This window comes from Halostagnicola sp. A56, from assembly GCF_000691505.1.
GTDB lineage: Archaea > Halobacteriota > Halobacteria > Halobacteriales > Natrialbaceae > Halostagnicola.
Genome location: NZ_JMIP02000026.1, coordinates 1 through 81,981 on the forward strand (window position 1 = coordinate 1; position 81,981 = coordinate 81,981).

Annotated in this window: 59 protein-coding genes and 43 pseudogenes; 51 read left to right on the top strand and 51 right to left on the bottom strand. The window is 47.1% G+C overall.

The genetic code is table 11. The features are described from left to right. Positions 1–462: 462 nt before the first annotated feature. Together EL22_RS19475 and EL22_RS16695 are read right to left on the bottom strand one after the other, a co-directional pair. A pseudogene (locus EL22_RS19475) lies at positions 463–1,041 on the bottom strand (restriction endonuclease); the annotation flags it as partial. 348 nt (positions 1,042–1,389) lie between these two features. Then, the gene (locus tag EL22_RS16695) at positions 1,390–1,719 is read right to left on the bottom strand and encodes an IclR family transcriptional regulator (RefSeq protein ID WP_231588011.1); all 330 of its coding nucleotides are present in this window, start codon (positions 1,717–1,719) and stop codon (positions 1,390–1,392) included. A gap of 148 nt (positions 1,720–1,867) precedes the next feature. On the opposite strand from EL22_RS16695, the gene EL22_RS15350 reads away from it, so the two are divergent. Continuing rightward, positions 1,868–2,296, top strand: coding sequence for a hypothetical protein (locus EL22_RS15350; RefSeq protein WP_050052291.1), 429 nt, complete (start codon positions 1,868–1,870; stop codon positions 2,294–2,296). Positions 2,297–2,533: 237 nt separating this feature from the next. Here EL22_RS15350 and EL22_RS19480 read toward each other — a convergent pair whose 3' ends face one another. Further along, positions 2,534–2,833, bottom strand: a complete 300-nt coding sequence (locus EL22_RS19480; RefSeq protein ID WP_082146862.1) for a putative sulfate exporter family transporter — start codon at positions 2,831–2,833, stop codon at positions 2,534–2,536. Between EL22_RS19480 and EL22_RS18805 the strand changes: the two are divergent. Then, positions 2,825–3,082 (top strand): annotated as a pseudogene (locus tag EL22_RS18805) (hypothetical protein); the annotation flags it as partial. The gene EL22_RS19480 and the pseudogene EL22_RS18805 sit on opposite strands and share 9 nt — an antisense overlap. Then, positions 3,083–3,646 (top strand): annotated as a pseudogene (locus tag EL22_RS15360) (hypothetical protein); the annotation flags it as partial. An 8-nt stretch (positions 3,647–3,654) separates the two neighbouring features. Here EL22_RS15360 and EL22_RS18810 read toward each other — a convergent pair. Beyond that, positions 3,655–4,372, bottom strand: a pseudogene (locus EL22_RS18810) (Hint domain-containing protein); the annotation flags it as partial. A gap of 126 nt (positions 4,373–4,498) precedes the next feature. Between EL22_RS18810 and EL22_RS15365 the strand changes: the two are divergent. From EL22_RS15365 to EL22_RS15375, 3 genes are all read left to right on the top strand, one after another. Next, complete coding sequence (locus EL22_RS15365) at positions 4,499–4,972, top strand: hypothetical protein (protein ID WP_231588013.1); 474 nt, start codon at positions 4,499–4,501, stop codon at positions 4,970–4,972. 647 nt (positions 4,973–5,619) lie between these two features. After that, entirely contained in the window at positions 5,620–6,090 is a 471-nt protein-coding gene (locus tag EL22_RS19485; protein ID WP_394298912.1) for an O-antigen ligase family protein, read from the top strand. 172 nt (positions 6,091–6,262) lie between these two features. Beyond that, positions 6,263–6,874 carry a hypothetical protein gene (locus tag EL22_RS15375; protein WP_050052294.1) on the top strand — a complete coding sequence of 204 codons (612 nt, stop codon included), beginning with the start codon at positions 6,263–6,265 and terminating at the stop codon, positions 6,872–6,874. A gap of 535 nt (positions 6,875–7,409) precedes the next feature. On the opposite strand, the pseudogene EL22_RS19490 reads toward EL22_RS15375, so the two are convergent. Together EL22_RS19490 and EL22_RS17660 are read right to left on the bottom strand one after the other, a co-directional pair. Continuing rightward, a pseudogene (locus EL22_RS19490) lies at positions 7,410–7,526 on the bottom strand (PadR family transcriptional regulator); the annotation flags it as partial. A 634-nt stretch (positions 7,527–8,160) separates the two neighbouring features. Then, the gene (locus tag EL22_RS17660; RefSeq protein ID WP_156184232.1) at positions 8,161–8,661 is read right to left on the bottom strand and encodes a hypothetical protein; all 501 of its coding nucleotides are present in this window, start codon (positions 8,659–8,661) and stop codon (positions 8,161–8,163) included. Between the two features lie 101 nt (positions 8,662–8,762). Here EL22_RS17660 and EL22_RS19495 point away from each other — a divergent pair. The 7 genes and pseudogenes from EL22_RS19495 to EL22_RS19500 form a co-directional block, all read left to right on the top strand. Then, a pseudogene (locus tag EL22_RS19495) lies at positions 8,763–8,834 on the top strand (PLP-dependent transferase); the annotation flags it as partial. Positions 8,835–9,181: 347 nt separating this feature from the next. Beyond that, a complete protein-coding gene (locus tag EL22_RS16725) occupies positions 9,182–9,598 on the top strand; it encodes an amidohydrolase family protein (RefSeq protein WP_231588015.1) in 417 nt (138 codons plus the stop codon). Positions 9,599–10,120: 522 nt separating this feature from the next. Continuing rightward, positions 10,121–10,267 carry a hypothetical protein gene (locus EL22_RS17670; protein ID WP_156184233.1) on the top strand — a complete coding sequence of 49 codons (147 nt, stop codon included), beginning with the start codon at positions 10,121–10,123 and terminating at the stop codon, positions 10,265–10,267. A gap of 72 nt (positions 10,268–10,339) precedes the next feature. Then, positions 10,340–10,933 (top strand): hypothetical protein, encoded by a 594-nt coding sequence (locus tag EL22_RS17675; RefSeq protein WP_156184234.1) that lies wholly within the window; start codon positions 10,340–10,342, stop codon positions 10,931–10,933. A gap of 15 nt (positions 10,934–10,948) precedes the next feature. Continuing rightward, the gene (locus tag EL22_RS15385) at positions 10,949–11,626 is read left to right on the top strand and encodes a hypothetical protein (RefSeq protein ID WP_050052296.1); all 678 of its coding nucleotides are present in this window, start codon (positions 10,949–10,951) and stop codon (positions 11,624–11,626) included. A gap of 11 nt (positions 11,627–11,637) precedes the next feature. Then, positions 11,638–11,934, top strand: a complete 297-nt coding sequence (locus EL22_RS15390; protein ID WP_050052297.1) for a ribbon-helix-helix domain-containing protein — start codon at positions 11,638–11,640, stop codon at positions 11,932–11,934. After that, a pseudogene (locus EL22_RS19500) lies at positions 11,924–12,112 on the top strand (type II toxin-antitoxin system RelE/ParE family toxin); the annotation flags it as partial. The gene EL22_RS15390 and the pseudogene EL22_RS19500, both read left to right, overlap by 11 nt. 420 nt (positions 12,113–12,532) lie before the next feature. On the opposite strand, the gene EL22_RS16730 reads toward EL22_RS19500, so the two are convergent. The 4 genes and pseudogenes from EL22_RS16730 to EL22_RS16745 all read right to left on the bottom strand — a co-directional run bounded on the left by EL22_RS16730 (position 12,533) and on the right by EL22_RS16745 (position 18,414). Continuing rightward, positions 12,533–13,162, bottom strand: coding sequence for a hypothetical protein (locus tag EL22_RS16730; protein ID WP_231588016.1), 630 nt, complete (start codon positions 13,160–13,162; stop codon positions 12,533–12,535). Positions 13,163–13,199: 37 nt separating this feature from the next. Then, positions 13,200–13,853: a hypothetical protein gene (locus EL22_RS18270; RefSeq protein WP_197075964.1), complete on the bottom strand. Its 654-nt coding sequence runs from the start codon at positions 13,851–13,853 to the stop codon at positions 13,200–13,202. Positions 13,854–16,255: 2,402 nt separating this feature from the next. Next, positions 16,256–16,357: pseudogene (locus EL22_RS18825) on the bottom strand (transcriptional regulator); the annotation flags it as partial. A gap of 1,115 nt (positions 16,358–17,472) precedes the next feature. Beyond that, positions 17,473–18,414: an SDR family NAD(P)-dependent oxidoreductase gene (locus EL22_RS16745; RefSeq protein ID WP_082146866.1), complete on the bottom strand. Its 942-nt coding sequence runs from the start codon at positions 18,412–18,414 to the stop codon at positions 17,473–17,475. 345 nt (positions 18,415–18,759) lie between these two features. Here EL22_RS16745 and EL22_RS18830 point away from each other — a divergent pair. Then, positions 18,760–18,942, top strand: a pseudogene (locus tag EL22_RS18830) (pyridoxal 5'-phosphate synthase lyase subunit PdxS); the annotation flags it as partial. Between the two features lie 893 nt (positions 18,943–19,835). On the opposite strand, the pseudogene EL22_RS17685 reads toward EL22_RS18830, so the two are convergent. From EL22_RS17685 to EL22_RS16765, 3 pseudogenes are all read right to left on the bottom strand, one after another. Continuing rightward, positions 19,836–20,270 (bottom strand): annotated as a pseudogene (locus EL22_RS17685) (hypothetical protein); the annotation flags it as partial. Positions 20,271–22,079: 1,809 nt separating this feature from the next. Continuing rightward, a pseudogene (locus EL22_RS15420) lies at positions 22,080–22,394 on the bottom strand (type II restriction endonuclease subunit M); the annotation flags it as partial. 562 nt (positions 22,395–22,956) lie between these two features. Beyond that, positions 22,957–23,319, bottom strand: a pseudogene (locus EL22_RS16765) (TATA-box-binding protein); the annotation flags it as partial. 686 nt (positions 23,320–24,005) lie between these two features. Between EL22_RS16765 and EL22_RS16770 the strand changes: the two are divergent. The 4 genes and pseudogenes from EL22_RS16770 to EL22_RS16780 all read left to right on the top strand — a co-directional run. Further along, positions 24,006–24,218, top strand: a pseudogene (locus EL22_RS16770) (IS6 family transposase); the annotation flags it as partial. A 246-nt stretch (positions 24,219–24,464) separates the two neighbouring features. Further along, a pseudogene (locus EL22_RS18835) lies at positions 24,465–24,596 on the top strand (AAA family ATPase); the annotation flags it as partial. Positions 24,597–24,998: 402 nt separating this feature from the next. Continuing rightward, a pseudogene (locus EL22_RS18840) lies at positions 24,999–25,437 on the top strand (transposase); the annotation flags it as partial. Positions 25,438–25,559: 122 nt separating this feature from the next. Then, a complete protein-coding gene (locus EL22_RS16780) occupies positions 25,560–26,078 on the top strand; it encodes a helix-turn-helix domain-containing protein (protein ID WP_231588017.1) in 519 nt (172 codons plus the stop codon). Positions 26,079–26,525: 447 nt separating this feature from the next. Here EL22_RS16780 and EL22_RS15430 read toward each other — a convergent pair. Together EL22_RS15430 and EL22_RS16785 are read right to left on the bottom strand one after the other, a co-directional pair. Next, a pseudogene (locus tag EL22_RS15430) lies at positions 26,526–26,927 on the bottom strand (type II restriction endonuclease subunit M); the annotation flags it as partial. A 1-nt stretch (position 26,928) separates the two neighbouring features. Next, positions 26,929–27,099: pseudogene (locus EL22_RS16785) on the bottom strand (IS5/IS1182 family transposase); the annotation flags it as partial. Positions 27,100–27,906: 807 nt separating this feature from the next. On the opposite strand from EL22_RS16785, the gene EL22_RS17695 reads away from it, so the two are divergent. Beyond that, positions 27,907–28,398 carry a hypothetical protein gene (locus EL22_RS17695; RefSeq protein ID WP_197075966.1) on the top strand — a complete coding sequence of 164 codons (492 nt, stop codon included), beginning with the start codon at positions 27,907–27,909 and terminating at the stop codon, positions 28,396–28,398. Positions 28,399–28,445: 47 nt separating this feature from the next. Here the strand turns inward: EL22_RS17695 and EL22_RS17700 are convergent, their stop codons facing one another. Beyond that, on the bottom strand, positions 28,446–28,805 hold the full coding sequence (locus EL22_RS17700; RefSeq protein WP_156184238.1) for a hypothetical protein: 360 nt from the start codon (positions 28,803–28,805) through the stop codon (positions 28,446–28,448). 1,187 nt (positions 28,806–29,992) lie between these two features. Further along, the gene (locus EL22_RS15440; RefSeq protein ID WP_156184239.1) at positions 29,993–30,397 is read right to left on the bottom strand and encodes a hypothetical protein; all 405 of its coding nucleotides are present in this window, start codon (positions 30,395–30,397) and stop codon (positions 29,993–29,995) included. Between the two features lie 735 nt (positions 30,398–31,132). On the opposite strand from EL22_RS15440, the gene EL22_RS15445 reads away from it, so the two are divergent. After that, positions 31,133–31,471 carry a hypothetical protein gene (locus EL22_RS15445; protein WP_050052307.1) on the top strand — a complete coding sequence of 113 codons (339 nt, stop codon included), beginning with the start codon at positions 31,133–31,135 and terminating at the stop codon, positions 31,469–31,471. Positions 31,472–32,208: 737 nt separating this feature from the next. Here EL22_RS15445 and EL22_RS15450 read toward each other — a convergent pair. Both EL22_RS15450 and EL22_RS16795 read right to left on the bottom strand, forming a co-directional pair. Next, positions 32,209–32,724 carry an ABC transporter substrate-binding protein gene (locus EL22_RS15450; RefSeq protein ID WP_050052308.1) on the bottom strand — a complete coding sequence of 172 codons (516 nt, stop codon included), beginning with the start codon at positions 32,722–32,724 and terminating at the stop codon, positions 32,209–32,211. Positions 32,725–33,089: 365 nt separating this feature from the next. Further along, positions 33,090–33,410: a hypothetical protein gene (locus tag EL22_RS16795; RefSeq protein WP_197075968.1), complete on the bottom strand. Its 321-nt coding sequence runs from the start codon at positions 33,408–33,410 to the stop codon at positions 33,090–33,092. 94 nt (positions 33,411–33,504) lie between these two features. On the opposite strand from EL22_RS16795, the gene EL22_RS19505 reads away from it, so the two are divergent. The 3 genes and pseudogenes from EL22_RS19505 to EL22_RS19510 all read left to right on the top strand — a co-directional run bounded on the left by EL22_RS19505 (position 33,505) and on the right by EL22_RS19510 (position 34,869). Next, entirely contained in the window at positions 33,505–33,837 is a 333-nt protein-coding gene (locus EL22_RS19505) for a universal stress protein (RefSeq protein WP_082146870.1), read from the top strand. A gap of 474 nt (positions 33,838–34,311) precedes the next feature. Further along, positions 34,312–34,404: pseudogene (locus EL22_RS19205) on the top strand (hypothetical protein); the annotation flags it as partial. A 267-nt stretch (positions 34,405–34,671) separates the two neighbouring features. Next, positions 34,672–34,869: a helix-turn-helix domain-containing protein gene (locus EL22_RS19510; protein ID WP_156184240.1), complete on the top strand. Its 198-nt coding sequence runs from the start codon at positions 34,672–34,674 to the stop codon at positions 34,867–34,869. 254 nt (positions 34,870–35,123) lie between these two features. Here EL22_RS19510 and EL22_RS17715 read toward each other — a convergent pair. Beyond that, positions 35,124–35,270: pseudogene (locus EL22_RS17715) on the bottom strand (IS1595 family transposase); the annotation flags it as partial. A 601-nt stretch (positions 35,271–35,871) separates the two neighbouring features. On the opposite strand from EL22_RS17715, the gene EL22_RS15470 reads away from it, so the two are divergent. The 3 genes and pseudogenes from EL22_RS15470 to EL22_RS16815 form a co-directional block, all read left to right on the top strand. Beyond that, entirely contained in the window at positions 35,872–36,084 is a 213-nt protein-coding gene (locus EL22_RS15470; RefSeq protein ID WP_050052312.1) for a hypothetical protein, read from the top strand. A gap of 647 nt (positions 36,085–36,731) precedes the next feature. Further along, entirely contained in the window at positions 36,732–36,974 is a 243-nt protein-coding gene (locus EL22_RS18845) for a 2-oxoacid:acceptor oxidoreductase family protein (protein ID WP_050052313.1), read from the top strand. Positions 36,975–37,623: 649 nt separating this feature from the next. After that, a pseudogene (locus tag EL22_RS16815) lies at positions 37,624–38,434 on the top strand (IS630 family transposase); the annotation flags it as partial. A 102-nt stretch (positions 38,435–38,536) separates the two neighbouring features. Here EL22_RS16815 and EL22_RS19515 read toward each other — a convergent pair. The 4 genes and pseudogenes from EL22_RS19515 to EL22_RS18855 all read right to left on the bottom strand — a co-directional run. Continuing rightward, on the bottom strand, positions 38,537–38,932 hold the full coding sequence (locus tag EL22_RS19515; RefSeq protein ID WP_394298913.1) for a DUF4350 domain-containing protein: 396 nt from the start codon (positions 38,930–38,932) through the stop codon (positions 38,537–38,539). A gap of 1,132 nt (positions 38,933–40,064) precedes the next feature. After that, the gene (locus EL22_RS16820) at positions 40,065–40,481 is read right to left on the bottom strand and encodes an IclR family transcriptional regulator C-terminal domain-containing protein (protein ID WP_082146872.1); all 417 of its coding nucleotides are present in this window, start codon (positions 40,479–40,481) and stop codon (positions 40,065–40,067) included. Continuing rightward, the gene (locus tag EL22_RS18850; protein ID WP_082146885.1) at positions 40,378–40,662 is read right to left on the bottom strand and encodes a winged helix-turn-helix domain-containing protein; all 285 of its coding nucleotides are present in this window, start codon (positions 40,660–40,662) and stop codon (positions 40,378–40,380) included. Before EL22_RS18850 ends, EL22_RS16820 begins: the two co-directional genes overlap by 104 nt. A 439-nt stretch (positions 40,663–41,101) precedes the next feature. Next, positions 41,102–41,248, bottom strand: a pseudogene (locus EL22_RS18855) (PadR family transcriptional regulator); the annotation flags it as partial. Between the two features lie 48 nt (positions 41,249–41,296). On the opposite strand from EL22_RS18855, the gene EL22_RS18860 reads away from it, so the two are divergent. Together EL22_RS18860 and hisE are read left to right on the top strand one after the other, a co-directional pair. After that, positions 41,297–41,680: a site-specific integrase gene (locus tag EL22_RS18860; RefSeq protein WP_255349684.1), complete on the top strand. Its 384-nt coding sequence runs from the start codon at positions 41,297–41,299 to the stop codon at positions 41,678–41,680. A 256-nt stretch (positions 41,681–41,936) separates the two neighbouring features. Beyond that, positions 41,937–42,176: a phosphoribosyl-ATP diphosphatase gene (gene hisE, locus EL22_RS15490; RefSeq protein WP_050052315.1), complete on the top strand. Its 240-nt coding sequence runs from the start codon at positions 41,937–41,939 to the stop codon at positions 42,174–42,176. A gap of 91 nt (positions 42,177–42,267) precedes the next feature. Here the strand turns inward: hisE and EL22_RS17730 are convergent, their stop codons facing one another. From EL22_RS17730 to EL22_RS16840, 3 genes and pseudogenes are all read right to left on the bottom strand, one after another. After that, the gene (locus EL22_RS17730; protein WP_156184242.1) at positions 42,268–42,882 is read right to left on the bottom strand and encodes a hypothetical protein; all 615 of its coding nucleotides are present in this window, start codon (positions 42,880–42,882) and stop codon (positions 42,268–42,270) included. A gap of 137 nt (positions 42,883–43,019) precedes the next feature. Further along, positions 43,020–43,350 (bottom strand): annotated as a pseudogene (locus EL22_RS18865) (IS6 family transposase); the annotation flags it as partial. A 477-nt stretch (positions 43,351–43,827) separates the two neighbouring features. Further along, positions 43,828–43,995, bottom strand: a pseudogene (locus EL22_RS16840) (transcription initiation factor IIB 3); the annotation flags it as partial. A 206-nt stretch (positions 43,996–44,201) separates the two neighbouring features. Here EL22_RS16840 and EL22_RS19520 point away from each other — a divergent pair. From EL22_RS19520 to EL22_RS17740, 3 genes are all read left to right on the top strand, one after another. Beyond that, entirely contained in the window at positions 44,202–44,576 is a 375-nt protein-coding gene (locus tag EL22_RS19520; protein WP_394298914.1) for a PGF-CTERM sorting domain-containing protein, read from the top strand. Between the two features lie 547 nt (positions 44,577–45,123). Beyond that, positions 45,124–45,606, top strand: a complete 483-nt coding sequence (locus tag EL22_RS15505) for a PIN domain-containing protein (RefSeq protein ID WP_231588018.1) — start codon at positions 45,124–45,126, stop codon at positions 45,604–45,606. Between the two features lie 1,696 nt (positions 45,607–47,302). Continuing rightward, entirely contained in the window at positions 47,303–47,641 is a 339-nt protein-coding gene (locus tag EL22_RS17740; protein WP_231588019.1) for a hypothetical protein, read from the top strand. 1,243 nt (positions 47,642–48,884) lie between these two features. On the opposite strand, the pseudogene EL22_RS19525 reads toward EL22_RS17740, so the two are convergent. The 3 genes and pseudogenes from EL22_RS19525 to EL22_RS16860 form a co-directional block, all read right to left on the bottom strand. Then, positions 48,885–48,983, bottom strand: a pseudogene (locus tag EL22_RS19525) (DNA polymerase domain-containing protein); the annotation flags it as partial. 871 nt (positions 48,984–49,854) lie between these two features. After that, positions 49,855–50,424 (bottom strand): PIN domain-containing protein, encoded by a 570-nt coding sequence (locus tag EL22_RS18875; protein WP_231588020.1) that lies wholly within the window; start codon positions 50,422–50,424, stop codon positions 49,855–49,857. 725 nt (positions 50,425–51,149) lie between these two features. Further along, positions 51,150–51,434 (bottom strand): annotated as a pseudogene (locus EL22_RS16860) (ArsR/SmtB family transcription factor); the annotation flags it as partial. 33 nt (positions 51,435–51,467) lie between these two features. On the opposite strand from EL22_RS16860, the gene EL22_RS16865 reads away from it, so the two are divergent. Together EL22_RS16865 and EL22_RS17750 are read left to right on the top strand one after the other, a co-directional pair. Further along, on the top strand, positions 51,468–51,800 hold the full coding sequence (locus EL22_RS16865) for a VOC family protein (RefSeq protein WP_082146877.1): 333 nt from the start codon (positions 51,468–51,470) through the stop codon (positions 51,798–51,800). Between the two features lie 175 nt (positions 51,801–51,975). Then, positions 51,976–52,374, top strand: coding sequence for an ABC transporter ATP-binding protein (locus tag EL22_RS17750; protein ID WP_156184245.1), 399 nt, complete (start codon positions 51,976–51,978; stop codon positions 52,372–52,374). A 254-nt stretch (positions 52,375–52,628) separates the two neighbouring features. On the opposite strand, the gene EL22_RS15530 is transcribed toward EL22_RS17750, so the two are convergent. After that, the gene (locus tag EL22_RS15530) at positions 52,629–53,060 is read right to left on the bottom strand and encodes a hypothetical protein (protein ID WP_050052321.1); all 432 of its coding nucleotides are present in this window, start codon (positions 53,058–53,060) and stop codon (positions 52,629–52,631) included. 373 nt (positions 53,061–53,433) lie between these two features. On the opposite strand from EL22_RS15530, the gene EL22_RS15535 reads away from it, so the two are divergent. Beyond that, positions 53,434–53,712, top strand: a complete 279-nt coding sequence (locus tag EL22_RS15535; protein ID WP_049952319.1) for a UPF0058 family protein — start codon at positions 53,434–53,436, stop codon at positions 53,710–53,712. A gap of 478 nt (positions 53,713–54,190) precedes the next feature. On the opposite strand, the pseudogene EL22_RS15540 reads toward EL22_RS15535, so the two are convergent. The 3 genes and pseudogenes from EL22_RS15540 to EL22_RS15555 all read right to left on the bottom strand — a co-directional run. Further along, positions 54,191–54,553 (bottom strand): annotated as a pseudogene (locus EL22_RS15540) (dihydroxy-acid dehydratase); the annotation flags it as partial. Between the two features lie 522 nt (positions 54,554–55,075). Beyond that, positions 55,076–55,405 (bottom strand): hypothetical protein, encoded by a 330-nt coding sequence (locus EL22_RS15550; RefSeq protein ID WP_050052324.1) that lies wholly within the window; start codon positions 55,403–55,405, stop codon positions 55,076–55,078. Positions 55,406–55,608: 203 nt separating this feature from the next. Continuing rightward, positions 55,609–55,797: pseudogene (locus EL22_RS15555) on the bottom strand (NADH-quinone oxidoreductase subunit A); the annotation flags it as partial. A 501-nt stretch (positions 55,798–56,298) separates the two neighbouring features. Here EL22_RS15555 and EL22_RS19040 point away from each other — a divergent pair. Then, positions 56,299–56,427, top strand: coding sequence for a hypothetical protein (locus tag EL22_RS19040; RefSeq protein ID WP_255349685.1), 129 nt, complete (start codon positions 56,299–56,301; stop codon positions 56,425–56,427). Positions 56,428–56,638: 211 nt separating this feature from the next. On the opposite strand, the gene rdfA is transcribed toward EL22_RS19040, so the two are convergent. Beyond that, positions 56,639–56,824, bottom strand: a complete 186-nt coding sequence (rdfA, locus tag EL22_RS19530; RefSeq protein ID WP_050052325.1) for a rod-determining factor RdfA — start codon at positions 56,822–56,824, stop codon at positions 56,639–56,641. A 1,364-nt stretch (positions 56,825–58,188) separates the two neighbouring features. Here rdfA and EL22_RS16875 point away from each other — a divergent pair. Together EL22_RS16875 and EL22_RS15575 are read left to right on the top strand one after the other, a co-directional pair. Next, positions 58,189–58,305: pseudogene (locus EL22_RS16875) on the top strand (DNA starvation/stationary phase protection protein); the annotation flags it as partial. 49 nt (positions 58,306–58,354) lie between these two features. Next, positions 58,355–58,597: a hypothetical protein gene (locus EL22_RS15575; protein ID WP_050052328.1), complete on the top strand. Its 243-nt coding sequence runs from the start codon at positions 58,355–58,357 to the stop codon at positions 58,595–58,597. 653 nt (positions 58,598–59,250) lie between these two features. Here the strand turns inward: EL22_RS15575 and EL22_RS15585 are convergent. The 3 genes and pseudogenes from EL22_RS15585 to EL22_RS19540 all read right to left on the bottom strand — a co-directional run bounded on the left by EL22_RS15585 (position 59,251) and on the right by EL22_RS19540 (position 61,092). Beyond that, a complete protein-coding gene (locus EL22_RS15585; protein WP_394298915.1) occupies positions 59,251–59,586 on the bottom strand; it encodes a hypothetical protein in 336 nt (111 codons plus the stop codon). Then, positions 59,566–59,718: pseudogene (locus EL22_RS19535) on the bottom strand (cell division control protein Cdc6); the annotation flags it as partial. The gene EL22_RS15585 and the pseudogene EL22_RS19535, both read right to left, overlap by 21 nt. 1,116 nt (positions 59,719–60,834) lie before the next feature. Continuing rightward, the gene (locus tag EL22_RS19540) at positions 60,835–61,092 is read right to left on the bottom strand and encodes a HalX domain-containing protein (protein WP_082146886.1); all 258 of its coding nucleotides are present in this window, start codon (positions 61,090–61,092) and stop codon (positions 60,835–60,837) included. Positions 61,093–62,054: 962 nt separating this feature from the next. Here EL22_RS19540 and EL22_RS18885 point away from each other — a divergent pair. After that, positions 62,055–62,144 (top strand): annotated as a pseudogene (locus tag EL22_RS18885) (riboflavin kinase); the annotation flags it as partial. 59 nt (positions 62,145–62,203) lie between these two features. Here EL22_RS18885 and EL22_RS19545 read toward each other — a convergent pair. The 3 genes and pseudogenes from EL22_RS19545 to EL22_RS18285 form a co-directional block, all read right to left on the bottom strand. After that, positions 62,204–62,407 (bottom strand): annotated as a pseudogene (locus EL22_RS19545) (arylsulfatase); the annotation flags it as partial. Positions 62,408–63,206: 799 nt separating this feature from the next. Next, on the bottom strand, positions 63,207–63,599 hold the full coding sequence (locus EL22_RS15600; RefSeq protein ID WP_156184246.1) for a hypothetical protein: 393 nt from the start codon (positions 63,597–63,599) through the stop codon (positions 63,207–63,209). A gap of 393 nt (positions 63,600–63,992) precedes the next feature. Beyond that, positions 63,993–64,133, bottom strand: coding sequence for a hypothetical protein (locus EL22_RS18285; RefSeq protein ID WP_197075971.1), 141 nt, complete (start codon positions 64,131–64,133; stop codon positions 63,993–63,995). Between the two features lie 407 nt (positions 64,134–64,540). Between EL22_RS18285 and EL22_RS16890 the strand changes: the two are divergent. After that, positions 64,541–64,732 (top strand): annotated as a pseudogene (locus tag EL22_RS16890) (aconitate hydratase); the annotation flags it as partial. 1,463 nt (positions 64,733–66,195) lie between these two features. Here the strand turns inward: EL22_RS16890 and EL22_RS19045 are convergent. The 5 genes and pseudogenes from EL22_RS19045 to EL22_RS15620 all read right to left on the bottom strand — a co-directional run. After that, positions 66,196–66,330 (bottom strand): hypothetical protein, encoded by a 135-nt coding sequence (locus EL22_RS19045; protein WP_255349682.1) that lies wholly within the window; start codon positions 66,328–66,330, stop codon positions 66,196–66,198. 173 nt (positions 66,331–66,503) lie between these two features. Next, positions 66,504–66,794, bottom strand: a pseudogene (locus tag EL22_RS19550) (tyrosine-type recombinase/integrase); the annotation flags it as partial. 455 nt (positions 66,795–67,249) lie between these two features. Further along, complete coding sequence (locus tag EL22_RS19050) at positions 67,250–67,378, bottom strand: hypothetical protein (RefSeq protein WP_255349683.1); 129 nt, start codon at positions 67,376–67,378, stop codon at positions 67,250–67,252. 560 nt (positions 67,379–67,938) lie between these two features. After that, the gene (locus EL22_RS19065; RefSeq protein ID WP_304413709.1) at positions 67,939–68,640 is read right to left on the bottom strand and encodes an ATP-binding cassette domain-containing protein; all 702 of its coding nucleotides are present in this window, start codon (positions 68,638–68,640) and stop codon (positions 67,939–67,941) included. A gap of 394 nt (positions 68,641–69,034) precedes the next feature. Continuing rightward, positions 69,035–69,649, bottom strand: a pseudogene (locus EL22_RS15620) (heterodisulfide reductase-related iron-sulfur binding cluster); the annotation flags it as partial. A 258-nt stretch (positions 69,650–69,907) separates the two neighbouring features. On the opposite strand from EL22_RS15620, the gene EL22_RS19070 reads away from it, so the two are divergent. From EL22_RS19070 to EL22_RS15645, 4 genes are read left to right on the top strand one after another with little or no spacing between them, the layout of a single operon-like run. Beyond that, the gene (locus tag EL22_RS19070) at positions 69,908–70,849 is read left to right on the top strand and encodes an archaellin/type IV pilin N-terminal domain-containing protein (RefSeq protein WP_050052337.1); all 942 of its coding nucleotides are present in this window, start codon (positions 69,908–69,910) and stop codon (positions 70,847–70,849) included. Between the two features lie 26 nt (positions 70,850–70,875). Beyond that, the gene (locus tag EL22_RS19555) at positions 70,876–71,067 is read left to right on the top strand and encodes an archaellin/type IV pilin N-terminal domain-containing protein (RefSeq protein ID WP_050052338.1); all 192 of its coding nucleotides are present in this window, start codon (positions 70,876–70,878) and stop codon (positions 71,065–71,067) included. A 6-nt stretch (positions 71,068–71,073) separates the two neighbouring features. Next, the gene (locus tag EL22_RS15640; protein ID WP_050052339.1) at positions 71,074–71,343 is read left to right on the top strand and encodes an AbrB/MazE/SpoVT family DNA-binding domain-containing protein; all 270 of its coding nucleotides are present in this window, start codon (positions 71,074–71,076) and stop codon (positions 71,341–71,343) included. Between the two features lie 11 nt (positions 71,344–71,354). Beyond that, the gene (locus EL22_RS15645) at positions 71,355–71,834 is read left to right on the top strand and encodes a PIN domain-containing protein (protein ID WP_050052340.1); all 480 of its coding nucleotides are present in this window, start codon (positions 71,355–71,357) and stop codon (positions 71,832–71,834) included. Between the two features lie 179 nt (positions 71,835–72,013). Here the strand turns inward: EL22_RS15645 and EL22_RS15650 are convergent. Then, positions 72,014–72,976 (bottom strand): annotated as a pseudogene (locus EL22_RS15650) (hypothetical protein); the annotation flags it as partial. A 258-nt stretch (positions 72,977–73,234) separates the two neighbouring features. After that, the gene (locus EL22_RS15655; RefSeq protein WP_050052342.1) at positions 73,235–73,540 is read right to left on the bottom strand and encodes a hypothetical protein; all 306 of its coding nucleotides are present in this window, start codon (positions 73,538–73,540) and stop codon (positions 73,235–73,237) included. Positions 73,541–73,664: 124 nt separating this feature from the next. On the opposite strand from EL22_RS15655, the pseudogene EL22_RS15660 reads away from it, so the two are divergent. Both EL22_RS15660 and EL22_RS17765 read left to right on the top strand, forming a co-directional pair. After that, a pseudogene (locus tag EL22_RS15660) lies at positions 73,665–74,552 on the top strand (TraM recognition domain-containing protein); the annotation flags it as partial. 61 nt (positions 74,553–74,613) lie between these two features. Next, complete coding sequence (locus EL22_RS17765; protein ID WP_050052344.1) at positions 74,614–74,925, top strand: hypothetical protein; 312 nt, start codon at positions 74,614–74,616, stop codon at positions 74,923–74,925. Positions 74,926–75,148: 223 nt separating this feature from the next. Here EL22_RS17765 and EL22_RS15670 read toward each other — a convergent pair. Further along, positions 75,149–75,877, bottom strand: a pseudogene (locus tag EL22_RS15670) (dihydroxy-acid dehydratase); the annotation flags it as partial. 65 nt (positions 75,878–75,942) lie between these two features. Further along, positions 75,943–76,029, bottom strand: a pseudogene (locus tag EL22_RS17770) (inorganic pyrophosphatase); the annotation flags it as partial. A 200-nt stretch (positions 76,030–76,229) separates the two neighbouring features. On the opposite strand from EL22_RS17770, the pseudogene EL22_RS15675 reads away from it, so the two are divergent. From EL22_RS15675 to EL22_RS15685, 5 genes and pseudogenes are all read left to right on the top strand, one after another. Then, positions 76,230–76,487 (top strand): annotated as a pseudogene (locus EL22_RS15675) (PadR family transcriptional regulator); the annotation flags it as partial. A 447-nt stretch (positions 76,488–76,934) separates the two neighbouring features. Continuing rightward, a pseudogene (locus EL22_RS17775) lies at positions 76,935–77,048 on the top strand (IS630 family transposase); the annotation flags it as partial. A 1,017-nt stretch (positions 77,049–78,065) separates the two neighbouring features. Next, positions 78,066–78,656 carry a hypothetical protein gene (locus EL22_RS17780; RefSeq protein ID WP_156184247.1) on the top strand — a complete coding sequence of 197 codons (591 nt, stop codon included), beginning with the start codon at positions 78,066–78,068 and terminating at the stop codon, positions 78,654–78,656. 289 nt (positions 78,657–78,945) lie between these two features. Beyond that, positions 78,946–79,338, top strand: a pseudogene (locus EL22_RS16920) (dihydroxy-acid dehydratase); the annotation flags it as partial. 259 nt (positions 79,339–79,597) lie between these two features. After that, a pseudogene (locus EL22_RS15685) lies at positions 79,598–80,227 on the top strand (chromosome segregation protein SMC); the annotation flags it as partial. 657 nt (positions 80,228–80,884) lie between these two features. Here the strand turns inward: EL22_RS15685 and EL22_RS15695 are convergent. Then, on the bottom strand, positions 80,885–81,337 hold the full coding sequence (locus tag EL22_RS15695; protein WP_050052346.1) for a hypothetical protein: 453 nt from the start codon (positions 81,335–81,337) through the stop codon (positions 80,885–80,887). Positions 81,338–81,493: 156 nt separating this feature from the next. Here EL22_RS15695 and EL22_RS15700 point away from each other — a divergent pair. After that, positions 81,494–81,981 (top strand): annotated as a pseudogene (locus EL22_RS15700) (dihydroxy-acid dehydratase); the annotation flags it as partial.

Below are 81,981 nucleotides of genomic sequence, written 5' to 3' on the forward strand. Positions count from 1 at the left end.
ATTACGTATTTTATATTTAGTTGGCAGTTTGATCAAGATAAAATGGAAAATTTGGCTCTGTTCAAATACTATTTTCTTGATACCTTTCTTGCAAGAATAGTCGTTATGCAGGTGTGTACTGTTTGTCTGAGAAATCGCCAGTTTCGATGGATAATTACGCGAGCGTGCTGCATACACAGCGCGTATCTTGCACGAGAGTACTTACTGATTTGATCTGTTCGAATTGGTCAGTACAGGTAAACTGCGGATCACTAGAAATACTGCCGACCGTATGACTAGTAAATGAGATCTCAGAAGAATATTTTCAATCCACCTTTCGTTGATCGTCGATATACCGGCAGACAATGGTGGTAGTACCAGCACCTGGCTCCATTGAAAGATGGGTAGTTTGTCAAAGATTGATCTCACGAGAAGTAGTTTTGTTTCTTCGTAATTACTCACCAGAAAATTCTGAAGCTTTACTCACTCAGAAGCTACGAGTGAGAGCAGCTCCTCCTCTAACTTACTACGAAGTCTCCGAGTATACGTGTTGAATTTCTCCGTCGGCTTCGGAATCGGTAGTTCAATTAAACTAAGAGGATACTGATCCACGACGGTATATCGGCTAGCTATCTCTTCTCTCTGCTCAGGGTAAATCAGAACTCCCGGTACATCGTGAGCGAATTGGTACGAGGTCATTTGATAGAAATCAGCGTTCGATGGGCGATTGAGTTTCCATTTTGCATCTCCAACGAGTATCGGCTCTCGGTGCTCCTCTCGCACTAGGATGTCTGGCCGAATTGAAATCGTATGGTTTCCATCTGTGACCAGATTTCGAGTTGTCGTTTGAGATTCAACGGTATAGGGCGCATAGCCATCAAACACTTCAGTGACTGCCCGTTCGACGGTTCGTTCAAAAACCTGATTCATGTCGATAAGAAGTGCAAAGGAACGCTGAGAACCAGTAGTGAACTCCCGGACATAGATGCTTCTGAGAACCAGCTTTGTTAGCCGTATCAGGTCCGAGTAGTGATCGTTGAGTCGTGTTAGCTCAATCTGGTCTAATTCAGCCGGTCGTACTGGTTCGAGAGATCCACTCGACGATTAGCACTATTTGGGTTTCGTAAATCGCTAGATAACGGCGACGGCCGGTACTTGCTGAAGTGGTTCGATCCGCTATGCTTGGACCATTCTGGCTACAACTTCCAGTAGATTATGCTGGCAAAGCGATCAGATGCATACAAAGAGCTGTTAAGACAGTCTCATTTAAATCCTTTTAAATATTTGATAACTCACTATTTGCAATATCTATAAATGGTATTTAATTCAGATTTCGTGTAGTGAGATATTATATGGCCTGAAAAGGCTGTCAATCGTGGTTTTCCGGTGTCACAGTAAACTACTAACCTATTACGAATATGTTTGATTCAATTCGATAATGTTCGAGACATGTTCCAGTTTTGGGAGGATTTCATTCTGTATGCGTTGGTCATCCAGACGGCTATTTGGTCCAGAGACACTAATTGCACCAGAAATTGTCTCGTTCTTAAATATTGGGACAGCAACGCAATGTAAACCCTGAATTCGTTCTTCGATATCATAAGCGATACCCTCTGTTCGGATTTCTTTGAGTTCATCTTCTAAGTGATTGCGATCGGTGATTGTGTTCTCAGTCTTTTTCGGTAGTCCATGGCGCTCAATTATCTCTGTTAGTCGTTCTTCTGGGAGATATGCGAGCACCGGGATTGACCAACCAGAGAACGAGGTCCAAATAACGATTCCACCCAAGTATCGAAACCTGTTCCACGCTGCTCCGCTCGCGTTTTATCTTGGAGCGACTGTTCGTCCAGGGACAGAACCCCGACTCAAAACTGCTGAGTTCGATTATATGCTCGGAAGCAAACAGAGTTTAGAAGACGAGTTTGCTCAGTTGTTGAAGCGATTTTTCTTTCTCGATTGTCTGACCCGAACTGAAGGGATTTTTGGGAATAGACTTCACGAGTTGACGATGCTAGAAGATGAACTCACGCTTGACCTTGCTGAGACGTATTCACTCTCCCTATCTAAACAACTTGAACGATACCTCGACATCCCATATGATTGGATCGAGCAGTACATTCCTCGCTGGCCACTGACTGCACACGTCCCTTCAGCGCCAGATAACGTCGAGCTACTGCCGTTCATTGTCAACGAACTCGGAATCATTCGTGAAACCAAAGCTCACCAAAAGCCAACAGTAGAACAACACGAGCCGAAAGAGGCACAGTTCGTCCGGTCGGCAAGCGAATACAGAACGCAAAATGCCAATTGGAAATAAATGGCATGGAAACACAAAACGTGCTACGGACTGAGAGAATTTGTTACGAAATCCTAGTTCCGTCTATACAAAAATACAGGAGTGTTTATGGAGAAATATATTAAAATGACTAAACGGTGGGAAAATAATTTGGTTAGGGAATTTATTATTATTATTATTATTATGATGGCGCGACCGGCCCAGTTTCTGATTTCTAAGCAAATAGAGATTGATAAGGGAGTATTCTCACCATCTATATTATGTTATGACAAAAGAGAAGAATATGAGCGAAATAGAGCTCAGACTTGTGAAGACAATGAGAACAGCGACGATTGGTCTCAAACCGCTAGATCGAAGTTGTTGGAATTCCAATTCCGTGCCTAACCCAACGAACGCGAGTAAAAATAACCACTCATACGCATTTTCAATAGAATGAATTTCTCGAGGGGAAAGAAAACCAATACTCGTAATGAATATTAGTGCAATAAAACCAATAATGAATTTAGGAAACCTCTGCCAGAGTTCTCGCCACGTGACGCGAACAAATAGTTCCACCATGAGACGCGGTTACCGCCCGGAGAGACGACTGCTTATTCGTTTGGCCAAATCTACCAGACGAGTGGTGCGGGAGGGTCGCTAGACTGCAGCGAGTTAGGAACAGAACCGATGACAGTGACAGCTGTCGTCCAGGTAGGACCAGATCCGTCGTATACTCAGCAAATCGAGTACGGTGGTGACCAGTCGTGTGACCTTACGATTGTCGAGGGCAGTCCAACCGACTCGGATTCTACTGGCGGTGAGAACTAAATGCCATGGCTACAGGACCAAGTCGAAGATGGGATTCAAAACGTTATTGAGAGGTTCACCGACGCAATTCTTGGGCTGGTAAACGATATCTACGGAGCGCTTTTGGAGCCCGTTGTCGGTGTTCCAGCACCGGAATCGGACTCTCAGTATATCGTTGTTGGAACTCCAGATGGGGAGCCATGGGCAAGTCTGTATCAGGATGTGTATCTGGCGTATATTATGCCGCTGGCGATTATGATGGTGATTATCTCGTTCGCGTTCATCGGGCTCCGCGCAGGGTCGATGAGTGACTATCGCCGAAAGCGACTCCTGAGGCGGCTCGGAATCGTGTTCATGGGAACGTTCGTTTGGTTCCCCTTGGTCTCGATCCCGCTGCAATTCGTCGACGCAATTGGGACGACGATCGCGCCAATCGAAGATATGTCTGCGGGTCTTGGTGAACTTATTCAAGCAACTCTTGGAGGGACATTTGTAATCCTCGCGATGGTTGTCATCTCAAATTTCTTCTTAGTCGTTGCTGGACTCGTTGTTGCGCTCCGCTGGATCGGCATATTCGTGCTAACGGTCACGTATTCTGCGTTGTAGAACTTGATCCGGCCGTTTTCGATCCGTGCTTCGCTAATCGCAAGACCAACGAAGCGTGCCAGATCCGGCGTGAGTTCCCACGGTGGTGTGATTGGTCTCGATCGTCGGTTATTCGGCGCAACATAGCGAACGGACTCGACATGTGATCGAAGTTCCGATTTCGCTACGTCAAGCGATCGAAGATATGTCAGCGAACAGGTTTTCGATGGTTCATCCAACGGGATTGATATGGTTCGTGCGTAATTTGCGGCGGTTTTCCGAGAGATGTCGTGCTCTGAGGCAATTTCGTCAACTGAATATCCACGACGAAGACAACCAATTACCGCCTTCTTCTGTTTTATGTAGTTCTCTTCGGCTGGAATCTCGTATCGTTCGGCGAACGATTCCGAGACAGTAACGAACGTTCGATCGCCGTCCATCGACGAGAGCCAATCCAGCGACGTAGACGAGTCCCTAGCAGCAACGGGTGTTTCCAGTGGTCGAACGATCCGTTCGTCACCGGAAAGCGACTCGGCCTGGCACCACGAGAGTCCCGTTTCGTCTACGACGAGGAGTTTGTGTTCTGGCGTGACCGTGAATTCGTTTCCATCTCGAGTCTCTATCGAGACGAGATCGGTTGCATCTTTTGAAAAAAACGTGCGACGGAGAGACGTATTCAAACGTGCCGTCATTACTGTAGGTGAGTATCTCGAGATCATTATCAGGTGGTCACAGTATACGATGCAGCGGCAAGTAATTTACTCTGGGGTAATTCACCCTACAGTAAAACGACCCACACGAACAGTTAATTTAGTTCACAAATACTTTGTATCTGCCACGAATACGTTTACTTTGTCCGACGAAGAGTTGCCTGTTCCTGATGAAGTACTTAAAAGTGCGAAAGAGCAACTTGACGACGAAGAGATATCGCTGGGAGACAACGAGAAAATCCTCCATGCGCTGAGTGAACTATCCCCCGTCTACGAAAACAAGCGCTCATATTTTGTGCTCGGGAATTACGACCGGGATCCCATCCGGCGACTCAACCTGGTCGTTGATCGGGTGAACCGGCGAACGGACGCGTATGCCTTCCGGATGGTCGACATCCGTGGCGAGTGGGATAACAGCATTCAGAAATTCTGTCTGATCGCGGATATCGTCACATATCTCGTCGGCGTCGCAGAAAAGAAATCGAGCGATTTTCTCGTCGAGCAGGGACTGCTTGTCGGAACGACCGAATATTTTTCGAAGAGTTACGTCCTCAAGCGAGAGTACGAGGAACAAGAACACCCGTTCGACGATAATTCCTTCTATAGGTGTTTCTGACTTCATTGGTTCTTAATCTGCACCATGGAATGGGACGTAATCACAATTAAAACATTCCCATGCTCCTTGATTACAACCCAAAACACCATCACATTCTGGACACTGGTACTCTTGGTGTGGCACCGTCTGAAGTCCTGGCATCAAAGTAATCCCTCACGTAGTGATTATTAACTCTATCCATGATCCGATAATAATCATAATATTATTTAGCTTGACAACAATATGCACGCTCCGTAGTTATCATAATAAATTTCTGATGATAGTTTGAGAGGTTCGATATTGAAATCGTTGATACTGTCGTGCTGTAGAGTCGAAAAAGGTACGGATGCCGTCGAGATGGTGCTGGACACGAATGATTTGGCTAACGAGTTTGTGCATGAGTGGGCTGCATACTCGCTATTACTCACTGTGAATGATTAGTAAAATGACTAGTCACAGACTCGAAAGTGGTGAAATGTAGCTGACGCTATCGCATTCCCCTGTCTTAGCGGACCCGATAGCGTAGAAATATTCCCAATTCGATAGCCCTATGATGAAAATGAACGTAAATTAATTACCTGTGGACATCACTACTGGGCAATCAGAATTTAGTAGTATTGACTGATTCACACTACCGAAGATAGCTTTTCCCGCAGGAGATCGTTACTATCCTACTTGTAATGATCTCGGTCATATCACCTAACATAAGTTTGCTACAAACACTCCCAGTGAATTTTACTGATCGAATACTATTATGGGATGCTGCCGCTGAAATTATCCGGCCAAATTGGCTCACAGGAATTGGATACAATACGTCCAATACTGTGTTAGACCCCTACACTCCTGCCCGGTTCAACGGACTCTCTCCACATAGCTCATACGTTCGGGTCTTCATTCACACAGGGATAGTCGGAGGGATGCTGTATATTGCTACTCAATACACTATTGTCCAGTATATCTCCAGGCCTTCGTTGAACTCAACCGATGCAATGGTACTTAGTTTCACACTGCCGTTGATTTTTTTGCAGCTTTTCGAAACTTTCTCAATCCTCGGATTCGCCCATCAGTCCATTATGACCGCGCTAGCGCTTGGCTATGCAATCCAGAGGATTGATCGGCAGAACTGGTGTGAGAGCTGAAGCTAAAGCGTTGAAACGTCCTAAGTCTATAAACTGCGTCCCTTCATCTCGGTGATCTTGGTCTCGGAGATTTTGTATTCAAACGTTTATCAAGGATCACCGGAGCGGGGTTCTCCGGAACATCCAAGAGGTAAAGGTCAATTACCAGGGAGAGTTAAGTGAGAGTGATATTGTGGAAATTCAGTCAGAAATTGACCGGGATGAAAATTCTGCTTGGAGATATTTAGAGGATTTCTACGAGGATAAAGCCGGGAGAGGTGTCTACAAGGTCACTGATGAATTGCGGGAGGTAATTCGTGAAATAGAACAGCGAGCCGAGGCGCGAAAGGAGACGCTCTACTCAACGTTCCAAGGCTGGTTGAGGATTAGCTTGCACGAATCGGTACAGAACGAATTGACTCAACTCCGGGCTCAAGACGAGGAAGATTTCTGGATTGTAATCGACGCTCACGATGTCGCCGCAAACGTGCCGGGAGAAACAGAGCTAGCGACAACGAATCCAGCAGAGTTCGCTGATGATCAGATCAAAGAGGAAATTTTGGGAGCAACAGCCATCGATAGTATCAAATTAGTATTTGTTTCGAGAGAATACTCGCCATCAGCACTCAGGAATAATCCCAGTGACGGCAGCGTTCCGAGGGATGCATCTGGAGAAATTAGTGCGATGATACTGACTACTGTTGCTTCAACTCCAGCTTTGATTCGAATAACAGATAGGACGATAAGGGCAAAAAACGCACTTTCGATCAAAAGGAACGTATTCTGTGGGATCCCATCCGGATAGACAACAAGAACCAATAAATGCCCGACAGCGAGCGTAAATGGAATACCGAAACTGTACCAGATTGCTACTGTTACAATCCCACCGATCACACCGACTAGACCAGTGGTTCCGCCTAATAGAAGCCACAAGCCGGCAATGGCGAGCAATTCTGGCCAGTCTCTGCGGATCGATTTCGTTGTGAACGGCAACGAGTCAGTAGATGTTCGCTTTGGAAGTGGCTGTTCAATCATTTGTTTGTCCTCCAGCAGCGAGAACTGCTGTTAGTCGATCCCCAGGCCCGACCTCGAGTGCTGAAACGCCATCCAGCTGGTTGAGGTCACGCCGTAGTTTTTCGAACGAGTGGTAGGATTCGTATGCGTTTTCAGCATCAGCGAGTCCATCAGCTTCGAACAGCACTGTCGGTGTTAACAGGACTGTTACCACAGTACCGTTTGCTCGAGCCGATCGAACTGTCGCTTTCAGTTTGGATGGATTTGAATCATCTGTACACAGGACCATGTGCGTGTTTCTCCTTGGTTTGACGATCACTGATTCGACGGCGGTGGCAAATGGATCTGTCTGGATACGTGTCTTGTAGACTATTTGTTTTTGGCCGGTCGGCACCGTTGATCACATACAGGAGGTCGCGTTGGAATCCGGTGAGGTCGTCCATTTCACCAGAGTATTCAACGAACCTGTATTTGTTATCTTTTCAGGATTAAATTGACTTTTCATAGCTCATGATAATAATAAATCTCGTGTTGGGGCGACGATGCTGTTGCGGCGGGCGATGACGAACGAGCACGCAATCTCGCTCGAGAGTTAAATGTACTAGCTGCGGAGATCGAAGATTCGAGTGGAGAGTTAGCTCACCTCTATGAAAATCTCTCCGTTGTGGTTGAGCGGGATTTTTCTGACTTACAGAACGCAACTGCTGAACGAAATAGAAGTATACAAGAGATACAAGCTGATATCCGCCAAACCGAATTCGTTCACACTAATTTAAACCTTCAATCAAGCCAAGGAACTGCATCGTATACTGACCCACTCTCTGTTTCCGGTGAAATCGAGACCGCTGATGGTTCAATCCTCGAAAAAGAGACGATTCAATTTACCGTCGAAGGGCAGACGATTACGATTGACACGGATAGCGAGGGAGAGATTCAATTCGACTATCGACCAGCGATGGAGAACGTCTCTACCGACTCACTCGCTATTACATATGTCCCAGCTACTGAGTCAGCGTATCTCGGAAGCGAAACGGAAGTGAATGTCTCTCTGGAGCAAACACGAACCGAACTCTCGATTCAGGACTCACCAGAAGAACTCGCATACGGCGACGAAGGAACGATTAGAGTTAAAAGCATTTTTTTCAACTCCGTCTTAGTCAATCCATTATTTTCACGTATCTCTTTCACATTCTGAGCCTGGATACCGTGAGCAACTACATGATTACTGCTTCCAAGAAGCGCGAATCCGATAGATGTTATAAAAAATACAATCCCAATGTTGATGTATATGTTTCTAGCAATAAATTGATAGAAGATTGGATCTGCTATTCCAAGCCCAGAGGAATTCAATAGGGATATTAATGCTAAGAGGGATGTGAAGATGCCAGATCCACCAACTAAGAAAGAATATATTGTGGTAGATTTCGTTTCTAAGGCGTCGATCTGGGATAGCGACCAATTCTCAACTTGTTTAAGTTCTTTTATGGCGTCATCAAGCACTTCTTCGTTAGGCAGGTCTCCTCCCAAATTCCTTTTTTCGTCCTCTCTTGGTTCCGTTGGATTATGATCCTCACTCATTTTCTAACTACTTGATTGATCCGACAATAGATAAAGACAAATAATTGTTAGAAGAGAAATAATGTATTATTGTATGATTGGGGAATTCATCATATACGGGCTTTGCGAGTCCGTACTACCAGGCCCCGCTCGAACTGGGTGCTGACCTCGTCGTTCACAGCACCACCAAGCACACAACGAGTATATCACAATTCCCCTTTTCAATGGCGTTTGCAAATGGCAAACATATTGAGGTGAGGAACGAGTCTCCCGTCAACTTCTCTCCTAGAACGATATTTGAGCCGCTAATCTACAGATTCACCTATATTTATTTGGTTTACTGGTGTTATTTGACAGGTTTTCCCCATTCTAAGATGTTTTCCACGACCGTTTGTTATATCGGAACGATAAAGGTCGAGACACTGGATCTCTGTACTATTGATCTATTGACTCTAACGGGTTCATGTATGAGTTCCCTCGCCAGAATCAATCACTGGAGCGGTTTCTTTCAACCCACGTTCTGGCACATTCTTGGAGTCAGATGTTAACATTAACTAGCTTAATAGTAAATGGGACTCCAGAAAAATTCCCTGGCCTTAATTTCATAATGCTTGAGGCTGGACTTGGATGGGTTCCATATATGATGTATCGGTTGAATAAGGAATGTTCTATCCGACGCGCTGAAGTTCCTTTGCTGGAAAAGAGTCCCGAAGAATATATTCGTGATCAATTTAGTTTCGCAACCCAGCCGATTGGAGAGCCGAATAATCAGGTTCATATGGAGCAGATTATAGACATGGTTGGTCCAGAATCACTACTTTTTGCTAGTGATTATCCTCATTGGGATTTTGACCACCCAGATGCACTAGATAAACATTTGCAGAGTAACGTACCTAAGGAAGGTCGCAAGAAAGTCCTCTCCGGAAATGCTGCAGAATTATTTGATCTAGATATCTAATCATGAGCGAACACATAGTAGCGTCAGAGGATGAACTCGAACCTGGAGAGCGTCTTGTAGTTCCTACTGATGTGGACTTATCGAAGCGGTGCTTTTGTATACTGTCAATTTAAAAACCAATGTATGAATAGGACGGATTGGTTTCTCGCTCTCATCACATTTTTGCTGGCTGTAATTGCTCTCGAGACCATGTCTGGAGCTACAAACGAACTCTTTCGTGATATTGGCGGCGGCGTATCTATGCTAATAATCTATCTTCTGCCGTTCTATCTTCTGCTCCAGGTTATCTTTGAATGGTCCAGTAACTGAACTTCTTGTACTAAGCGGTAACTATACCTGCGAACTTACCGCTGGACGTTCTACCAATTGCAATAGATGTTCTCGCTTCCGTGCAAGATACATAGCGCGAATGTCGCACGAGATTCTGATTGATTGCCAGGGTGGAGATTGTTCAGTACAGGGAGCTAACCGAACAGAGAGATACTGCAAAAAATTTATCATTTTTCCATGTGTTTTGGAGGTATGAGCACCGACCAGAGTGTGAGAAATTTACGACTGCTGATATCCATTGGAGGACTGGCTTTGGTGATTCAATCGGTAGTATTTCAAGGCACCTTCGGAACCGACTCGACCGCCGATGAACGTATTGGAGTTGCCAAATCAATATGACGAACTACCTGCCCCAAGATGTTAATTGAGTAAAGAGAAAGAAATAACTATCCTGCAGTTAGTCAAGATATTATGACTAAAGTAGCGGCTGTAGTAGGAATTGCTATACTCATGGTGCTCGCACCGATGGCAGGGGTGGCAGGTGCAACAACAATAGACGGGGATACTCAACCAGAGGAGGTCTCACTCGTAAGTGAGGACAACGAATACAAAGTCTCTGACAACGTATCCGTTTGGAAGGGATCACCGATTTCACTTCGGGCAGATCTCGAGAAAGCAGAAACCAACATTCAACTACATAATATTCGGATGGAAACCCCAGATGGAATGGGAGTCGATGCTAGATTGAAAAATGCAGGTGTGTTTGGAACCGGTGATATCCCGTTAGACTTGGAGGAAGCGGATGGACCACAGATAAGTGATTACAAAGGTAAAGATGCCAACCTCGTTGTAGGGCAACTCAACTCAGAAGGTACGATAGACGATCGCGAACTCCTCACATCATTCGATCGAGATAGCATAGCTGAATTAAATAACAATGTTGAGTTTGAAGTTGAGTCAATAGAGCTCAATAGTAGCGGAGAATTCTCCGGGGCGTATGATGCAAATGAGGCAGGTCAATGGGCTTCTCCTGTTCAATTTCATCGACAAAATCACAGGCGGTAAACAGGTGTTCGGAGCATGAGTGATGAGACTTACCAACAGGACGATTCAAAAGAGAATCCAAACAAGACGAAGGATGAGTCAACGGAGAAACCATACAAGACCAATCTACAGTATATAGGGGATGGTATCAAAACAATTCTTTACTGGGTCAAAATAACGGTTATAGGCATAGTTCCACTATCAATACTTCTTGCGATAGCTTTCTTGGGTGTGCTCGATGTATTTGGGTTCGAGCCGTTCGGGACTCGCTTAGGTGATTTCTTTAACATATCATTCTGGTTCATCATGCTGAGTTTGGTCCCCGGTACAATAGTTGCATACCTATTGTATCGAACGGATGACAGAGACTTGTTCGCTACAAACGTTGCTAACGGCGGTGTGGGTGGAGGTTTTGAACTTTCAGAACGAGACTGGAGCGACTTAGATGTGTATCTGTACGACTCAGAGGCTCCGAGATATATGGGCGAAAAAACGAACACATCTGCTCTCAACTTCAACGGTAATTTTTATGAAGCTATAGCATACTATAAAGATGAGAACGTTGCTGTGCTGATCAATTGTTCGCAGTACCGAGGCTACAAGTATACGGGACGGACAGACGAAAATTCTTCTGGGAGATTGCGAGAGAGACCACCGGAAAATTGTAACAACTCGCCGAGGACCGTGAGAGGGTTTTTCTATATGCGGCTGTAAAGCATCTGTATATGTCCAATGCTGATACCGCGGGCGGAGACGGTGGCCCGGAGATGGTTCAGATCAATCTCCGTTTGAGCAAGTCGTTCCTCGAGGATATCGATATGACGTGGGAAGAACAGGGGTTCAACTCCCGGAGCGAATTCCTCCGGTATGCGGCTCGTGACGCGATAAAACATCCCGAATTCTCTCGAGAGGGATGGAAACAGATCGCCGCGAGCGAGTACGAACGACGCTCCGGCAGCGCAGAGTTAGTTTCTCGAGAGGACGTTATCGAAATGATGGATCGAGGCGAGGATGAGGAGTGACGAGGACTGGACTTGGAAATTCACGCCGCACGCTGCTGACCAATTTGCTGGACTCGATCCACACGTCCAAGACCGAATCGTTACAAAGCTTGACGAAGTTGTGGACTCCGAGTGGCGCGATCCGAGTGATTTTCTCGAGCCCTTGACCGGCGGCCCGTTTTCTAAACTTCGCATCGGACAGTCTCCGCTGTGGCCTTACGTAGAGCATCTAACTCTTCGGATGTAAGGCGAATTGTGGTTTGATTATTAGACATAGTTTGATTTAATCGAAGTAAATGGGAGTGACTTCGAGACACTCGCAAAAGAGTTGGAAAAGAATGCAATGAGGTGTCAAACCGAAGATCCCAACTCCATCCATTATGAGCACGTTGGACGTACAACCGTGTGTGATTTTGCCTGATAGCGCAGCAATGACATAAATCCGTCAAATACCGTGGAGATATGTGTGGACAGTAAAGGTCAACCAACCTTTGAATCGCAAGACGGGAAACGCAAACCGTCACTACTACGAAATGCAGGGATTTGTGACAACAAGGCGAGAAGATTCTTGGAAGTCAAAACCACCTTGCTGCCATTTATATAATATATGCGTCGGAACTTAAAAAGGAACTGCCATATCATCTGCCATAGGTTTTGAAATACTCTGCACCCAGACTAAACCACAAAAATTTTTAGGACAGGGTGTGATCTTTGAAATCAACTGCTTCACGTTCTCTACTCGATCATAATGTGTATTTGACGTTCCTGATTCAACAAGCTCAATATCTGTTTCTTCTATTTCTGGATCAATACCTATATCTCTAAAACACGAACGAGCCAGTTTGACGACTCGCTCTGCATCCTCTAGACTGACGTGATCCGATAATCGGATACGAGCACTTGCCTCTGCTAAGCGTACAAGTCCTTCTAATTTCCGAGCAGACACTGGAACTGGTTGATCTTCATTGTCTACCTTGGACCTTATATCGACATAGAACTCTTTGATTTTCTCTCGAGCCTCTTCCGTAAACCGTGGATGACAGTTTATTCGAGAATACGCAATATACTTTCGTAACAACTTAGGGCTGATCTCAGGAGTAACTTCTTCTAATTGGTCTTCTACCACCTCTTGCGACACATCTATCGATTCCATATTGCCCTGTTGTGCACTTAACTGTCCGGCATAATTTGTCTGCAATATGTGTTCTGCAACCTTCTCGTCCTGCTTTTCTTCTGGTGAATCAGTCATCACGAACAATAGATCGAATTGAGAGAGTAGTCCCGGTTCAAGATCGAGACATCCAGTCAGGTACCTCTGTATCGATGTGCTCGAGAAGCGTCGTCAGAATGCCATAATATTTCACGAGGACAAAGCGAATATCTGTCTTCACTGTTTCAAGTGATTTCTTGATCGCGGTATCTATATCTTCGTCTTCATAAAAATTTTGACGACCATTAATAATTGCATTGTAACTATTCCCATTCAACCATTCATTTCCTCCATATATTACAGGCCCAATCGCCCAATTGTCTGTCTCTTTGTTCTTTGTCTGTATCCCGACATCTTCATCATTGACGAATTTGAATATCGAATTTAGTTGCTTTGTTACGCTTTTGAATTTATCATACGAATACTCGTGGCGATTAGCACCGATTATCCAGATTTCTGGGTTCTGTTTGATGTTCCGGTAAAGTGTATTCTGCTTAATTGGATCAACAGTCGGATTTCTCCTGAGAATCGATTCCGGTATCTCGATGTTCTGTAACGTAGACTCAAGCGCATCTTCAGCAGCTATAACATCCTTGGTACTCGAACTGAACTGAACTGCGTGTGTCTCGCTCTCAGAGACTCGATCGGAGCTCGGTCGTTTCCGTCCAACTCGAGTCATACGTTCGTTTTCAGAACGGATGCGGTCAATACATTTGTGTTTCGGTGCCATTTCGTTCCGACATCACTCCGATCGTGATCGACGCTGTCGTCTTCGACCACCAAGAATATAATTATAAAATATGAATAATTGGGATATATAAGAATAATTTCTATATTTGAGTTTGAAACTTTATGACTCAATTGACGACTATCGAAATACCCATACTAGGTCGCTATGTAGTGGAGAAATATACTAACTCTACTCATTGGAAAGTTGTCTAATCTAATAACAACCGTATTATTATTGTGGTCTTACTATTGCTGGCGATCTAATCCCTGCGCAACGAACTCTCTTATTTCCAGTAATTCTGAGTCGGAATCGTTCTCTACTCGAGAATAATTAATTACGGCACAGTGACAAGTGGGTCGATACTGATATCTATTCATCGAATACTATCTGCACCAGTATATTACGTCCCTCTGGGAAATGCATCCATGTTTATTCCTGAACTATAACATATGTTAATTATGTGCGGCATCGTGAATCGTCAAAATCCGCCGATTTTGGGCTCAAACCACCGCTAATCCGAAGATTAACGATTCAGAGATCGTTACTACAGAGGTTTACTCTCACTATTTCCATAGAATAATTCACAATACCTGAGTAAACCTAGATGCAATTATTAGTCTTATAATAGCGCTCATAGTACCGCTACGGATCAAAAGTGGCTCTCGAATCATTCACAGTATGTGAATCTTCGAGAGATCGCTTACGAGAGTGTAGTATACCAAGATAATTGGCTCAATGGCTCGCCGCGGGAATGTAGAATTCTTCATGATTAACACATCGTACTGAGGGAAAATCTGACTTGGCCTCCCTAAACGTCCATAAAACGTGACGAACCGAAGTGGGGATCAAAATCTCTATGGTATCACTCCTCGTGAATTCAGTACCCTGCTTTCGTGAGTGTCGATTCTATCGGACTCAAGAGCGAAGACATTCAGGTCGAGAGAGGTGGATAGAGATGTTTTCTTGCGCTCTTACGTACGTTGTTGATTTCAGAACGTTGCGTTGGCAGAATGCTGATGAATCTCGCTCCAATTTTCGAGATAATCCATGCCCTCCATCACACAAACATATGTAACAGACTTCTGTAATAGATGTCTGCTATCCTGGTTAAAACACAGCCATTGTCAACTTCCTCGAGGCTTATTTCCAAGGTGCTCATCTTGTTTATCTGACCCCAATACTCGTTACAGGCATTTAGAACAGACATGGTTTACAGAGATTCGTTACAGGAACCAATAGTAGATATCTGAGACAGTCATTAGGGAAATCGCCAATACCTGCTATAGTACAGAAATCACGTACAGATATATAGAACAGATATCTATAATACTGATACAAGAAAGAACGGTGTATTCTACGTAATCCACATACTTCGGCCAATACAGACATCTATTACAGGTATCTATACCACTTCTACTTCCGAGCGGAGCGAGTTCTAAAGATGATATAAGAACATGGGAAAAGCGCACCCTCAGCCACTTTACTTACTGGCCACTTGGATTTCTCACAACGGAAATTATAGCACTCGGATATTTTTCCATAATATTTCCCATATTATTCGAAAACCGCATCTATGGAGTACGTATTATTCTGGGAACAATCTTGATACTTGCTGTGAGTTCTCTCTCATTATATTTTTCCCACCTAATGATCCATAAAATGCGGAAGAGATTAGAATCTGGCAATAATTAGTGTATTGTCCACGCTAATGTCCCTGCATCATTATGTTTTGCTCCTCTATCTTGGATAATTATCTGGATCGATCACAGATACTTCCCATGTCCCTTCATTCGTCCGCGTTACCCGTACAGATGATATCGTCTCTTGTTGTAGGAGTCGGTGTTAGTGGAGTAGCAGCGCAAAATGATAGTATAGAAGAAGTCGAAGAAGACGGTGTAGTCACAATAGATTATGCGGATGGAGAACAGCCAGATATTTCTCTTTCAGAAGGTGATGATGATTACTTTGTTCAATTGGGAGCACATGATGACTATGACTCCGATTCTGAATTTAATGTACCAGATGATTCAGCTAGACCTATTTATAGTCTAGATGCACCTACATCGCAGGCAGAAGTCGCTGTAGAATTCACCGGTACTGAGCTTTCTAGTGACGAAGAAATACAGTTTATAGATGAGAGTGATGGTAGTGAAATAGACACATATTCAGAAAACCCAAATATCCTATTACCCACAGATACAGATATCAGCATAGATTGGGTGGACACGGCTGATAGTACAACTTTAGCTGAATTAGGCAATATAAATCCTACCACGAGGATGGGAGACCTTGCCGTCGATTTAGATAACGAATCAGTCGACTACTCTAATGCAGATACGGAAACCAAATACACTGGTCCTGTGACCATGAATGTTTCAGTCGGGCAAACAATCACAGTATCACAGTATGCTGAGTTCGTTGAGCCGTTCTTCGACATCTTCGCTGCGACACGCTCCGAGTTCGTCTTCCAGATATCGTTGAAGTCGTTCCGTCGCTTGTGCCATCGATAATTGATTGAGCAATATCTCAATTAATCCTTCCGGTAGAAACCACTATATTGGATCTAAAACTCTGTATACGGCTATATACCTCACACTATCAGAAACACCCCAATTATTTTGGTTGAGAGATCTATAAACCCTACTATGAGACACAATCAGAGAGTCGAGTCTGGTCCTGTTCGTGTCAGTGAAACCAGCCGGAAGCAACGGGACGGAACAGAGTTCGTTGGTGCGTTCGGAAAGAAAACTGGGAGTTCTGATCTTGTCTTTATTGCGGGCTTGCTCCCAGAACAGGATGGCGAAGTCGCTCGTAGGAACCGCCGTCGCGGCAGTTCGAAATTTGTGTCCAAAAGCTCGAAGCGGAATTGAACCGATGATAAGTTCGCGTCTGTAGTGGGCGTGTGTTTCGTTGGTGGAAAATACCCACGCAGTGCTATCGCGGATCGAGTTATGAATCGCACACCACGTTACGTCGAGAAAGCACAATACTGAGAAAAATTTTCGAGCGGACACAAGTGAATATATAATATTATGGGGGTCACAATCCGAGCGAATACTCTTGACATCCTCCCCGCGCTGAAGCGCGAGGCTTTCGCCTCGAATTTTTCGTAAACAACGCCGTCGCGAGGTCTGCGATGATCCTCCGACCGCGAACGTTTGTTCGCGCGCTGCAACGATCTACTGAGACGTGAAACTGTTTCCGCGTCCGAAATATGTCGAATTATTGAATATACACCCATAGATTTATTCAGTTTTATACGACAGTCATGCTTTATTTGGAAACTAAAACGGAATGTTTCAATAGAAACTAGAGGAAAAAGACTATATTGAAGTCATTTCTTCAATTGTGTGGAGAGCATGTCCCTCACCACTGGCGATAGATCCCACGCTCTCGACATCCGTAACGAGATGTGCGTACCGCTCGAGTTCCTGCTCGACGAACTCGGCGTTGTAACTCCGCACTCGTTTCGAAATTGACTGTACTGTTTCTCGTATTTCGGACAATCTATCGAGGTCCTTTTCCGAATAGCGAAACGGCCAGTTCGTAGAGTAGATATCCGTGTACGTCTCGGAGAGTCGCTGAACAGTCGCGTCCAACTGCTTGCGCTCGGGTGTCGTTAGGTAGTGTTGCCCGTCGAGGATCGCTGCCTGCGTCTCGAGATCGGCCTCGAGAGAATCCACTCGAGATTCGAACGACTGCCGCCTTCGTTCGGGATCTCCGACCCATCGTCGAACGAGAAATGTTGGGGTGATACGGAGGAGAAATCGTACGAACGAAGACCGCTTACCACTGGAACCTCGATCCGTCCCCCGTTTATTATACTTACATTCGACGATTGAATCGTTATAAATTTTATGAGAGTAGTAGAATTAAACGTTAGGTCAGTACAGACAACAACTGGTTGCAGCGGCTCGTACGCTCTCGACGAACKMWCMCAGCGGGGCCTGGCCTCTCGCGCAACATAATCTTCGAGAGAAGGTTCGATATCCAGTAAGTGTGCCGAGCGTTCGAAGACCAAGTTGGTTTCTCCACCAAGCTCGGAAATTCCCTGCAACTGGGTTGGAGCAAACCCTGGAGCCACACCGTTAACCCGGATTTCGGGGGCGAGTTCGTAGGCAAGTTGTCGGACGATACCGGCGACTGCGTGTTTTGAAGCTGTGTAAAGAATCCCACCACATCCTGGATTAAAACTAGCATGCGAGGCTGTGAAAACCATTTTACCGTTGGATTCCTGTAACTCTGGTAGTGCTGCCTTGGCCCCTGATAAGTATCCGAGAACATTCACTTCGAATATCTCCGAGAAGGCCTCATCTAAATCCTCTGTAGGGATATCTACAAGTTCAATGTGATTGTCAGAGATTCCTGCGTTCCCGACAAAGATATCTAATTTCCCGAATCTCTTAATGGCGGTTTCGACCGCAATTCGGTTGTCTGAGTACTTCCGCCACGATTTGAAGACAATGTTTATACACATACTGTTGTTGAACCTCTTGAAGATGAATTTAACATTGATCTTAAATTCGTTGGGGTCAACCCTCGATATCCAGAAGATTGGCATGTACGAGTAGACGGAAAACCTCTATTTACTATTGGACGGCGTAGAGACGATGAAGGAAACACAATTTACGAGTGTTCATCATCAGAATTCAAGGAGAAAATAGAGAATGTATTATAGTTTTATATATTGTAATATAATTCCCCTGGAGGCTATAGCTGATAAAGTCTCCCCTTCAAACATTAGATGAAAGTATATGATTTTATTTATTTATTTATATACAGATAGTTTGCAAAGTTATATATACTCTGCTCTCCCTAAACTACCTGTGGGATCAGCCAATGCTGGAAATACTCAGTTCGACCTCTGGCAAAGAATGGTACAGTCCACAGTATAACCACTTTGTCGGGGAGTGGGATCTTCGGAGCCGAAAATCCCGAGGCAATGGCCAACTCTATCGTTGACGCAGTCAATCATTGGGATGACCCCGAAACCCTGGCTGCACTTGCCAGTGGGATCGGGGAGGGAATGAAAGGTAAAGCCAACGGGGATCTCTCGCGAGACGAGCAACTTCAAGGACACGGTGTGTGACCTCCAAGATATTAGAAGTTTAATAATTTTCGTACATTATTGTGGCGGAGATAGAATGAGCGGACATATTGATTCGGGCCTGAATTAGATAGACGATAGTACTGTCATAATTAGAGCGGCTTGATGGGGTGTTTCGGTAAGGAAAATGGTCAGGCTAGTCTCTTCATCAGACCGTCTGTGGGGTTATTTCAGACCAGATCTCTATTTACAGGAATATTTCATGCTATCCGGATTGTGAGTGATGCCCGCATATTAATATCTGTAAGAATAAGTCAAAATACACTCATTCGTAACGGTCAAATATGGCATAGATTTATGTGGCTATTCAAGTAGTTAAGGATTAGTACGGTCAATGGCTACCCAATTGAACTCGGACTATTTCTTTCATGAGTTAAAGAAGAAATCAGCGTATGTTTGAAATACAAAATGTATCCTAGATTATGTTTATTCGCTTGTGAAAATACCCAACATGCGTCGGTGCGGCTTCTGTTTTGGTATTGCTGAAATAGTCGTGGTGTGATGTCCATGGTTAATATTACAGTTATACCGGTATTTGAGAGCGAAATAATTACCCGGCATTTCAGATCATTGGATTTCGTTAGGGCCGAAATGGAGTTGCGAAGAAATAGCGTTCTATCTGGCAGACATATATTATAAAATCAGACAATAACCACCGAGGTCACAAGTGTATACCAGAAATTCTTCATCAATCGAGCAAATAGAGCTAGTAGTGATCCATGCCAGGAGTTGATAGAGACTCCTATTACAATCATACGATAGTAAATAAGGATGGTTCGTGTCGGCGAGGGTTTTGTAGACCGGTTACCTAATTCTTCATTACAAACTAACTAGTTGAAATTGATTGGGTACTTGATACTTAATCTACATATACCTCAATTTATTGGCAATGGGCCAATGCCATCGTTCCATTCCAACTTACCATCGATTAAAACGGGCAACTCGGTCCATGTGAGGTATTCTTTTAGCGGTTGTTTTTCAACTCGAGATGTAGGCATTTTTCCCGGACTCAGATGACGATCTTGCACAGATTCGAGTAATGATGCAGTCACTGAGCCGAGTTTAAACTCCTTCGTCGAGTACGACTGTAGTGCGAATCCAAACTCAGAATCCTCGTACTTCTCGAGCGAGATGACTGATGGAGCACCACCTTCGGTTTGTGCGATGTCTACTGACCCATCGCCAACGATAAGATATTCGTCGCCGAGTGTCGAATTCTCTCTGGTGATCTCGAGTGCACCTCGAAGCGAAAATCCTCGATTGAGTAATCGGGCCATCATTTCCCCCGTTTCGACGGCATGTTCGTGCAAAGAATATTGATCGACACAGGAAATACGTTGGTGAACGACTTCGAAAACTTGCTGTGTATGGACTCGTCGAGAATCTAGGTCAAGGTCTCTATCGAATAACAGAGACAGGGAAAAAGTATCTTGATGGTGATCTCGATGCCACTGATCTCGAAAAGGAATAAATAACTTCTCACATTTGGGGATGATCTCCCATCAAGTTCATCTACTTGGTCAGGCGTTTCCTTGATTAGAATCTCAAGTGATACTTGACAGGCGCTGTTGAAACCCTCAGAGAGTTATAGGTTCGGCCGGTAATTTGGTCGAAAACAGACTCCTAAAGTCGCAGTTACTCCAGTTTGTCGAGCGAGTATTTTACCTTACCCAGCGAGCAGTCTCACAGTATTCCTCAAAGTGCTGGAAACAACCTACACACTTCATCACCACCTTGTTCTGCTATGTCTCTACGATCAACAAAACTAGAGCAAAACGGTGAATACTTGACTCAATCGAGTACTTCGGCAGTCAACGTTTCACCGCACTCGCAGGTATAAGGTTCCGGATGAATTCGCGTTAGTCCGTGTGACTCGGCGGTTAGCAAGACGAACACCAGATGATTTGTCCGATTATGGTGTCGATTTCCAGGCTCCGTCAACGAAGCGATATACATACTCGCGGTGTTTCGAGGGCAGTTATAAAATCCGTATGGAAACTCGTAGCAGGCTCCTCAAGGACCCGCCAATAATTTGGATCAGTTCCGGTAAAACGAACTTCGGACAACGACCATCCTCACTAAATGGTCGGGATAGAAACGCTTGCTACCGTAGGCTTAGGCCTAGATGCTGCTGGTGCCCTGATGGTTGTCCTTCCTGAGTTCGAACAATTTCGGGCAAACAAAACACCTGAGGGTGAAATCCAACAAATCGAATAGGGCCGGGTAATTCTCCTGAGCAAAGGGAAACTGACCTCGGATGATTCAGGATTTGAGGCTGTGTGTGAGGCACTCGACGGGCGAGTCGAGGTACATCTCGCTCAACATCTTTCGGAATACCGTGCCGGCGCTGTTTCTATAGCGTACGAAATACGCGCCGTCTCGATTACTCGGATCCTCCTTCGAAACGCTCGAGACCTCGTTCGTTTATGTTATTGGCGACTTCCCGAACATCGCATTCGGTGAGTTCACTTTCGCTGGCGAGTTCGTCCATCGTTTCGAGCGCCCAGACCTTTTCTCGAGGGTTTTGTCGCGTGAGCGCACTCCGGTTGATCTCCGAGTGATTTTCCATTTTTGCTTTGAGTAGCAGTCAATCCCGTAGGCGGAGAAAGACTCCAACGGCGAGACAGACTGTGGCAACGAGTAATAGACCAGCACTCAAAACGTCTTCAGTAATGCCAGTGACGCCCGGGTCTTCCACAACCCCCAGACTATTCTGGAAGATGACCAGTTGCGCAACCAACGCCACTCCGCCAATCGAGATTAGACGGGATCCATTTTTCCCTCTAATACTATCCATGCTAAATAATTTCTCAGACATGTATTAAAAACTTAACCCTCACGACATTTCCGGTTGAGGCTGTTTTCTATTGGCAAGGGAATTCGACCGCGTGTCAGCTGGCGAACACAGATGAAGACCGAATTCTACGGGAGATATTTCGCCAGAACGAGCAGTACGACTCTTTTCCAGAGTGGCCAACCGGGGAGTTCCTCAGTCAGCTTGAGGAGTTCTTGGAAGAGAACGTCGAAGCCTCTACTGAATACCAGACGAAACTGATGGGAGAGAGTGATGTACAAGCGAAGCTCGTATGCTGGGGGGTTGTCGGACAGTGATTCGGGAGCTACGGTAGGGGCCCCTTCTGATCCAGCAAATCATATTTCTCCAAGACCAGATCGAAGTACATCTCGTCCATCAGCTTCGGATTCTCAACGCGATGGAAGTCGTCGAGGACAAACTTCACGTCACGACGTTCCAGACCATACGCGTGGAATGCGGCAGCGTCAATTTCAGCCTGTAATTCTCTACGTTCTTGATCTTCTACTGCTGCCTCGATTCCGCCGAGTCGCTCACGCATTTCTTTGAATTCTTCCCCGTAACAGTTCAATCGGGCAGCTCGTTTAGCGATATAATGGAACCAGTCATCTCCGTCGGCGAGAACATCTCGAGCATCGAACTCGAGGATCTATTCGACTATCCTTAACATATCATAGTCTGTAAATAGATGCGCTACGCGGAAGTCACGGACCCAGTCACTCGTTAACAAACATTTTTATAACCGAGCGGAGAATCCAAAACGGAAGCATGGTCTCAGTGAACCGACTTCCGCAGTTCGAGACGTGTACTGATTTGTACCTTGCGGCGTACGATCGCTATGGAACCGACTCGTTCACTGCCGAACAGATTGACCGCGAACTTTCGATTTCGGACACGCAGCGAGTGCTCGAGTTGTCACTAGCATACGGTCTGCTTGCATTCGACGGATCGTCTTATCGTGTTACCTGTGAGCCTGGTGCCTCTACAGACACGTGGCACTCAATCGTTCGGGATCGAGCGAGTCTAATCCAAGAGACGATTGCTGATCGAGACAGTGACGAGAATGTGGCCAATTCCCGGTCCAATGACGTTCTCACTCACGAGACGAAAGAGTTCAGGAGCGTCTTCGTAGGTGAATCTGACGAGTTCGATTCAGTCGTCGAAAGGATCGAATCGCTTTCGCTCATGGCGGTCGCGTTAAGATTAAACCGGGTGCCGAAGTCGACGCTTGCGACGATGTTTTGAATTTCGATGGTAGGTGTCTCAGTGACTTCGATGCCGAGCTCTCGCAGAGTCTCGGAGACAATGGAAAGTGATTCTCGGACTTCTTCTTCGCTATTTGCACCAGTACAGACGATTTTCCCGGACCGGAAAATGAGTGCAGTAGCGTTTGGATTTTGCGTCCGATACACTAGTCCAGGAAATTGTTCAGGATCGTATTTGACTCCAGTAAGATCCTCACCTAACTGTTCGAGATCGAGTTCTTGATCAATACCCGTTGACCCAACCACGTTTTCGATGGTAATTGTCTCGGTTGGTGTAGTCATGTTACAACAGTCTCTCCAGCGAACCACTATCAAACCAACACTTCCAACTCATCAGCGGGCTCAAGCCAGATGAAAGCTTGAGGCTGCTCTTCACCCTCAACGTTCTACACTTTTTCGAACACATTCATCGAAGAATCCCCTCGCAAGGTCTGCGTTCCGGAAGCATATAGTACCCGCAACTGGTTCGCTTCGTACGATTTGTACCGGGGAAGACGGTTTCTTCCTCGTTAGTTCCTTCTACACGGGCCACAATTTACATCACCGAGTCTTGGTCTTCTGCGGAAACCAGTTGCTTTTTTCTCCGTCGTGGACGTTCCCCGGAGAGTCGACCTATTCCCGCGGATTAAACGTAGCGGCTATTTCTGAACTAGTGGTTGTCGTGGTGTTCGTGGTGCCGTAATTATTTCAATTTGTTGGAAAGATATACATACCGAGGACACTTCCCGCGTGTGATCGTTCTCCCGCTCAGGTACGTCGTTCGTCGGACGGTGTTCTGTCCACTTGGTTATGTGATGGTTTATATTTTCACAGTTGATGTCCGCGGCCGCTGATTTTTCGATTCTTGAAAATAATAAAGTTGTCATATATCACTTACTATCTTATAGAATATGTTTTTGACAGCGTTTCGACTATCGTAGGTCTTGTGTCGAAACCGGAGTCCGTATCGAGCGAATCAGTTTCGAGGACTATTCCTCATTGATGAATCGCACTCGTTACAAGATGCGTGTCAGCATCACGGCTTAGATTTCAGATAAGAGAAATATGGAAATTAGAATGCTATTGAACGTGTATTTCGAGAGATAAAACGAAGAACCATCTGTTTCTCAAACTGTTTCAGCAGCGCCGAAGCAGAAACTGCCGACGACTGGATCAGATCGTTCAGCTTCGCATGGAATTAGTTATCTGAACACTACCAGTGATCACTCTTGTTCGTTACCTCCTCTCAGCTCACGATATATTTCATAATCAGTTTGATTGGTTCCGAGGAGATAGATGATAATGACGTAACTCACGGTTCCGATGATGCCTCCAAATACGAGCAGTGGTATCTGAGAAATCCCGTATTTGAGTAACTCAGTCCGTATTGGACCCATCAATACTGCTACCACCAAGCCAGCTAAAATCGGTTTGAAATATCTCCGTGTTTCCTGTATGAACTGGCCGATATCGGGGTTTTAGAGCGGGTTGGGCTCGAGTCGACGGGGTCGGGTCGTCGCCCGAGTACAGTCGAACCGCGGTTCTCGCCGATCGCGTTTCGATCGCTGATCGCGGAGTAGCGTCAGACACCAGCGGTTGTTTTTTGTACTTTGCACGCAATTGATAGATAGTGAAGAGGTAGTATGAGTATTGAATTTGAAGGGACGACAAATCCTGCTGGGCTCAAGGTGTACGATTCTATTGAGCAACGACGAGTACAAATCAAGACATCCAATACTATTTCCCCAACACTAGTTGCGACGGAGAACTTCCATTTCCCGGTTGATAAATCATGTACGTCCGAGACTGCTGAACTCTTCTTCGACCAACTTTACTCTGTTACCACCCACGACGAAACAGGCCGAGCACAAGAGAATCTTGATGCTGGAGATATTGTAGATCTCGACACTGAAACGCGATTCGTTGGCCTCAGTGGACCAATTCGACTATATGTACAAGTCGACTGCCCGAAAACTGTTTAAGTTGAGCCGCGTGCCGCTGGTTTCCGTGCGGCATGCGGTGATCTATCAAATTGTTTGGCAAACGCGACCGGGCGTATCTGTTGGTCACGATCACCGAAAACGGTAATTACTTTCATCCCGATTTAAAGAGTACGTGGCTGTCGAGCACGTAATCGCTTCGTTCATAAATTATTCTATGTATTTGAGAACGAATTGACCATTGTACTGGATAGAGCGCCATATTTTCGGACTTCAACCGTCACCGACCTGGCGGCCCGTGACAATCTCGCCTTTGCGACGTTACCTGAGTATTCGTTGGAGCTTAATCCAGCCGAAGAGTGCTGGGGACAGTTGCAATCACCTCTCAGTAATCGGTTCTTTGACTTCTCGACGAGTTAATAACAGCGATTGATACTGTTCTCGGTCAGCTTTCGATCCTAAAGTGGGTAATCACTTCTAATATCTATCATTGACACAAATCCGGCGAATACACAGCGCGCAGAAGAGTTCCTCCCCGAAGACAAAGGGGATCGCAACCGCCAGTTCTGGGATATGTATATACCCCTATTGTGATTATATAATATGGTCAATAATACGTCTTCCGGCCGTCAACTCAAAACTCTCAAGACTGCTTTTGAACTGATTGACATTATCCAGCAGCAAAACGGTATGTCGATTGAATCTCTTGCAAAAGAGATGGACTTAGCACAAAGTACTGTTCATGGATATGTGAAAACTCTCACGAACAATGGATACCTCGTCTATGAGGACGGGAAGTACCACATTGGATTGGAATTTTTGAATAAAGGTGGTTATGCTAGGATGAGAAAACCGGAGTATGATTTGATCATATCGAAATTGGAGGGATTAGCAGAACAGACTGGCGAACGCGTCCAATTTATTGTTGAAGAAAATGGGAGAGGTTACTATCTTCACACATCTATCGGACAAAATGCTGTCCAGGTAGATGCACATATTGGGAAGGTAGTCCATACAAGCGCAAAGTATATAATTGTAAAAGCAATGCTACCGGCAATATTAAACTCTCTATTGTTGTCGTCTTGCATTTTAATCCATAGGTATACGGATGGATGCAAGTAGCAAACTACCCAAAGATTTAAGTAGTTGCGTCCCCAATAATAAGTTGTACTTTTGCTTATTGTTGGGGTGCGTTTCCCTGCAATTTATCTAAACCGCATAGAGTAATCAATCCGTTGTGTCAAAATACCTATACTTACTTATACGTGCCCCAGTTACTTAAATCTTCCGCAACTTTTATTAGTTACTTCTTTAAGTAGATGTAACCAATTCTAGTTACATATTTCACTTTCACCATGGTTGCATCCATATAAGTCACTCATAAGTTATGGCATATATATAGTTGGCCCCATTAATATTCTGGCTCAGTTGGAATTAGAGTCAAATATTGCCGGTAGTATCTCCTTCTGAATGTCGATGGAGCGATGACCCGGCGAGCGCTGGACAGTATTCATCAGTAAAGCTGGACCCACTGATGAACGGAAACCAGGCGTAGCGCTAATTCAGTAGTTATTCCATCGGCCCTACATCCCTAAGATGAGCGTATTTTTCAGCAACCTTTTCGAAGTACGCTTCTGTCATAATTCGAGGATTCGACACCCGATGAAAGTCATCAAGAACGAACTGCATTTCCTCCTCATCCAGCCCATATGCGTGGAACACAGCTGCATCGACTTCGGCTTGTAGTTCACGCCGAGTCTCCATATCCGTCGCCGGCTCAATTCCGCCGAGTCGCTCACGCATCTCAGCAAACTCCTCACCATAACAGTTGAGCTTCGCCGCTCGATCAGCGATGTAGTGGAACCAGTCGTCGCCGTCAGTGAGACGAGGAGCCTGTGACTCCTCAAACTTGTACTTCGAGGCGTGGGAATCGACCTTTGTCCGCATCAAGAAATCGAATGGGATACTGTTGTGTACGATACGTTGTGTTCTTCCGAACCTTGAGACAGAGGAGAACGATGTGCTGATGGAGCGTATAGCGTTGTTTCGAGAATTTCGAGGAATATTGAGCAACAGCACGTTGGGCTAACTGAAATGCTTCCTCGACAAACCGGAGCAGTCGTAACTTCGGCAGAGTTTGCATTCGGTCATACTACTGGCCAAGCGTGTATCTTCTCAAGGATTTCAACAGAGCCGCTTGTTCATATATCTTCAGTCACTTACCGTTTCTACGTGGCGAAATGTGATGCTTGGAGCAAACCAAACTTTTCGACCACCGTTGTTATGGAGTCCTATCGGGCTGTTTGAGCACTTCGAGTATTTCGATTGTAGTATCACCGTTCACCTCGGGCCATTGGCGTGTATCTCCATGCTTTATACGCGTTTCAAAAAATCTCGTAAAACAGTTTCGACTAACTCGAAGCGATCTATACGAGTGGTGATTTATACTATCGGTGTACTGCAGGTCAGATGGTCAACACAATTTAGATCTTCGTCTCCAAAGAATTAACTTATTACTACTTGTCCTCACAGACATGAAAAACAGACTACTATTCGGTGGCCTGGGAACCATCCAGGTACTAGTAGGATGTGTATTCGTATGGGCGAGTCGAGGACATATTATTGGGTTTTTCGGTCTAATCACTCTCGGCTCGTTGCTTGTGAGTGGCATACTGAAAATCTGCTTCAGCTTTGTCTCTGAGAACGTTATAAACGCGCAACGAACGATTGGCGGATCGTTCCTTCTCGAGGGGATATTTTTCGGTACTGGCTATCAGTTTCTAGTCGAAATTGGAACGTACGAGTCTCGGCTGTTGGGATACGTCTTGGCTGCACTCTCTGCATCGACATTGATAGCGATCGGAATCGGAGTACTTCGTGACCGGATGGCGTTCCAGGGATTCTTCCCAGAACAAAGCTCCATAATCATCCCGTCAAGACGACGCCCAATTTGACTTCCTTTGCGGAAAACGCGACTAAATATACACAAGCTCGGGCACCAGGGATCCATAGCATTGCAAGTCATGCAAGTATTTTTTCGGGGCATCACGTAGAAGAACACAAATTGTTCGAGCATGAAGCTAAATTGAACGAAGATAGAAGCATTTGGTCGCAGCTAGCACGCGAGTATGGGTATTCTACTGGACTGTTTTCCCCGAACGTCGTTGTTACCAAGGCATCAAACCTGGCAAATCATTTTCATTACACTGTCGGCCCGAAGCGCTTCACTTACCCAGAATCAGGTCTTACATTACAGGATTTTGAAGAAGAAGTGTCAACATCAAAATTCATCAAGAAGGCTCTCAATCACCAAGAACCAGTTCAATCTTTGCTCAATGGCATTCAGTATAAATTGGCAAAGATAGGTTCACAAGGATTGATCAATCTCACAGTTCGGTGCCTATTGATACGTGATCTCACTCAATCTCTGTTTGTTGATTGACGCTCTATGGGCTCAGTAAATTTCATAGAACAACGCTCCTACAGAAATCATTCTACGTTTATAGTAAATTGCTCTTCGATAGAGATACTATCTCCGTATTCTACGGTGACTCCGAGTTCACGTTTCTTGGACATTGCATCTATTGGGGGGCGAACAATCCAGTCTGTTTCAGCGACGTTTTGTGAATCAGATGCACCCAAAACCGCTGGGCCTGCTGCGATATTGTTGAAAGTTGCCGTAGCAGGTTCGGATTCCCAGCCATTAGGTGAGTTAAAAGTAACATAAGCACGATCGATGGCAGTTGGGGAATAATTGGCAAATCTCAACGTTTGAGAGATTTCCTCACCTGGAGCAATTGTTTCCCCGTTCTTACTGAGTGATACTACTGCGAAGGGCCTATTTATCACAGTTGATCATCCTTACTCTGCTGGAAGTGAAGTCGTTGACGATGCGGGATTTGTCGTAGAAGCAACGACGGACGCTGTCGCGAACGCACTTATAAGAGCACTAGAGGGAGAACGCCCGCAAGTAAACCCAGTTCAACGAGCGCAAAAGTATAATTGGGACAAAATTGCATTACAGACAGAACAATACTTTAAACAGGTTATAGCAGATTAATAACCCATGTTTGGGAACTAACTATAATATCAGTTATTTAACTACAGAAAAATGTCTTTTGAATGAATGGAGGATAATCGACGTGAAAGCCATGAATATTCCTGCCAATCCGAAGAACGAAGCTAGCAGTGCTAAACCGAGTGAAAACGTTCCAGTAGTTACGTAGTTTGTCACTGTCCAGTATCCGAATCCGAGTCCGATCAAAGAACTCGTGGGGTTTGCGGGAAATCTCCGCGCGCCTGAACCAAGGTCACCGGAGCGCCTGCCCGGACTGGCGTGGCGCCGCCAGGTGACACGCCACAGCCCGGCGGCTCGAGGTGGCCGACTGAAGGCGCGTCGGAGAAGACTGGAGGGAGGTGGGCGGAGTATGTACGCCGTAGCACTCGGAAGGGCCCGCCGAGACTCGCCCGTGAGACGTCCGCAGCGGTGCCCGCAGCGCCGCGAGCGGAGCGAGCAACGCTGCGGGCGACGCGAGGAGCGTCGCAATAAGACTCGAGACGGGAGAATTTGTCCAATTCGACCAAGCGGGCCACCCGAGGAAACGGCGTACGCGCACGACCGAGGGTCCGCCCGTCGATAGCAGACCGGATTAGCTACTCGGCGCTCGAGGTGAGCGACTCGACGTACTGCTCTCAGGATCGCGCACGGACGGCGTCGCCGAGCGTGCGCTTGATCGTCGAGAAGACGGTCTCACAACGGTTTATTATCACTCCCGTAAGCCCGGAAAATCAGGGCTATTTGGGGGTCGATCTTCGACTTCTTATAAGATATCTGGTGAGTGTTTTGCAGATAAGAGTTTCGCCGGTTCTGTACCGTTTCAAAATCGGAAATGGCCGTAAATTCGGTAGGAAGGTTCGACCGTATTATCGACAGAATAGACGAAAATCAATTCGAGGCGAGAATCCTAATGGCCGGATAATCTCGAGGTAGAGCCGATATAGCTGTAGAATAAAATGAGTGAAAAACGGATTCGCATTCATGAACTGAACGAAAATAAATTCCCACGAGATGTACGGTTCCAATCCTTTATTATCTCCTTCTGATTAGAGGGAATCACCACGATGAAGTCGACATATATCAGTTCGGAAGAACAGGGGGAACGGGACGAAGAGAACTTCCCGATTACCAGTTTTTCGACCGTGATACCCGCGATAAACGCAAATACGATTCCGGCAATGATGCTCGGGACTAATCCGATACCGATCCCAATCAATCCGACGACCACGAACCCAGATACGCTAGCGAACTCTCCCTGCGCAAAGTTCGGGACGTCAAGGGTACCGAAGATCAACGAGAGACCGACGGCAACTAGCGCGAGAATGCTTCCGAATATCAATCCGTTACTGACGATAAACACAATTTGATCGATCGCGATCGCCATTTCAAGCACCTCCCAGGTATTTTTCAATCACTTCGTCATTCGAAGCCATCTCTGACGCTTTCCCACGGTGAACGATCGTTCCGTCCTCGATGAGACATCCCGAATCGGCCAGTTCTAACGCTTCCTTCGCTCGTTGCTCGACGAGAACGACTGAGATGCCTTTCTCGTTGATCTCTCGGATCTTGGCGAATAGTTCCGGGATAAGCTTCGGAGCAAGTCCGAGTGACGGCTCATCGAGCAGGAGGACTCGCGGTAGCAGTTGATAGTATTGCTTGTTGGTTCAGAAGATTCCGTGAAAACTCCGATAAGTACAGGCCGAGTAATCAACACACAAAACATATATTTGAGAGTAGGTGAAAACGCGAGATCGTGAACGGGAACCCAGTCATCTTCCGCCTTAATCTGATAATCGCGCTTTTGATTAGCAACCTCATAGTGATGCTTATCTTTTTTCTCCCTCTGGAATTGCTAACTCTCGGAGGAATTTTGCTTGCCGCCCTACTTCCAGTAGCGGGTCTGATACTCCTGCTTCGTATTCGACATCGGTAAATGCGCATCTGTAATTGCCGAGCCAGGAATTGCAGTTTCTCATCCAGTTCTCAATAGGGAAGCCGTATCACCGACCACTATCAGAGGAAACGTCGAGAGTCACAGTGAACGTTCTGCTATCGAGCCAACACCGGATTTCCCGACAATTCTGCATCGCTCGATACTATTGTGACTACACCAACTTTGATGCAAGGAGTTAACCTATCTGCAGAGAAGATATTTTTAGTCAGCGCAAACCGTGGCTCGGATGAACTGACAGATTTTGAATTTAACAATTTGATTGGACGAGTCGGTAGGCTAGACACGAAACTATATGGAGCAATATACTGCATCGAGGCTGAAGGGAAGGAATGGGCTGACGAGAAATTAAAAAATAATGAGAAGAAGGAAATCGAATCCGCGACAAGTAAAGCGACGAAGGATTCAAAAAAGCTTGTCAAAACACTCAGAAAAACGGATATAAGCCAGGAGGAGGACAGTGCAGTCAGGTACACGCCTTCGGCAAAGATTTGCCGGAGGTCTTGAGGGATACTCTTCTCGCGACTGACAGCAGCTACCAACTCGTTGTTGGTCATTTTTTCTATGTTTAACTCGAATCTCTCTGCTCGTTTTCGAACTTGATCAATCTCGCTGAACGTGCACTCGTAGGAAAGAATCTTGTCTTCAGAGTTGAGCACGCCAAACCCAGCCGAGATGATACACCAATCGATGGTGGCTACCTCTGAAAGTTGATCTACGGCAGATTGAATATGCTCATGCTCACGCCTCGTGTACATCTTAGCAGCAGAGGCAACAGAATCAGGGAACTTTCGATCAATGTTTCCCTTGAGTCTTCGTCGACCCGTTTGTAGTCCGCTATTGGATCGTATCGCTTGCTTCCAGAGCACGGAGATTAGCGACGAACGATCTAGAACTGACTCGAGCGACTTGACATCGACGGGTCGTTTGAGCAGGTTGTAACTGACACCCACATCTCTATAAGAAAGTGGAAACTATAAGAAGACTAATGAGAATTCCAAAGAAAGTTCGCACAAATCTCCTGAAAAAGTTAAGTTAGATGAGACAGCGCTCGTCCAGCAGTATCGTGACGAGATCTATGACGCCAAGTACTCAGTCCCGAACTGCCGAAATTGTTCAAAGAGACAGATTAGAGCTATCAAAAACCCGCTTACAGCCGTCAAATCTGATACAGAGATCCAAGAAACTTTCCCGAAGAGATCAAAAATGGTGGTCAGAAATGGACGCCAAAGTAGTCTGGTTGGTCAACCAAGAAATTCATAGTCGGCGTCACGAAGAATTTGGCTTGCTTCGTCGGTCTGTTGTGTATCTACGCCGTAGTCATCGAACGAATCAGAGATCTCACTGATCCACCGCTCCTGATCGTCAGATGCGATTCCTACAGGAATTGGAGGAACTTGCTTGAGCGTGTCGCCGACGTTTTTAACGATAGCTTCTCGATTAAGAACGTGCGCAATCGCCTGACGGACGGCTCTGTCCCCTGCATGTTCGTGATCATGTTGCGGAATGAGGCTGTACCCCGTTTTTCCCGGGATTGTCTCCATCTGGATGTGATCTGGGAAGTCATCAACGACGTTCGGTGGAGCAAACACTGAATAAACTGAATCGAGTTCGTTAGCTCCGATCGAGTTGTGGACAGCCGTATTGCCGTCGAGATATCGGAACGCGATCTTATCGAAGTTGATGTTATCGGAGTCGGGATGCTCATCTCGTTTCTCGAGAAGAATTTGCTGATTCCCCCGGTTTGCAATGAAATTCATATCTACGTTTGTTATAAGCGTCGGTTTTTTCTTATTTCCTATTACAGTAAACGGTCAAACAACAACTCCACTTGACGCCTCAGTTAGTTATATCACTGCGAATTTTCCTTTCCTCGTGGAGTTATTCATTCTCGGACTGCTGCTGGTAACAGGGATTATGACATTAGTTGCTGAGCTTTATCATCAGAACAGGATTCCGAAGTATTTAGAGCTATTTAAGAAATTTGATCTTGAGTTTTGGAGCACATCTCCTATTTTCACAATTTTACGTTTTATCTCTATACCAATCGGGTTCTTGATATTCCTAGGGATTGGACCGGACTGGTTTCTATCCCCAGATACAGCTGGACTCTTATGGGGTAGTATTATGCCCCTTCAATTTCAGTCGCTAATGGTGGTGTCTGGAGAATTTTATTCAGCACTGCGACCTCCTGCTGGTCCTCGATGTTGGGGAAAATTCGAGCTTCAGGAGAATACTCTTTGAGGATTCGTGCTGGAATTTCTAGAGCTACATCGTCAATTGACCGAAGAACATTAACGGAAGTCTGATGAAAGATTCCGTGGACAGTATCAGTGCTTCCCTCTGTTCGGAGTGTAACGATACCGAAGTTATACCTAGTGTCTATATCGGAGAATATACCGCGATTTTCAAATCCAATGATATTCTGAATCTCAGACTCTTCCAAGGCATGTACTCGCAAATCCTTCCCAGCGGCGGCATTGAAGAACGGACCAGGAAGCAGCTGTGAAACATAACCACCGTCTAAAACATCAGAAGAGATTCAGGTAACCTTACTAAATGTCCAAGAAAAGCTTGAAAAATCCGATGGAGAAGGACATGCAACTTCTGAAGATTGGTACGATGAATCAGACTTACCATTAAGTGTTGAAAAATTAAAAGGTTTTTTCAATGATACAAATATAGCTGTAGAGACGCAACGAAAACATGCAGATCCCGCAGAAGCCATCATTAATGTTTCTGAGGAAATTGGCGCGGATAGGATCATTATGTCCGGTCGTAAGCGAACACCAACAGGAAAAGTATTATTTGGGAGTGTTTCTCAATCAGTCTTACTAAACTCCAGCATTCCAGTCACATTAATAATGGAGTGATCAATAGATTTTATTTTATTACTCATATCCAACTTGTTTATACGATTATAACAGTAGTCCCTTAAACAGAGATATGACATTCCACACTATTTTATCAAATAATGATTTAAAATTGATGTATTTTTAAACAAAGTAGTTATAAAAATATACCTCTGATTAAAATTCATATATACAACATAAATACCTAATATTTATGTACCTATCGAATGATCGGTAGCATGTGATGCACAACATTGGGAGTCGTTCTACTACCACATCAACACACGAGTGGCTGAGCTATGGTGAGATTGTTTCCACCGATACTCGGTCCGAGAAGTGCGCTCGTTGTAGGCGTATTAACACTTTTCAAAATCAGGCTCAATCATTCGAATAAACACGATCTCCAATTCACAAGAGATGTCCTCTAATACACCGTCAACAGATGTCGAAAGCACCGTCTCTCAATTCAACGACGAAGCGGACGTCACGTCAGCDGAAATGCAACCAATCGAAGGACAGAGTCCCGCTCCGATCAACATGCCGTCAGGCTGTGCCTATCACCCGCGCTGTCCGCTCGCGACTGAGGAGTTAATAGCATAAAATCCGTTTGCATTTGTAGAATATCAGCTACAGAATTTCGATTGTATTCAGGTAATCCTTTAATATCTTCTCACTACCCATCTCAATGGCTTTAGAGAGATGGCGGATGAGATTACGATAGTATGAATGTAATAACCTGCGGACTTGTGCATCATTGTATTCGAGATTTCCGAACATAAAATTCTTATTTTTACTTAATATATAGGGTTGAGAAGGAGCATATCTATATACTTCCGGGGGATTGAACTAGATAATATGGACGATACCGACACACCAAAACGAACTGTGAAAACAGCTGAAACTCTATTCGAAATCATCGAATATCTCTATGACAAAGAAGAAGCAAGTGTCACAGATATATCAAATGAGTTTGGCTTCGCTCGAAGTACTTCGCATGATTACTTGGTAACATTGGACAAAATGGGGTTTTCCGTACCGAGAAGCAAGTTTTGAAATAATGAGCAGGTTGATCCCAATCGAATCAATCACAACGGGAGCGCCCGTGGCTTTGAGGTGGCTCTGAATTGATCGAAGTTTCGAGATCTTACTGGTCTTATTCTCTGTGAGGTCTTGCTGGAGCGTCACTCGAAAGCTTTCCTCCAATGGCTCAGAGATCCGCGACAAGCGGCCCGATCCAAAGAGAACGACCTCCTGGCCGTGTTCTAACATACCAGTTCTTCACATTGGGTCAGGAAAAACGTTTTCGCTCATCCCAATACATTGTAACATACCTGTTTCTCGAACCAGTCGTCCGGTGAGTTGAGCTTCAGTCCGAGGAAGTTGAGATATCCTTGAAGATGATGTTTCAAGACGCCTCTGAACTTCGCCAGCCACCGGCGAAGGAAGCTGTAGCGTATGGAACCGATAACGATACTGGATACGATTATCGTCAGTTGAAGTGGTATATTTACCGTTCCATCATCGAGAACACCTACACTGGTGGCGAGAATGAGTAAGAAAACGAAAACGAAGAAAAACAACAACGAACTCACTATCCAGCGCCAGAGATTACCCCACGGAATTTTCCCGAGATAATCATTCATAGTTGAACTAGTAAATAGAGACACATAAGCTACACGGCAGTAAATACGCGCACGCATCGCCGTTCAGTATCGGTGTTCAGGCGCATTTGAAAGCAACTTCTTCAGATGTATTTTAGCGTGAGAGACACGCCCACTACAGATGCGACTGGATGTCCAATCAGATATGATGACTGAGACGATCGAGGTAGTCGATTTTCCAGCGGCAGAACAGGAATTTCACAACTACATCGAACAAGTAGAGAGCGGTGGCTTTAGCCTATTCTGAGATTCACAGGGTCTTCTAAAACTCTTCACGGCAGACTGAATATCACTCGAGACCGTTGTCAGTAGTTGGTGATTCGTATCCATTATCAGAGAATCATCGCGAAAGACCACCGGGGCATTTTTACTCCAGTAATACATGTAATACAGTATGGCGACCGTCAGTCTTCGAGTTCCGGACGACTTAAAGAAAGAGATGGACGAACACGGCGAAATCAACTGGAGCGCCGTCATCAGGTCCAACATCGAAGAGGAGATCGAGCAGTTAGAAGCGCGCAACACCGGTCACGCGGTAGCGACGAGCGAACGGTTATCTGCGATGCGAACTGCCCTCTTTTCCGCAAAGTCCTTTCTCGCGGCGTAAATCAGATTTTTACTGTCCTTGCCGTAGGTCTCGATGATTTTTGGGAGTGATTCTGTTTTGTTCCCTTTGAAATCACTATAATTCAGATTCCCGGGTTCCGCAACCTCGATAGTCTCTTGATTCCCAGATGGACTGTGCACTACCAATTCCAACTTACGATCTCTCGATGTTTTTTGACTTATAAACCGGATTGTAGTCTTGAGCTGGAGAATTGGTGTGAATGCTGTCGTGACTTCTCCAACCTCTCTACCAGTAAGCGATTGAAGCGTACTTGCTGGGTTATCTAAGTAGGGTCCCGCAGCCACGATCTGCGTTCCAGATAGTCGAATCAGGCCGAATATATGGTCGTTCCATTACGTTTTCACTGTCGTTTCGGCGCTCTTCGATGCGGGTGGCGGATTGGAAAACTCTTTTTGCATTTGGTGACTGAACGTCCACTCTACTAATAGATTACGCGAATTTGGTTTTCGAACGGGAGATATCACACACTTTTGGTGAACGTTCCGAACAAACATGAGAGACCCGACCGTCTAAAGTGGATGGTTGTTCATTCTTCACGATAGATGCATGGCAATCTATAGCAAAGTCTTTAGGGAGGTACGGCCGAAGAATTACGTACTGCTGGCCCACCGGCCACTGACCTTACTATGAGCGATGACGAACTCATCTGGCGAATCGCAGGGGGTTCCGGGGATGGAATCGACTCGACGAGCCAGAACTTTGCAAAAGCGCTGATGCGCGCAGGGTTGCACGTATTCACCACCCGTCTCCGGACGGTGGACGAAGTGAATTGCCGGACCAGAAAGGCGAGGGTGCGATCCATCGAGATCGAGATCTTGGAGATCAAGTCCACGAACCGCGCCCGTACGCGCGCCCGTTTCCCAGAGTAGCAACAGGATAAGGTGATTGTTCGTACCTGGTTGGGAGCCCTCGAGGTACTCCAGGATAGAAATTGCTCGATCCGGTTCCAGCGTCGAATCCGAGACGTCCTCGCCGTTTTTCATCGTCGGCAGCGTGACCTGCTCGTACAACTCCGGAGGAACAGCATCGATATTCGACGCAAACCGCAGGAATCGACGCAACGTCGCGAGTTGAGTCTTGAGAGTGACCAGTTTGATCGGTTCTCGATCTTCGCCGTGGCCCTCTCGTCGCCACGACCGATATTTGTAGATATCTCGACCAGATAGGTCAGTCAGGCACAGTTAGTCCATCGATCGAATCGGTGTTCGGTTTTCGACGTTCGTTTTCCCGCGTCCGAACGGTTGCTCCGACACTGATCGGCGTGAGCGTCTATCGCCGCACAGAATCTGATAGATCCCCTCCGACAACTGGAATATCTGTCCTTATATTCTCCGTATCCATCCCTACATCGAGCGAATCTCCACGAAGTCGGTAGGAATATGGTTTTTCTAAATGAGTATGATTTAGTATGTGGGAACCTTGAACGATATCGTGCAATTGTGAAATGGTTTCGAACGAATATGCGAAGTTATGGTGCGTCTGTAACTCTCGGATGTGTCGTTTTTCGCACGGTGGGTGGACGAGTCGCTTGAGCAGGCTTTTACTGATGCTCATCGATCTGGGAGAAAGCGAAAAGCCTCAGAAAAATATCAGTAAGAGTTCGAAGAATTAGTCCACCAATCTCCTGAAGAAACTGGGCTCGACGCGCTGGCATGGACGCCGGCGCTCGTCCAGCAGCATCTCGAGGAGACATACGATGTCGAGTACTCAATCCCAAGCTGCCGGCGGTTGCTCAAAGAAGCGGGATTGAGCTTCCAAAAGCCACGCCGTACAGCCGCCAAATCAGATGCTGAGGACCAAGAAACGTTCCGCGAGGAACTCAAAAAAAGCGGCGGGAAATGGACGCCACAGTAGTCTGTATCGATCAAACCAAGAAATCCGTGCAAGTTGAGCCGCGTGCCGCGTGATTTCCTCGCGGCACGCGACCGTCTGTTGAACTGTCTGGACAACGCGACTGGACGTGTCTCTTAGGCGCGATCACCGAGGACGGTGATCGCTTTTTCGCTCGATTTGAAGAGTACGGGACTGTCGATCACGCAAAACATTTCATTTTCGCGTTATGCAAAGAGTTCGAGAATGGCTTGATTATTGTGTTGGATGGAGCACCGTATTTTCGGGCGTCGGCCGTCACGGACCTGGCGGCCCGTGACGACCTCGCCTTCGTAACATTGCCGGCGTATTCACCGGAGCTCAATCCGGTCGAGGAGTGCTGGAGACAACTCCAAGCGGCACTCAGCAATCGCTTCTTTGACTCATCAACGAACTCACAGCAGCGATTGATACAGCCATTGATCAACTCTCGATCCCTAAAATGAGCAATTATTTCTAACTTCTACTATAGGTGCGCGCGTCAACTTCGACACAGGCACGGAATAGATAGTTTCCCGTGCATCACCCGTGAGCAGGCGTGCACAAACAGCTACACTTCAGATTAGTCTCTGAATCGTAAAGTGATCAACGCGGTTGAGAAACTACATCTACCGTCTAATCGTGCCTCAGCGCCGATTCCGTCAAGTAGCCCATTCGTTGCAGGTTCAAAATTACCGAGGATGATTACGGTCCCACCATCAGCGATAAATCGACGAACTCGTTCTACATCGCTCGGATCATATTCTGTATCGGGAGCGATAATGAACGCAACAGACTCGTTTGGTCCAAACTCATTATATTGTTCCGTGTTACGGAGCAATTCGTGATTAGCCTCCGAATCGCTTATTTCCGCGTTGAATTCACCAGTTCCTTCCCATGAGGGATTGGTTGGGTCAAACGCAGCTGTCGACGTGCTTGCGGCTACAATTACCCCAACAAAGATCGTCAGCAAGAGCATTGCTAAAAGAATATTTGGCCAGTCGAGTCCTCTTTCTGAGCGGAATGGCTTCAGGAGATTCACAATAAATCACTCACGGTATTAATTATTAGTCCGGAGATAGCCTGATTTTCACCCTCTCGATTATTATATATTCTATGAATTGTTTGATTTGTTCAACTCACAGTAGTGTATGATCCCCACAATATATTTTAGATGGCCCCGTGAATTTACCCACAGAATATTAACGCTTCCAACCATAACTCAAAAATAAAAATATCATCTTTATACGACTTTATCTGACTGAATCAGACATATGGCTATATTTTGGGGTGTCAAAGGACCGGAAGATGTAGTTACCGATGAGAAATGCGGTAGTAAACGAAAGCAGATTTTTCGGCGATCTGAAACAGAAATAGTGGATCTATTATATTTTTCCGGGTAGTGACCTCGGTATCGTGAATCAATATCGAGCCGATACTAATTCAGTATCTACTCAATATCAACTGAAAGAGGATTACATCAATACAATAATATATTTGATTGAAACAGGGTTATTTTCACAAGCCAAGGTATTTATGTGAATGCGCACATTTACCAGTGAAAGTGAGAAATCGTGTGGCGAGTACCTGGCTCGAGCGTTAACGAATATAGTTTTGGCTGACGAACAGTCGTTCTTCTCTCGCTAGGATAGAGACATCATAGGAAAATCAATCTAATTCCATCTTTCATTCGCGACGGGTGTAGCTGTGATGGCAGTAGTTGAACACACAAATTTACGAATGTATGGTTGTAAGGAGAGAGCAACATCTCTTTACAGCGATATTGCCGCCGCTACCATTTCCACGGTCGCTGGCCAATTCGGCTATCCCGAATGATACGTCGTCTTATACGAACGGGGCTGAATTACAGCGGTGTGGAAGAACGTAGTCTTAGAATCTGATGAAGAGCAATCATCGGAACCTTTTGCTGAAGCATTTGACGGAAACAAAACCCGATCACACAATTGAGGAGACACAGAAGACAGACGAAAACCGTCTTGTACGGCGTTGTGTTCCGTATCTGCTCGCTTCTTAAACCGCACTAATTAGACGGTGTCCCCTTGACCGATTTTGATTTAGAGAATTATACAAAGGAACCAAGTTGTTGGAATTCAACTTTCCCCATAATCCAACTTAAGCTCAATCTCATTAACTGCACCCAGTAGCAGGTTTGGTATCTCAGAAGCGAAGTATTCATCAGTCAGGCGTTTTGCCGGACCAGCAACCGACACCGCTCCGTGTACCTTGCCATCGAGAATGATTGGTGATCCTACAGCTCTTATTCTTTCATGTGATTCTTTATCATTAAATGCAATTCCCTGGGCCCGAATTTCTTTAAGTCCGGATTCAAGTTCATCTCGGGTTGTAATCGTTTCTGCCGTTACACGAGTAAGGTCAGTCTGATTAATAAGTTCGTCAACTTGATCATCTATCTTTATTATTGTTCCGACAGACAGCGGTCCAGGTTTCTGTATCGAGATCGCCGGCGAGGTAGGCCTCTCCTTGGTCAGTGATAATGTAAACCCCATTCCCGAGATGTTTGAGAAGCCCTTTTTCAGAGAGTTTTCGGCATCTTCGGGCAATGTGCTGGCGAGAGTATCGAATTCGACCTTCGTCCTTCATTTTCTTCGGAGAACCAGAATCGTGCTCGTGGATATACTCCAATATCCGGTCGTCCACAAGCGACATCCAGTCTCCTGAGTAGCGCATGGTCTTATTGATGAGCCAATAGCATCTAAATGTCGTTAATATCTCTCTGGCGTTTTTAAAGAGCAGCAAAACACCGTCGTAACATTGATGTTACGAGAAAATAGATGTGTTTCTACGGAGCTACTACAGAGATTTTCGCTGTCGTTTGTAACCGTCACAGAGAACGTATGCGCCAGATCTTCTCTGTTATAAACTTCCACTTCGTGCGCGAGTTCTTTTGAAAATACGCCTGTACACCCAGCAAGCGCAATAGCCGAGCCTGCTCCACTTGTTATGAGAAGTTCTCGACGAGTCGTGGAGGGTTGCATGCCAAATGATGAATTACTATACTCATATATTGTTTGACATCTCAAACCGCTTTCACTGGATAGTGCCGTTCTCTTGATTGTCTCCGAACGTGCGTGTCTCTCGAATATTGCCGCACAGCCGTAACGGACAGCTACGACCCGTTGGGCCGTGGCGCGTTTTCATACTTAATCATCTTCTCGGGCTTATCGGAAATCGTCTCGTAGATTCGTCGTAACGTCTCCTCGGCCGCGAGGAGATTGTGATCGTCGAGGAATTTACGGCCCTCCTCGGTGAGTCCGAGTTGAACAAACTGATTCAAGCTGGCAGGATTGATGCACAAGGTTGGGTGCGCGAGACTCCGGCAGACAGAGCGAGCTATACGCCCAATGATAAATCGACAGTAAAAAGCCGTAAATCTAAAGAGGATCTACACTACCTCAAGCCTGAGCAAGTTGACACAATGGCTCAAGAATCGGGGAAGCTTCGAGACGAGTTGATTATCAGGCTACTTTTCCAAACAGGCTTGAGAGTGTCTGAGCTTATTGGAATCGAGCTTTCTGACATTGATCAAAATAATCGATCAATCAACGTTCGAGGCAAGGGACGCAAGAACCGAACGGTGTACTATCAGCCTTCTCTGAGTCTGTGGACCATCCACCTTGAACTCTATACCTTGGTTGCTCGACACGAGCTGAATATCGACTCCATCAACTCGTCCCATCGGTTGTAAAACAACTGCGATAACTTCCTCTCCGATTTGGCTAAGTCGCAGGACGCCTTCTTCGGATTCTTTTATCATATATGACTTGTCCTGTAGCGGGAACCAATTCACGGAAAATTTGAATGGCTTATTTTGATAATAAAACCACAATGGGATGCCCGCATATGAAATTGCTAAGCCGAGCAACCCAATGAAGGTGACTGAAATAACGGAGTATTGAATGCCAAACTGGTTCCCCTGGATGTAGTTCCTCATGAAGTGAAAGCTGAGTATAGCGAGGACCCAGCTCACACTTTGGATTTGGCCAGCTCGAGTAACCTCGTTTGACGCCGTGCTGGAGAAACTCGGCGAGGAATCGACCGAACTGGTGTTGGCCGCCAAAGACGACGACCGCGAGGAGATCGCCTCCGAAGCCGCCGATATCGTCTATCACCTGCTGGTTTTGCTCTCGATGAAAGACATGGATCTCACAGAACTCGAGGACGAACTCGAAGCGCGGCGATAGGCTCGTACAGTCCTCGACTCGTCGTGTCCGCCAGGGTAGATGGCGTCTCGGTATTTCCGGACGATATTTCTCGCACAACTTAAAATATTCGTTAAATATTACTTGTAGGAACCACCACAAAACCCATCCTATATGACCCAAAAGGAGCGTTATGCGATCGTTTGAAGACGGCCGGAGCAAGGCCGAGACGACGACACGGCCCTCCGTCCCGGAGTACGAACATTTTCCTGCGGACACCTACTGCGTCGCGTGTGCCGTCGCTGTTTCTCGGGACGACCTGCTGGCATTTCGAGAACTGATCGAGCGCGAAACTGCAACCACCGCCGCAGTCGAACAGTCGACATTTCTCTCTCGAGAGATAGAGATCAACGAACAGAAAGAGAATCAGCTCACCGAGCTTCCCATCAGTGCTGGGATTGTCTGGAAAATCAGATCGCTTCTGAGCTTCTTTTGAAGGCCACTTCCCACTATCCAACATGTCGTTAATTTCTGTCTTTGAAAATACAAATTGAGGGTATTTATTACCAACATACTCGATGAATGGGCCAGTTTCAATTGCGTTGTAACTAGGCTCTACACAATAGACGGAGATTCCGAGTCTGCCTTTCTCCCATTCTGCGCATTTGAAGATGTGCTTGAGGAAAGTCTCCCGATCAATTTGTGTGTGCGCCTTCCACGGATCTTTGGGAGAGTCTGTGTTGCTCATTCTGACAGCTCGATTGTTTGTGCTCTTTCGTAATTTCAATAAGCGTATTGAAGCTATATATTTCACTCTGAATCAACTCCTCGTTCACAGGATGACAACTATTCAATTTTCAGGATTAAGTGCTTAAGCGACATCCATCAGACGGAGAAGGATTGTGGTTGTATGTTGACAGTTAATCGATCGACGTGACTAATACTATTAGTGAACGAATGAGTACGTCATTTTATCTCTCTATACACATGTTTATTGTGTTCCGATTTCCATGGAGTCCGGGTCGAAATTGGAGTCCATCTCGTTACAATGCAGCCGCTAGATGGTGTGCTCGATCAACGAGAACACGGCGTCATCGACGTTGTGTTTCACACGAAGTTCTCACAAAAGCCGTTAGGTCAATGTTGTCGTGGCTGTTGCAAAGAGGTGAATCAGGAATTCGCTCGTTTCGGGATCGACAGCAGCGTACAGCCAGAAATGTGACGTGGCGCGATGCGGCATACGTCGTTGCACTCTCGCGGTTGGTTAACGCCCACACTACTCGCGGTCTCTGGCCATAATTACAGAGGTTCAAAGAGAATATCTGACCCAGTAGAGTCAGGGCGAATCCGACACTCCACTACACAGTCTAATTATCGATTGCACGGCTAGATTTACCAGTCAAGAGTAAGGCCTGTCCAACCATTGTTCTGTAGAAGGTATCCAATCCGAATTTTTATTGTATATTGGGACTATGAATGGATATATGCTCGATTATTACGAGATAGAATCAGACCTCTCCGAGCAAGAGAAGATGATCCAAGAGACTGCGCGAGAGTTCGTCGACGAGCAAGTGCGGCCCAATATTGACGAGCACTGGATCGAAGGTCTAGTCCAATTCACTCAACGACCTGCTCGTTCCTCAAACTGGCTCAACTAGACAGTGCCGAAGAGGTTTTTAAATCAAAAATCTGGGGCGTAAATTGCAGCTGCAGCATATCCAGTTGGTGACTTTCCTGAAAGGAGTCCTTTCTCAGCAGACGTATCGATGATTTCGTTGGCTTTCACCTGGACTTCCTCAGGTAACTCGAGTTCAGAGCAGAATCGGGGGACATATTTTTTCGGATCCACGTTTTGATTTTCGTCCTGAACTGGCCGCCGTTGGTTACCGGTGGACTATACGTCGTCGTGACAGCCGCGACCCTCGTTTATTACAGACACAGATCAGTATATGAATAATCGAACGTCTAGTAGACTCAGAGAGATAATAAGTACAGAGAGCGTATTCAGCACGGGAGAACCAATTGGAAGAAGGGTATGAGTGCTATCTACCACCGAAACAGCCATCGGTGGATACTTTCTATGTACGATATGGTGAGACTCAAATTTGCGTTCGCCGCCGGAATTTTTGCGGTTCTTGGTACAGCAGTCACGCAATTAATACAGCTAACTGTCATCGAATCTACTGTGGCGAACGCAGCTATAGAGGGCCTTTTCGTAGGCGCAGTCGTCTATGTTGGTCTCAAAACGCTCGAACGTGCTGTGGATTCACAGTAGTTAAACTCAGTATCGGATTGTCGCTCCCGTCTTTTCACAGTAAGCAAAAGACCGAGACAGCCGCCTCACTCGAGAACGAACGGGACGGAGCACCTGGCTTCGGCGTTGCTGTCGCACTCGTCGCACTCGTCAGTGCCGCGATGCTCGCACTCCGACGTCAGAACTAACGACCGCTAACTACCGGACTTCGTCCGGCTTTCGCAGCATTTCCACTTTCTTTCGAGCGCTCCACCACACAGCGACAGCGCCCGCGCTGTCTCGAGCGAGATCGTTCTGTGTCGAACTCAACCGATCGACGAGCATCGCTCGTTTATCGAACGTCAACGTGGCGTCCCCGTTCCCATAGATCTATAGGCCATAATCCAATACAGTTATTAACTATTGGGTTGTAGCCTATATAAAACGTCTATAAGTGATTATCGAGAGTTTCGGCTGCTGAGAAAGAGATCGAGTCGTTATCGAAAAGACCGGGGGTGCGCCACGGTCAAGATGGATCGAAAATATAACTTCCTCAATCTCTGATGACTAAAGCGATTTAGATCCCATATAGCCCCGATACGCTGAACCAACCGTTCAGTACGCGAATTCTACCATAGAGACGATGAACTTGAAGGAGTTCTTCAACCAGATGGTTTTATAAGCACGTTCGATAATTTTAAGTTACTATCTATCATTATACCTTGTGTGTCACAGACACACAAATGAAGTGATATCATGGAAGAAGAAGACATAGATAATTCCAGTGAGACAGCAAATGGAGTCGACAAGAACGATTCCATTCAATCACCGGTAACACGCCGATCAATGAAGCTGTTCGTTGATACGAACCTCCTCGTTGCTGCAACACTTGATGAAGATGAGCGTGGCGAGATGGCAACGAAGTTTCTAAATCTGGACCGGGAGTTAGCGACGACAATACTCAATCTGATGGAGTTTCGCACGGTGCTCACAAAGAAGAAACAGCTTGACCAAGAACGAGTTGAGCGACTACTTGACGGCCTCTGGGAACGGATCACTGTATATCGCCACAGCAATGACGATCTCCTCAAATCCTACTCGGTCCAAGAAAACACGCTGTTGTACCCGATGGACTGTCTTCTCCTCACGACAGCCGAAGAAACGGACGGGGTCCTGGTCACCTTCGATTCGGAACTTCAAGAAAACGGTGCGGTATCACCAGCGGAGTTTGTGGACTAATTACTCGCCGTTTGGATACTGCTGGGCAAGCTGTTTCACCTCGTTGTCGCAGTAGTTCCGAAAGAACTGCTCGAACGCGTCGACGAGTTCGGAGTTTCCCGCTTGCGCCATTGATCTCTTGTTCGGTCACCATCGCGTATAAATGGTCGCAAACGACAGTGAAACTGGTCCCATCACCTCATTCGGTCGAGGATCACAGATTCGTACTAGTATCGGTACGTCTCTTCAGCGGTGTCACGACAAACGCTTAACAGTCTATTAGCGCCGATCGGTGGACTATTTCACCAGTTTATCGAAGACTGAAACCGTTTTAATTACCTGCTAGGTGAATTATTCAGTTCAATGAACGTAATAAACGTACGGAACTACTATACGGACATTTCGGATTGATTAACAATAGAGATAGACCAATAACAGATAGCTAAAATCTGAATTACAGAGATACAGCTCAAAAGCCTACGACTGAAGCCGTGGGAGGAACTCGGAACAAGAGAACTCGTTTGGAGGGCAATCTGATGTTGTTCTGCTCGCGATCCAGTCGAAACCACAAACCACAGTTCGGGTAAACTCGTTGTAGTCTTAACTTCCGAAATCCAAAGCTGATAAACTCTATTGCGATATATGAAATTGATGGCCCCGGGGTCAGGATGAGGCGGTACGGTCTAGGTTATCAGAGGGTGCCGTGCCCTTCGTCTCGCATTAGCTTCGCAACTTGCTCGGGATTGTCGAAAGCCGCGAGCAGTGCGAACTCTCGCGCATCCGTCTTTGAAACCTCATTTGTCTCTAGGTGTTCGGCGAGTTCGTTTCGAAACTCGGCTTCTCTATTCGCGACCTTGTCCCGAACGTGGATCTCACTCAGTAATAATAGGACAAAATATGTGTACTGGAGAGCTAGTTGCGTTTGGAATTGTTGGATTGATATTCGGCCCGCCCATGGCAATCTGGCCATATAAATTAGCGCGCTGGAACGAAATTCTCGACGCGATCGGGCGAAAGCCCAGCGGGAGAGTGGAGCCGGCCGATTGGCAAGTAACCCTGTATCGCCTCATGGGACTCGGGTTATCAGTCCTTGGATCACTCTTTATTTTTGGTTGCGTTATTCTCTAAAAACCCTGTGCTCTCAGAACTGGCTCCTATGTTATTTTGTTGTTTGAACTTACCGTTCCTACGAATAGAATAGGCGCGAAAGTAGTCCGTGTTCTCGCACTTGACCCCGCTAACCTCTCGACGCTGTACAACGACATCTCAGCGGACCACGAAGTGACGTATCCCCGGTGAATTGTGCGGAGACTCGGCGCAGAAACCACGCGTTGTTCATTGTTTCTATGATCAGCGGTGAAAGATGATTCCTAGGACAGATCTTTTTGTTCAATACACCTGATAAATAGTCTACTAAATAACCGATTCCGCACTTTGAGTGGGCCAATTCATTTGATTAAGTAAGAACCTTTTATAAAGTACGGGATCTAATCCACTATGTGTGGACTACTATAGCTAAGAAAACCTTGAGCTTCAATTCAAAAAATTGCAATAATATGAATTATGATTTCGCGATGGTTTTGGAAGACGCTCTTACGTAGATGATTGATGATACTGTTAAGCGGTGGTTCCAAGAGGAAAAGGTCACCGCTGACGCGCTGGGGACATGACGCGTTATCTTCTAAAAGGTGGTTATGTAGGCGGATATTCCTCTGTAATGGTTAGAAAAGAATTGATCGAGTCTGTTGGAAAACCCGATCCCGAATTACCCATCCTACAAGATAGAGACTGGTGGCTAAAACTCTCGGAGGTATGCCGATTTAAGGCTATTAGCGAACCATTAGTTATTCGACAATTCGGCGACTACAAGCAGATCGGAGACCGATACGAAGAATTGCGCGATATTGCCTACCCCAGGATCTACGACAAACACAAGGATTTAGCAAGGAATGAAGGTGTGAGATTCCAGATGTACTTCAAAAGCACATTTTTAGAAAGCATTGGAAAATCAGCACTCTTGTGTCTGCCGCAGTGGACAGTTGAAAATGACCGATGAAATCCTCTACGTTTGCAGGGTTATTGACGGAAAACGTATTATCAGATTCAGATTCAACCCATTCTCCGTTACAGTAATTCCTGTACGTCTGTGACATACAGACAATATTCCGTTATGAACTATCTTAGATGTTTGGAAAGAGTTTGAACGGCGTTGGTGAATCGAGGCTGAAGGAGAAAAAAGCCCTTCTCCCAAGAATTTTCTCCTCGGCGTGGAATGAAAGCAGCGACGTAGTTCCTCCGGGAGCTCAAAGGGAAACATCGCGTCGCAGACACGGAATTCCCCGTCGGTGGGGTGAACTCATTTACGGACCTGACGACCCTTTCTGCACACCTCGGCCTCGAGCGGAATCGTTCGACTTCTCGAGGACCCAGTTCGTAATCGCCGACCCCGGCTGACACCGGAGCGTGGGCAGATCCTTGGACATCTGCGGGCAAGTCATGCCATTTGTTAACAAACTCTGTGGCCCAAAGATTAATATAAACATTTGGAAGACGAGTCGATATTCCTGTTTTATATCTATAATTAGAGAGAAGAACCCTGCCGCAGTCTGCCGGTTTTGTCTTTCTACACGAACGCGTGAAAGTCATACCAACACAAGTTTTATATGGCTAATTGCTCTGACTTCAATTCACGGAGCCCCCTATCAACTATGAAGCTGGCGATGATCGGATTCGGACAGGCCGGTGGCAAGATCGTCGATCGATTCCTCGAAGATGGCAACAATAGAGATATGAGCGGATAAATCATTGTTCGCACCGGCTCGAGACAGTTGGTAGAGGAGTCGGGAAAAGGCTGGCTTGACTGATATTCTTGCAAACAGCTTTTGTGATGAGAGATTTGCCGGTCCCTGAGCTGGTGGATTCGTTTTCAGGGCTGTTGTTCGAGTTGTCTGATTCGTCGCTGGTCTCGTTACTTAAGCAACCAGAGATCGCAATGACTGCCCCGGAAGTCAGCAATGATCTTCGTCTCATATCTATGTATTTTCACACATTTTGATAATATTTGGCTACGTCGAGTCCCTACCTCAAGTACGCTCTTGTGAAACACATTGTTGATGAAGGGCTGCCTTACGATTCTATCGTGAGCCAGGTGAGACTCTAATCAGATCATTGGACGGCCAAACGATTAATTTCTGTTCCGGTCCCTCTATGAAGATCGATATCAACAATCTTAGGTTGGGAACTCTACTCTGTGAGTCGACGGTCTCCGTCGCTATCCGCGATCTCGTTCATCAGGTCCTCGTCTCGGGGCTGACGTTTCGCCGGCAGATGATCCGCGGGTACAGCGACGCGAAGTCGATCTCGTGAACGTCCTCGTGAAAGCCGACCTCCGGCGAGAGAAGTTATGTAGCTTAATTCCTACGTATCAAACTCCCGATAAGCGACGCTGTGCAGACCGCAAATCCAATCCACCCGAAAGCTTCACTCCAGTCGCGGAACATAACATCGTGTTGATGCGAGAATAGAGCGAATACTATCATCGCGATTCCGTACAACATCAGGGAATCTATTTTATTCATTGTGGATTCTATTACTTTAGAGGATGAAAAATTCTGCCATTTACACTATCTGATCGCGAGCTACTGCTGGTTCATCGGTTTCCAATCGGTGTTCTGCGCTGAACCAGAACGGGTTACTGCAGGAGAATAGGACGAACTCACTGCGGCAAGAAGTAGATGAACCCACCGTATCCGGCGACGAGCACGAGTCCGGATCTCTCGAAGGTTCAAGGCTCAACTGAAGCGAATTATGTCGCGAGTTTCCTCGCCGAGAACTACGATACGCATATTTACTCACGATTTGATCCAGAGATGGCTGATGTCACCTATCACGAGATTCCAAATACTTCTGTCATTCCTGCTCTTCTGCTATACAATATCGTTCTTCTTCCGTACTTTCTCTATCAAAATTACCAGCATAATTTTATGCTCTTCTACACATACAAATCATTCCATTTGGCACCATTCATTGTCACAAAATTGAGTGACTGTAATTGGATTGTTGATTTTCGAACAAAGCCAACTGGCCAGGATAAAGAGTGGGCTAGTTTATCTAACGCAAATGGCGCTGTCTCATGCTGTGCCGGCTGTCGAGACTTCGAAACTCATACGGTTGGGTTTTCAATCACTCCCTCTTGCTCCCGAAGTTCTCTGACTAATTCTTTGTATAAGCGGCCTGATTCTCGGGCACCTTCCGCGTATTCTTCAGGAATCAAATTATAGGGTCGACGACACGGGCCCGCGTCGATGTAGTCCGCCGCGGTGATGCGGATTTTATCGAGTTGGATGGTATAATTTGAGAACTCATCAGATTCGCCGGCGCGTCGAACCGCATTACCCTCTGGGTGGAAGGGAATAGTTGTCTCCCAGATTTTATCCGTGAGTTGTCGGGCAGTTTCTTCGTCGCCTTTCTGGAGTGCGTCTGGAAGTCGTCCGTGTTCTGTGTGACAACCGTTGCGCCCGTCTCTTTCGCAACGGCGGCAATCAATACGTCTCCGGCGAGGGAATTTATTTTGTCCTTGTTTATATGTTCGTTCTGGTGAAGTTCAGCTTCTAATTCCCCAGCGACAAAGGCGTGTTCCGGCCGAAACGGGATGATCGTCATCCATTCGAATTTTGCGTGGATTTCAAATGGGTCAAGTTTCCCTTGAATCTCCCGTCCGACAGCAATTTCTTTGATATTCAGGGCCGTCGTTACAAATTCACCTTCGTCGTGTGTTTCGAGATAGTTTTCAACCGCTTCCCGTCCCTTGCTTGTCTTCCATTGCTCACCACCGACCAAGCTAAAGTCAGCCGTAGGGAAGTATATTTTTCAAGAAGGATACAAGATCGGTGAGAGTTCCGTTGAAGATTACTGCAAAATCTATACAAAATCGAGGCGGGACGAGCGCTTTACAGGAGCGGACGGAATCACTGACTCTCAGTTCCGTGAAAAGGTGGTAATGCCAACGGAAAGCGCCGAAGGTACTTGTTCCGTCGGTATAGTTCGGCCAACTACTCCGGTTTTCGATCCGGTGGTCGACGTTCAATTATCTGGTAAGAATTGTTTCGGCAGCTATACTCGTGAGCCGTATTTCCGGCCTCGGATTTAAATTACACATCAGAGATGAGTGATTCGCCAACTAGTGATAACCCGGGTACTATTTTTTCGCCTGGACTTGAAATAGTTCTAACTATATTTTATACACACATAATATATAAAATATAATATGGCATTAAATAAATAGACCAAACAGTAAAGCAAATAATAGAATGTGTAATATTCTGGATATATTACAGGGTTTTGATCTTGATCACCCTACCCGGGGTCCATATATTAAATCTCGAGACCTATACGAAGAGGTTAAGGGTAATATCGATAATAGTTTCTCGCTCGAACTATTCGGAATGTTTTGCGAAAGTCGCACATACCTGGAAAAATGGTCCCGAGGTTACAGTGGATCGTATCGTTATCATATCATTAAAGAAAAATTACAAATGGTTAATAATATCACGGGATCTAATTGTCCCCTGCTTAGAGTACCAGGTCCCGATTATTTCGACTAGGTTTGCATCCTCGAGTCGTTCAAGATGATAACTGACATTCTGGACCGAGGAGTCAAGTTTGGTAGCGATTTCAGACGCTGTTGTTGGTTCATCGTAAATAGCACTGAGAATATGTCGTGCTGTCGCTGAAGAAACTGCTGACAAGATCTGATCTGCGGCATCATCTTCGAAATCGACAAGTTTGGGTTCTAGGTCACGATCGGCTGCAGATTCAGTCGATGGCTTAAGTGGCAAAAGTGATGACATAGCGTTGATTTTTCTCTACAGTATTAAACAGATATGGAACACTCAAAGAACGATTTAAGTCCATATTGGACTGACCGGTACTCCGGGGAATTAGCCTTTATTGACACTGGAACCTTCCAAATTGAACTGATAGAGTATGATACTCCTCCAAATGATCGAATTTATGATTCGGTCGACATGCACGACATTGGTATCACTCACCTTTGTTTCGAGGTAGAGAATGTTGACAGTTGGCACAAAAAACTTAAAGATGACGTCGAATTCGAGACAAATCCACTCATCCTTGAAGGAGGCGTCAAAATCGCATACTTCTATGACCCTGACGGAAATCAACTTGAGCTCCTTGAGACAGATGTCAATCAATGATACCTGGGTGATGAGTGCGCGATTCAAGATTATGTGGGAAGTACAATATTTGATCAACCAGCAGGTTTGTTGACGCCTGTCAGAATACGTTCGTTGTAGAAGCTACGATCAGCCAAGAGCAGTTTATCTCGAAGGAACAGGCTTCGACGCGGTCGAGGACGCGCAACTCTTCGGGATGACCGACGAACTTTGGTCGGATTTCACTGATGCAGCGAAAGAGTTCGAAATAAACAGAATAAAGGTTGAGAGAAATGATGCTGCGATTACAAATTATTATCAACTTTTGACTGCGGTCTCCGTTTTCGTGTTGATATACCTCGCGCTAACGCTCTCTGAAATGAATCTCGGTGAACTCGGCGTGTTCCTCTTTGCAATGTTCCAACTCGGTCCAAAAGTAAGCAACCTGAATAGATACCTCTATCGCGTCGAAAGCGGACTTCCGCATCTCATTCGAACACAGCAGTTTATCGACGAACTCGAGCGAAATCACGAACCGGCAAGCGGTTCGCGGTCTACCAATCATCGTCCCCATCACAGAGGACTTGAGTATTTCACGTCGTTTGTACATTCTTGAACTCCAGTTGGTAATAACCATGCATAATATTAAATCTTTGTATAAAATAAAAAACATGAATCTCTGAAAAGCGATTAGAGACTCATTGGGCTTTTCGCTTATACACCGCTACGTGGCGTGATTATCAGTGATCACTCAGAGTACTTCTTCAACATCTTCAGAGTGTAGAACTACGCGTCCTCATACCATGAGTTGGTTTATTTCAGCGTCATTGATAGAGATTATGGGTTTTGAATAGGTACTAAACACCAGTTTCAACAGAGGTCAGGAGAGACAAGACAAGAACTAAGCCATCCCTGAATAGCCTGCTGTGCGTTGATTCGGTCCTCGATTCCAGTACCAGTGAACTCTGTGTTCATACCTTCCTGCGTGACAACAACATTAGACTCATCACCATTCGCATCATACGCTTGTGTGAGTTCCCACCCATCACTTAACGTAACACGTTCTGTTCCATCCTCTCCTTGTACAATCATATCTGCATTTATGTCGTACGTCTCACCAACTTCAAACCCGTAGACATCCTCCATACGGTCTGTATCGTCCGAAAACTGCACATATGTGCCAGACGTTTCAGACGAGTTCTCAGTTTCTACAACCGTTTGGAAGGTGACGAAATCATCGCCCTGAAGGTCCTCTTCGTCAACTTCAGCAGTAATAATGTTATCCTCATGGCTGACAGACACATCTCGACCCTTTGTTGCTAGCTTCGACCGGTCTTTCGGATCAAATAGAACTTGCTCCCTCTGAGATTTAAGAAAAGTTTGTCTGTCTGAAAACTCGGTTAAAATCGATTATCTATTCCTCTCTCTGGCCGATCTGCGCTATGTATTCGGAACGATTTCCCGATATCATCTTACACTGGCAGGAACCGCAGCGGTCAATTCGTAACTGTAGGGAACGACTGTTCGATCCAAATGAGTGAGAAGAACCCTTGCGAATTGTTCTATAACACTCCCTCCTAAGATATCGCCTCGAGATTTCTCACACCCGATGAGAAAGAATATACACCGGGTGTTGCACAAAACTCTTAAATCGAAACCGTTCGTACGGTGTCCCATGCACAAAGACGAACTCCTCGAGCTCCACGAAGAGCTTGTCGTCATCATGGAGTATTTCTCGCAGCGCGAGAACGTAGACGAGGAGCTATTCGATCCGTATCGCCAGCTGGACGTCGACCCGTCCCACGTACACAAATCGAAGAGCGAACACAAACACGCCGTGTTCGTCCTCGGGAACGCGCTGGCGAGTGCGATGAGCGAAGACGAGTTCTCGAGCGCCGGCCGAATCGGAAAGCGAATGGCCGAACTCGCCGACGACGCGGAATCGAAAATATAGGCGAAACGTATTTGTTCCGGTTACGGCATGTTGGACTATGGACTCGCGCACGCAAGAGCGCGTCGAACGATGGGATTCTCGTTCCTTTACTATGAGTCGAGAGACTGCATGAGTCGCATCTCCCGTTTCGAGATCTAGCTCTTCAGAATTCCGAAGCGCCTCGAGGGCATGCTCTCGTGAAATTGACTGTCTATCTTGGGATTCCGCTGTGTTGTGACTGTTTACAGCGAGGAGTTCATAGGCGTCGATAATCCACCCGGAAAGTGGTGGGCGTGGATCAGTGAGATCGGTCATCACAACGTCGTACCACATCTTCACGCGCAACTCGCTTAAGAATATTCCCCGATAGTATGTAGAATTGACTCTCAAGAGAGTCAACAAGTCTCGAAAAGCTGGGTGGTACACTGGAAAACTCCATCAGGAGTCAGAACAACAGCGGCATCTGATCACTCGCTACGAAAGGTGTTTTTGTGCGCCTGTCCATACGCTCAGCAAATGAGACCAGTTCGACAGAGTCAGCAATGACTTCGCGGGAGATGAGTGAAGCCTTCATCCCCTCAGTTCCCATAGAGATTGCATCACTGACTGTGATCGTACCGAATTCAATAGGCATACCGCCAGATTCGTCGATACCATCGTAGGCAGTCTGAGCGACATCGTCCAAATGAACATTACAAGGGGTGATGTCTGCAGCTGGGTTGGCGATACCAACTAATGGAGAAGACAGATCTTTATCATCATACCCCATTGCACGAAACATTGCGCGGTGTGGGGCGCGCTCTACCCCCTCTGTAACTTCGGTACTCCGTAACTTCGTTCGCTTTTTCGACTCACCCTGCATAGCCAAGGCACTTCTTTCGAATGACAAAGCAACTTCGAAACGCAGTCCTACTCACTGCTATATCTTAGATTGCTATCAAAATGTACGTATAGTGAGCATGTATTTCACGGTAAAACACATCTGAGGAATAGGGCTCAATAGCGCTGGATTTTCATCCCTTCGAAGACTTGCTAGCGGGGCTGTAGTTTAAATCCGAAGGCAAAGCATGAGTTTCCCAGACGACACTATGACTGACCATTACACAAATTATGAAGCGCTTCGGCCGCTCGGTGAGGCAACGCACGTCCCCGAAAATACCTGATGGGAAAGTTCGTTGGAAAAGCGGCTAATCCTCTGCAGACGCGTCGAGTTCGTCCTCGAGAGTGGGCCCGAAGGGTGAATAACGTAGAAGATCAGTAACGAAATCAAGATCGTCAATAGTTGTGAGCTGAGCTAGGTGTTCCGGGTCGAGTTCGATTTCAAATCCCTCGCTCGGCTCTGTAATTCGAAGGGTATCTGGCTTGGTTTCAGAGCGAGTCACAACTATCTGTGAGTATTCATTAACGATGCGAATTTTACTGATCTCCTCTTCAAATTGCAGTTGTTCCTGAGAGGTAGCACTCGTGGGTGTATTGGGGTGAGGTTGTCCCAGTCCAGTTTCATCTCGGCTGGCTGCTGAACCCAGATGGCGTCGAATCCCGAGTCGGCGATGTCAGGGATTCGGGATTCGATTTCGGTCCACTCGCGGTGAAACATCTGCAAGGCGACGGTTTCTTCGTCGGTTTCGGGGTTATCGGGGAGCGCCCGTACGCCCGTCGTTCCGAGGGTTGCTCCCGAGAGCGCGAGCGTTCCGAGCGCCGCGCTCGCTTTCATGACGGTTCGCCGATCGATAGTTGGCTCCTGTGCAATCCTGCTATGCCTGTGGTTATTTCCCATAGCAACAGCGAACAATAACGTGGGAAGTAATAATACATAATGATTTTAACGACAGTTCGAAACGATATCATTCTAGAACCTAACATGATTCGAGCGAACCGAACCGGCGAGGTTTCTAATTATGGAGGTAAACGTGCGCGTGCGACCATGTAATACTGGATGTTAAACCGAATGCGTGTCCCACCGGTCGGGACCTCGCCACTCTCGTAGGTGGCGCGTTTGCTCGTTTCGGGAACGCTTGGCCGAATGAGATACGACACCGCCATCATCGCGAGCGGAATCAGTAATCCCACGAGCGCTAGCATCCCCACAGCGATCCATTCATTCATCTCCGTAACGTTCGCAGGTTCAAACCGCACGCATATAAGGGTTGATTCTTGCGCTTTCCGGTTGATTTGCACGGAGACGGCCGTACGGATGGGTTTCAGCGACGAACAATCGTCCACAAATAGCTCCTGACCGAGACCCAATGGTAATGAGTCGTTGGCCGCCCGACTCGGCTCGACCGGATCTTTACTGAGTAGTGGACCGAGGACGAATCCGAGGCACGAAGGAGCCCGCCGATTCGCAGCCCGAGGAACGCGGTGGAAAGCGATACTAGAACGAGATATCACATCTGGTAAAATTCTCAATGAGCAGATATTTGATCTTCACGAGGATCCAAAAGAATACGAAGAACTACTGCCATCGGAAACAGATGCCGACGACATTATAGCGAATCTACGGTCGTTCAGTGCGTCGCGGCTCAATTCAATCGATGGTGACGCCTCCGACGTAACGGAAGAACAGTCTGGAGAAATTAATGAGCGACTGGAAGCGTTGGGGTATAAATGACTGATTCAATTGAAGGAAAGACGCTCAATGTGTTAATATTAGCTGAGGACTTTTACCCGAAAGAATCTGGTGGCGCGTTCATCGACTGGAACGTCGCCAAACACCTTTCGGGAACCGTCGAGTGAGGCTGATCCCAGTCCAGAAACGAAGCAGCACGTTCCCAGCATTCCGGCCAGTTTTCTTCGAACTCCTCATATATAGATAGATCAGTTATGTTCGCTTGATCGACAAATTCTGGTGGTGGAGATATTGAACTGTTTTGATATGGACGAGGACCCTTTCCCATTACGACCCTGTGGTTCACATATCACATTATAGGTTTCGGCACACCGGTGACTACGTAGATTGACACGAACACGATCGTTCATCCAGTAACTCAGCCAAATAAAACGTATTGCCACAGTTCTCGCACGTGACGCGAACAAATAGTTCTGCCTCGAGTTGGCCGGTCTCGAACTGTCCGGTCTTGACGGCTCGATCGAGAGTACTCTGGATAACGACGTGTATCTGGTCTTCGTTCATCGACACTCAATTCGGACAAATGATAGGTTCCGCGAGTCGAGGACACGGAGACGTGATGAAATGTGACGGCAAGTTCTCATGGATTCGGGTAGAGAACGTGCTGATAAATAATTTACCAACAGATGAAGGTATATGGTAGTGAATCTTCTACCTACACTCGATTTTAGTCGCGGGATAGGTCGGGAAACTACGTCATATGGGTGGATTTCGCTTATGCAACCGTCGTTCATTGAGAGTATTCATACACTCACCCAACCGCCATGATTTATCTAAACGTACGAACATTTCCCGGAGTAGAAACGAATACACTCACCGACTGTCGGACCGACGACACCATCGGATATCACCGTAGAGATCAATACGAACACGAAGTCAAGCGCAAGAGTCAGATTCACACCAAATTCAAATAAGAATATAATTCCGACACCTGTGATCATAGCCCCAATCACCATCTCAGAGATTCCACTACTCGGAAGTGAACGATAGATGGTGTATCCAACAATAGCTTGGAGGACAAACAACGCAACACCTAACAGGGAGATAGCGGGCATTATTCACGCGTTTGATTTATACATACATATGAATGTTGGATGGTTTTCAGGATCGTTTGGGGAACAGTAACCGATCAATCCGCAACTGTAGCCTGTCTCACGCTCAAATATCACTGAAGAATAGGATTCTAACAGAGCCACTGTTACGGTTCGTCCTCGAGCGCCCCACTAGTTCGTCAGTATCGAACAAACTCCCCAATCCTGGTCTTCTGATCCGCACAAATCGAATAGTCCATAAAACATATAGATTGAATAAAACGGAATATTCTCACATAGTATTCGGAATTGGAACATTTCTGTACCATATACCTCAGAATACTATATTGTTTGTTATCTTTATAGCATGAATATTATATCCCACTCGGTGAGCTCACGTCGTCGGAGCGAAAGGGGCTCAGCAGAAAACTATCGATCGATCATAGAGCTCATTACATACATATTGTTGTAATGTCTACCGAAACAGTTCCGATTCGAGCGAACTGATTTCCTCTATTAGCAGCTGTGCGATCTCCTCAGTCGTCGACTCGACGAGGTCCCACAACCGGGCCACTCCCAACGCGGGCACGCGACGRCCACGGTCGAAGTCAGACGACGAGACCGGCTCGATCGAATAGTATATCATAACACAGGTAGTTTTCAGCGGAAGTCACACGAGGTACTCTCAGAGTTTTCGACTCACAAATGCGCTGAAAAGCAAATAGATGAACAGGAAGCGGCCACTCTCGATCTTCGAGCCATCGGATTTAGGCCGTGCGAAAAATTATTCGAAATTTGAAAAGTTATATATTGATGGCGGACCAAGGAGGAATCGTAATGAGTACGCAGAAAACGATTCGCCAGCAAAAAGGAACCGTCGAAGAGAACGCGCTCAGACTCGAGCCCGAAAAAGCCGAACAGATCATCGACGCGCTCAACACGGACCTCGCGGACATTCCTTTGCGAGTAGACGGGCTAGTTCATCCGGGGATTTAGTGAAGTAGTGGCCTTGATTGAGAGAGAGCCGCTTATCGTAGAAGATCTTGTCCTCGTTTTCTCGGATTTCTCGAAGTTGCTCTTCGTGATCCAGGTTCTCGAGGAGGTCATCGTAGACGTGAATATGGGGCTCAATTCCTTCGTAGTTGGAGAGCCACCGCAGATAGCCACCTTCCTCCTGCTGTTTTTCAGTCCAGCGATCAGTTGGAGGACCTTCGAAATTCTCAACCAGATTAGACTCGATTACTGAAATACCGACAATCTGGTGCTGCTCCTGCAAGAGATGGAGGACGAGATCACCTATTTCTGCCATCCATCGTCAAGAATATTGACGAGAAAGTGACTGGATCAAAATGTTCCTTCCGAAGCCTCTCCTGAGTGAAGTAGACTCTAACGCTGATTCTATTTCCTATTAGTGGAAGTCGGGTCGATAATTCCACTCAATTGGATTTTGCCCTATTTCTCGACCATCTATGATCTCTAATTACTCCTCATGCTCATTTCTATTACAAGCATACAAATGTAATATTTTTGTAACCGATTTACAACCATACGTTTGTAGTTGATAATAGGGCGAACACTACTGGTTCACTCATGGGAAACCCATCCTGATGATTCTACACTTAGGAACAAGTACCAACATCAGTCTCGTAGTAATCGACCAATCTCACAGAGTCTGAAAATTCGTATTCATAATCCTCTACCTCATTTGTCTCATTGCCCTCTTGCGCCGAGACCTCAACGGAGAACAACCCGAAGAGAAGTCCAGCGACAAGCAGAATCGTTACCATTGTAATTAGTATCTTCAATATCCTAAACATACAATAATAAATATACATTCAAAGAACAAAGATTCAACGACGAACGGGTTAAAATACTATGAGATGAGTTCGATGAAAGCAGCTACGATGGCCGCCTTAACAAATAATACGACGAATGTGAAGAAGAGGATAAGCCACCGCCCGTGTGTCGACTTTCGGTAATCTCGGGAAGTGTCCACTTTTTCATCAGACTGAGAATCCGCTGGTGGGTTAACGACTCGCCGGTCATAACCTCGGCTACGATACAGTAGGTATCGTAGAGTTCGCCCGTCGAAAACGAATCTTTGAGTTTCGTCTTCGTTAGATACGCGAGCGCATACAGTGCATAACGCGAATGTGGCGTCCCGTTTTTAATGATCTGAACGGATCGATTCAGGTCGCTGTACTCGTCAGCTTCGCGAACGTGTTCTTCGTTCACCTGATTACTATTACCTTTTTCGGCCAGCTTTCCAGCCGATCGAAGAATATCCAGCGCCCGACGCGCATCGCCGTGATCTCGAGCGGCGAGCGCAGATGCTAATTCGATCACTCCTTCCTCGAGAACGCCTTCTTTGAAGGAACCGCGTTCTCAGCGAAACTGTTCAGCGCGAGTCCAAGTTCGAGTGGAGCTTCGATCATGATTGTAGTTTACTCGTGGTTTTGCAACCGGACAGGTAGTACTACTCCGCAGTGTCTTCTTAAAACTTCCCAAACCAAACCGCCGATTCTGGCCTGCTAACCCCTGACACGCGGGCCCGAGACGCTCTCTCGCGAGTTTATAGCTATCGGCTAGTAGACGAAAACAAATGAAAACAAACCCAAACTGATCTCGAAACGACTGCCGAGTCAGTTGTCGTCGTCGAGTCGCTCTCGGCCGAACGGTTCGAACTTGCGACCGCCGCCTTCGTAGAATCGGTTGAAGAACTCGACGTACTCGAGTCAATCTACTCCTACAATCTCGACCAAACCGATTCAGTCACTTGGTTTTGGAACCTACCGAACGCTCTATCTTTCTTCTTGAACGTTTTTCGAACAGAGTTAAATAGAAACCAACATACGGCGTAGAGTTGTTCGGCGTTCGATGTTCGGGAGACCCCCTCTCCAATAGCGGGCGCACACGTGTGAGAGCGAGCGACAAAAAAGAAAAATAGGGAAAATTCCGACTATTTCACCTCATATTCTGGAGAGTCTTGAGCTTATTATCATCAATCAAGTCAGCATCCTCATCGAGCAGTTCGTCTTTGTGCTGCTTGATTTTCTCACGAACAGTAGACTCCCATCCAAACTCGGCCAACGGGAACTCAAATCGACAGCGCATAGGTTTCGATCGCCGGAATCGAGGAAATAGCGTCCAACTCGAAACCGTGTAGTGCAGTCGATTCGATTAAAATACTGAATGAAGACAACGGAAGATAAACGCCATAGAACGGCATATCTCGAAACGTTTGCCTGTATTTTTTCGTTCTGTAGTAATACATTTGGAGTTTAGAGTTTTATTCTCAAATACGTTTGTACTCTCGAGAACACGTGGTCAAATGCGAAAAACGAGTATTACATGGGGAGATTACACTGTCACAATCAATACTGAATGTTTTCTATTACAGGTGCTGTCGGGAACGGGTGGCTCTCTGTTGTTGCGTAACAACTTGATCTCACACCAGCGTTTTCTCGGGCCTCTCGACGAAACTTAGGAGAAATACGATCTATCCTCGAGGGCTGCGAAGGGAACCTCGTCGGAAATCGATTCGACCCTGGTATCGGCTCGAGCCTTTGCTTTCGCGTGTTTCTCGAGAAGTTTCGTATACTCTTCGGTCGATTCGAGTTCGGCCTGTGATTTGTTGGACTCGAGGGCGGCTTTCTTTGCGGAGAGTTGAAAGTACTGCTGGACAGCGTCTGCATAGGACGGAAGCGAAATCAGATTCTCGACGAGTGGTTCTACAAGAATCTATTGTCGTAATCAGAGAGAGTATAATTGGCGAAGGGGAAAGTGCGTTGTTTGATTGAGGGAAACAAATATTGGCATTTACTGTTATCATATTCTTTAGTATTGGGTTTTTCCACATCCACTAATCCGCGGGAATCGGTTATCAGCAGTTCTGACGAGTAGATTGAACTGGCGTTGTTCAAGACGTGGTTTTTCACGAACGGCCTTCGTCTCTCTCGTTTGTCCCCGATCATCAAACGATATGCACGCCGGCGTTAGTTTACATCGAAACCGATCAATTACAGACATACGATCGTAATTACAAGAGAGTTCTGCTAACTCAGGGAGCGTCCGTCCACTCGGAGATCAGCAATACGACCAATATCCATCCGGAGGTCAGTTGGTCTGGTACCCATGCTAATCAGTACGACTCATAACAGGAAATAGCTTAGCATCAGCTGGTCGTCATAGAAATCCTCCACTCTTCAACCGTGAGAGACGACAATCTCCAAACTTTGTGAAGTTACAAAAAGTGTTACCAGCTACGCCACTATCCAAGAGCGCTGGCTTTTATAATCTAGTCTCAATAAGTAAAGAGAAATGTACGATACGGTTTTGCTCTCGACTGACGGGACAGTTGCTTCTGAGGAAGCTGAATCCCATGCTATCGCGCTAGCACTCGAACGTCGCCCTGCTCTCGAAGACCAAAGACACCTGGGTGCCGAAGCTCAAGAAAGACAGCGAGTTCTGGGCGGACGACCCGCTGGCGGGCGACTGATCGCTTTTCTGTGATTTGCTGGGAGACGAGCGGATCGAACGTATCTGGATGACACTCTCATCGGTCCGAGGTGAACACCAGTGGCCTTTTGTCCGTGGTGTCCCGATATGAGCTACTGCGAATAAACGCTCGCAAACTCCATCTCAGTTCTGGGTTGCATTCCATATCCGATATGCTTTTATGCGCACCGATCGAAATCTCGGCCATGTCACCGGCAACCGAATCCGCGGTCGGGCACGACGAACTCGCGGTTCTCAAGCTTCTCGCGCTCGAGGGCGGACTCTTCGGCGACGTGACTCCGTGATCTGCTGTAATTATGACAAGACTTGCCTTCAAAAGGTTACGTTCTTTCAATCCGTTAAAGAATATCCTTAGCTGATCGTCAAGATATCGAATTTCTCCGTCATACAAGTTGATCAATAGCTGTCGCTCGGTTTCAGTAATCTTCTCAGGATGGTCAATTGTTTTCTGATAAAGTGTTTGTGCTTCATCATTCGATAGTTCTTGATCCGCGTAATTATACTTTGATGGCGGATTATATGGTCCGTGAGGATCCATATAGTGGTTCCATAAGAAAAAACGATCATCATCATTAACAAGTATTGTTGAATAATAGGTGCTTGATGGAGAGAGACTCCGGCCGACAGAAAGATATCCTGCTACTGCTCTTTGGCGTGCAGTTCACGCTTCTCATTTTACTGTATCCCGTCGCATGGCCCTTGCTACTGTTTCCGATCCTTCTCACAGGCCACGTGATGAAATCGGAATACAGTCGCCGACTCAGCGAGCACTCCGAGCAGAACGAAGTCGATCAGATCGATGGGTAACGGCTACTCGCTGTCTTCGAATTCTCGAGAACACGGCGTCCTCACAGCAGTCGCCGTGGCCAGCAGTTTTTCCGTCGGAACGAACGACAGGTCTGGAGAAAGCGATCCACAGACCCAAAAGTTGCTTTGTGAATCAGTCGACGAAGTCGATGTCGTGCGGTATCTGCACCCCGTTCCTCGAGCAACGATGCGGTTTCGTCGACGGCGGTAAACGTTTCGGAAATCTCTCGAATCGAGATATACCACAGTGCGATAACATCAATACAACAACAATCGGCAATAGGATGGTTTGATTCATTAGAAAATTGGAGTAACCGTGGTTGATGCGAACTGTTCAGGAAAACACTCGAGACAGCGTATTCGAACTGCATCTCGATCCGATCTCTGACACCAGAGTAATGTGTTTTATAGGCAATTTATTAGGGATGCCCTCACGCCATCACATCCATGAAGTCCGGAACTATCGTGTCCTTTTCGAAGGCAAGAAATCGCTTTCCGTAAGAGATCATATCAGCCCAATTTCCCACATCTTAATCCCAACAGCGTATAGAATACGTCAATAACCAAGCTATCGGCGAGATATGGAGATAATCGAATAGGTTCCTTCGGTGCCTGTACAGAAATAGAGTCGCTGAAAAGGCACCGCATCGTTCGAACTCGTTCTCGAGGAAGTACCGCCTGACGTGTACCTCCTCTGATCGCAGCGATTCGATGAAGACGAACTCCAGTATTGCCTGGATGAACAGATAGATCAGCCCGATTCCGAAGAGAATTGCTACGAAAACGAGCGCGACCGCGATCACCTGATCCACGGGGAACTCTTCGCCCGTTTCCTCTTCGTATAGTTCTTGAATACTCTCCTGGGACTCTCCCTGCGTGCCAGTCTGGGTTGGATCGTCGGCTACCATCCCGGGATCGGTCACCGGCACTCCAGGTCCGGAGAACCCGAGGCTGCTTACGAAGAAAACGATGAGCGCGAGTTTGAGGACCAGGCCGAGACTGATCGGCGTCAGTGAGTCGCTCCGAATCCGCGAGCCGCAAGTATGCGACCCGAGCGGATTTGAACGAGACCGAGGTCTGCGAGCAAAGCGAGCAGGCTCTCGGGCGTAGTTCACAATCCGGGAGAACTTCTCGCGGCGAACAGCTTCGTGAGCTGCGAGTGTGCGATCTGAACGGATTTGAATTAGATGAGTCACAGTCTGCGAACACAGGGAAGCGAAGCGGGAATTCCCGAATGTTTCTCAATCTGGGAATATCGTGTTTATAATTTCGAGTGGCAATGAAGAGTCGTGAAAGGCGAGCCAATACGTATATCGTCACAAAAAGACTTGACGCTCGTCGCCGATGTCCATGCCCGCCACCTCGAGTTCGTCCTCGTGGAGATTGAGATGGACGTTGTGATAGTTCCCGTTATCGTCTTTCGCGCCGCTTGGACTCAGCTTCTTTTTCCGGACCATCGCGGGGTTCTAACACGAACTTCACCGCAGGATCTACTTAAGTGTTTTCTACGCGATATCGATGTGCCACGTCACCTATGACGTACGTATCTGAATATATGGGCGGAATTTCACGCCGATGAACCAGTTGGTGACAGTTTGTGGGGGACCGGATGTACTTAAAGATACTGGCGCAGTCGGTCGATTTTGGGGGATATCTTTATGTCGGACCGTGTGCTGAATTGACACGGAGGGAAAAACCATGGTACGTGAAGATGGTAAGCGGAACTAAGATGGTGGACGTAAACGGGCGTGTACTTTTACCGCAACATTTGCGCCAACAGTGCCCATTTTACTGGAACTAGCATGGTCGACCCGGATAGAAACACGCTGGATTTATCAGGACGGAAAGCCGAGATTCGGACGCTATGGGACAGACTCTTACCGAAAAGATTCTCGAGGATCACCTCGTCGAGGGCGAACTCGAAACTGGCGAGGAGATCGGCATCGAGATCGATCAGGTTCTGACACAGGATACGACTGGGACGATGGTTTGGCTGCAGTTCGAAGCGATGGGGCTGGACGAGGTCCAGACCGAAATCGCTGCCCAGTACTGCGACTTCGCCTTTGACCTCCTCGGAGAGCTCGAGGTCGTCGAGTTTCGCCGCCAGATCTTCGTCTARCTCGAGACGGTCAACGAGCGCGTCGATCGGCGGCCGCGGGCGGAGGAAGTCGAAGAAACGGTCGACCAGAAAGTCGACGAAACCGTCGACGAAAAAGTAGACGAGACCGTCGACAAGAAAGTCGATCAAACGGTCGATGAGAAAGTTGTCGAGACTGTCGACGAGACGGTCGAAGAGAAAGTCGACGAAACGGTCGACGAAAAAGTCGTCGAAACGGTGGACGAGACGGTCGAAGAGAAAGTTGATGAAACGGTCGAGGAGAAGGTCGAAGAAACCGTTGATCAAACGGTCGACGAAAAGGTCGAAGAAACGGTGGACGAAACTGTTGCGGAGAAAGTAGACGAAACCGTCGAGGAGAAAGTCGAAGGGATCGGTTGTCGGATATATGCGTTAACTTCTGATCCGTTGTGGATTTCGAGCTGCTGTCGTGCGGGATCTACCCCTTGAACCGACCGTCGCATCAGTAGAGAAGCGTCCAACTGATATTTCGAGGAGAAGTGTAGGAATAGTATAATAATGGCGTAGTAATGTGTGGTTTGCCTAAACCACCGGTTACCGCATTGAAAACCATAGTGATTTTTATTTCTATGAAGATTCCCGGACACGTGCCGAAGTTTGGAGGTATTGCTGAATAAAATGTCCGTGTTTTCAACTACTACTATTGGTAGAAGTATCCGGCCGAGGAGATCACGTCGCTCGAGTCGTCATTTGGCACCTCACGCTTCAGAGGACGATTCGTTCGACGGTTGAACCGGAGCCTGCAGCGCCCACTCGTACTTTACTTCGTTGGAATCCAACAGACGGCGGAGCAGTGATTATACCAGATCGGAATTCGGCGCGCAGAGTTCATCAAGTATCCGTATGTTGGTTCGACCCGTCGTACGAATCTCTCAACCGGAGTTCGCGCACAGCCAAACCCGTCGGAAGCGAGAAAACAAGAGCCGATTGGAACGAGTTCTTTATCTCGTCACTTTGTTAACAACACATACATCCAAGTGATTATACTGTGCTAAACGCGCATAACGAAATTGAGTATCTGCAACCACTCTCGATGCCGACTAGCAACACCAGGTCCACCCTCAAAATCTTCATTTTGTGCGAGCACTTCCCGAAACTCATTATCCGAAAGGGGTTGATCAACCAGCGCCTCGAGAAGGCGCTCGAATCCTTTTACATTCTTTCGGAGTCCATCGAAAATGACTCGAGTATTACCTGTCTGTGAGAATTCTTCGGCTTGCTCGGTCAGTATATACTGTCCAGAGTTCGTCTCTAAGAGATCGATTGTTTCGAGAAAACCAAATCGACGCCCGCTGAATCAAAGTTTTGGGGACAGCTTCGAGGCTGTAAGCGCGAGTCGTGAAAACAAAAGCAACCCAATTGTAGCGGTGAGACAAGAGCTCCTATGCGTTGATTACGGGTTGGTTCTCTTCGTCAAGTTCTCCAGCTTCTTCTTTCTCTGCGAGGATGTTGGTGAGCGCCCAGTCAAATTTTCCGAGGGCTTTCGCTGCTTCGTTTTCCTTGTTGAGTTGGTACATTTTGCTGTTCCCGACAGTCCGGGTCTGCTCAACAAGCCCGTAGCGCGGAGCATCTGGGCTTCGCAAGGGGGCTTAAGTCGTAGGTAATTGTAGCCGAGCTGATCGTCCGGATCGCCCTGCTGGATCTTACACCACAGCGGAGCGTTCTTCTGGGGGTTCGGGTGGGCGTTCAGCCACTTATTGAGATATGGAACGGATTCCACGAGCGGGAGCCGACGGGCACCGGTTTTTCCGTCGATGATGATTTTCTTGCCGTGCTTACGATCCTCGATGTCTCCGATTGTTAGATCGATGAGCTCGCCAATGCGCGCCCCAGTTTCGTACAGTACTGCGATGAATGCCTTATCGCGCGGGTTTTTCGCGGCAGCGATCTGATCTTCAATGTCGTTTTTGGTGAGGAGGTCTTGTGGTAGTGTCCCGCTGGAGGCGTCGGACGAGATGGTGAGCCAGGCGATGCTGTCCAGTTAATGTACATGATCAATTATTACTATGCTATCAATGGGTATAAACCCTATTTCAGAAAAATTAGATAGTAAAATTAAAATGACTGGCTATATTCATAGACTCATTAGATTTTTCGATCACGTTGGACACGCCTACGAATATCAAAATCACCACGAATGATGCTAATCGCTGGCTCTAGTATCAGTTCGACACCGCTCTTCGGGACGGGGAATTGGGCTATGGCCTCGAAACCACCTCGTCCGACTTCTAAAAAAACTGTGTAGTCGATGCCTTCCTCGCCGAGAGCCCCGAGATCACTCTCTCGCTACTCGGATATCAATACTTGTACGAGACGTATCTGGTGTAAAGGACGTGGGGCCTTCTGTCTCGCGGTTCTCGAGTTCCTCTTCGAGATCTGCTTCAATCTCCTCGAGTTCTTCTTTCGCTTCTTTTCGCTTTCGCCGCAATTGTTGCTCTAAGCGGATTCTTCCCTCGAGTTCTGGCAAAATCCCTCGATTTCGTAGGTCCACATTTCGATATAGTTCTCGAGGTGGCGCTTCTCCCTTCTGAGGTATTCTAGTTCGTCGAATTCATCGTTAGTCATATTGATCGTCCTCTGATTCTATTTGTTGGATGGCATACTCAACGAGGTTCGGTGAAGTCACATTGTATCGGTGGTTAAGCGTTCGGCACCTGCTAGTCGTTCAGTTTCTCGAAAAATATGTAAACTGTCTGCGGATCTTTCTATGACACGCTCCATCAAAGGTAACACAGCACACACGAATTTATTACGAAAAAGATGAAATTCGTCGAGAGATGGGCCCGATTACGAACGTCGAAACGGAGTGGATTCTTTCGGGAAAAAGCGATTGGATCGGGCCGGAGTTTGCAGCAACGCTCTCACAGCATCCGCTCGATTCGATCGAAACAGAATTTCCCCACTTCGTTAGAACCTGTTCGGAGCTTGATTTTCGGGTCGTGTTCGCTCGAACGCGGTGCAGCCTCTACCTACAATCGGTTCCAGGTTGCTAAGCCGCTTTCCGATGTAATTTTGCGCCAGTCATTTAGAAAGATAGACTGTATTTTGAAAACGATATTTGTGCATTCGTTCTGATTACGATATGATATCACAGCTAAATTCATATATCAACCCAACAAAATTTGCTAATCCGATGCCGTCTCCATTCGAATTCCCTCTCCGGTTATGTTGACGGACAAACTGTTGGTTTTCGAATTTAGAAACGAGATCGACTCGGATTTCTCATCGGCTTTCACGGTGACGGTATAATCACGCTCCGATTCGAACACACCCCGATAACTCCGTTCGTCATTGTCACCATCAGCGAGCAATTTCAGCGAGCGGTTCAATTGATTGCCGATCCGTTTACGAGGGTTGAGGCTGGAATGGGGATTTTGAAAGACAATCTGTACATTCGAACGGAATTCTTGGAGATCGGAACCACTTAGATCGTCTACATTTTCCCCGCGAAACATTACTTTGCCATCAGTAATATCGAGCAATTTGAGAAGGCTCTCTCCAAGAGTGCTTTTTCCACAGCCGCTTTCACCGACCAGTCCAAGTGTTTCTCCCTTGTTCTGCTTTGACAGGGATGTGACATTCTCTTTAATTATATCCTCGTTTCCATCCTCTGCCCAAGATTGCTGATATACTCTTGAGAGCTCGAAGTTAGTTGTTAACTCATCCTCTGAGTCTAATCTATCTGTGAAGGTTCTCTTCAACTCCTCTATGAATCCAGATTGAACCTGAACATCCGTTACCACCTCTCCCAGTTCTGGCGAATCGTTTTCGGAAAGAGTCTCTAAATCGAGAACAAAACTTGGCATTAACCTTGGTATTTTACCCAACTACAATTATTGAAGAAGCTCAATCAAAGGAAGTACTACGTAAACAGTAGTAAGGCACTTGAGCGAAATTCCAAGAAGTAGTTAATGATTTGTCTATGGATGATGCACTGTTAGACATTTTCATGTAATAAACATAATTATAACCGAGATCTCTTATTAATTCTAAATTCTATTGGGGAATGCTGGACGGCCTATCATCAAATGTGTCTGTATTTCTGCGTCAAATGTAACCATGTTTTATACTCTATCCAATATTTAATCCCTGTTCTACTGGTCTTTCTCTCTTTACATTCTCGAGGTCATCTTGACGTTCTTCGATGGAGATCCGTCACGGTTTCTACTAACTACTGCAATAGATAACGGGAAAACAATTCTAATTGATTTTGAATCTGGATTAGTTTGCTACGATTTCAAGATCCGCCCGTTCTTCCTTCCCGATCGCTTCGACGATGAGTTCGGCGATGTCGACGATTTCGATATCGTCCTCGAAATCGCCGGTTTTGCGGCCGTCCTCGTACATCGTCATGCACATCGGGCAGGCGACGACGAACTTCTCGATATTTGGGCCAGCGTCGGTGTCCTCGAGGGCTTCGCGGAGGCGTTCTTCGCTGGGTTTGGGCTCTTCGTCGAAGTCCATCCAGAGGCCGCCCCCGCCGCCACCGCAACAGAACGAATTCGAGCGGTTGCGCGGCATCTCCTCGAGTTTGCAGCCAGTAGCGCGAATGAGGTCGCGCGGGGCTTCGTACTCGTCGTTGTACCGCCCGAGATGGCACGGGTCGTGGTAGGTGACTGTATAGTCGAGTTCGGTGCCCGACAGCTCGAGTTTGCCGTCGTTGACCAACTTCTCGACGGCCTGGGTCCAGTGGAGCACGTCGACCTCGCCGTCTTTGTTCCACTTCTCATCGTACTCGAAGGGCATGATGGGGTCGTCGGCGAACTCCTCGAAGTCGACTTCCGGATTGACCTCGGTGCTGCAACGTTCGAATACGTTGGTGGAAACACGATCCGTGGTGATGAGGACGGATTCAACGGTCTCACTATTGAAGATCTGGATGGAAACGCCGCTGGTGACACTATTATCGAGGCTGGAGAGAGTCTTCAGATCGGATTAGATCTGGATGATAGTGATACCACAAAAGCCAACACGATTTCGCGCGGCGACGATGCGACGTTCACGATCAATACTGCGGACAACTCCCAGACGACGAAGGTGCTGATGGCACCGTCGACGCTCTCGACGTCATCTGACGTGCGGTTGTGATATCTAATGTTTGAGAAAATTACAGACGAAGACGAACGCGGACAGGTTGGTATCGGGACACTCATCGTGTTCATCGCGATGGTGCTTGTTGCGGCGATTGCAGCAGGCGTGCTAATGAATACGGCTGGATTGCTCCAGTCCCAAGCAGAAGCAACGGGCCAAGAGAGCACGGATCAGGTCTCGAACGTCGTCAGTATTGACTCGTCGACTGGATCTGTTGCTGCGGATGCAACCGCTATTGAGGATGCGAACTACCGGATCAATGATAATATTGTTGCAGGAAGCATAACAGATCTGTCAGTCGGAACCAGTGCTGGAGGTGCAGAGATTGCTGGTAATGTCGATCTTGCTGCAGCAGAACAAGCGCTCGAAGACGAGGATCTCTCTGATGGTACTGAATTCCACATCACTGTGAATGAAATTGATGGGGAAGCTGCAAGTAATGTTCTTGCTTCTGGCACTGGCTCACCCACACAAAGTGGAGCATTATCCGTTAGCGCTCTCAGTAGTGATCAAGATACCGTCGTAACTGATCTCACTGAAGCTAGTGATGCTCTCAGTGCAACTGCCAACAATGAAAATGTAGTCGATGAGAAAGCCATCGATTCCGTTGAGATGATGGTTTCGCTCGGCCCGGGTGCCGATGCGGTTGACCTCAATGCTGCTACGTTCGAGTACGTTGGCGGAAACACGATTCGTGGCGATGCAGACGGATTCGACGGGCTTTCGATCCAGGACCTAGATGGTACAAGCGCTGATAGCACCATTCTCGAGTCCGGAGATACGCTTCAGATCGAGTTGCTACTTCACGATAATGTTAATACGAACGCCGATGCGATCGCGGCAGGCGACGAGGCGACGTTCACTATTAACACTGCGGACAACTCCCAGACGACGGAAGTGCTGATGGCACCATCGACGCTGACCGACGAAGCGTTGATGCTCTAAAACGGCATCTACGTTTTCATTATTTAATGTACGAGACGGCCTCTGACGGAGATAGACGCGCACAAGCAGGCATTGGGACGCTGATCCTATTCGTAGCGATGGTACGAACTAAACACGCCGTCCTCGATGAGCGAATCAAGTTCTTTCAATGCGAACTGATCGGTATTTCGAGCGGCGCAAGAGTTTTATATGTCAGCATAGTAGTGGGAATTGGGTGATTGAAAATGGGAAAGACCTCATTCGAAGCGAACAACGGAGAAGAACTCACGCTCACAGTGGACGATAGAGGACGGGTAACACTCCCAAAAGAGGTTCGGGACCGATTAGGCCTCGAATCGAACGATGAGGTTTCTGCTACTCTCGTCGGGTCCGTCCTCGAAGTCAACACCAAACCAAGCTCGAAATTAGAGACAGCAACAGCTGGTCAAGAGAACTGGGAGAACACGACACCAACCGACGCCGGAGAATCGCTCTTCGGGCCGATGGACCAGTGAGTGACTATCCGATGATTGATTCTCTCCCGACTGAAGTGACGGTTCTCACTGACGTGAATGTCCTCGCAATAGCGCTTACCGACGATCATCCCGCACACGACGACGTGTATCCGTGGATTCAGAACGCGATCGATGGGCCAAACGTCTTGCTCGTGTTCGATTACTATCCGTTGCGAGCCCAGTACTTGATGACGAGCGATTTTGGAGTAGACGCAGTTGCTGCTCGAAATGCTATTCAATCACTTGTTTGTAGCCCTGCACGGATCGTCAGTGCCACCGAGACAACAGTGCTCGAGGCGTACGAGATCAGCGCTGAGAAAAACCACGACGTGTACGATTCGTTCATCGTTGCGCTTGCACGAGCATATGACGCCGATTACTTGATTACCACTGACGGTGATTTTGACGATCTTTGTGACGATGAAGATGTAAAATACGTCAATCCAATACCAACTGAGAAACGTGAGAAGTTAACATTAATTGAGGGATAGTATGAGCTGTAATGCATATACGGCCTGTACTTACCGAGATCTCTCAACCTTCGTTAGCCACAGGTGATTTCAACAGAGCTTCGAGTATCTACGTTGCAAGACGACATTATTCCCGGCCCGAAACAGTATTTATATGACACTACAGGGCGTTGGATCAAATGGAAGCCACACACTCACGCGTCCCTTGTCTCGTAGACCGTTGTTTCCCCCTGTTCGTAGACAGTATACTGATCAGTCTCACGGTCGAAGCTGTAATAGGCTGGTATACTATCTTTCGAGAGAGCAGTCGAAGATGGCGTACGAATGAACTCTGTGTCACCATCCGAGAGAACACGTTCATCTCCCTCACGTTTCCAGACCGTTCGCGTTGACTCATCGGTCGATGGTCGCACAGCCGTCACACCACCGAGGGCGGTGGCTCCATCACCAAACGTGACGAGTTCATCCATATTGTAGAGCTGCTCAGTGCCATCAGCTAGCTCTCGAACTGGTGACTCAAGCATCCTCTCGAGCCGACGCGCTGAGTGAGCGAGACTCTCTTCTCCTGGTCGCACAACGAAGAGTGGGATCCGGTCATCCTCTTGCGCCCGTTTGAGGTTCTGCAGAACTTTCGCTGGCCGATTCGGCGTCGTTGTTTCGGCTTCGAGAGCAAACTCACCATTGTAGTTAGGGTGTGTGGCCGTCCCATCGGGTTGTTCGCTCCCATCTTGTTCGAGGATCTCAACAGAGAAGCCACACTTCGTCAAGGCGGCCTCGAGATCGAATAGGAGAGAATCATGTTCCGAGCCACCCGCAGAGCGCACATCCCCAGTTTCAGGTGTCGCAACATCTTCACCCTCGTCAGTCAACCGAGCGACGACCGTATCATCGTGCGCGCTGAGATCAACATCGATCAAGGGCGACTCCCGACGCACATCAGGGAATTCCTCGAGTGGAGTCTCTGTAGTGAGGCCTTCAGCGGTATCATCGTCCTCACTCTCTAGACGGTCGAGCACTTCTGCGTCGATGTCGGTCACGGGAACCCAGCCGTTCTGCTCGCGAACGTCCTCCCGCAATTGGACAGTTCGAATCGCTTCCGCCATCACCCGGTCGACAGTAAGCGCAGCGGGACTTGCCGCCGCATTGTACTCGCGATAGATGAGATAGATAGCTGTGGTAGCTATCTGGAGTAGGTATCTGTAACAAATCTCTGTAACAGATTTCTGTACATGGTGCCCTCTGTGGGTTCTGTAGAAATCACAATCCACCGAATAATCACTATGAATTACTGTAGCAGATGTCTGTATGTGATAGAATAAAAATACTGTCGCCTACAATCCTTCTTCAAGGCGAGAATTCCGCCGTTCACCGAGTTTCCTGAATATGTGACCTCAATCTTTATAAACTCCCTTCGAAAAGCGCTACAAGAGCTGCTGATAGTCAGATTCTGTAATATCCGAAATTCGCTTGATAATCCTCGTAATGAGGTTAGTTGGATTATCTCCTCCTGCCTTTGGTGGATAGTCTAGCACTTCAATCTCGAGGGTTCGGGCATTATTCAATTGTCCATCTGCAATCTCTATGTTGAGGACTGCACGGGTGTAGATCACAATTACGCGAGTCGCGGAGACATCTAAATATTCGATGTCGAGAGCAGTGAACGTTTCCGGCAGATCGACCTCGGATGTGAACCGATACCGAGCTAGAGTCTGGTCATCGGTTACCATTATAGATTTCAATGCTTTCTCTGGTTAAAACTCCCCGTGATCGTGAATCCTATAGCCATTGCACAGACCAGGCTTCGATTTCATCAAAGACTGGACAGAGTGATGGAGTATGCGCCAAAGGTGCGCCGATCGACGCGAAGACTTCGCGCTCGACGTCGAAGATCCCTATATCCGTGAGTTCTGCCTCGAAATCGCGGAGATGGAAGAGGAGACGGTTCGGCCGCTTTTGAAACGGATCAAATCCTGGGTCGAGAACTCGGTGATCCGGCGGATCATCGCCCATCGCGAGAGTACGATCAACTTCCGCGATATCATCGACAACGACCGGATCGTCATCGTTCGAACGCCGGTCGAGAATACGGATATCAAGAAGATGGTGACGCTGGGTGTGATGCGAAACTTGTGGTCAGCCATCCAACGGCGGTCCTACGAACTCGATACTGAACCGGATCCCTACTTCGTCCTCTGTGACGAGTTCAACGACATCGCCAGCGATAATCTCGATATTGAGTCGATGTTAGCCCGTGCTCGGTCGATGCGTCTCTCCGTGACTCTGGCCTCGCAGTATCCCTCTCAGTTCGAGGAGGACACGCTGAAAGCGATGCAGAACAACTGCGATAACCTGCTCACGTTCTCAGTCAACGACAGTGATAATGCCGAGTTATTGATGAAACGATTCCGTGATTATACGGCAGAGGACCTCATTACGACCGACCAGTTTAAAGTCTGGACGCGGATTCCCCTCTCAGGTGGGCGCTACTCCGAACCCGTCTTGATCCGGACGTTCCCGCCGTATCCGCCCCTCCGGGGGACAGATGCTGTCGATCAGATCATCGAGCAGAGTCTCGAACGGTATGGAACTGACCCACTGACGGATAACGAAATCCTTCGCAATCTCATCTATCGCGAGTACAATGCGGCGGCAAGTCCCGCTGCGCTTACTGTCGACCGGGTGATGGCGGAAGCGATTCGAACTGTCCAATTGCGGGAGGACGTTCGCGAGCAGAACGGCTGTGATCTGCTTCGCTGTCACTAACTTCGATTGTCGCGTTGTCGCTTGCCACCGAGTCCGTGTGGTTAAACTCGAACTCGTAGTCGCCAGCGTCGAAGTCAGTCATAACTGCGTTGAGATCAATGTCATCAGCGCCATCGAGGTTAACTTCGAAGGTTGCGACATCATCATCATTGTTACTGGTGTCGCCTTTGATATCTTCAATGGAATTACCATTATCTGCGTTGTTGATGAAGATGTCCTCGATATCCGTAGCGTCGAGACCCTGATTGGTCTCAGTGACGTTCACGATCTGAGTATCGCGGTCAGACTCGTAATTGACGGTTGCGGTTTCATCCTCAAGGATGTAATCCTCATCAACGGAGATATCTAGATTCTCTTCGTCAACCCAGAACTCCGCTCCGACATAATTGTCACTTCCATCGAATGCATCACTCCAGATGAGGTGATATGCACCGGTTCCGAGATCGCTCGTGTCGATGTCGATCTCGTTACCATCAGCTTGGACGGTTTTGACCTCGGAGTCGGAGTCGATGTCATCCTCACTGCTTGGGTTTAGTCCCGAGTGGATTTCAACACCAGAGGTGCCACTGAGGTCGAATAACTAATATCTCACCGGATTCAATCTCACCCTCCTGAACGTACGCCATCGCCTCCTCTTCTCCATCAAAGACACGTGCAGGGCCAGTTAGATTGAAACCTTCGTTGCCAGTAACCTTGAGAACGCCGCCGTGGGGTGATAGATTTCCTGTGAGTATCTTGATTGCCCCCTCCTTATGGAACGGGTCATCAACTGTAGCAAGAAAGTCTACGTCGATTTCTTCATCAGATGGCAGATTCAGAGTCTCCAATTCCTCTGCGATAGTGTTTCCGGTGATAGTCATAGCGTCGCCGTGGAGATATCCACCCTCAAGAAGTCTTCGGATAACAACAGGAACCCCACCAACTTCGTGGAGATCTTTCATAACATGCGAGCCACCCGGCTGGAGATTTGCTATCTTTGGGGTCTGACTACTGATCTCGTCAAACTCTTCGATAGAGAGATCGATATCTGCCTCAGCAGCCATTGCAAGGACATGTAGAACACCATTCGTCGATCCACCCATTGCAGCCTGTAGTGTAATAGCGTTCTCGAATGATTCCTTTGTGAGAATATCACTTGGACGGCGGTCTCTTCGTTCAAGGTTGTTGATTTGGTCTTCCAGTTGGCCGATCTGGTCACTCAAACTTCGAGAACCATTTCGTCCCACATCGTCTTGTAAGTCTGAGATCTCGCGCTCGATTTCTCTGAATCTTCTTTCGGAATCGTCTGGCATTGCACCTGATGATTTGTCTATAGATTAATAAGCGATCGCGTAACGCAGTGAAAGTAGAATCACTTTCACTCCGGACGGTCACGATTTATTGACTCGACGACGGCGTAGATCTCTTCGGGCGCGTTCGGTCCGGTTTCTATGTCTTCCCAGAGGTTTACCATACCGAAACGATTCATGGACGATCAAAAAGTACTTTCGTAATCGAACTGGAACCTATAGCTGATGGCCACCAGACGAATTAGTAAGGTGAGCCGACGAAACGACCATGAAACGGTCGACAGCACGCTTCGAGACTGTTTGGCTGTAATCATTGGACGAATAGTTGGCAAGTCTTAAATAGTCTGGTGACATTTACAAATCTATGTCAGAGGCACAAGCAGTTACGGGCGAAGAAGGTATTGCGCGCGAAATGACCGCGTTCCAGAACAACATCCTCATCATCCTCGCCAAAGAGCCGATGTACGGTCTGGCGATCAAACGGGAACTCGAGGATTACTACGGAACCGAAGTCAACCACGGGCGTCTCTACCCGAACCTCGACGAACTCGTCGAACTCGGTCTCGTCGAGAAGAGCGAACTCGACAAGCGAACGAACGAGTACTCGCTGACCGACGACGGCTAACTTTTTCGAGATCGGTTCGGTTCAACCGCTCGACGATCAATTGGGTTGGAAAGCGACCGAAACCAAATAAATATAGGTGAATCTGTAGATTAGCGGCTCAAATATCGTTCTAGGAGAGAAGTTGACGGGAGACTCGTTCCTCACCTCAATATGTTTGCCATTTGCAAACGCCATTGAAAAGGGGAATTGTGATATACTCGTTGTTGCTTGAGAAGCGGTTATTCCTCAGCGGTGTTATGTTTGTGAGTACGGATACTACCGTATAACGACTGAGTTTACAGGATGTTTTCCATTAACAAACGCCATACAGAATCTATTCTAGTTACATATGTATGAATGTAAATCACAGAGGGGGCACAGTTTTTGTGGCCGGCAATGGGTGGAATACGGTCCTGCCTATAGTAACCGTTAGAATTCTCTGCCCATTGATTGTTGTAGCTTCTAGTGGATCATCTCGACGAGATCTCCATCGAAGAACTTCACGATGCACTCGACAACGTCGAGGGAAAGAAGCCGACACAGCGGCTGTTAGCGGCAACTGCGTACAAAAACGGCGTTCTGCTCGCTATTGTGCTCATGTCCCTGTGATTTCGGTCTACAGCGGGCTCGAGTTTGGCCTGTGAATCTCGATCGTCAGTCCAACGGGTTGAACGGAATTTCGAGAGACTGCTACGAGTCGGTGGGCTCGAGGCACTCCCTGCATACTGTATCTCGTCGTTGTAGCCCGATATCCTCCCAAGATTTTCAACAGATTAGTTATCTGTATTTTCGCTCTGTGACGCGTTCATCCAGAACATGATCGCGAACAACGTACTAAAGAGTGCGATGACCCCCGATAGTAGTCTGACAGCTGTCCGATCCAGACACTACGTTTTTTTGATCCGGCGACGAATGCTTCCAGTGTCCTGTGTCTGGATCCGATCCAATCCAGTGTCCAACTTGCGGATGGACGGGCGCACAGTCTGAAATTGAGAATACAGATAATGGATCCGTTTGCCCCGTTTGTGGCGAGTCTGTGGTGATCGRRTAWGATCGACGAGACGGCCGAGGAAATCAGGGAGATGCAGACACACAGCTCCTCGGTGGTGGCGATAAACGCGATGATGAGCATGCAATTCTGCATTTCCAGAGGGTCCACCTTTAGCACCGCAATTTTGGCAAGTATAATTATCTCGTTTGTAGACCGTCTTCCGTCGGGTGTCCCAGTCCGACGGATATCCCCCTTGCATATATCAATAATCGAACTAGTGGTTCATATTCCTAACGGTAGTATTTATCATCAAAAGCCACAATTGTAAAAGTCAGATTCTATGGTGCAAGTGATGGAGTTTCGTACTACACAACCAATATTAGAGCATATTCAGTGTGTAAAGATATATTATATTTAGGAACTAACGTTTGGAAATGTTTATTGTCCCATATTCATTTTCTAACTGTTCTGTGACCCACACTCCACTACTAGCGTCATCGGACACACGATAATATGCCTCTGCCTGTGTCCTTCCATCTATCGTCATGTCATCACTATCGCCTAGGATTAACTCTTCATCAGGCGATGTAATCAACATCCCCCGTGTGAATTCAGCTTGTTCAGATGTCTATCAGGTTTCGAACGTCGTCAGTATTGACTCGGCGACTGGTACCGTTCAGAGTGGTGGCGTCGCCCTCGGTTCGGCTAGCTACCAACTAAATGATGAGATGGATGCCGAAATCACAGCAGTTGATCTCAGTGGAGGTACTTCGGCAACAGGTGTAACCCTGGCGGAGGCAGCGGATCAACTTGAAACAGCATCACTCAGTTCGGGAACTGTCACGGTTACAGTTACTGAACTTGACGATGGTGATACAATTGTTGGCAATGTCTTTACAGGCAGTGCCGGTGCTGATATTGACCTTGATTCTCTCACATATGATTCGAGTGAGGACAACACTGTAGTTGCCGATTTATCCGAGTCTGGTGGCAATCTTGCCATTGCGCAATCTGCTACGGCTACAAGCTCGATTAACTCGGTCGAGATGATGGTTTCGCTCGGCCCGGGTGCCGATGCGGTTGACCTCGGTGCTGCAACGTTCGAATACGTTGGTGGAAACACGATCCGTGGTGATGAGGACGGATTCAACGGTCTCACTATTGAAGATCTGGATGGTTCTGTGTCGACGATCTGAACGCCTGTGTCTTCCCCAAGATCGTGCAGCGTGATCTCGAAATCATACCCAGTTGCATCGTACCGGATATCCGTCGAATTGTCGCTGATATCGATATCGCGGTATTCAAACGAGTCGAGTTCACCCTCGATTGCCACATCACTTTTCTCGTCCAGCCCGATCTCGAGCGGTGTCCCGTCAACACTCAACTGATCGAACGACGTGAACTCTTCGTCGAGACCAGATACCGACGCCTCAGTTGATCCATCCGATGACACAGATCCATGCGGGTAGAGATCGACTGTATTCGAATAATGAAGGACCACAAGGTGGTCCTGGGATGCGTGAGATGCTCGGAGTGACCGCTGCTGTCGTTGGGCAGGGTTACGAGGACGATGTTGCGCTCCTTACTGATGGCCGCTTCTCCGGTGCAACCCGTGGCCCGATGATTGGCCATATCGCTCCAGAAGCTGCTGCCGGCGGTCCCATAGCAGCCCTTGAGGATGGAGACACGGTCACCGTTGATGTCCGTGAGCGCGAACTGTCTGTAGATCTCTCTGAGGAAACACTCAATGCACGTCTTGAAGACTGGGAACCACCTGAACCCGAGTACGAAGGTGGCTTCCTTCGAAAGTATGCCGACATGTTCGGCTCTGCTGCCAATGGTGCTGTAACAAATCCTGCTGCCAAGCGAAATAGGTAGGTAGAGAATATGATGGAACAAAACTAAGCTCAGTATAACAGAATACGCCATACATTGATTGGTATGTGCCTGCCACAGAGGGTATCAAACTAATCATCTTCTACGGATTGCAACAGAACTGGAGAGTCCACAGCTTGGCTGTTATACACCCGATTCGTTCCGCGATGCGAACCGGCCGCGTCCTCGTGCCGCTGAACGTTCGGGAAACGCCGTCCGAACTGGCGTCGAAGCTCGAGCGGACGGAACCCGACGCGTGCTCTGTGAAGCCGAGATCGAAACCCTGCAGGAGGAGAAGGCAGCGCTCTCGAAGGAAATCTCCCAGCTTCAGAGTACCATCCAGTTCAACGAACAACTGCTCGAGGAGCCCGACTCCGTACTCGTCGACGCGAACGAGTCGGTCGACGACGGTGGCGACGACGGGGCGATCACCGATCAGTTGCTCGACGATTCGGAGACGGTCACCTGCTGGACCTGCGGCTCCTCGGTGGCCCGCGAGCAGATCGAGACGACGATCGAACAGCTTCGGGACGCGCGCGAGGATCGCATTCAGGAGCGAACCGAGATCAACAGCGACCTCGAGGAGCGCCGGGAGACCGTCTCGACCATCAACGAGAGCCGAAGCGAGTACAAGCGGACCCAGCGTCGCCTCGACTCGATCGACGACGAAATCGACTCCCGCAGCGAGACGATCGACGATCTGACCGACGAACGGGAGGCGCTCACCAACGAGATCGACGCCCTCGAGACCGAGATCGACGAGCTCGAGACCGAAGACTACAGCGGCGTGCTCGACCAGCACAAGGAGGTCAACCAGCTCGAGTTCAAACTCGAGCGCAAAGAGCGCGAGCGCGACGAGATCGACGACGAGATCAGCTCGATCGAAGAGCAGACGCTCGTGAACGTCCAATAGAAGCCGAATTCAAAGAATTCGTAGATGGAAACCTCCCGGGTCAAGATGAGTCTCCACACTACTGGTGGACTGGACTTGTGACCGACGAACGAACGTTAAACCATCTCCATCAATGCGCTCTCCACTTCGAACCGTACGGTGATTACGATAGTTTCGGAGAAACACCGTACTGCCATTGGGTAGTACAAAACCACGCAACGAAGAGTTCAACTGAAAGTCTTCTTCGTGGAAACATGACCCACTTGTCTTATCAGAGTGGGATTGTGGGTTATGAGACTGACGCCAGTGGGTTCAAAGCGTTGATGAAGTTAGTGAAGGCGGTTGAATCTCAACCCGTGTTCTTGGCCTACGTGTTCGGAGCAATGGGACATGGGAAAACAGACTTCTCAGCCCTCAGATTCTGGATTTGGGCCAGATCCAGATGTTACAACGCGCACAAACTTCCCAGGGAGCGAATTTAGAATAGAAATGTCTGTAGAAGATAATGATTTTGATGGGTCGATATCTTTCAACCTGTTTGAATGTAATGAAACACATTAAAAATTAATAGCTATTACACACTGCTTAGTGTCTGGCAATCATCACATTTCTATAAATTTGTTGACTTGAAATCTGATAGTAGTGTTTATCCATATACTATTTAATCATTCGTGTATCCATAATCGACTCGTGAACTCCGGATCGCATTCGCCGTCTCCCTGCGTCGATGGCGCTAAGTCCACTGGCGGAATCCACATCCAGCACACCGGCCTCAGAAAGCCCGATTGCTATCTGACGAGATTCGCCAGACTCGATGATCGTGTCATCAGTTGCAGTGCCATCGAGAGTCTGGATCTCGAGCCCCTCGAACTCATCCACAGTTCCTCGAGCCGTGGTCGAGCCCACGTACTCGAATGTGGCAGCATCGAGGTCAACCGCATCGGCACCAGGGCCGAGCGAAACCATCATTTCAACACCAACAACCTGATCGTCAGAGACCTCACCAGTTGCTGAGTCGATGGTCACGACGTTCGAGACCTGATCTGTACTTTCTTGGCCCGTTGCCTCCGCCTGAGACTGCAGAAGACCGCGGGTTTTTTGTATGGTCAATGTCGATTGCCTACATAGTCTAATTAGTTTGGTTTATTTATTATATATTACTCATTTAAGTTATTTAGTGGATGAGATATCCAAAACTCCGAGTTAGAGGATGAAATCCTCTCAAGGAAATACAAACCGAAAACAGCGCCACCTAGGATTATTGGTGAAGTCATTGCTGACTCTGTCGAACTGGTCTCATTTGCTGAGCGTATGGACGCGCTCGTCACCGTCGCAGGATGTGACAAAAATCTCCCCGGCATGATGATGGCTGCAATCCGTACTGACCTTCCGAGTGTTTTCCTTTATGGAGGGTCCATCATGCCCGGCGAGCATGAAGGCCGCGAGATTACAGTGCAGAGTCTCTTCGAAGGGGTCGGCACCGTGGCTTCTGGCGAGATGACTGAGGAAGAACTGGATGAGATGGAGCGTAACGCCTGCCCGGGGGCGGGTGCATGCGGTGGGATGTTCACTGCGAATACTATGTCGTCAATTAGTGAGGTGATTGGTCTTGCTCCACTCGGTGCCGCTTCGCCGCCTGCAGAGAGCGATGAACGCTATGAAGTCGCCCATGAGACCGGCAAGATCGTTCTTGATGCTGTTGAGAGTGACCGCCGTCCAAGTGATATTCTCACAAAGGAATCATTCGAGAACGC

Excerpts from the sequence above, each read along its gene's own strand:
- EL22_RS15470 (WP_050052312.1), top strand. The coding sequence starts at position 35,872 with ATGGCGACCGTCAGTCTTCGAGTTCCGGACGACTTAAAGAAAGAGATG.
- EL22_RS15450 (WP_050052308.1), bottom strand. The coding sequence starts at position 32,724 with ATGAATTTCATTGCAAACCGGGGGAATCAGCAAATTCTTCTCGAGAAA.
- EL22_RS15440 (WP_156184239.1), bottom strand. The coding sequence starts at position 30,397 with ATGGCGATCGCGATCGATCAAATTGTGTTTATCGTCAGTAACGGATTG.
- EL22_RS19040 (WP_255349685.1), top strand. The coding sequence starts at position 56,299 with ATGACTGATTCAATTGAAGGAAAGACGCTCAATGTGTTAATATTAGCT.
- EL22_RS18285 (WP_197075971.1), bottom strand. The coding sequence starts at position 64,133 with ATGGTCCGGAAAAAGAAGCTGAGTCCAAGCGGCGCGAAAGACGATAAC.
- EL22_RS17730 (WP_156184242.1), bottom strand. The coding sequence starts at position 42,882 with ATGAGCAACACAGACTCTCCCAAAGATCCGTGGAAGGCGCACACACAA.
- EL22_RS19050 (WP_255349683.1), bottom strand. The coding sequence starts at position 67,378 with ATGACTAACGATGAATTCGACGAACTAGAATACCTCAGAAGGGAGAAG.
- rdfA (WP_050052325.1), bottom strand. The coding sequence starts at position 56,824 with ATGAACGAAGACCAGATACACGTCGTTATCCAGAGTACTCTCGATCGA.
- EL22_RS15505 (WP_231588018.1), top strand. The coding sequence starts at position 45,124 with ATGGAAGAAGAAGACATAGATAATTCCAGTGAGACAGCAAATGGAGTC.
- EL22_RS15385 (WP_050052296.1), top strand. The coding sequence starts at position 10,949 with ATGAGTGATGAGACTTACCAACAGGACGATTCAAAAGAGAATCCAAAC.
- EL22_RS18850 (WP_082146885.1), bottom strand. The coding sequence starts at position 40,662 with ATGCGCTACTCAGGAGACTGGATGTCGCTTGTGGACGACCGGATATTG.
- EL22_RS19045 (WP_255349682.1), bottom strand. The coding sequence starts at position 66,330 with ATGTACCAACTCAACAAGGAAAACGAAGCAGCGAAAGCCCTCGGAAAA.
- EL22_RS19480 (WP_082146862.1), bottom strand. The coding sequence starts at position 2,833 with ATGGTGGAACTATTTGTTCGCGTCACGTGGCGAGAACTCTGGCAGAGG.
- EL22_RS15645 (WP_050052340.1), top strand. The coding sequence starts at position 71,355 with ATGATTGATTCTCTCCCGACTGAAGTGACGGTTCTCACTGACGTGAAT.
- EL22_RS16730 (WP_231588016.1), bottom strand. The coding sequence starts at position 13,162 with ATGACTGATTCACCAGAAGAAAAGCAGGACGAGAAGGTTGCAGAACAC.
- EL22_RS17660 (WP_156184232.1), bottom strand. The coding sequence starts at position 8,661 with ATGAGTGAGGATCATAATCCAACGGAACCAAGAGAGGACGAAAAAAGG.
- EL22_RS17670 (WP_156184233.1), top strand. The coding sequence starts at position 10,121 with ATGAGCACCGACCAGAGTGTGAGAAATTTACGACTGCTGATATCCATT.
- EL22_RS15390 (WP_050052297.1), top strand. The coding sequence starts at position 11,638 with ATGTCCAATGCTGATACCGCGGGCGGAGACGGTGGCCCGGAGATGGTT.
- EL22_RS15640 (WP_050052339.1), top strand. The coding sequence starts at position 71,074 with ATGGGAAAGACCTCATTCGAAGCGAACAACGGAGAAGAACTCACGCTC.
- EL22_RS17750 (WP_156184245.1), top strand. The coding sequence starts at position 51,976 with ATGACCGACGAACTTTGGTCGGATTTCACTGATGCAGCGAAAGAGTTC.
- EL22_RS16725 (WP_231588015.1), top strand. The coding sequence starts at position 9,182 with ATGTTAACATTAACTAGCTTAATAGTAAATGGGACTCCAGAAAAATTC.
- EL22_RS15350 (WP_050052291.1), top strand. The coding sequence starts at position 1,868 with ATGCTCGGAAGCAAACAGAGTTTAGAAGACGAGTTTGCTCAGTTGTTG.
- EL22_RS16865 (WP_082146877.1), top strand. The coding sequence starts at position 51,468 with ATGGAACACTCAAAGAACGATTTAAGTCCATATTGGACTGACCGGTAC.
- EL22_RS16820 (WP_082146872.1), bottom strand. The coding sequence starts at position 40,481 with ATGGGGTTTACATTATCACTGACCAAGGAGAGGCCTACCTCGCCGGCG.
- EL22_RS15445 (WP_050052307.1), top strand. The coding sequence starts at position 31,133 with ATGCAAGGAGTTAACCTATCTGCAGAGAAGATATTTTTAGTCAGCGCA.
- EL22_RS19070 (WP_050052337.1), top strand. The coding sequence starts at position 69,908 with ATGTTTGAGAAAATTACAGACGAAGACGAACGCGGACAGGTTGGTATC.
- EL22_RS19510 (WP_156184240.1), top strand. The coding sequence starts at position 34,672 with ATGGACGATACCGACACACCAAAACGAACTGTGAAAACAGCTGAAACT.
- EL22_RS15655 (WP_050052342.1), bottom strand. The coding sequence starts at position 73,540 with ATGGTAACCGATGACCAGACTCTAGCTCGGTATCGGTTCACATCCGAG.
- EL22_RS19555 (WP_050052338.1), top strand. The coding sequence starts at position 70,876 with ATGTACGAGACGGCCTCTGACGGAGATAGACGCGCACAAGCAGGCATT.
- EL22_RS16780 (WP_231588017.1), top strand. The coding sequence starts at position 25,560 with ATGGTCAATAATACGTCTTCCGGCCGTCAACTCAAAACTCTCAAGACT.
- EL22_RS17740 (WP_231588019.1), top strand. The coding sequence starts at position 47,303 with ATGGTTAGAAAAGAATTGATCGAGTCTGTTGGAAAACCCGATCCCGAA.
- EL22_RS18270 (WP_197075964.1), bottom strand. The coding sequence starts at position 13,853 with ATGGCACCGAAACACAAATGTATTGACCGCATCCGTTCTGAAAACGAA.
- EL22_RS19515 (WP_394298913.1), bottom strand. The coding sequence starts at position 38,932 with ATGCTCTTGCTGACGATCTTTGTTGGGGTAATTGTAGCCGCAAGCACG.
- EL22_RS15550 (WP_050052324.1), bottom strand. The coding sequence starts at position 55,405 with ATGAAAGCGAGCGCGGCGCTCGGAACGCTCGCGCTCTCGGGAGCAACC.
- EL22_RS15535 (WP_049952319.1), top strand. The coding sequence starts at position 53,434 with ATGCACAAAGACGAACTCCTCGAGCTCCACGAAGAGCTTGTCGTCATC.
- EL22_RS17675 (WP_156184234.1), top strand. The coding sequence starts at position 10,340 with ATGACTAAAGTAGCGGCTGTAGTAGGAATTGCTATACTCATGGTGCTC.
- EL22_RS18845 (WP_050052313.1), top strand. The coding sequence starts at position 36,732 with ATGAGCGATGACGAACTCATCTGGCGAATCGCAGGGGGTTCCGGGGAT.